General features: G+C 73.7%; 99 protein-coding genes, 1 pseudogene and 1 riboswitch (2 of these 101 running past the window's edge). Of the genes and pseudogenes, 55 read left to right on the forward strand and 45 right to left on the reverse strand.

What is annotated here, in order from left to right:
- Both LQU92_RS04350 and LQU92_RS04355 read left to right on the forward strand, forming a co-directional pair.
- Positions 1–400, forward strand: the 3' portion of a protein-coding gene (locus LQU92_RS04350) for a haloacid dehalogenase type II (RefSeq protein ID WP_101851170.1). 284 nt of this gene lie to the left of the window's left edge; only the last 400 of its 684 coding nucleotides appear in the window; its start codon lies beyond the left edge, outside the window; its stop codon occupies positions 398–400.
- On the forward strand, positions 397–1224 hold the full coding sequence (locus LQU92_RS04355; protein ID WP_230777639.1) for a Mut7-C ubiquitin/RNAse domain-containing protein: 828 nt from the start codon (positions 397–399) through the stop codon (positions 1222–1224). Before LQU92_RS04350 ends, LQU92_RS04355 begins: the two co-directional genes overlap by 4 nt.
- Here LQU92_RS04355 and LQU92_RS04360 read toward each other — a convergent pair.
- A complete protein-coding gene (locus LQU92_RS04360; protein ID WP_230777642.1) occupies positions 1216–1950 on the reverse strand; it encodes a trimeric intracellular cation channel family protein in 735 nt (244 codons plus the stop codon). The two genes, LQU92_RS04355 and LQU92_RS04360, sit on opposite strands and share 9 nt — an antisense overlap.
- Positions 1951–2059: 109 nt before the next feature.
- On the opposite strand from LQU92_RS04360, the gene LQU92_RS04365 reads away from it, so the two are divergent.
- The 3 genes from LQU92_RS04365 (at position 2060) to LQU92_RS04375 (ending at position 5017) form a co-directional block, all read left to right on the forward strand.
- A complete protein-coding gene (locus LQU92_RS04365; RefSeq protein WP_230777645.1) occupies positions 2060–2953 on the forward strand; it encodes an amidohydrolase family protein in 894 nt (297 codons plus the stop codon).
- A 165-nt stretch (positions 2954–3118) separates the two neighbouring features.
- Positions 3119–4324 (forward strand): MFS transporter, encoded by a 1206-nt coding sequence (locus tag LQU92_RS04370; protein WP_230777648.1) that lies wholly within the window; start codon positions 3119–3121, stop codon positions 4322–4324.
- Between the two features lie 195 nt (positions 4325–4519).
- The gene (locus LQU92_RS04375; RefSeq protein WP_143709852.1) at positions 4520–5017 is read left to right on the forward strand and encodes a hypothetical protein; all 498 of its coding nucleotides are present in this window, start codon (positions 4520–4522) and stop codon (positions 5015–5017) included.
- Positions 5018–5100: 83 nt separating this feature from the next.
- Here LQU92_RS04375 and LQU92_RS04380 read toward each other — a convergent pair whose 3' ends face one another.
- From LQU92_RS04380 to LQU92_RS04390, 3 genes are all read right to left on the reverse strand, one after another.
- Positions 5101–6573, reverse strand: coding sequence for an amino acid permease (locus LQU92_RS04380; protein WP_230777652.1), 1473 nt, complete (start codon positions 6571–6573; stop codon positions 5101–5103).
- A 107-nt stretch (positions 6574–6680) separates the two neighbouring features.
- On the reverse strand, positions 6681–6884 hold the full coding sequence (locus LQU92_RS04385; RefSeq protein WP_101851164.1) for an antitoxin: 204 nt from the start codon (positions 6882–6884) through the stop codon (positions 6681–6683).
- A 148-nt stretch (positions 6885–7032) separates the two neighbouring features.
- Positions 7033–7740, reverse strand: a complete 708-nt coding sequence (locus LQU92_RS04390) for a FadR/GntR family transcriptional regulator (RefSeq protein ID WP_230777655.1) — start codon at positions 7738–7740, stop codon at positions 7033–7035.
- Positions 7741–7878: 138 nt separating this feature from the next.
- On the opposite strand from LQU92_RS04390, the gene LQU92_RS04395 reads away from it, so the two are divergent.
- The 10 genes from LQU92_RS04395 to LQU92_RS04440 all read left to right on the forward strand — a co-directional run bounded on the left by LQU92_RS04395 (position 7879) and on the right by LQU92_RS04440 (position 18868).
- Positions 7879–9258: a GntP family permease gene (locus tag LQU92_RS04395; protein ID WP_230777658.1), complete on the forward strand. Its 1380-nt coding sequence runs from the start codon at positions 7879–7881 to the stop codon at positions 9256–9258.
- Positions 9258–10034, forward strand: coding sequence for a glucose 1-dehydrogenase (locus LQU92_RS04400; RefSeq protein ID WP_101851161.1), 777 nt, complete (start codon positions 9258–9260; stop codon positions 10032–10034). The genes LQU92_RS04395 and LQU92_RS04400 overlap by 1 nt, the downstream gene beginning before the upstream one ends.
- Positions 10035–10076: 42 nt before the next feature.
- Positions 10077–11099 (forward strand): zinc-binding dehydrogenase, encoded by a 1023-nt coding sequence (locus LQU92_RS04405; protein WP_230777660.1) that lies wholly within the window; start codon positions 10077–10079, stop codon positions 11097–11099.
- The gene (locus tag LQU92_RS15215) at positions 11096–12637 is read left to right on the forward strand and encodes a gluconokinase (protein WP_230777662.1); all 1542 of its coding nucleotides are present in this window, start codon (positions 11096–11098) and stop codon (positions 12635–12637) included. The genes LQU92_RS04405 and LQU92_RS15215 overlap by 4 nt, the downstream gene beginning before the upstream one ends.
- 269 nt (positions 12638–12906) lie before the next feature.
- Complete coding sequence (locus LQU92_RS04415) at positions 12907–14283, forward strand: FAD-binding oxidoreductase (RefSeq protein WP_230778692.1); 1377 nt, start codon at positions 12907–12909, stop codon at positions 14281–14283.
- 107 nt (positions 14284–14390) lie between these two features.
- Entirely contained in the window at positions 14391–14696 is a 306-nt protein-coding gene (locus LQU92_RS04420) for an antitoxin (protein ID WP_230777663.1), read from the forward strand.
- A 706-nt stretch (positions 14697–15402) separates the two neighbouring features.
- Positions 15403–16353: a hypothetical protein gene (locus tag LQU92_RS04425; protein ID WP_230777665.1), complete on the forward strand. Its 951-nt coding sequence runs from the start codon at positions 15403–15405 to the stop codon at positions 16351–16353.
- Positions 16354–16465: 112 nt separating this feature from the next.
- Positions 16466–17434 carry an asparaginase gene (locus tag LQU92_RS04430; RefSeq protein ID WP_230777667.1) on the forward strand — a complete coding sequence of 323 codons (969 nt, stop codon included), beginning with the start codon at positions 16466–16468 and terminating at the stop codon, positions 17432–17434.
- Positions 17435–17474: 40 nt separating this feature from the next.
- On the forward strand, positions 17475–17837 hold the full coding sequence (locus tag LQU92_RS04435; protein ID WP_230777669.1) for a YciI family protein: 363 nt from the start codon (positions 17475–17477) through the stop codon (positions 17835–17837).
- Positions 17834–18868, forward strand: coding sequence for a hypothetical protein (locus LQU92_RS04440; RefSeq protein ID WP_230777671.1), 1035 nt, complete (start codon positions 17834–17836; stop codon positions 18866–18868). Before LQU92_RS04435 ends, LQU92_RS04440 begins: the two co-directional genes overlap by 4 nt.
- Before the next feature lie 56 nt (positions 18869–18924).
- Here LQU92_RS04440 and LQU92_RS04445 read toward each other — a convergent pair whose 3' ends face one another.
- Positions 18925–19563: a hypothetical protein gene (locus tag LQU92_RS04445; protein ID WP_230777674.1), complete on the reverse strand. Its 639-nt coding sequence runs from the start codon at positions 19561–19563 to the stop codon at positions 18925–18927.
- Between the two features lie 165 nt (positions 19564–19728).
- Here LQU92_RS04445 and LQU92_RS04450 point away from each other — a divergent pair, with 165 nt between their 5' ends.
- Entirely contained in the window at positions 19729–20892 is a 1164-nt protein-coding gene (locus LQU92_RS04450; RefSeq protein WP_230777677.1) for a PP2C family protein-serine/threonine phosphatase, read from the forward strand.
- A 53-nt stretch (positions 20893–20945) separates the two neighbouring features.
- Positions 20946–22175 carry a multidrug effflux MFS transporter gene (locus LQU92_RS04455; RefSeq protein ID WP_230777679.1) on the forward strand — a complete coding sequence of 410 codons (1230 nt, stop codon included), beginning with the start codon at positions 20946–20948 and terminating at the stop codon, positions 22173–22175.
- A gap of 43 nt (positions 22176–22218) precedes the next feature.
- On the opposite strand, the gene LQU92_RS04460 is transcribed toward LQU92_RS04455, so the two are convergent.
- Together LQU92_RS04460 and LQU92_RS04465 are read right to left on the reverse strand one after the other, a co-directional pair.
- The gene (locus tag LQU92_RS04460; RefSeq protein ID WP_230777683.1) at positions 22219–22905 is read right to left on the reverse strand and encodes a hypothetical protein; all 687 of its coding nucleotides are present in this window, start codon (positions 22903–22905) and stop codon (positions 22219–22221) included.
- Positions 22906–23046: 141 nt separating this feature from the next.
- Positions 23047–23787: an SDR family NAD(P)-dependent oxidoreductase gene (locus LQU92_RS04465; RefSeq protein ID WP_230777686.1), complete on the reverse strand. Its 741-nt coding sequence runs from the start codon at positions 23785–23787 to the stop codon at positions 23047–23049.
- A 305-nt stretch (positions 23788–24092) separates the two neighbouring features.
- Between LQU92_RS04465 and LQU92_RS04470 the strand changes: the two genes are divergently transcribed.
- A complete protein-coding gene (locus LQU92_RS04470) occupies positions 24093–24641 on the forward strand; it encodes a CueP family metal-binding protein (RefSeq protein WP_230777689.1) in 549 nt (182 codons plus the stop codon).
- A gap of 82 nt (positions 24642–24723) precedes the next feature.
- Here LQU92_RS04470 and LQU92_RS04475 read toward each other — a convergent pair whose 3' ends face one another.
- From LQU92_RS04475 to LQU92_RS04500, 6 genes are all read right to left on the reverse strand, one after another.
- Positions 24724–25527 (reverse strand): IclR family transcriptional regulator, encoded by an 804-nt coding sequence (locus tag LQU92_RS04475; protein WP_230777691.1) that lies wholly within the window; start codon positions 25525–25527, stop codon positions 24724–24726.
- 201 nt (positions 25528–25728) lie between these two features.
- Positions 25729–27567 (reverse strand): BCCT family transporter, encoded by a 1839-nt coding sequence (locus tag LQU92_RS04480; RefSeq protein WP_230777693.1) that lies wholly within the window; start codon positions 27565–27567, stop codon positions 25729–25731.
- A gap of 7 nt (positions 27568–27574) precedes the next feature.
- A complete protein-coding gene (locus LQU92_RS04485; RefSeq protein ID WP_101851145.1) occupies positions 27575–28351 on the reverse strand; it encodes a creatininase in 777 nt (258 codons plus the stop codon).
- 128 nt (positions 28352–28479) lie between these two features.
- Positions 28480–29736, reverse strand: coding sequence for a M24 family metallopeptidase (locus tag LQU92_RS04490; protein WP_230777695.1), 1257 nt, complete (start codon positions 29734–29736; stop codon positions 28480–28482).
- 93 nt (positions 29737–29829) lie between these two features.
- Positions 29830–31173 (reverse strand): MFS transporter, encoded by a 1344-nt coding sequence (locus tag LQU92_RS04495; protein WP_230777704.1) that lies wholly within the window; start codon positions 31171–31173, stop codon positions 29830–29832.
- Positions 31174–31362: 189 nt separating this feature from the next.
- Positions 31363–32022 (reverse strand): GntR family transcriptional regulator, encoded by a 660-nt coding sequence (locus LQU92_RS04500; protein WP_230777707.1) that lies wholly within the window; start codon positions 32020–32022, stop codon positions 31363–31365.
- A gap of 154 nt (positions 32023–32176) precedes the next feature.
- Here LQU92_RS04500 and glyA point away from each other — a divergent pair, with 154 nt between their 5' ends.
- From glyA to purU, 7 genes are read left to right on the forward strand one after another with little or no spacing between them, the layout of a single operon-like run.
- Positions 32177–33487, forward strand: a complete 1311-nt coding sequence (gene glyA, locus LQU92_RS04505) for a serine hydroxymethyltransferase (protein ID WP_230777710.1) — start codon at positions 32177–32179, stop codon at positions 33485–33487.
- Positions 33487–34704, forward strand: a complete 1218-nt coding sequence (locus LQU92_RS04510) for a sarcosine oxidase subunit beta family protein (RefSeq protein WP_230777712.1) — start codon at positions 33487–33489, stop codon at positions 34702–34704. Before glyA ends, LQU92_RS04510 begins: the two co-directional genes overlap by 1 nt.
- 20 nt (positions 34705–34724) lie before the next feature.
- The gene (locus LQU92_RS04515; RefSeq protein ID WP_058857684.1) at positions 34725–35012 is read left to right on the forward strand and encodes a sarcosine oxidase subunit delta; all 288 of its coding nucleotides are present in this window, start codon (positions 34725–34727) and stop codon (positions 35010–35012) included.
- Positions 35009–37924: a sarcosine oxidase subunit alpha family protein gene (locus tag LQU92_RS04520; protein WP_230777714.1), complete on the forward strand. Its 2916-nt coding sequence runs from the start codon at positions 35009–35011 to the stop codon at positions 37922–37924. The genes LQU92_RS04515 and LQU92_RS04520 overlap by 4 nt, the downstream gene beginning before the upstream one ends.
- Positions 37917–38621, forward strand: coding sequence for a sarcosine oxidase subunit gamma (locus LQU92_RS04525; protein ID WP_230777716.1), 705 nt, complete (start codon positions 37917–37919; stop codon positions 38619–38621). The genes LQU92_RS04520 and LQU92_RS04525 overlap by 8 nt, the downstream gene beginning before the upstream one ends.
- Positions 38621–40021 (forward strand): L-serine ammonia-lyase, encoded by a 1401-nt coding sequence (locus tag LQU92_RS04530; protein WP_101851137.1) that lies wholly within the window; start codon positions 38621–38623, stop codon positions 40019–40021. Before LQU92_RS04525 ends, LQU92_RS04530 begins: the two co-directional genes overlap by 1 nt.
- Before the next feature lie 22 nt (positions 40022–40043).
- Positions 40044–40916 carry a formyltetrahydrofolate deformylase gene (gene purU / locus LQU92_RS04535; RefSeq protein ID WP_101851136.1) on the forward strand — a complete coding sequence of 291 codons (873 nt, stop codon included), beginning with the start codon at positions 40044–40046 and terminating at the stop codon, positions 40914–40916.
- A 290-nt stretch (positions 40917–41206) separates the two neighbouring features.
- Here the strand turns inward: purU and LQU92_RS04540 are convergent, their stop codons facing one another.
- The 3 genes from LQU92_RS04540 to LQU92_RS04550 form a co-directional block, all read right to left on the reverse strand.
- Positions 41207–42352: an S-(hydroxymethyl)mycothiol dehydrogenase gene (locus LQU92_RS04540; protein WP_230777718.1), complete on the reverse strand. Its 1146-nt coding sequence runs from the start codon at positions 42350–42352 to the stop codon at positions 41207–41209.
- 143 nt (positions 42353–42495) lie between these two features.
- Positions 42496–44967: an FAD-dependent oxidoreductase gene (locus tag LQU92_RS04545; RefSeq protein ID WP_230777720.1), complete on the reverse strand. Its 2472-nt coding sequence runs from the start codon at positions 44965–44967 to the stop codon at positions 42496–42498.
- A gap of 36 nt (positions 44968–45003) precedes the next feature.
- Positions 45004–45366 carry a bifunctional 3-phenylpropionate/cinnamic acid dioxygenase ferredoxin subunit gene (locus LQU92_RS04550; protein ID WP_058857691.1) on the reverse strand — a complete coding sequence of 121 codons (363 nt, stop codon included), beginning with the start codon at positions 45364–45366 and terminating at the stop codon, positions 45004–45006.
- A gap of 347 nt (positions 45367–45713) precedes the next feature.
- Here LQU92_RS04550 and LQU92_RS04555 point away from each other — a divergent pair, with 347 nt between their 5' ends.
- From LQU92_RS04555 to LQU92_RS04575, 5 genes are all read left to right on the forward strand, one after another.
- Complete coding sequence (locus tag LQU92_RS04555; RefSeq protein WP_230777722.1) at positions 45714–46919, forward strand: NAD(P)/FAD-dependent oxidoreductase; 1206 nt, start codon at positions 45714–45716, stop codon at positions 46917–46919.
- A 71-nt stretch (positions 46920–46990) separates the two neighbouring features.
- The gene (locus LQU92_RS04560) at positions 46991–48157 is read left to right on the forward strand and encodes an aromatic ring-hydroxylating dioxygenase subunit alpha (RefSeq protein WP_230777725.1); all 1167 of its coding nucleotides are present in this window, start codon (positions 46991–46993) and stop codon (positions 48155–48157) included.
- Complete coding sequence (locus LQU92_RS04565; RefSeq protein WP_374229637.1) at positions 48154–50124, forward strand: BCCT family transporter; 1971 nt, start codon at positions 48154–48156, stop codon at positions 50122–50124. Before LQU92_RS04560 ends, LQU92_RS04565 begins: the two co-directional genes overlap by 4 nt.
- Before the next feature lie 32 nt (positions 50125–50156).
- Positions 50157–51008: an IclR family transcriptional regulator gene (locus LQU92_RS04570; protein WP_230777726.1), complete on the forward strand. Its 852-nt coding sequence runs from the start codon at positions 50157–50159 to the stop codon at positions 51006–51008.
- A 35-nt stretch (positions 51009–51043) separates the two neighbouring features.
- A complete protein-coding gene (locus LQU92_RS04575; protein WP_230777728.1) occupies positions 51044–51514 on the forward strand; it encodes a hypothetical protein in 471 nt (156 codons plus the stop codon).
- Positions 51515–51544: 30 nt separating this feature from the next.
- Here LQU92_RS04575 and LQU92_RS04580 read toward each other — a convergent pair whose 3' ends face one another.
- Entirely contained in the window at positions 51545–51997 is a 453-nt protein-coding gene (locus LQU92_RS04580) for a hypothetical protein (RefSeq protein ID WP_230777736.1), read from the reverse strand.
- Positions 51998–52439: 442 nt separating this feature from the next.
- Between LQU92_RS04580 and LQU92_RS04585 the strand changes: the two genes are divergently transcribed.
- From LQU92_RS04585 to LQU92_RS04610, 6 genes are all read left to right on the forward strand, one after another.
- Entirely contained in the window at positions 52440–53813 is a 1374-nt protein-coding gene (locus LQU92_RS04585) for a hemolysin family protein (protein WP_230777737.1), read from the forward strand.
- Positions 53810–54856 (forward strand): hemolysin family protein, encoded by a 1047-nt coding sequence (locus tag LQU92_RS04590; protein WP_230777738.1) that lies wholly within the window; start codon positions 53810–53812, stop codon positions 54854–54856. The genes LQU92_RS04585 and LQU92_RS04590 overlap by 4 nt, the downstream gene beginning before the upstream one ends.
- Before the next feature lie 133 nt (positions 54857–54989).
- Entirely contained in the window at positions 54990–55994 is a 1005-nt protein-coding gene (locus LQU92_RS04595) for a metal ABC transporter substrate-binding protein (RefSeq protein ID WP_230777739.1), read from the forward strand.
- A gap of 25 nt (positions 55995–56019) precedes the next feature.
- Positions 56020–56778: a metal ABC transporter ATP-binding protein gene (locus LQU92_RS04600; protein ID WP_230777751.1), complete on the forward strand. Its 759-nt coding sequence runs from the start codon at positions 56020–56022 to the stop codon at positions 56776–56778.
- A gap of 26 nt (positions 56779–56804) precedes the next feature.
- Positions 56805–57665, forward strand: a complete 861-nt coding sequence (locus LQU92_RS04605; RefSeq protein WP_230778704.1) for a metal ABC transporter permease — start codon at positions 56805–56807, stop codon at positions 57663–57665.
- Positions 57666–58204: 539 nt separating this feature from the next.
- A riboswitch (cyclic di-AMP (ydaO/yuaA leader) is annotated at positions 58205–58394 on the forward strand.
- Between the two features lie 5 nt (positions 58395–58399).
- Positions 58400–59050 (forward strand): C40 family peptidase, encoded by a 651-nt coding sequence (locus LQU92_RS04610; RefSeq protein WP_230777754.1) that lies wholly within the window; start codon positions 58400–58402, stop codon positions 59048–59050.
- Positions 59051–59125: 75 nt separating this feature from the next.
- Here LQU92_RS04610 and LQU92_RS04615 read toward each other — a convergent pair whose 3' ends face one another.
- A complete protein-coding gene (locus tag LQU92_RS04615) occupies positions 59126–60568 on the reverse strand; it encodes an aldehyde dehydrogenase family protein (RefSeq protein WP_230777757.1) in 1443 nt (480 codons plus the stop codon).
- Positions 60569–60758: 190 nt separating this feature from the next.
- Here LQU92_RS04615 and LQU92_RS04620 point away from each other — a divergent pair, with 190 nt between their 5' ends.
- From LQU92_RS04620 to LQU92_RS04635, 4 genes are all read left to right on the forward strand, one after another.
- Positions 60759–62357, forward strand: coding sequence for a GMC family oxidoreductase (locus LQU92_RS04620; protein WP_230777759.1), 1599 nt, complete (start codon positions 60759–60761; stop codon positions 62355–62357).
- A 163-nt stretch (positions 62358–62520) separates the two neighbouring features.
- On the forward strand, positions 62521–63417 hold the full coding sequence (locus LQU92_RS04625) for an alpha/beta hydrolase fold domain-containing protein (protein WP_230777762.1): 897 nt from the start codon (positions 62521–62523) through the stop codon (positions 63415–63417).
- A 9-nt stretch (positions 63418–63426) separates the two neighbouring features.
- Complete coding sequence (locus LQU92_RS04630) at positions 63427–63927, forward strand: GNAT family N-acetyltransferase (protein ID WP_230777765.1); 501 nt, start codon at positions 63427–63429, stop codon at positions 63925–63927.
- Between the two features lie 73 nt (positions 63928–64000).
- Entirely contained in the window at positions 64001–65077 is a 1077-nt protein-coding gene (locus tag LQU92_RS04635; protein WP_230777767.1) for an NAD(P)-binding domain-containing protein, read from the forward strand.
- A 114-nt stretch (positions 65078–65191) separates the two neighbouring features.
- On the opposite strand, the gene LQU92_RS04640 is transcribed toward LQU92_RS04635, so the two are convergent.
- From LQU92_RS04640 to LQU92_RS04665, 6 genes are all read right to left on the reverse strand, one after another.
- The gene (locus LQU92_RS04640) at positions 65192–65593 is read right to left on the reverse strand and encodes a hypothetical protein (protein ID WP_230777772.1); all 402 of its coding nucleotides are present in this window, start codon (positions 65591–65593) and stop codon (positions 65192–65194) included.
- Between the two features lie 68 nt (positions 65594–65661).
- Positions 65662–66699, reverse strand: coding sequence for a DUF1524 domain-containing protein (locus LQU92_RS04645; protein WP_230777773.1), 1038 nt, complete (start codon positions 66697–66699; stop codon positions 65662–65664).
- A 262-nt stretch (positions 66700–66961) separates the two neighbouring features.
- Entirely contained in the window at positions 66962–67276 is a 315-nt protein-coding gene (locus LQU92_RS04650; RefSeq protein WP_101851122.1) for a hypothetical protein, read from the reverse strand.
- Positions 67277–67466: 190 nt separating this feature from the next.
- On the reverse strand, positions 67467–67790 hold the full coding sequence (locus LQU92_RS04655) for a multidrug efflux SMR transporter (RefSeq protein ID WP_230777783.1): 324 nt from the start codon (positions 67788–67790) through the stop codon (positions 67467–67469).
- Positions 67790–68170, reverse strand: coding sequence for a multidrug efflux SMR transporter (locus tag LQU92_RS04660; RefSeq protein ID WP_230777786.1), 381 nt, complete (start codon positions 68168–68170; stop codon positions 67790–67792). Before LQU92_RS04660 ends, LQU92_RS04655 begins: the two co-directional genes overlap by 1 nt.
- Before the next feature lie 3 nt (positions 68171–68173).
- Positions 68174–68704, reverse strand: coding sequence for a TetR/AcrR family transcriptional regulator (locus LQU92_RS04665; RefSeq protein WP_101851120.1), 531 nt, complete (start codon positions 68702–68704; stop codon positions 68174–68176).
- Positions 68705–68881: 177 nt separating this feature from the next.
- On the opposite strand from LQU92_RS04665, the gene betT reads away from it, so the two are divergent.
- From betT to lhgO, 5 genes are all read left to right on the forward strand, one after another.
- Positions 68882–71029, forward strand: coding sequence for a choline BCCT transporter BetT (betT, locus tag LQU92_RS04670; RefSeq protein ID WP_230777789.1), 2148 nt, complete (start codon positions 68882–68884; stop codon positions 71027–71029).
- On the forward strand, positions 71026–72519 hold the full coding sequence (locus LQU92_RS04675; protein WP_230777791.1) for an aldehyde dehydrogenase family protein: 1494 nt from the start codon (positions 71026–71028) through the stop codon (positions 72517–72519). Before betT ends, LQU92_RS04675 begins: the two co-directional genes overlap by 4 nt.
- Before the next feature lie 116 nt (positions 72520–72635).
- On the forward strand, positions 72636–74258 hold the full coding sequence (locus LQU92_RS04680; protein ID WP_230777794.1) for a GMC family oxidoreductase: 1623 nt from the start codon (positions 72636–72638) through the stop codon (positions 74256–74258).
- A 189-nt stretch (positions 74259–74447) separates the two neighbouring features.
- Positions 74448–75143 carry a dienelactone hydrolase family protein gene (locus LQU92_RS04685; protein ID WP_230777797.1) on the forward strand — a complete coding sequence of 232 codons (696 nt, stop codon included), beginning with the start codon at positions 74448–74450 and terminating at the stop codon, positions 75141–75143.
- A gap of 203 nt (positions 75144–75346) precedes the next feature.
- Positions 75347–76567, forward strand: a complete 1221-nt coding sequence (gene lhgO / locus LQU92_RS04690) for an L-2-hydroxyglutarate oxidase (protein WP_230777800.1) — start codon at positions 75347–75349, stop codon at positions 76565–76567.
- A gap of 9 nt (positions 76568–76576) precedes the next feature.
- Here lhgO and LQU92_RS04695 read toward each other — a convergent pair whose 3' ends face one another.
- Complete coding sequence (locus LQU92_RS04695) at positions 76577–77020, reverse strand: DUF1801 domain-containing protein (RefSeq protein ID WP_230777802.1); 444 nt, start codon at positions 77018–77020, stop codon at positions 76577–76579.
- 86 nt (positions 77021–77106) lie between these two features.
- Between LQU92_RS04695 and LQU92_RS04700 the strand changes: the two genes are divergently transcribed.
- Both LQU92_RS04700 and LQU92_RS04705 read left to right on the forward strand, forming a co-directional pair.
- Positions 77107–77784 (forward strand): Pr6Pr family membrane protein, encoded by a 678-nt coding sequence (locus LQU92_RS04700; protein ID WP_230777805.1) that lies wholly within the window; start codon positions 77107–77109, stop codon positions 77782–77784.
- A 48-nt stretch (positions 77785–77832) separates the two neighbouring features.
- Positions 77833–78168, forward strand: coding sequence for a DsrE family protein (locus LQU92_RS04705; RefSeq protein WP_230777808.1), 336 nt, complete (start codon positions 77833–77835; stop codon positions 78166–78168).
- Positions 78169–78180: 12 nt separating this feature from the next.
- Here LQU92_RS04705 and LQU92_RS04710 read toward each other — a convergent pair whose 3' ends face one another.
- The 5 genes from LQU92_RS04710 to LQU92_RS04735 form a co-directional block, all read right to left on the reverse strand.
- Complete coding sequence (locus LQU92_RS04710; protein ID WP_230777824.1) at positions 78181–79206, reverse strand: peptidase; 1026 nt, start codon at positions 79204–79206, stop codon at positions 78181–78183.
- Between the two features lie 277 nt (positions 79207–79483).
- Entirely contained in the window at positions 79484–80527 is a 1044-nt protein-coding gene (locus tag LQU92_RS15105; RefSeq protein WP_308071580.1) for a GTP-binding protein, read from the reverse strand.
- A complete protein-coding gene (locus LQU92_RS04725) occupies positions 80524–82197 on the reverse strand; it encodes an amidohydrolase (RefSeq protein ID WP_230777827.1) in 1674 nt (557 codons plus the stop codon). The genes LQU92_RS15105 and LQU92_RS04725 overlap by 4 nt, the downstream gene beginning before the upstream one ends.
- A gap of 87 nt (positions 82198–82284) precedes the next feature.
- A complete protein-coding gene (locus LQU92_RS04730) occupies positions 82285–83775 on the reverse strand; it encodes a sodium:solute symporter (RefSeq protein WP_230777842.1) in 1491 nt (496 codons plus the stop codon).
- 237 nt (positions 83776–84012) lie between these two features.
- A complete protein-coding gene (locus LQU92_RS04735) occupies positions 84013–85146 on the reverse strand; it encodes a thermonuclease family protein (protein WP_230777846.1) in 1134 nt (377 codons plus the stop codon).
- A gap of 245 nt (positions 85147–85391) precedes the next feature.
- Here LQU92_RS04735 and LQU92_RS04740 point away from each other — a divergent pair, with 245 nt between their 5' ends.
- Positions 85392–86369 (forward strand): nuclease-related domain-containing protein, encoded by a 978-nt coding sequence (locus LQU92_RS04740; RefSeq protein ID WP_230777848.1) that lies wholly within the window; start codon positions 85392–85394, stop codon positions 86367–86369.
- 96 nt (positions 86370–86465) lie between these two features.
- The gene (locus LQU92_RS04745) at positions 86466–86735 is read left to right on the forward strand and encodes a hypothetical protein (RefSeq protein ID WP_230777851.1); all 270 of its coding nucleotides are present in this window, start codon (positions 86466–86468) and stop codon (positions 86733–86735) included.
- 49 nt (positions 86736–86784) lie between these two features.
- Here the strand turns inward: LQU92_RS04745 and LQU92_RS04750 are convergent, their stop codons facing one another.
- Positions 86785–87111: a GYD domain-containing protein gene (locus LQU92_RS04750; RefSeq protein WP_230777863.1), complete on the reverse strand. Its 327-nt coding sequence runs from the start codon at positions 87109–87111 to the stop codon at positions 86785–86787.
- A gap of 279 nt (positions 87112–87390) precedes the next feature.
- Between LQU92_RS04750 and LQU92_RS04755 the strand changes: the two genes are divergently transcribed.
- A complete protein-coding gene (locus tag LQU92_RS04755) occupies positions 87391–87687 on the forward strand; it encodes a hypothetical protein (protein WP_230777865.1) in 297 nt (98 codons plus the stop codon).
- Between the two features lie 55 nt (positions 87688–87742).
- Here LQU92_RS04755 and LQU92_RS04760 read toward each other — a convergent pair whose 3' ends face one another.
- From LQU92_RS04760 to LQU92_RS04770, 3 genes are all read right to left on the reverse strand, one after another.
- On the reverse strand, positions 87743–88699 hold the full coding sequence (locus tag LQU92_RS04760; protein ID WP_230777868.1) for an NAD(P)-dependent oxidoreductase: 957 nt from the start codon (positions 88697–88699) through the stop codon (positions 87743–87745).
- Positions 88700–88933: 234 nt separating this feature from the next.
- Positions 88934–90547, reverse strand: a complete 1614-nt coding sequence (locus LQU92_RS04765) for an NAD(P)/FAD-dependent oxidoreductase (RefSeq protein ID WP_230777879.1) — start codon at positions 90545–90547, stop codon at positions 88934–88936.
- The gene (locus tag LQU92_RS04770; RefSeq protein ID WP_255667077.1) at positions 90544–91509 is read right to left on the reverse strand and encodes an alpha/beta hydrolase; all 966 of its coding nucleotides are present in this window, start codon (positions 91507–91509) and stop codon (positions 90544–90546) included. The genes LQU92_RS04765 and LQU92_RS04770 overlap by 4 nt, the downstream gene beginning before the upstream one ends.
- Before the next feature lie 218 nt (positions 91510–91727).
- Between LQU92_RS04770 and LQU92_RS04775 the strand changes: the two genes are divergently transcribed.
- Complete coding sequence (locus tag LQU92_RS04775) at positions 91728–92405, forward strand: GntR family transcriptional regulator (RefSeq protein ID WP_230777881.1); 678 nt, start codon at positions 91728–91730, stop codon at positions 92403–92405.
- Positions 92406–92461: 56 nt separating this feature from the next.
- Here the strand turns inward: LQU92_RS04775 and LQU92_RS04780 are convergent, their stop codons facing one another.
- Entirely contained in the window at positions 92462–92659 is a 198-nt protein-coding gene (locus LQU92_RS04780) for a hypothetical protein (RefSeq protein ID WP_230777883.1), read from the reverse strand.
- A gap of 224 nt (positions 92660–92883) precedes the next feature.
- Positions 92884–93834 (reverse strand): helix-turn-helix domain-containing protein, encoded by a 951-nt coding sequence (locus tag LQU92_RS04785; protein ID WP_230777885.1) that lies wholly within the window; start codon positions 93832–93834, stop codon positions 92884–92886.
- 128 nt (positions 93835–93962) lie between these two features.
- On the opposite strand from LQU92_RS04785, the gene LQU92_RS04790 reads away from it, so the two are divergent.
- Positions 93963–94742 carry an SDR family oxidoreductase gene (locus tag LQU92_RS04790; RefSeq protein ID WP_230777903.1) on the forward strand — a complete coding sequence of 260 codons (780 nt, stop codon included), beginning with the start codon at positions 93963–93965 and terminating at the stop codon, positions 94740–94742.
- 156 nt (positions 94743–94898) lie between these two features.
- Here LQU92_RS04790 and LQU92_RS14885 read toward each other — a convergent pair whose 3' ends face one another.
- Together LQU92_RS14885 and LQU92_RS14890 are read right to left on the reverse strand one after the other, a co-directional pair.
- A complete protein-coding gene (locus LQU92_RS14885) occupies positions 94899–95405 on the reverse strand; it encodes a helix-turn-helix transcriptional regulator (protein WP_374229646.1) in 507 nt (168 codons plus the stop codon).
- A 24-nt stretch (positions 95406–95429) separates the two neighbouring features.
- Positions 95430–95864: pseudogene (locus tag LQU92_RS14890) on the reverse strand (hypothetical protein); the annotation flags it as partial.
- Positions 95865–96168: 304 nt separating this feature from the next.
- Between LQU92_RS14890 and LQU92_RS04800 the strand changes: the two are divergent.
- On the forward strand, positions 96169–97395 hold the full coding sequence (locus tag LQU92_RS04800) for a cytochrome P450 (RefSeq protein ID WP_230777906.1): 1227 nt from the start codon (positions 96169–96171) through the stop codon (positions 97393–97395).
- 4 nt (positions 97396–97399) lie between these two features.
- Entirely contained in the window at positions 97400–98500 is a 1101-nt protein-coding gene (locus tag LQU92_RS04805; protein WP_230777909.1) for a 2Fe-2S iron-sulfur cluster-binding protein, read from the forward strand.
- 347 nt (positions 98501–98847) lie between these two features.
- Here the strand turns inward: LQU92_RS04805 and LQU92_RS04810 are convergent, their stop codons facing one another.
- The 7 genes from LQU92_RS04810 to LQU92_RS15220 form a co-directional block, all read right to left on the reverse strand.
- On the reverse strand, positions 98848–99642 hold the full coding sequence (locus LQU92_RS04810) for a TIGR03084 family metal-binding protein (RefSeq protein WP_230777912.1): 795 nt from the start codon (positions 99640–99642) through the stop codon (positions 98848–98850).
- The gene (locus LQU92_RS04815) at positions 99639–100361 is read right to left on the reverse strand and encodes a class I adenylate-forming enzyme family protein (protein WP_230777915.1); all 723 of its coding nucleotides are present in this window, start codon (positions 100359–100361) and stop codon (positions 99639–99641) included. The genes LQU92_RS04810 and LQU92_RS04815 overlap by 4 nt, the downstream gene beginning before the upstream one ends.
- 20 nt (positions 100362–100381) lie before the next feature.
- Entirely contained in the window at positions 100382–102655 is a 2274-nt protein-coding gene (locus LQU92_RS04820) for a DUF262 domain-containing protein (protein WP_230777919.1), read from the reverse strand.
- Positions 102656–103071: 416 nt separating this feature from the next.
- On the reverse strand, positions 103072–103794 hold the full coding sequence (locus LQU92_RS04825; RefSeq protein ID WP_230777923.1) for an MT-A70 family methyltransferase: 723 nt from the start codon (positions 103792–103794) through the stop codon (positions 103072–103074).
- 34 nt (positions 103795–103828) lie between these two features.
- A complete protein-coding gene (locus LQU92_RS04830; RefSeq protein ID WP_230777925.1) occupies positions 103829–104572 on the reverse strand; it encodes a BglII/BstYI family type II restriction endonuclease in 744 nt (247 codons plus the stop codon).
- Between the two features lie 296 nt (positions 104573–104868).
- Entirely contained in the window at positions 104869–108258 is a 3390-nt protein-coding gene (locus LQU92_RS04835) for an exodeoxyribonuclease V subunit beta (protein ID WP_230777929.1), read from the reverse strand.
- A complete protein-coding gene (locus LQU92_RS15220; RefSeq protein ID WP_230777932.1) occupies positions 108255–111134 on the reverse strand; it encodes a PD-(D/E)XK nuclease family protein in 2880 nt (959 codons plus the stop codon). Before LQU92_RS15220 ends, LQU92_RS04835 begins: the two co-directional genes overlap by 4 nt.
- Positions 111135–111705: 571 nt before the next feature.
- On the opposite strand from LQU92_RS15220, the gene LQU92_RS04850 reads away from it, so the two are divergent.
- Positions 111706–114975, forward strand: partial view of a DUF3320 domain-containing protein gene (locus LQU92_RS04850; RefSeq protein WP_305067853.1) — the 5' portion only. Its footprint extends 2187 nt past the window's final position; the window shows 3270 of its 5457 coding nt (coding positions 1–3270); its start codon is at positions 111706–111708; the stop codon falls past the right edge of the window.

Genomic DNA, 114975 nt, shown 5'->3' on the forward strand with positions numbered 1-114975 from the left:
GCACCCCGACGTGCGCCCGGGCGTGCCGGAGCTCGCCCGCCTGACGCAGCTGGTCACCCTCAGCAACGGCTCCGCGCGGGTCGCGGAGTCCCTGCTGACCCGGGCGGGGCTGCGGGAGCACTTCCGCACCCTGCTCAGCGTGGACGACGCCCCGGCGTGGAAGCCCGCCCGCGCCGCCTACGCCTACGCCTCCGCCGAGTGCGGGGTTCCCGCCGGCCGGATGCTGCTCGTGGCCGTCCACCCCTGGGACGTCCACGGCGCCCGCCGGGCCGGGCTGCGCACCGCCTGGCTCAACCGCACCGGGGCCCAGTACCCCGGCTACTTCGACGGGCCCGACCTGGAGGTCCCCGACCTGCCCGCGCTCGCCGCCCGGCTCGCGGAGCTGCCGGCCCGGCCGTGAGCCCGTCCGGCCCCGGGGCGCAGGACCCGGGCCCGCCGGGCGCCGTGCCGCAGCTCGTGCTCGAGGTCGACCCCGCGCTGTGGTTCCTGCTGGCGCCGCGACACCGCCGGCCGCGGTTCGGCCTCCCCGTCCCGGCGACCGACACGGTGGGGCACGTCGTGCGCGCGGTCGGGCTGCCGCCCACCGAGATCGGCCCCGTGCACCTCGACGGCCGGCCCGCCGATCTCGACCGGCGGCCCACGGCCGGGGTCCCGCCCGGCGGTGCGGCGCCGGTGCTCACGGTCGGGCCCCGGCCCCGGCCCCAGTCCACCCGCTCCTCCCCGCCGCGCTTCCTGCTCGACGTCCACCTGGGCGCCCTGGCCCGGCGCCTGCGCCTGCTCGGCCTCGACGCCGCGTGGGAGCCGGAGGCCGAGGACGCCGAGCTCGTGGCCCGGGCCCTGCGGGAGGGGCGGGTGCTGCTGACCCAGGACCGGGGGCTGCTCCACCGCGGCGCCGTGCCCGAGGGGGCGCTGGTGCGCGGCCGGGCGCCGGACGAGCAGCTCGACGACGTCCTCGGGCGCTTCGCCCCGCCCCTGGCGCCGTGGACCCGGTGTCCGCGCTGCGGGGCGGCACTGGTCGCGGCGGACCCGCACGAGGTCGCCGACCGGGTCCCGCCCCGGGCGCTGGCCGCCCACACCGCATTCCGCCGGTGCACCGGCTGCGGGCAGGTCTACTGGCGGGGCGCCCACGCCCGGCGCCTCGACGCCCTCGTGGCCCGCGCCCGGGACGCCGCCCGCCCCGGGAACGGAGCGGGGGAGCGCGGAGCGGGCGGACCCTCAGCCTGAGGGCTCCGGTCCCTGCTCCCGGTCCCGGTCCCGGTCCCGGCGCCGCGGGCGGCGCAGCAGCCGGGGACGGGGCCACTCCCGCGGGCCCGGCAGGCGCACGTTCCACTCCCCGGCCCCGGGCAGGCGCCAGCCGCGGCGGCGGGCGAGCACGGTGAGGGTGGCCGCCGTGAGGATCGAGGCCGCCATGCCCCAGTTGGGCCTGCCGGCCTCGTGGAGCACCGCCATCTGCAGGCTGCCGACCACGGCACCGGTCGCGTAGAGCGTGTTGCCCCCGAAGATCAGGGGCACCCGCCCCACCGCGATGTCGCGGATCATGCCCCCGCCCACCGCCGTGACCACGCCGATCATGATCGACGGCAGCCAGCCCAGGCCCGCACCGAGGGCCTTCGAGGTCCCGGTGGCCGCCCAGCAGCCCAGGGCGAGCGCGTCCGCGACCACGAGGACGCGGTTGGTCCACCGGCCCCGCAGCTGCAGGAAGAAGGCGATCACGGCACCCGCGATCGCGGTGCTCAGGTAGGCCGAGTTCGTCAGCGCGACGGGGAAGCCCACCTGCAGCAGCGTGTCGCGCAGCATGCCCCCGCCCAGGCCGGAGACGACCGCCAGGACCACGAACCCGACCAGGTCCATGCGCATCTGCCGGGCCACGGCCCCGCCGAGCACGCCGTTGGCGAGGACGCCGAGCAGGTCGACGACGTCGAACAGCACGCGGGGGTCCAGATTCTCCACGATCACCTCGTCCGGGGAACGGCGTCGCTCGAGGCTAGCACCGCCCCGGCCGCTAGCGTGGGCCCCGGGACCGCGGCCCGCGGGCCCGAGCAGGAGAGGGGACGGGACGATGACCGCCGCACCGCGTACGGACGAGGAGGTGCCCGGCTGGGTCCGGGACCTCGGGCTGCCCGGACTCGCCGACATCCACGTGCACTTCATGCCCGACCGGGTGCTGCGCAAGGTGTGGGCGTTCTTCGACCGGGCCGAGGAGCACTACGGGCGGCCGTGGCCGATCACCTACCGCACCGACGAGCGGACCCGGCTGGCGACCCTGCGGGCCCTCGGCCTGCGGGCGGTCCCAGCCCTGTCCTACCCGCACCGCCCCGGGATGGCCGAGTGGCTCAACGACTGGAGCGCCGGGTTCGCCCGCCGGGTCCCCGACGCCGTGCACTGCGCGACGCTCTACCCCGAGCCCGGGGCCGGGGACTACGTGCGCCGGGCCCTCGCCGAGGGCGCCCGGCTGGTGAAGACCCACGTCCAGGTCGGCGGCTTCGCCCCCGACGACCCGCTGCTCGACGACGCCTGGGCGGCGCTCACCGAGGCCGGCACCCCGGTCGTGATGCACGCCGGGTCCGGGCCGCGGCCGGGGGCCTTCACCGGACCCGGCCCCGTGCGCCGGCTGCTGGAGGCCCACCCCGGGCTCGTCCTGGTGGTCGCCCACCTGGGCATGCCGGAGTACCACGCGTTCGCGGACCTCGCCGAGGAGTTCGACCGCGTGCACCTGGACACCACCATGGCCGGCACCGACTTCACCGAGGCCTTCGCGCCCCTGCCCGACGGGTTCCGCGAGCGCCTGGCCGGGCTGCGGGAGAAGATCGTGCTCGGCTCCGACTTCCCCAACATCCCCTACCCCTACGCCCACCAGCTCGAGGCCCTCGCCCGGCTGGACCTGGGCGAGGAGTGGCTGCGCGCGGTGCTGTGGGACAACGGGGCCCGGCTGCTCGGCCTGCCCGCCCGGTAGCCGCCGACCGCACCCGGGGGCTCCGGTGCTGGCCCGCGGCCCCCGCCCGCACTAGGGTCCGAGGGAGCGGCCCCGCAGTCCTGCGGGGCCGCGCCACCGCCGCCGCACCGGCCGCCGCCTCCCCGGGGCCGCCGCCGTGCCCGGCCCGTCCCGAGGAGGATGCCCGTGCTCAGCAGCGCGTCGAGGACCGAGGACGTGGGCGTGCGCCTCGGCGCGGGCTTCCTGGGGGTCGTGCTGATCGCCGTGAACCTGCGCGTCGGGTTCGTGACGGTGGGCCCGCTGCTCGGCGAGATCAGCGGCGACCTCGGACTGACCGCCGGGCAGGCGGGCCTGCTCACCGGGTTGCCGCTGGCGATGTTCGCACTGTTCTCCCCGGTCGCCCCCGCCCTGGCCGCACGGGCCGGGCTCGACCGGGCGCTGTGGCTGTCGCTGCTGCTGCTCACCGCCGGGATCCTCGGCCGCTCCGCGCCGGCCGAGGCCGCCGTGTGGCTGGGCACCGCAGCGATCGGCGTGGGCATCGCCTTCCTCAACGTGCTCCTGCCCTCGCTGGTCAAGCGCGAGTTCCCCCAGCGGGTCAGCCAGGTCACCGGTCTCTACAGCGCGATCCAGAGCGCGGCCGCCGCCGCCGGCTCGGCCCTCGTGGTGCCCGTGGCCGCCGCCTCCCCGGCGGGGTGGCGGCTGGCCCTGGGCGTGTGGGCCGGCGTCGGCCTGATCGCCCTGGCCGTGCTCGCCCCGTGGCTGCGGCGGGCGCCGGAGGCCCCGGTCCGGCGCCCCGCCCGCGCCGTCCCGGCCCGCTCGCCGTGGGGCTCCGCGCTGGGGTGGCAGGTCACCGGGTTCATGGGCCTGCAGTCGGTGGCCTTCTACGTGTTCATGGCGTGGCTGCCGAGCATCGAGCGCAGCCACGGGGTCCCCGCCGCGGCCGCCGGGGCCCACATGGGGCTGTTCCTGATGAGCGGGGTGCTCGCGTCCCTGGCCACCGGGGCGCTGATGGAGCGCTTCGCCGACCAGCGCCCGGTCGCCGTCGGCGCCGCCGTCCTGGCGGCCGTCGCCTACACGGGCCTGGCCCTGGCGCCCGGGCTGATGCTGCTGTGGGTGCTCGTGGGCGCGGTCTCGTGCGGGGCGCTGATCGTGATCGCGCTGTCCCTGTTCAGCCTGCGCTCGAGCGACCCCGCCCAGGCCGCGGCGCTGTCCGGGATGGCGCAGTCGGTCGGCTACGCCCTGGCCGCGCTCGCCCCGGGCGCGGTGGGCGCGCTCTACGACCTCACCGGGTCGTGGCGGGGGCCGCTGCTGCTGGTCGCCGCCGCCATGGCCGGACTGTGCGTCACGGCCTGGTTCGCGGGCCGCGACCGGGTCCTCGACGGGCGCCGCTGAGGCCCTCCCCGCCGGTCCTCCGGCGCCCCGCCGGGGATTCGCCGAAGCACATCCGGGCGGGGGCGAGAAATGTTCGCGTCATGGGGTCCACCCGCCCCTGACCTGCCGATACGTTGAGCGTGTCGTGCCGGGCGCCACCGGTTCCCCCGGTTCCCCGGCTCCTTCACGAGGGATGGGACCAGGACCATGAAGACCATGCGCAGAGCAGCCACCGCAGCCCTTCTCGCCACGGGGCTCGGCCTCGCCGCGGCCGCCCCGGCGAGCGCCGCGATGGAGCTCTCCGACATCAGCGACGCGACGCGCATCGCCGACGGCGCCGCCGTCGAGGGCACCTACACCGTCACCTGCACGGAGGGGACGAACGTGTTCGTCTCCCTGAGCGTCACCCAGGCCGTCTCCGACGGGCGGATCGCCAACGGCAGCGACTTCGAGCAGTGGACCTGCGAGGGCGGGCAGATCGAGCTGACCTACCAGGCCGTCGCCTACAACATGGCCTTCCAGCCGGGCGAGGCGGTGGTCTCGGGCTTCATCCAGGAGTGCCAGGACCAGGTCGTCTGCGGTCCCGGCACGAACCTGCCGCTGATCGTCATCGAGGTCGGGGACGCGGACGGGTCCGCCGACGGGACCACGGACGGCACCGCCGACGAGGCCGCGGAGGAGGACGCGGACGCCACGGCGGGGACCGGGGAGTAGTACCGGGGAGCAGGGCCGCCGCCCCGGCGGGGACCGGGGCGGCGGCCGGGTCCTCCGCCCGGCGGGGCGGACGGAGGACCCGCTCAGGCCCCGGGCTTGTCGGCGGCGGGCGCCGGGGACCCGGCGGCCGCGCCGGCCTGCTCGGCGGGCCGGGCCCGGCGCCCGAGCACCGCGCACAGCACCGCGATCAGGGCGACGAGCCCGCCGGTGAGCACCAGCTGCGTGCGCACGACGGGGTCGAACCAGCCCAGCACGAGGATCCCGCCCACGAGGGCCAGCGCCAGCCAGGACAGGTAGGGGAAGCCCCACATCCGCAGCGGCAGCTCCCGGCCCTCCCGGTCGGCGCGGCGGCGCAGGACGATCTGGGAGACCAGGGAGAGGGCCCACACCACGAGCACGGTCGAGCCGATGGTGTTGAGCAGGAACCCGAGCACGGCCTCCGGCCAGAGGTAGTTGAGCACCACGGCCACGAAGCCGAAGAGCACCGAGGCGACCACCGCCGGGACGGGCACCCCGGAGCCGCTGAGCCGCACGAACCGGCGCGGGGCGCAGCCGCGGTCGGCCAGGGAGTGGAGCATGCGGGAGGCGCCGTAGAGGTTGGCGTTGAGCGCCGAGAGTAGGGCCAGGGCGATCACGACCGCCATCACGGCCTGCGCCCCGGGCAGCCCGGCCACGGAGAGCACCGCCACGAACGGGCTCGAGGACAGGCTCTCGGTGTTCCACGGCAGGATCAGGACCATGAGGGCCACCGAGCCGACGTAGAAGACGAGCACGCGCACCACGATGGTGCGGATCGCCCGGGCCACGTTGCGCTGCGGGTCGCGGGTCTCGGCCGCGGCCACGGTGACGAGCTCGGTGCCGCCGAAGGCGAAGACGACGACGAGCAGCGCGGCCGCCACGCCGGTCACCCCGGTGGGCATGAACCCGCCGTGGGCGGTGAGGTTGGCGAGCCCGGGCGAGGGGCTCGGCAGCAGGCCCAACAGCAGCGCGGCGCCCACGAGCAGGAACGCCACGACCGCGCCGACCTTCAGCAGCGCGAACCAGAACTCGGACTCCCCGAGCGCGCGGACGCTGACGAGGTTCAGCGCGGTGAAGACGACCATGAAGGCGAGGGCCAGCGACCACTGCGGCAGGACGGGCCACAGCTCGCTGAGGATCTGGGCGGCGGCGGTGGCCTCGGCGGCGATGACCACGACCAGCTGCGCCCACCACAGCCACCCGAGGGTCTGTCCGGCCGTGCGGCCCAGGGCCTTCTCGGCGTAGACGGAGAACGCCCCGCGGGCGGGGTCGGCGGCGGCCATCTCGCCCATGGCCCGCATGACGAGAACGAGCACCACGCAGGCGACGAGGAAGGAGATCAGCACGGCGGGCCCGGCGAGGGCGATCGCGGAGCCGGTGCCCACGAACAGGCCCGTGCCGATGGCGGAGCCCAGGGCCATCATCACGAGGTGGCGGGGCTTGAGGTGCTGGGCGGACGCCGGATCGGGCGTCCCGTCGGGGGCGGGAGCCGCGGCGGGGGTGGTGCCGCGCTCCTGCGTCAGGAGGGTTTCACTCATGGACCCCCATGGTGTCACCCGGATCACACGGGAGTGAAATCCAGGTCACACCGGAGGGGTGGGCGAGGGGTGCCGCCGCGGGGCCGGGACCCCGCGGCGGCACGGGCTCACTGCTGCTCGCCGCCCTCGTCCTGGCCGCCGGTGAGGAAGTCCCCGGCCTTCTCCTGGGCGGTGTCGACGTGCTCGGCGTGCTGCCCGCCGGTGCGCTCGTCGACCGTGTCGCCGGCCTTGTCGATGCCCTGCTGGACCTGGTCCGGGTGCTGCCCGGCGAAGTCCTTGGCCTTGTCCGCGAATCCTCCGATGTCAACCATGGTCGGTCCTTCCGTCGTTCGGTGGCCGGGGGCCTGCGCCGCCCGGCTCGGACCCTCCCCATCGTGCCGTGTGCACCCGCCCCTGGCCACCCCGCCGCGCGGTGTTCGCCCGCCGCGCACACCGCCCGCTCCGGTGCGGCCCGGCCGTTCAGCGCCCGTGCGGGGGCGGCTGGACGCCCCCGAGCACCTCCGAGACGACGGCCCGGGCGTGCTCCTCGGCCGCCGCGGGGTCCCCGGCGAGCACGGCGGCGGCGGTGGCCTCGTGGTGGGCCAGGGCGGCGGGCTCCGGGTCCGCCGGCATCAGGCCCAGGCTCGTGCGGCCCGAGAGCACCTCGGCCACCACGTCCCGCAGCGCGGCGAGCATGGGGTTGCCGCTGGCCTCGAGCAGCAGGCGGTGGTAGGCGGTGTCGACCGCCAGGTACTCCGGGTCCGTGCCCCGCCCGGCCTCCCCGAGCTCCCGCAGCCGGGCGGCGAGACCGGCCAGGCGGGCCCGCTCGTCGTCGCCGGCGCGCACGGCCGCCAGCCGGGCGGCCACGGGCTCGATGGCCGAGCGCAGCTCGGTCAGGTCCAGCAGCTGGGCGGCCCGCCCCGGCCCGCCCAGCCGCCACCGGATCAGCCGGGGGTCGAACGGGTTCCAGGACTCCGGGGGCAGGACCGTGACGCCCACCCGGCGCCGGGACTCGACCAGTCCCATCGACTCGAGCACGCGCACGACCTCGCGCACGAGCGTGCGGGAGGCGCCGAGCTCCTCCTCGAGCCCGGCCAGGGTCAGGACCGTGCCCGGCGGGCGGGTCCCGGAGGCGATGGACTCCCCGAGCCGGTCCAGGACCGCGCCGTGCAGCTCCACGCCGTGCATGGGCCCTCCGTCCGTGGCCGGGGCAAGTCCTTGCCGCCGGTTGCCAAAAGTATGATCTTTCTGCCAGCCTAGCGCGTGTCGTGGATCACGACGACGCCTCACCGCCCGATCCGGGCACGAGATCAACGGAGATGCTCAGTGGACGACTGGACACAGACCCTCGGCACCGCGCCCCTGCTGGGCATCGCGGCGGCCGCCATCGCGCTGATCCTGGTCCTGGTGATCAGGTTCAAGCTGCACGCCTTCCTCACCCTGATCGTGGTCGCCCTGCTGACCGCCTTCGCCACGGGCATCCCGACGGGCATGATCGTGGACACCGCGGTCGAGGCCTTCGGCGGCACGCTCGGCTCGGTCGCCCTGCTGATCGGCCTCGGCGCGATGCTCGGCAAGCTCGTCGAGCACAGCGGCGGCGCCCGGGTGCTCGCCGACAGGCTCGTGGAGATCTTCGGGGAGAAGCGGGCGCCCTTCGGCCTCGGCATCGCCTCGCTGATCATGGGCTTCCCGATCTTCTTCGACGCCGGCCTGGTCGTGATGCTGCCGATCATCTTCGCCGTCGCCCGCCGGGTCAGCGGCAACAACGTGCTGCTCTACGGCATCCCCGCCGCCGGTGCGTTCTCGGTCATGCACGTCTTCGTCCCGCCGCACCCGGGCCCCGTGGCCGCCACCGAGCTCTACGGCGCCGACCTCGGCACGGTCCTGCTGATCGGCCTGCTCCTGGCCTTCCCGCTCTGGTACCTCTCCGCGTACCTGTGGGGCAAGCGCGTGGGCACCAAGTACGTCCTGCCCGTCCCCGGGTTCTTCGGCGAGGTCGACCCCGACCAGCCCGCCGACCCGCCGAAGGTCGGCACCATCGTGGCCCTGCTGCTGCTGCCGCTCGTGCTGATCTTCATGAACACCGGCCTCGACTTCCTGCGCGCCGCCGGCACGGTCTCCGAGGACACCTCGTGGTTCCAGCTGCTCTCCGCGCTGGGCGAGTCCCCGGTCGCGCTGCTGATCTCGGTGCTCGTGGCCCTGTTCGTGCTCGGCACCCGGCGCGGCGAGCACGGCACCGCGCTCGAGAAGGTCGTCGACTCCTCCCTGGGCCCGGTCGCCTCCGTCATCCTCATCACCGGCGCCGGCGGCATGTTCGGCGGCATCCTGCGCGCCTCCGGCATCGGCGACGCCCTGGCCTCGTCGCTGGACGGCATCGGGCTGCCCGTCATCTTCGCCGCCTACCTCATCGCCGTCGTCCTGCGCCTGGCCCAGGGCTCCGCGACCGTGGCCCTCGTGACCGCCGCCGGGCTGATGGCCCCGGCCGTGGCCGCGGGCGGGTTCGGCTCCGTGGAGGTCGCGGCGATCGTGCTGGCCACCGCCGCCGGCTCCGTGTTCGCCGGCCACGTCAACGACTCCGGCTTCTGGCTGGTCGGCCGGCTCATGGGCATGGACGTCAAGACCACCCTGAAGACCTGGACCGTCCAGCAGGCCCTCGAGTCCGTGCTCGGCTTCCTGATCGTCCTCGTCGTCTTCTGGGTCGCCTGATGCGCCCCGTCGCGCAGCTGTTCGACCTCACCGGCCGCCTGGCCCTGGTCACGGGCTCCTCCCGCGGACTCGGCCGGGTCCTCGCCGAGGGCCTGGCGCAGGCGGGCGCGCGCGTGGTGCTCCACGGCCGCGACCGGGAGGCCCTGGAGGCGGCCCGGGCGCAGATCGCGGCCGCCACGGGCACCGACCCGCTCGTGGTGCGCTTCGACGTCACCGACGCCGCCGCGGTGCGGGAGGCGCTCGCGGCCCTGGTCGACGCCCACGGCGTGCCCGAGATCCTCGTCAACAACGCCGGCATCCAGCGCCGGGCGCCGTTCAGCGAGTTCTCCGCCGAGGACTGGGACGAGATCGTCGCGGCGAACCTCTCCAGCGCGTTCCACGTCTCCCGGGCGCTGGCCCCGGGCATGCAGGAGCGCGGCTCGGGGAAGATCGTCAACGTCGGCTCCGTGCAGTCCGTGCTGGCCCGGCAGACGATCGCCCCCTACTCGGCCACCAAGGGCGGGCTCGTGATGCTCACCAAGGGCATGGCCGCCGACCTCGCCCGCCACAACGTGCAGGTCAACGCGATCTCGCCCGGCTACTTCGCCACCGAGATGAACCAGGCCCTCGTGGCCGACGAGCAGTTCAGCGCCTGGGTCGCCCAGCGCACCCCCGCCCAGCGCTGGGGCCGGGTCGACGAGCTCGTCGGCACCCTCGTGTGGCTGTGCTCCGACGCCTCGAGCTTCGTCTCGGGGCAGAACGTCCTCGTGGACGGCGGGATGACCGCCGTCGTCTGAGCCCGTCCGTCCCCGCCGCCCCCACCCCCAGGAGGAGTCCCCATGCAGGCCGTCGTCATCCACGGGAAGCTCGACCTGCGGGTCGAGGACCGCCCCGTCCCCGAGCCCGGCGAGGGGCAGGTGCGCCTGCGGATCGCCTACGCCGGGGTGTGCGGGTCCGACCTGCACTACTACTACGAGGGCGCCAACGGCGAGTACGCCGTGCGCGAGCCCCTCGTGCCCGGCCACGAGGTCTCCGGGACCGTGGACCTCGACCCGTCCGGGGAGCTCGCCCCCGGCACGCCCGTGACCGTCCACCCCGCCACCTTCGGCACCCCCGAGCCCGGCATCCTGGACCGCCGGCACCTGTGGCCCGGCGGGGCCTACCTGGGCAGCGCCTCGACGGACCCGCACACCCAGGGCGGGATGAGCGAGCACCTCGTGGTGCGCCGCGACATGGTCCGGGTGCTGCCGGCGGGCCTGGGGCTGCGCGCCGCCGCGCTCGCCGAGCCCCTGGCCGTGGCGCTGCACGCCCTCACGGTGGCCGGGGACGTGGCCGGGCGCCGGGTGCTCGTCTCCGGGTCCGGGCCCATCGGGCTGCTCGCCGCCGCCGCGGCGCTGGCCCGGGGCGCGGCCGAGGTCGTGGCCACCGACGTGCGCGCGGGCCCGCTCGAGCGGGCCCGCGCGCTGGGGGTGCACGGCACCGTGCGCGTGGGCGCCGAGGAGGTCCCGCCCCTGTCCTTCGACGTGGTCCTGGAGTGCTCCGGGGTGCCCGCGGCCGTGAGCGCGGCGCTCGTGGGCGCGCGCCGGGCCGCCGTGGTCGTCCAGGTCGGCATGGTCCCGGGGGAGCCCCGCCCGGTGAACCTCGCCCCGCTGGTGTCCAAGGAGCTGCAGCTGCGCGGGAGCTTCCGCTTCGACGACGAGATCGGCGAGGCGCTCGAGCTGCTCGCCCGCCGCCCGGAGATCGAGGGCGTCGTCACCCACGTGCTCCCGGCCGGGCAGGCCGTGGCGGCCTTCGAGGCCGCCCGCGACTCGGCCGCCTCCGGCAAGGTCCTCGTGTCCCTGCGCCCCGGCGGCGCCCGGTGACGGACCCGCGCGCCGGGGCGGCCGGACCGGTCGTCGTCGGCGTCGACATCGGCACCACGGCCACCAAGGCCGTGGCCTTCACCCCGGCCGGCGACCAGCTGGCCTGCGCCTCCGCCGGCTACCCCCTCGAGACGCCCGCGCCCGGCCGGGAGGAGCAGGACCCCCGGCGGATCCTCCAGGCGGTGCTCACCACGGTGCGCCGGGTCGCCGCCGAGGTCGGCCCCGCGCGGGTGGCCGGGCTGTCCTTCAGCGCCGCGATGCACAGCCTGCTCGGGCTCTCGGCCGCGGGGGAACCGCTGACCGGGCTGATCACCTGGGCCGACGCCCGCGCGGGCGCCCAGGCCGAGCGCCTGCGCGCCGCGCCCGGCGGCCTGGCGCTGCACCGGCGCACCGGCACCCCCGTGCACCCGATGTCCCCGCTGGTGAAGCTCGTGTGGTTCCGGGAGGAGGAGCCCGCCCTGTGCGCCCGGGTCGCCGCATGGGCCGGGATCAAGGAGTGGGTGCTGCTGCGGCTGTGCGGCCAGCTCGTGACCGACCACTCCGTGGCCTCGGCGACCGGGCTGCTGGAGCTGAGCACCCTGGACTGGGACGCCGAGGCCCTGGACCTCGCCGGCCTCGGCCCGGACCGGCTGCCCCGCCTCGTGGCCACCACCCACGTCCTGCCGGGCCTGACCGCCGAGGCGGCCGCGGCGACCGGGCTGCCGGCGGCGACCCCCGTCGTCGTCGGCGCCAGCGACGGGCCGCTGGCCAACCTCGGCCTGGGGGCGGTGCGCCCGGGTGTCGCCGCGTGCTCGATCGGCACGAGCGGGGCCCTGCGGGTGGTCGTCGACCGCCCCGTGGTCGACCCCCGCGGGCGCGTGTTCTGCTACGCCCTCGTGCCCGGGCGCTGGGTCGTGGGCGGGGCGATCAACAACGGCGGCGTGGTGCTCGGCTGGGCCGGCGACGCCCTGGCCCCCGACCTCGGCGACGAGCCCGAGGAGGAGCTGCTGGCCCTGGCCGCCCGCGTCCCGGCCGGTTCCGGCGGGCTGCTCATGCTCCCCGCCCTGCTGGGGGAGCGGGCGCCCCGCTGGACTTCCATTCCGCGTGGGGCATATGTCGGGCTGACGCGCGCCCACCGTCGGGAGCACCTCGTGCGCGCGGCCCTCGAGGGGGTCTGCCAGCAGCTGGCCCTCGTCCTCGGCTCGATGCGCGAGGCCGGGCTGCCCGTCACCGAGATCCGCGCCACGGGCGGGTTCGCCCGCAGCCCCCTGTGGCGACGGCTGCTCGCCGACGTCCTCGGCACGGAGATCTCCTTCGCCCCCGGCCACGACGGCTCCGGCTTCGGCGCGGCCCTGCTCGGGATGCAGGCCCTGGGCCTGGTCCCCTCGGTGGACGTCGCCGCCGACCTCGTGACCGTGGCCGAGACCGTGGCCCCGGACCCGCACGACGCCGCCGTCCACGCCGCCCTGCGCCCGGTCTTCGACGGCCTGCACGACGCCCTGGCCCCGTCCTTCACCGCGCTGCGCGACCTCGCGGACCGCCTGCCGCTGGAGCGCTGAGCCCCCGGGCCGCCCCGGCCCGGACGGTGGCCCCGCGCCGTCCCGGCCCGCACCGGAAGGCCCTGCGCCGTCCCGGCCCGGACGGTGGGCCCGGACGGTCCGGCCCGCGGCCCGCGTCGTCGCCTGCGGCCCCGCGGGTCCCGAACCGGTATCGATCCGCCGGGCGCCCCCTCGGACGGGCGCGACGGCCGTACCCTGGACCCAGCCTTCCGCGCGGGACCGCGATCCGCGCGGCACCACGACCGTCGACGGCGCCGAGGGGGCGCGCGGTGTTCACACGGACCGACGTGGCCGAGCTCGTCCCGCAGATCTGCGGGCCCGTCCTGCTGCCCGGCGACCCCGGCTTCGCCGAGGAGGTCGCCGGCTTCAACCTCGCCGCCGTCCACCGCCCCGACCTCGTGGTCGGCGCCGACGACACCGGGGACGTCATCACCGCCGTGCAGTGGGCGGCCGCCCACGACGAGCCCGTCGGCGTGCAGGCCACCGGCCACGGGGCGGACCTGCCGATGGAGGGCGGGCTGCTGCTGACCACCCGCCGGATGCAGGAGCTCGTGGTGGACCCGGTCCGCCGGTGCGCCCGGATCGGGGCGGGCGTGCGCTGGGGGTCGGTGATCGACGCCATCGCCCCCCACGGGCTCGGGGTGCTCAACGGCTCCTCGACCCACGCGGGAGCCGTCGGGTACACGCTCGGCGGCGGGCTGCCCGTGCTGGGCCGGGTCTTCGGCTTCGCCGCCGACTGGGTGCGCGCCCTCGAGGTCGTCACCCCCGACGGCCGGCTGCGCGCGGTGGACGCCGAGCACGAGCCCGAGCTGTTCGCGCTGCTGCTGGGCGGGAAGGGCAACCTGGGCATCGTCACGACCATGACCCTGGAGCTGTTCCCGCTGGGGCCGCTGCTGGGCGGCGGCGTCTTCTGGCCGGGGGAGGACGCCCAGGAGGTGCTGGCCGCGTTCAGCCGGTGGGCCCCGGGGCTGCCCGCGGCCGCGAGCACGTCCGTGGCGCTGCGCTGGATGCCCCGCTCCGCGGAGGTGGACCCCCGGGTGGCCCGCCGGCAGGTCGTGCACCTGCGCTTCTGCTGGGTCGGGGACCCCGAGGAGGGCCGGCGCGCGCTCGAGCCGATGCGCTCGACCGGCCGGCCGCTGCTGGACACGGTCGCGCCGCTGGACTACCGCCGGATCGACCGCGTCCACCTCGACGCCACCCAGCCGGGCCTGTACGTGCTCACCGGGGAGTTCCTGCGGGACTTCGACGCCGCGGCGCTCGCGGCGCTGCTCCAGCACGCCGGCCCCGGCACGCAGTGCCCCCTGCCCGAGGTCGGGATCCGCCTCATGGGCGGGGCACTGGCCGGGCCGGGCGCGCGGGACGACGCCGTGACCGGCCGGGACGCCGCGTTCTTCCTCGAGCTGATCGGCCGGCTCTCCCCGGGGGTGGCCGAGCGCACCCCGCCCGCCCTCGCGGCGATCCTGCGGGCCCTGGCCCCCTGGAGCACCGGGCGGGCCTTCGTGAACCTGCACGGGATGCCCGGCGGGGAGTCGGAGCGGGCCCGGGCCTGGTCCGAGGAGGTCTACGCGCGGCTCGTGCGCGCCAAGGCCGTCTACGACCCGCAGAACCTGCTGCGCTTCCAGCACGTCGTCGGCCAGGTCCGCTGAGCCCGCCCGCCGGGCCCCGGCCTGTCCCGCGCTGCCCGCGCCCGGCATGATGGGACCGGGCCGTCCGCGGGCAGCGCGGGCGGGACACACCGGAAGGAGACACGACCGTGGACCTCAAGGGCCTCGTGAACAAGGCGAAGGACTACGCCCGGCGCAACCCCGACAAGGTCGGCAAGGTCATCGACCGGGCCGGGAACCTCGTCGACCGGCGGACGGGGCGCAAGTACGAGCGCCACGTGGACAGCGCCCAGCAGAAGGCCCGCGACCTCCTCGGCGGAGGCCCCGGGACGGGACCGCGGCCCGGGGACGGGTCCGCACCCGGGTCCGTGCGGCCCGGGGAGGCCGGCCCGGACGGGCAGCCGCCCCGCGAGGACCCGCACGGCCGGGGCCCGCAGGAGCCGCCGCGCCCCTGAGCGCCGTGCCGCCCGCCCCGCCGGGGCGGGATCCGTGCGGCCCGGCCGGACCCGCCGGCCGGGCCGCCGGCGTGCTCAGGGCCCGCACGGCCGCGGCCGTGCGGGCCCTCGAGGCGGCGACCGCGGCGGAGACGGGGCGGTCCGGGCCCGCCCGGCGGGCGGCCCGGCGGCGCAGGGCGCCGCTCACGGCGCGTGCCACCAGCAGGGTCAGTCCCGCCGCGGTGGCGGCGGCGACGACGAGGGCGGGAACGAGGACGACGACGACCATGCCTGCTCTTCTCCGGGGGCTCGAGCACCGTCGGGCGCGAACGGGGCCGCGGCCGCCGGGGGAGCGGGCGCGGGGAGCCGGCGCCGGGGGCGGGCGCCGGGGCGACCGCCGGGGGGAGGCGGTCCCTCCCATCCTCCCGGCCCCGGGCGCCGGCGCAATGGACTTTCGGCGGAACTTTCGCCCCGCCCCCTCGCCCCGGCGGGGCGAGGGGGCGGGGAGCACACGCCGCGGGCCACGGCTCCGGAGTGTTCCCCGCGGATGGGCACCGCCGCTGTCACAATGGCCCCGTGACCTCCGGGAATGGACGGGCACCGGTGTGTGGGCCACGCCGGTGCCGCCCGCTCCCGCCGGGTCGCGCCACCGCGGCCTCCCCCGCCGCGGCCGACCGACCGCCCGCAGCACGTCCGCCCCGCTCCTGTCCCCCCGAGGAGTTCCCCCATGTCATCCACCTCCGCCACGCCCGGTCCCGAGGACCGGGTGAGCTGCCGCAGCGCCCACGACCCGTTCGCCACCGGCCCCTACCCGGTGCGCTTCGGCTCCCCGGCCGAGCTCGCGGCCGCGACCCGGCACGAGTACCTGGCCCGCACCGGGCCGCTGCTGGTCGCGTCCCGGGCGGGCTACCACCCGGACGGCCCCTGGCCCGGCTCCGCCCTCGAGTCGGCGCAGAACGTCCTCGCGACCCGCCCGGGCGTGCTCGTGCAGCTGGACCTGCGCCGCACCGTCGACGGCACGTGCGTGGTCCTGCACGAGCCCGTCATGGGCCGTGCCTGCACGGGCGTCGGCCCCATCAGCGAGCAGTCGGCCGACTACGTGCTCAGCCAGCGCCTCGTGGACAACCACGGCGAGGTCTCCGCTCACCGCGTCCGGGAGGCCGCCGACTTCCTCGCGTGGGCGGTGCGGGACGGGGCGGTGCTGTGGCTGGTCGCCCACGACGTCGACCCGGCCGAGGTCGTGCACCTGGTGCGCGCCCACGACGCCGCCGCCCACGTCGTCGTCGCCGTCCACGGCCGGGCGGAGCTGACGGCCTACCGCGAGCTCGCCCCCGAGCTCGTCTACTGCGTCCCCACCGGCCGGGATGGCCTCGGCACGGCCGAGGACGTGCGCCGGGAGGCCCCCGACCCGGCCCGGCTGATCGGCTGGGGCGGGCAGTACATGCCCGACCCGGAGGAGGGGCTGCGGCTGCGGTCCTGGGACGTCCCCACGGTCCTGGACCTCACCCGCTACGACGAGAACCTGCACGACGACGAGCTCGACCCGCACTGCTACCGGCGCGCCGTGGAGACCGGCTGCCTGATCCTGGTGACCACCCACTACCGGGAGGCCGCCGACCTGCTCGGGGTGCGGCCCTGGCAGGCCGCGCCCACCGGCCGGCGCGCGCAGCGCGGCTGACCTTCCGCCGCGGCGCCGCGGGGACTAGCGTCGGAACCCAGCGGTGCCCGGGCCCCCGGGAGCGGCGCGACCGGGGCGGGCCACCGACGCAGGCGAGTCCAGGAGGCAGGCCATGGTCCACGTCCAGCTGCTCGGCACCGGCGGCACGATCGCCTCGCGCGGCAGCGGGGAGACCGGGGCGGTCGCGACCGACCGCGCCGCCGGCCTGGCCCGCGGCGCGCACGGGGCCGTCACCGTCGGCGTCCGCGACGTCCTGACCACCAACAGCTTCCGGCTGGACCTGGCGGACCTGCGCCGCATCGCCGAGGCCGCGCGGGAGGCCCTGGAGGACCGCGGCAACGACGGCGTGGTGGTCACCCACGGCACCGACACCCTCGAGGAGACCGCGTTCCTGCTGGACCTCGTCCACGCCTCGCCCAAGCCGGTGGTGCTCACCGGGGCGCAGCACCCGGCCGACAGCCCCGCCCCCGACGGGCCGGGCAACGTGGCCGACGCCGTGCTGGCCGCCGCCTCGACCGCGCTGCACCACTGCGGGGCCGTGATCGGCTTCGCCGGCACCGTGCGCACCGCCCGCGGGGCCCGGAAGGCCCACACCACCGCCCCCGACCCGTTCGCCGGCGGCACCGAGGTCGCCCGCATCGCCGGGGGCCGGCTGCACGTGCTGGCCAAGCCGGTGCGCCGGCCGCCGCTGCCGCTGCCGGGCCCGGGCTTCGACACGGCCCGGGTCGAGGTCGTCACCGCCTACCCCGGGGCGACCCCGCACCTGCTCGAGGCCGCCGTGGCCTCCGGGGCGCAGGCGGTCGTGCTGGCCGGGACCGGAGCGGGCAACGCCGGGCCGGGCTTCGCCGAGGCCGTGCGCGCCGCGGTCGGGGGCGGGTGCGCGGTGGTCCTCGGCAGCCGGGTGCCCTGGGGGCCGGTCGTGCCCCGCTACGGCGACGGCGGCGGGGTCGACCTCGTGGCCGCCGGCGCCGTGCCCGCCGGGGAGCTCAGCCCCTTCCAGGCCCGCATCCTGGTGGCGCTGCTGCTCTCCCACGGCACGGCCCCGGCCGAGCTGCCCGCGGCGCTGCGCCCGCACCTGTGACCACCGGCCCCGTTCCCGCCCGAGCCCAGGAGGACCCGTCATGAAGCACTACCTGCTCAGCATCGAACAGCCCGACGGCGGTCCGGCCGGCCCCGAGGTGCTCGAGCCCGTGATGGAGCGCGTCGCCGCGTTCAACGACGAGCTGCGGGCCGCCGGCGCCTGGGTCTTCGCGGGCGGGCTGGACCGGGCCGAGGCCTCCGTCGTCGTCCGCTTCCACGGGGACGACGTCGTCACCACGGACGGGCCCTACGAGCGGGAGGACGAGCACGCCGGGGGGATCTGCGTGCTGGCCGCCCCCGACTACGACGCGGCCATCGAGTGGGGGCGCAAGCTGGCCCGCGCCACGACCCTGCCGGTGGAGGTGCGGGAGTTCCAGGGAGAGCCGGCCGAGCACCTGCCGTGAACCCCCCGCGCGGGTTCGGCAGGCTCCGGGCGCTGGCCCGCACCCTCGCCCGCGTCGCCGCGCGGGCGCTCACGGCGCAGCTGCTGCGCTGGCTGCTGAGCCTCGTGCGGACCGGCCGCGACGCCGCGGCGGCGGCCCTGGCCAACCGCACCGCGACCTCCTCGGTGCTGGGCGAGGCCCCCGTGGTGGTCAGCCTGGCCTCCCACGGGCGGCGGCTGCGCACCGCCCACCTCGCCGTCGAGGCCATCGCCGCCGGCACCGTGCGCCCCCGCCGGCTGGTGCTGTGGGTCCCCGACGCCGCCGTCGTGGCCGACCCGCCGCCGCCGCTGGCCCGGCTGGTCGCCCGCGGCCTCGAGCTGCGCCGCGCGGACCCGGACCGGGGCCCGCACAACAAGTACTGGCACCACGTGGTCTCGTGCGCCCACCACGAGCTGCCCCTGGTCACCGCCGACGACGACGTCCTCTACGGGCCGGGGTGGCTCGAGCAGCTGGTGGCCGCGCACGCCCGCCACCCGCAGGACGTCGTCGCCCACCGGGCCCACCGGATCCGGCTGGAGAACGGCCGGGTGCTGCCCTACGCCCAGTGGGGTCCGGCCGTGCCGGGCACCGTCTCGCGGCGGACCTTCGCGACCGGGCTGTCCGGAGTGCTCTACCCGCCCCGGGTGCTCGACGCGCTGCGGGAGGCCGGGCCCGCCTTCGAGCGGTGCTGCCCGCGGGCCGACGACGTCTGGCTGCACGCCACCGCCCTGCGCCTGGGCGTGCCCGTGCGCCCGGTCGCGGACGGCGCCACCACCTACCCCGCGGTGCCGGGCACGGTGTGGGGCGGCCTGTGGCCGCACAACGTGCTGGGCGGGGGCAACGACGCCCAGGTCGCCGCGACCTACACCCCCGAGGACGTCGCGGCCCTGTGGCGGGACCAGCTGGCCACGGAGGGACCCGTGCCCCGCCTGCGCCCCCGGCCCCGGGAGCGCGGTGCGGGCCGCGGCGGGTCCCGCGAGGTGCGGGGCCCGCGCACGCCCGAGCCGCACTGAGACCCTGCCGGCCCGGTCCCGCGCCGCGCGGCGGCCGGTGCGGGACCGGCCCGTCGTCAGCCCGCGCGGCCGCGCAGCACCGCCTCGTAGAGGTTCGCGGGCACCTGCCCGAGCCGGTGCGCCCGCTCGACCGCGGCGAACCCGCCGGGGACCTCGTCGTAGGGGAAGTGGATCAGGTCCGCCACGAGCTCCCAGTGGTCGATCATCCCGCCCGTCCACAGCCGGCAGATCTCCTCCGGGGTGTCGCCCGAGAAGGAGGGCACCTCCGGCAGCACGTACTCCCCGTCCGGCACCCGCCAGGCCTCGATCGCGTCGAGGTCGCCCGCGAGCTCCTCGAGGGTGTCGTAGTGCGCGGTCCGGTCCGCGGCCACGCTGCCGCTCGCGGAGGCGAGCTCGACGTCGAAGCCGCCCTCGGCCGCGGCGAACACGGAGGTGGGCCCGGGCTCGCCGCCCACGCCGGCGTCCAGCGGGAGCTGCGAGGGCAGCCACTCCCAGCCGTCGCCGAGCTGGTCCATCTCCAGGTCGCGGTAGGCCGTCCAGCCGCGGGCGACCAGCAGCTCGTGGGCGTCGTCGTCCCACGTGCCCTGCTCGGCGCCGGTGATCTCCGGCTCGGGCGCGGCGGCCCCGGCGTGGAACCGGCGGCGCTCCTGCTTCTTCTTCGCGGCGGCCTTCTTGCGGGGCTTGCTCTTGGGCACGGGGTCTCCTGGCGGGCGGGAGGACCGGGCGGCGGGTCCTCGGGACCTCCATGATGACCCATCCCCGCGGCCCCCGCGGCCCCCGCGGCGCCTCCGCCCGGGGCCGTGGGCGGCCCGGCCCCGTCGTCGGGCGCCGCGCACCGTGCGCTGGCTAGAGTGAAGTGCATGGAGCATTCGGAGGCCGAGCGCGTCGGGGCCCTGCACGCCCTGGGCGTGCTCGACACCCCGCGGGAGGAGCGCTACGACCGCGTGGTGCGCCTCGCCCAGCAGATCTTCGGGGTGGGCGCCGCCGCCGTGAACCTCGTCGACGCCGACCGGCAGTGGACCAAGGCCGAGGTGGGGCTGCCCGGACTGGTGAACACCCCGCGGCGGGACTCCTTCTGCGCCCGCACCGTCGAGCACCCCGGCGCGCTCGTGGTGCCCGACGCCGCGGCCGACGACCGCTTCCGCACCAACCCCTTCGTCCGCGGCGACCCGCCCGTGCGCTTCTACGCCGGGCACCCGCTGCGCGCCCCCGGCGGGGAGCGGATCGGCTCGCTGTGCCTGACCGACCCCGTCCCGCGGGAGCTCACCGCGCGCGAGCAGGCGATCCTGGCCGAGCTGGCCGGGCTGGTCGAGCACGAGCTCGCCGCCCAGCACGAGATCGACCACGCCGGGCAGGTGCAGCGGATGCTGATGCCGCGCACCGCCCCGTCCGTCCCCGGCTGGGACCTCGCGGCCCGGTGGGCGCCGGCGCGCGAGCTCGGCGGGGACTTCTACGACTGGTGGGTCCAGGACGGACGGCTGCAGCTGCACGTCGCCGACGTCATGGGCAAGGGCCTGCCCGCCGCCCTGCTGGCCGCCTCGGTGCGCGCGGTCCTGCACGGGTCCGCCCGCTACAACGACCAGCGGGCCGCGGTCGACCGGGCCGGGGCCGCCCTGGAGTCGATCCTCGAGGACACCGGAACCTTCGTCACCGCCTTCGCCGCCCGGGTGGATCTCGGCACCGGCGTCCTCGACTACGTCGACGCCGGTCACGGCCTCGCCGTCGTCTGCGACCCCACCGGGGCCCACCGCCGGCTGTGCTCCTCCGGGCTGCCGCTGGGCGCGCTGCCGGGCAGCACGTGGGAGCCGCGCACCGAGCGGCTCGCGCCCGGGGAGACCCTGCTGGTGATCAGCGACGGGCTGCTCGACTACTTCCCGGACGTCCCCGCCGCCCTCGCCCGCGCCGGCCGGGCCGTGGCGGACAGCGCAGGCTGCGAGGAGCTCGTCGAGCGGGTGCTGCGCTTCGCGCTCGAGCGGGGGCTCGACGACGACGTCACCGTGCTCGCCCTGCGCCGCGCCGGCTGAGCGGGAGTAGCCTCGGGAAGGCCCGCCCTCCCGCCCCGCGTCCCAGGAGCCGCATGTCCTCGTCCCGCCCGCCCGAGCCCGTGCGCTCCCGCCTGGACCTGCCCGGGCGCGCCGACCACCTCGTCCTCGTGGGCGCGCTGGGGATCCTCAGCGCCGTGAGCCCCATGGCCATGGACATCTACCTCGCGTCCATGCCGGCGATGGCCGACGACCTCGGCGCCTCCGCCTCCGCCGTGCAGCTGACCATGACGACCTACATGGTCGGCATGGCCGTGGGGCAGTTCCTGCTCGGGCCCGTCTCGGACGTGCTGGGCCGGCACCGGCTGATGGTCGCGGGCAACGTGGTCTTCCTGCTCAGCTCCGTGGCGGTCGTGCTCGCCCCCGGCATCGGCACGGTCCTGGCCCTGCGCACCCTGCAGGGGGTCGCCGGGGCGGCGGGGGTCGTCATCGCCCGCGCCGTCGTCTCGGACATCGCCACCGGCCGGCAGGCCGCGAAGCTGTTCTCGGCGCTGGCGACCATCACCTCCCTGGCCCCGGTCGTGGCGCCGCTGCTCGGCGGGGTCATCGCCACGGTGGCCCCGTGGCAGGTCGCCTTCTGGGCGCTCGCCGGCTTCGGGCTGCTGATGCTCCTGTGCTCGGTGCTCGTGGTCCCGGAGACCCTGCCCCGGTCCCGCCGCCGCACCGGCGGGATCGGGGCGGCGGTCGCCGGCTCCCGGGCCGTGCTGCGCAACGGACCGTTCATGGCCTGGGCGCTGGTCTTCGGGCTGAGCTTCGGCACCCTGTTCTCCTACGTCTCGGCGTCCTCGTTCGTGGTGCAGAACGTCCTGGGCTACTCGGCGCTCGCCTACTCCGCCGTCTTCGCCGTCAACGCCGCGGGGATGATCGCGGCGGCGCTGGTCAACGCCCGGCTCGTCGACCGGATCGACCCGGCGGTGGTGCTGCGCACGGCGCTCACGGTCCTGGCCGCGGTCACCGTGGTGGGCCTGGGGCTGGTCCTGGCCGGGATCACGGGGTGGACCACGCTGGTGCAGCTGTTCGTCGTCCAGACCTGCGTGGGCTTCGTGATGGGCAACGCCACGGCCCTCGCCCAGGAGCGGGTGCCCGGCCGGGCCGGTGCGGGCTCCGCCGTGCTCGGGCTCGTGCAGTTCCTCCTGGGCGGGCTGGTCTCCCCGCTCAGCGGCATCGCCGGGCAGCACACGGCGGTGCCGATGGCGGTGCTCATGGCCGGCTGCGCGGTGCTCGCCCTGGGCGCCGCGGTCGTGGCGACCCGGCTCTCCCGCTGAGCGGGCCGGGCCGCTCCCCCGGGCGAGGGCCCGGTGTGCCGCCTCAGCCGCCGAGCTGCCGGGCCTGCTCGTCCCACGCGGCGTGGTCGTCCCGGGTGCGGGTCGCGCGGTCGATCTCGCGCAGCGCCCGCAGCGCGGCGTTGCGCTGCCGGGCCAGGGAGTCCGCGGCGGCCCGGGCGGCCGCGTCCTGGCGCCCGCGCGCCCTGGCCTCGGAGATGGTGCGCATGACGGCGTCCACCCCGTCGGAGCCGCCGGCGAGGTAGGCGGCGCGCACCTGCGGGTCGGGATGGCACAGGCAGCGCTCGTCGGACTGCCCGAGCCGGGTGTCGAACTCCCGCCCGGTCAGGTCGGAGAGCATCGCCGCGACCCGGTCCAGGCGCTCCTCGACCTCCGCGAGCAGCCCGGCGCGGGCGGCCGCCGGGCGCAGCGACCACAGGAGCTGGCCGTGCCGGCGCAGGGCGGCCTCGTCCCAGTCCGTCCGGGGGACCTCCGCCAGCCGCGCCGCCACGAAGGCCGCGTCCCCGCCGCCCCGCTGCGGGGGCGGCAGGGCGCCCAGCTGGGCGGCCAGCCAGGCCGCGCGCATGTCCTCCGCCCCGGCGTGCCGGGCCTGCTCGGGGGTGATCCGGGGGCGCAGGGGCGCAGCGGCGCCGGTGGCGCGCACGGCGGTCAGGGCCAGGTGCACCAGCAGGCCCAGGGCGAGGAGGGCGGCGGCGAGGGCTGCGGCGATCACGGCCGTGCTCCCCGCGGGCGGGGCGCCCCGTGCGGGACGTCCCGGTGGGTGCGGCGCCGGTGCGTGGTGCTCATGGGATCCTCCCGAACCCTGCGGCCCTGGACCTCCAGGGTATCCGGGCGGGAGGCCCCGGCACAGGGGTCAGCCCAGGACCGGGTTGTGGGCGGTGCCGGCGGTCTCCCCGCCGTCGACGACGACCTCGGCGCCCGTCACGAACGACGAGTCGTCCCCGGCGAGCCAGGCCACCGTCGCGGCGACCTCCTCCGGCCGGCCCGCCCGGGCCATCGCGACGTGCTCGACGTCCGGGGACATGCCCTCGGTCATCGGGGTGGCGATGAAGCCGGGGTGCACCGAGTTGACCCGGATGCCGTCGGCCGCGAGGTCCAGCGCCGCGGTCTTCGTCAGCCCGCGCACCCCGAACTTCGAGGCGGTGTAGGCGGGGATCCGCTCGTAGCCGCGCAGCCCGGCGATCGAGGAGACGTTCACGACCGACCCGCCGCCGCGCTCGCGCATCGCGGGCACCACCGCCTGCAGCCCCAGGAACACCCCGGTGAGGTTCACGGCCAGCACCCGGTCCCAGTCCTCCCGCGAGTGCTCCGCGGTGTGCCCGAAGGCGACGATCCCCGCGTTGTTGACCAGCACGTCCAGCCCGCCGAAGGCCGCCACCGTCGCGTCCACCGCCGCGGCCCAGCCCCCGGCATCCGTGACGTCGAGGTGCACCCGCTCGGCACGGGCCCCGAGCGCGGGGTGCACGTCCGTCTCCGGCAGGACGTCGGCCAGCATCACCCGGGCGCCCTCCTCGACCAGGCGCACGGCCACGGCCGCCCCGATCCCGCGCGCCGCGCCGGTGACCAGCGCCGTCCGTCCCTCGAGCGTCCCCATGGCGCTCCCCTTCCGCGTCGCTCGTGACCGGGGCGCCCCCGCGCCCCCCGGACGGGACCGGACGGACGACGACGCCCCGCCGCGGCTCCCGCTCCTCCAGCAGAGCACCGCCGCGGCCGCAGCACAACGGGTCCGTGCCTCCCCGCCGGGATGTGACCGGCGTGCCCCGCCCGGTGGTGGCCGGATCCGGCGGTTCCCAGCGCAGGGACGCGGGTGCGGCGGCGGATCCGCCCGGAGGCTGAGCCGCGCGGGGGAGGTCGGGCGCCCCGGGAGGAGAGGACCGCCGGCCCCGGTAGCCTGGGCGCATGAGATCCGTGCTGCTCCCCCTCTCCGCCGCCGCCGTGCTGCTCCTGTCCGCCTGCGCCGGGGACGACGGCTCCGCCGACCCGCTGCTGGCCGAGCACGGCCTGACCGGGATGAGCACGGAGGAGGTCGTGGCGCAGCTCGACCGCACCCACGAGGACCGCGAGGCCGGTCTCGCCGGGTCCGTGACCTACGACGAGGTGCTGCTGGCCGACGGCGCCGCGGAGACCTCCCTGCCGATGCCCGAGGACCGGTTCTACCTCGCGATCGCGCCGTACCGGACGACGACGCACGAGTGCTTCGCCCACAGCCTCTCCGGCTGCCAGGGGGAGCTCGTGGGCGAGGACCTCGACGTGCGGATCACCGACGCGTCCGGGGCGGTGCTCGTCGACGAGCAGGTCACCAGCTACGAGAACGGGTTCGTGGGCTTCTGGCTGCCCAAGGACATCACCGGCACCGTGGAGGTCTCCTCCGCGGACGGGGCGGCGCGCACCGCGTTCGGGACCTCCGCCGGGGACCCGACCTGCCTGACCACCATGCGGCTGGTCTGAGCCCGGCCGCACCGCACACGGCCCGCGCGCCCGGCCGGGTCCCGCACCCCGGCCCGTGCCGCGGGGATCCCGTCGGTCCGGGTCAGACCCTGCCGGTCGAGCCGCCCAGGCGCTGGGAGATCTCCCCGGCGGCGGCGCGGCAGACGTCCCGCAGCAGGCGGGCCTGCTCCTCGCCGACCCGGTAGCGGGGCGCGGCGATCATCGTGACCGCGACCAGCTCGCCGCGGTGGTCGTGGACGGGGGCGGCCACGCCGACCTCGTCCACCGAGGTCATCCCGTAGTTGAGGGCCACGCCGTCGCGGGCGACCTCCGCCAGCAGCCCGAGGTAGGCGGTGACGGCGTCCTCGGTGGGTGCGGGGTGCTCGATCGCCCCGGACAGCAGCATCGTCCGGACCCGCTCGGCCGGCTGGGCGGCGAGGAATACCTGCACCGAGGCGCTGTGCGCGGTGTTGAAGCGGGCGCCCAGCGGGGTGGTGTGCTTGATCTGGCGGCGGCTGGGGATCTGCTCGACGCACACGCTCTCGGCGCCGTTCCACAGCATCAGGGTGCTCGTCTCCCCCGTCTGCTCGGCCAGGGCCTGGAGCACCGGGTAGGCGACCCGCCGCTCGTCGAGGTCGGCCAGCAGGGGCCCGGTCACGGAGATCAGCCCGAGCCCGAGCCGGAAGCGCCGGCTCTGCGGGTCCCGCTCGACCAGCTCCTCCTGCTCGAGGACCGAGAGGATCCGCGAGACGGTGCTCTTGTGCAGGCCCACCTGCGCGGCGATCTCGGTGACGCCCAGCGACGGGCTCTCCGTGGAGAAGCAGCGCAGCACGCTGATCGCGTTGGAGACGACGGAGGCGGCGCGGGCCTCGCCGTTGGACGGGGAGCTCTCGGCTGACACAGGCATAGGACTGACCATTCTTCACCATCGGACGGTTCCCGCGGGCCCGCACCGGCGCGCGCCGGGCCACGGGGCCCGCGACCCGGCCGGGCACGGGCACGGCACCGGGTGCGGCGCCGCGGGACGCCGCACCCGGTGCCGGTGCTGGGGGAGGGGGCCGCCCGCCGTCCCCCGTCGGGGGGAGCGGGCGGCCCGGGGCTCAGCGGCTCAGGGGCCGGTGGCCGCCGGTTCGGTGCCGGCCCGGGCGGAGGCCGGACCCGTGCCGTTCGGGCTCGGCCGCTCCGGACCCGGCCGTTCCGGACCCGCTTGTTCCGCGCGCGAGGCGGGCGGGAGGTCCCCGGCCTCCATGCGGGCCCCGGCGAGGCGCTCCGCGGCGGTGGGCGTCGGGTCGTTGACCTCCCGCTCCAGGCGCACGATCTCCCGGTTGCGGGTGATCAGGCGGCGGACCAGGTTGGCGATCATGAGCAGGATGATGAAGGAGAACGGGAACGCGCCGATGATGGTGCCGGTCTGGACCGTGTCCACCACGGCCGTCCCGCCGAGGGTCAGCAGCGTGACGGCCACGGCCCCGATGCTGGCCACGAGCACGACGCGGAAGAGGGGGCCGGCCTTGCGCGGGGCGGAGACGAACTCCGCCAGGGCGTGGGCGCCGGAGTCCAGCGAGGTGACGTAGTAGGTGGCCACGAGCACGGTCGCCACCACGAGCAGCAGGGACCCGACGACGGGCACGGACTCGAGCATCACGAACAGCCCGCTCGAGGTGTCGGCGGCCACGGCTTCGGAGATGCCCCGGTCGCTGCGGTCGTCGTAGTACAGGGCGGCCGAGCCGATGACGCCGATCCAGATCATGACGATCAGGGAGGGGACCACGGTGACGCCGATGACGAACTCGCGGATCGTGCGTCCGCGGGAGATGCGGGCGATGAACCCGGCGACGAAGGGGCTGAAGGCGATCACCCAGCACCAGATGAACACGGTCCACCAGCCGTTCCAGCTGTCCTGCCAGGTCTCCAGCGGCCGGCCCGAGGTGCCGGCGTCGGTCCAGAAGCTCATCGCGGTGAAGTTCGCGAGGAAGGAGCCGAAGGTCTGGGTGATGTTCGAGAGCAGGAAGATCGTGGGACCGAAGACGAACACGGCCGCGATCAGCACGATGCTCAGCACGGAGTTGAGCTCGCTGACGCGCTTCATGCCCTTGTTGATTCCGAAGAACGCCGAGACGGCGGTGAGCCCGCCCAGCCCGAGGATGACGACCAGCCACAGGCCCGGGCCCGAGGAGACCCCGGTGAAGGAGCCCAGACCGGAGCTGAACTGCATGGCGGCGAAGCCGAAGGAGGTGGCCAGGCCGAGGACCGTGGCGCTGATGGCGAGCAGCTCCACGACCACGCCGGCCCCGCGCTGGGACCACTTGGGCAGGATGTCCACGGTGGCCTCGCGGAAGGTCAGGGTCTTGCCCAGGTTGTGGTGGGAGTAGGCCAGGCACACGGCGACCACGCAGTACATCGCCCACGCGGTGAAGCCCCAGTGGAAGTAGGACCAGACCATGGCGCCCTCGCCGGCGCCGTCCGGGCCGGCGGGCACCACCGGGTTCTCGTCGCGCAGCATGATGGGCTCGGCCACGGACCAGAAGATCAGGCCGATGCCCTGCCCGCAGGCGAAGAGCATCGAGTACCAGGCGAACTTCCCGTGCTCGGGGCGGGCGTCCGGGCCGCCGAGGCGGACCTTGCCGACCCGGCTGAACACCAGCCACAGGCACACCGCCACGGCCACGACCGAGTAGAGGATGAACAGCCACGTGAAGTTGCCGGTCACGAACGTGCGCGCACCGGAGATCGACTCCGCGGCGCCGGCCGGGTCGAGCGTGACGACCACCAGCACGGCGATGATCAGCAGCGGCGGCAGGACGGCGATGATGGTCCGGTCCAGGGGCGGCAGGTGCCGGCCGCGGAAGCGCGGGATGTTGATGGCCCCGGTCGTCACGTCGACGTCGGAGTACCCGTTGCCGTGGTCCGGCGCGGACGCCGGACCGGTCTCGAGGTGCTTGGTCATGTCGGACTCACTTCCCGAACTCGCTGGAGACCGCGCGGGCGATGCCTGCCCGCACGGCGTTGAGCAGCAGCTCGCCCCGCTCCGCGGTGGCGCCTGCCGGTGAGGAGAGGCAGCCCGAGCCCGGGGTGCGGGCCGGGTCCTCGGGGAACACGTCGTAGGGGGTCAGCTCGGCCGGGGGGTGGACCGGGGCCCGGGACATGTCGACCTTCCCGGGGTGCAGGTGGAGCATCAGGGAGGTCTCGAGCACGCCGCCGTGCTCGATGTCCCAGCCGAGGAAGCCGTCGGGGAAGACGGCCTCCAGGGTCTGCTCGTCGACGAAGTCCCAGTAGGACAGCAGCAGCGCCCGCACCGGCCCGCCGTCGTCGTCGCGGTGCTCGCGCACGGCCAGGTCGAGGCCCTCGTAGAGGAACTGGTAGTTCTCGAAGTGGCCGTTGACGACCACGACCCGGCGGATGCCGTGGCGGAAGAACTCGGCGACCACGTCGCGGGTCTGCAGGATCAGCGCCTGCCCCGACAGGCTCGTGGTGCCCACGCGGTGGTTGCCGCCGCCGGAGCGCGGCTGGGACTTGTAGCCGTAGCGGAACGCCGGGGCGACCACGGCGTCGAGGTCGTCGGCGACCGCGGCGCAGACGGCGGTGGAGAGCATCGCGTCCACGCCCAGGGGCATGTGGGGGCCGTGCTGCTCGGTGGCCCCGGTGGGCACGAGCACCAGGCCGTGGCCGGTGGAGGCGTACTCCTCGTACGAGGCGGCGTCGAGGTCTTCGAGGTGGCGGGTGCTGACCACAGGGATCCTTCCGTGTGCCCGGGGCGCCGGCGGCGCGGACCCGGTGCGGGGTGCGGGGTTCCCGGGCGGCAGGCCCGGGGAGACCGGTGGCGCCGCCCGCGGGCGGCGCCACCGGGGGAGGGGGCGGCTCAGGCCTCGATGATGTTGTGCTCGGGGCCGTAGGGGAACTTGGTGATGTTCTCGGCGCCGTCCTCGCCGACCACCAGGATGTCGTGCTCGCGGTAGCCGCCGGCGCCCGGCTCGCCCTCCGGGATCGTGATCATCGGCTCCATGGACACGACCATGCCCGGCTCCAGCACCGTGTCGATGTCCTCGCGCAGCTCCAGGCCGGCCTCGCGGCCGTAGTAGTGGCTGAGGACGCCGAAGGAGTGGCCGTAGCCGAAGGTGCGGTTGGCCAGCAGGCCGTGGGAGACGAAGATCTCGTTGAGCTCCGCGGCGATGTCCTTGCACACCGCGCCCGGCTTGATCAGCTCGAGGCCGCGCTCGTGGACCTGGACGTTGATCTCCCACAGCTCGCGCGAGCGGGCGTCCGGCTCGCCCAGGAACAGGGTGCGCTCGAGGGCGGTGTAGTAGCCGGAGGTCATCGGGAAGCAGTTCAGGGACAGGATGTCCCCGCGCTGCAGCTTGCGGGTGGTGGCCCAGTTGTGGGCGCCGTCGGTGTTGATCCCGGACTGGAACCACACCCAGGTGTCGCGCACCTCGCGGTGCGGGAAGGTGCGGGCGATCTCGTGGACCATCGCCTCGGTGCCGGCCAGCGCGACCTCGTACTCGGTGATGCCCTCGCGGATCGCGGCGCGGATGGCCTCGCCGCCGAGGTCGCCGATGCGGGCGCCGTGCTTGATGACCTCGATCTCCTCGGCGGACTTGATCATGCGCTGGCGCATGGCGTCCTGGGAGACGTCGGCGAGCTCGGCGCCCTCGAAGGCGGCCTGGATGCGCTGACGGGTCAGCAGCGGCAGCGCGTCGTCCTCCACGCCGATCCGGTTCGCCTTCACGCCCCGCTGGCGCAGGACCTCCTGGAGGGCGAAGTAGAAGTTGTCGCGCTGCCAGTCGGTGTAGACGATGTTGTCGCCGTAGCTGGTGCGCCACGGCATGCCGGCGTCGATGTTGGCGGTGACCGTGACCGAGTCGTCGGCGGTGACGACCAGGGCGTAGTTGCGGCCGAACGTCGTGTACAGGAAGTCCGAGTAGTACTTGATGCCGTGGTAGCTGGTGAGGATCACGGCGTCCAGCTGCTTGGCCGCCATGATCTTCCGCAGGCCGGTGAGGCGGCGCTCGAACTCGGCGTCGGAGAAGGTCAGCTGCTCCTTCTGGCCGTTGTGCAGGACCTTCAGGCGCTCGAGCTCGGCGACGGAGGTGGCGTTGGTGGCGGTCGTGGTGGTCATGGTGATCCTTCCGTGGGTGGTGCGTGCTTCGGGTGTGGAGTGGTCCGCGCCGGGCGGCGCCGGACCGGCAGGGGTGGTCTGTCGGGGGAGCGCTCAGTGCTCCAGGGGCTTGCCGCCGGTCTCCCGGGAGAGGGCGACGGCGACGAAGGACACGGCCGCGGCGGCCATCAGGTACCAGGCCGGGGCGAGGTTCGTGGCGAAGGCGGAGATCAGCAGCGTCGCCATGAAGGGCGCGGTGCCGCCGAAGACGGCGTTGGCGAGGTTGAAGCTCACGGCGAAGCCGGTGTAGCGGATGCGGGTCGGGAACAGCTCGGCCAGGAAGCTCGGCAGCGTGCCGTCGTTGAGGGTCAGCATCGCCCCCAGCAGCACCTGGACGGCCAGCACGGCCAGGAACGTCCCGGACTCCAGGACCATGAACGCCGGCACGGTCAGCACGACGAAGCTCACGGACGCGGCCATGAGCATCCGCTTGCGGCCGAAGCGGTCGGAGGCCAGGCCGGTGAGGAAGATGAAGCCGACGTAGGACAGCAGCGCCATCGAGGTGGCCAGGAACGACTCGGTCCTCCCGAGCCCGATCTCCTCGGAGAGGTAGGTCGGCATGTAGCTCAGCAGCACGTAGAAGCCCACGGCGTTGAGCAGCACCGCGCCGACGGCGCGCAGCAGGGCGCCCCAGTGGTTGCGGAACATGTCCCGGACCGGGGCCTGGATGACCTCGTCCTCCTCGGTGAGCTCCTGGAACGCGGGGGTGTCCTCGAGCTTGGTGCGGATGTAGCGGCCGATCAGGCCCATGGGCGCCGCGAGCAGGAAGGGGATGCGCCAGCCCCAGCTGCTGAGCTGGTCGTCGGAGAGCAGCGCGGTGAGCCCGGCCACGAACAGGGAGCCGAAGAGCAGGCCGGTGGCCGTGGAGGCCGGGACCACGGCGGCGTAGAGGCCGCGGCGGTTGGCGGGGGCGTACTCGACGAGGAACGCCGAGGCCCCGGCGTACTCGCCGGCCGCGGAGAAGCCCTGCACGATGCGCACCACGAGCAGCAGCACCGGGGCGAAGATGCCGATGGTCGCGTAGCCCGGGATGAGGGCGATGCAGAACGTCGAGACGGACATGATGAGGATCGACAGGGACAGCGCGGTGCGCCGGCCGAGCTTGTCGCCCAGGTGTCCCCAGACGAAGCCGCCGAGCGGGCGGACGAAGAACGAGATCGCGAACAGGGCGAAGGTCGCCAGCAGGGCCGTCTGCGGGTCCGACTCGGGGAAGAAGACCACGGCGATGGTCGCGGCCAGGTACCCGTAGATCGCGTAGTCGAACCACTCGACGAAGTTGCCGATGAAGCTCGCGGCCACCACGCGGCGGCGGACCGAGGGATCCGGGGCGCCGGGGGCCGGCGGGCTCGCCGGCACGGCCTGGGCCGCAGCGGCGGCGGCGTCGGAGGGGTGGGACATCTCATCTCCCTGGGGTGGTGTGTTGCATCTTCTGCAACAGCGTTGCCTCAATGTAGGGAGTGATCCGGCTCACGGTCAATGGGTTCCGCGTTAATTCGTGTCAATCCTCGGTAACGGTCTGCAACACAGTTGCTCCAAACCGTGGGGCGACGGCATGCGCGAGCGCTGCCGCAACCAGCAGGAGGCGCGTCAGAGGACCTTGCGCACCTGCTCCTCGAAGTCGCGGATGTGCTCGAGCATGATCGTGGCAGCCTCCTCGTCGCGGCCCTCGAGCACTGCGGTGAGCAGGGCGGTGTGCACCGCGATGTGCTCCTGCAGCTGCGGGATGCGGTCGGCGGCCACGCACCAGATGCGGGTGGCCAGGTTGCCGTAGCGGGTCAGGGTCGTCTCCAGGTGGGCGTTGCCCGCGGCGGCGTAGACGGCGCGGTGGATGGCCACGTCCCAGCGCAGCGTGTCCTCGCGCTCCTCCGCCGCCGGCTGCTCGAGCTGGTCCCGCAGCCGCAGCAGGCGCTCGCGGGCGGCGCCCCCGTGCCGCTCGGCGGCCAGGCGGGCGGCCAGCGGCTCCAGGACCTCGCGCACCTGCGAGATCTCGGACAGGGCGGTGATGTCCACGGTGGTCGCGAAGGTCCCCCGGCGGGGGTAGGTGACCACGAGGTGCTCCGACTCCAGGCGCTTGAGGGCCTCGCGCAGGGGCGTGCGCCCCACGCCCATCTCCTCGCTGAGGCGGGCCTCGTTGAGCGGGCTGCCCGGTGGGATGTCGAGCAGGATCAGCCGGTCCTGCAGCCGGAGGAAGGCCTGGTCGGCCAGGGACCGTCCGCCCTCCGTGGCGTCGTCGTGCTGCAGCAGCATGCGGGGAACCCTTTCCTGCGGCGGGGATGACGGTGCTGTGACGGGTGTTCGGACCTCCCGGAAAAAAGTGCTTGACCCCGAGTGGCCCTGCTCACATACTAAGGGTCAACAACTGATATATCAGTTGCACACCGCAGACATCCCAGGAGGTCACATGACCGTGCACGAGGAGTCCCCTCTGTACCAGCCGCTGGCCGAGAGCGATCCCGAGATCGCCGCCGCCGTCGATGCCGAGCTGCGCCGCCAGCAGTCCACGCTCGAGATGATCGCCTCCGAGAACTTCGCCCCGAGCGCGGTCATGGAGGCCCAGGGCTCCGTGCTGACCAACAAGTACGCGGAGGGCTACCCCGGCCGGCGCTACTACGGCGGCTGCGAGCACGTCGACGTGGTCGAGCAGCTCGCGATCGACCGCCTCAAGGCGCTCTTCGGCGCCGAGCACGCCAACGTCCAGCCCCACTCCGGGGCCCAGGCCAACGCCGCCGCGATGTTCGCGCTGCTGGACCCGGGGGACACGATCCTCGGCCTGGACCTCGCCCACGGCGGGCACCTCACCCACGGCATGAAGCTCAACTACTCCGGCAAGCTCTACCGTGTGGTGGCCTACGGCGTCTCCCCGGAGGACCACCGGATCGACATGGCCGAGGTGGAGCGCCTCGCCCTGGAGCACCGGCCCCGCATGATCGTCGCCGGCTGGTCCGCCTACACCCGTCAGCTGGACTTCGCCGAGTTCCGGCGCATCGCCGACGCGGTCGGCGCCTGGCTCATGGTCGACATGGCCCACTTCGCCGGGCTCGTCGCCGCCGGGCTGCACCCGAACCCCGTGCCCCACGCCCACGTGGTGACCTCCACGACCCACAAGACCCTCGGCGGCCCCCGCGGCGGCGTGATCCTCACGACCCAGGAGCTGGCGAAGAAGATCAACTCCGCGGTCTTCCCCGGCCAGCAGGGCGGCCCGCTCGAGCACGTGATCGCCGCCAAGGCCGTGGCCTTCAAGCACGCCGCCGGCGAGGAGTTCCGCGACCGCCAGCGGCGCACCCTCGAGGGCGCCCGCCTGCTCGCCGAGCGCCTGCTCGCCCCGGACGTGCTGGCCGCCGGCATCGACCTGGTCAGCGGCGGCACCGACGTGCACCTGGTCCTCGTGGACCTGCGCGACTCCGAGCTGGACGGCAAGCAGGCCGAGGACCGGCTGCACTCGATCGGGATCACCGTCAACCGCAACGCGGTGCCCTTCGACCCGCGCCCGCCGATGGTCTCCTCCGGGCTGCGCATCGGCACCCCGGCCCTGGCCACCCGCGGCTTCGGGCCCGAGGAGTTCGCCGAGGTCGCCGACATCATCGCCGAGGCCCTCGTGCGCGAGCCCGAGCCGGCGCACACCGAGCGGCTGCGCGAGCGCGTCACCGCCCTGACCGAGCGCTTCCCGCTCTACCCGAACCTGTCCGCCCCCGTCCTGAACGGAGCCCTCTGATGGCCGATCTCCTGCCGGAGCACCCGGACTTCCTGTGGCACAACCCCGACCCCAAGCCCTCCTACGACGCCGTGATCGTCGGCGGCGGCGGGCACGGGCTGGCCACCGCCTACTACCTGGCCAAGAACCACGGCATGACCAACATCGCCGTGCTCGAGCGCGGCTGGCTCGCCGGCGGCAACATGGCCCGCAACACCACGATCATCCGCTCGAACTACCTGTGGGACGAGTCCGCCGGGATCTACGAGCACTCCCTGAAGCTGTGGGAGCAGATGGAGGACGAGCTCGACTACAACGTCTTCTTCTCCCAGCGCGGCGTGATGAACCTGGCGCACACCCTCCAGGACGTGCGCGAGAGCGTGCGCCGGGTCAACGCCAACCGCCTCAACGGCGTGGACGCCGAGTGGATCGACCCGCAGCAGGTCAAGGAGCTGTGCCCGATCATCAACATCGGGGACGACATCCGCTACCCGGTGATGGGCGCGACCTATCAGCCGCGCGCCGGCATCGCCAAGCACGACTGGGTCGCCTGGGCCTACGCCCGGGCCTGCGACCGCATGGGCGTGGACATCATCCAGAACTGCGAGGTCACCGGGTTCGTCAAGGACGGCGAGCGCGTGGTCGCCGTCGAGACCTCCCGCGGGACGATCCGCACGGGCAAGGTCGGCCTCGCCGCCGCCGGGCACTCCTCGGTGCTCGCCGAGCTCGCCGGGTTCCGCCTGCCCATCCAGTCCCACCCGCTGCAGGCCCTGGTCTCGGAGCTGCACGAGACGGTCCACCCGACCGTGGTGATGTCCAACCACGTGCACGTCTACGTCTCCCAGGCGCACAAGGGCGAGCTCGTGATGGGCGCCGGCGTGGACGCCTACAACGGCTACGGCCAGCGCGGGTCCTTCCACGTGATCGAGCAGCAGATGGCCGCCGCCGTCGAGCTGTTCCCGATCTTCGCCCGGGCCCACGTCCTGCGCACCTGGGGCGGGATCGTCGACGTCACCCTCGACGCCTCCCCGGTGGTCTCCAAGACCCCGGTGGACCAGATGTACGTCAACTGCGGCTGGGGCACCGGCGGCTTCAAGGGCACGCCCGGGGCCGGCTACACCTTCGCCCACACCATCGCCAACGACGAGCCGCACCCGCTCAACGCCCCCTTCAGCCTCGAGCGGTTCGAGACGGGCGTCCTCATCGACGAGCACGGCGCCGCCGCCGTGGCGCACTAGCGGACCAGGAGAGAGAGACCATGCTGCTCATCGAGTGCCCCTACTGCGGGCCGCGCAACGAGACCGAGTACCACTACGGCGGCGAAGCACACGTCGCCTACCCCGAGGACCCCTCGGCCCTGTCCGACAAGGAGTGGGCGGAGTACCTCTTCTACCGCAACAACCCCAAGGGCCTGCTCAAGGAGCGCTGGGCGCACAGCACCGGCTGCCGCCGGTGGTTCAACGTCGTGCGCGACACCGCCACCTACGAGATCCAGGCCGTCTACCGGATGGGCGAGACCGCCCCGCAGAACGGAGGTGTCCGATGACCACCCAGCCCCAGCGCCTGTCCGCGGAGCGCAGCCCCGCCCACGGCATCGACCGCTCGGCCACCGTGCGCTTCAGCATCGACGGCCAGGAGCTCACCGGTCACCCCGGTGACACCCTCGCCTCGGCCCTGCTGGCCGCCGGCCGGCTCTCCTGCGCCGACTCGATGTACCTCGGCCGCCCGCGCGGGATCATGGCCGCCGGCGTCGAGGAGCCCAACGCCCTCGTGAAGGTCGCCGCCCGCACCTCCGCCGACGTCGACGAGTCGATGCTGCCGGCCCCGGCCGTGGAGCTCACCGACGGCCTGTCCGCCACGTGGCTGCGCGGCATGGGTCAGCTCGACCCCCGGGAGGACCGGGCCGTCTACGACCACAAGCACGTGCACACCGACGTGCTCGTCGTCGGCGCCGGGCCCGCCGGCCTGGCCGCCGCCCGCGAGGCCGCCCGCTCCGGGGCCCGCGTGCTGGTGATGGACGAGCAGCCCGTGGCCGGCGGGTCCCTGCTCGCCGGCCGGGACCAGCGCATCGACGGCGAGGACGCCGTCGCGTGGACCCGGACGGTCGTCGCCGAGCTCGAGGACGCCTCCGAGGTCACCGTCCTGGCCCGCACCACGGCGATCGGCAGCTACGACAGCAACTACATCGTGGCCGTCCAGCGGCGCACCGACCACCTCGGCGGCGCCCCCGCCGAGGGCGTCTCCCGCGAGCGGATCTGGCACGTGCGCGCCCGCCAGCTCGTGCTGGCCACCGGCGCCCACGAGCGCCCGATCGTGTTCGAGAACAACGACCGGCCGGGGATCATGCTCGCCGGCGCCGTGCGCGCCTACCTCAACCGCTGGGGCGTGGCCGCAGGGTCCGAGGTCGTCGTGGCCACCACCAACGACTCCGCCTACGACGTGGTCGCCGACCTCGCCGCCGCCGGGGTGGGCGTGGCCGCCGTGGTCGACTCCCGGCCTCGGCTCGAGGGTCGGGCGGCCGAGCTCGCCGCCGCGGCCGGGGTGCGCGTGCTCACCGGCAGCGCCGTGGTCGACACCCTCGGCGAGGGCGCGGGGGGCCGCGTCAGCGGCGTCGTCGTCGCTCCGCTCGACGACGACGGGCAGCCCGCCGGCCCCGCCGAGACCCTGCCGGCCGACCTGCTGGCCGTCTCCGGCGGGTGGACCCCCGTGGTGCACCTGCACAGCCAGCGGCAGGGCAAGCTGATCTGGGACGAGCGCCTCGCCGCGTTCGTGCCCGCCGCCCCGGTGGCCGGCCAGCACACCGCCGGGTCGGTCAACGGCACCACGGACCTGTCCTGGTGCCTCACCGAGGGCGCGCTCGCCGGCGCCGAGGCCGCCCGCCGGGCCGGCTTCCAGGTCCAGCCCTCCGCCCCCGAGGCGGAGAGCGTCGAGTCCGCCCCGGTGCGGCCCCTGTGGCTCGTGCCCGCCCGCGAGGGCGAGCCGGCCGAGTGGCGGAACTCCTTCGTGGACCTGCAGCGCGACCAGACCGTGGCCGACGTGCTGCGCTCGGTCGGGGCGGGGATGCGCTCGGTGGAGCACGTCAAGCGCTACACCTCGATCTCCACGGCCAACGACCAGGGCAAGACCTCGGGGGTCAACGCCATCGGCGTGATCGCCGCGGCGCTGAACACCCAGGACGTCGGCGGGATCGGCACCACCACCTACCGCGCCCCCTACACCCCGGTGGCCTTCGCCGCCCTCGCGGGCCGGCAGCGCGGGGAGCTGTTCGCCCCCGCCCGCCGCACCCCGATGCACGAGTGGCACGAGGCGCACGGGGCCCTGTTCGAGGACGTCGGGGAGTGGAAGCGCCCCTGGTACTACCCGCAGCCGGGCGAGGACATGGACGCGGCCGTGCTGCGCGAGTGCGCCGCGGCGCGCGAGTCGGTGGGCTTCATGGACGCGACCACCCTCGGCAAGATCGAGATCCGGGGCAAGGACGCCGGCGAGTTCCTCAACCGCGTCTACACCAACGCGTTCAAGAAGCTCAAGCCCGGCATGGGCCGCTACGGCGTGATGTGCACGCCCGACGGCATGGTCTTCGACGACGGCGTGACCCTGCGCCTGGACGAGGACCGGTACCTGATGACCACCACCACGGGCGGGGCCGCCAAGGTCCTCGAGTGGCTCGAGGAGTGGTCGCAGACCGAGTGGCCCGAGCTGGACGTGGTCATGACCTCCGTGACCGAGCAGTGGGCGACCATCGCCGTCGTCGGCCCGAGGTCCCGGGACGTCGTCGCGGAGCTGGCCCCGGACCTGGACGTCTCCCAGGACGCCTTCCCGTTCATGGCCTTCCGCGAGACCGTGCTGGCCTCCGGGGTCCCCGCGCGGATCTGCCGGATCTCCTTCTCCGGGGAGCTGGCCTTCGAGATCAACGTGGCCGGCTGGTACGGGCTGCGCACCTGGGAGGACGTCGCCGCCGCCGGCGAGAAGTTCGGCATCACCCCGTACGGCACGGAGACGATGCACGTGCTGCGCGCCGAGAAGGCCTTCCCGATCGTCGGGCAGGACACGGACGGCACCGTCACCCCGCAGGACCTCGGCATGGAGTGGGTGGTGTCCAAGACCAAGGACTTCATCGGCAAGCGCTCCTACTCCCGGCCCTCCGCGACCAGCGAGGACCGCAAGCAGCTCGTGGCGGTCCTGCCGGCCGACCCGCAGTTCCGGCTGCCGGAGGGCGCCCAGCTGATCACCGCGGGCACCCCCGTCACCCCGGAGGAGGGGCCCGTGCCGATGGAGGGCCACGTGACCTCCAGCTACCGCAGCGCCGCCCTGGGCCGGACCTTCGGCCTGGCCCTGGTGAAGAACGGCCGCAACCGCATCGGCGAGACGCTCCAGGCCCCGCTCGACGGGCGGCTGGTCGACGTCGTCCTCGCCGAACCCGTCCTCTACGACCCCGAAGGGAACCGCCGAGATGGCTGAGCAGCTGATGACCGACGACGCCACCGACCTCACGACCCTGCGCCGCAGCCCGCTGGCCCACCTGGCCGGGGCGATGGCGGAGCGGACCGTGACGGGCGAGCGGGGCGTGGCCCTGCGCGAGGTGCCGTTCCTGACGATGGTGGGGCTGCGGCTCGTGCCCGGCACGGACTCCGCCTCGACCGTCACGGACCTGACCGGCCTGCCCCTGCCGGGCGGCCACGGGGAGGTCACCGGCGACCCGGCGACCACCGCCGTGCTGTGGCTGGGCCCGGACGAGTTCCTGCTCGTGGGCCCCGACGAGACGGTCGTGCCCGCCGGGCTCACCGGGGGCGCCGAGCGCGAGCCCGGGGCCCTGCCGAGCCTGTCCACCGCCCCGGCGGCCGTGCGCCTGTCCGAGGCGCTGGCCGGGGCCGGGGTGCCGGGGCAGGTCGTGGACCTCTCCGCCAACCGCACCACGCTCGAGCTCTCGGGCCCCTCGGCGCGGGAGGTCCTCGAGAAGGGCTGCCCGATGGACCTGCACCCGCGGGCCTTCGCGGCCGGCACCGCCGTGGCCACGACCCTGGGCCCGGTCCAGGTCCTGCTGTGGCGCACCGGGGAGCAGGAGTGGCGGGTTCTGCCGCGCGCCTCCTTCGCGGACTACACGGCCCGCTGGCTGCTGGACGCCATGACCGAGTTCGCGGCTCCGCAGGTGCCCTGATGGCCCTCAGCGTCCTCGACCTGTTCTCCGTCGGCATCGGGCCCTCCTCCTCCCACACGGTGGGCCCGATGCGGGCGGCCCGGCGCTTCGCCGAGGGCCTGCGGGCCGACGGCCTGCTCGAGCAGGTGGCCCGCGTGAAGTCCGAGCTCTACGGCTCCCTCGGCGCCACCGGGTGGGGCCACGGCTCGGACAAGGCGGTGGTCCTGGGCCTGCTCGGGGAGGACCCCGAGACGGTCGACACGGACACCGCCGACGACACGGTGCGCACCACCGGCGAGCGCGGCGAGCTGCTGCTCGCCGGGGTGCGCCCCGTGCCCTTCGACCGGTCCGGGGACGTGGTGCTGCACCGGCGCAAGTCCCTGCCGGCCCACCCCAACGGGATGACCTTCCGGGCCCTGGGCGCGGACGGGCAGGTGCTGCGCGAGCGAACCTACTACTCCGTGGGCGGCGGCTTCGTGGTGGACGAGCAGGCCGCCGGCGCGGACCGGGTGGTGGCGGACGCCACGGTGGTGCCCCACCCGTTCCGCTCCGGGGCCGAGCTGCTGGCGGTCTGCCGCCGGGAGGGGCTGAGCATCGCCGAGGTGATGCTCGCCAACGAGCGGGCTTGGCGCCCCGACGAGCAGACGCGCGAGGCGCTGCTGCGGATCTGGGCCGTGATGCAGGAGTGCGTGGAGAACGGGTGCACCCGCCCGGAGCCCACGCTGCCCGGCGGGCTGAAGGTCCGCCGCCGGGCCCCCGCCCTGCGCGCCCGGCTGCAGGAGCTCGAGGCGGCCGCCGCCGCGGCGCCGGGGCGGGTCGACGACCCGCTGCGGGCCATGGAGTGGGTCAACCTCTTCGCGCTGGCGGTCAACGAGGAGAACGCCTCCGGCGGGCGGATCGTGACGGCCCCGACCAACGGGGCCGCCGGGATCATCCCGGCCGTGCTGCACTACTGGGCGCGCTTCGTCCCCGGGGCCGACGACGACGGCGTGGTGCGGTTCCTGCTCACCGCCGGCGCCATCGGCATCCTCATCAAGGAGAACGCCTCGATCTCCGGGGCCGAGGTCGGCTGCCAGGGCGAGGTCGGCTCGGCCTGCTCGATGGCCGCCGCCGGGCTGTGCGCGGTCTTGGGCGGGACCCCCGAGCAGGTCGAGAACGCCGCCGAGGTCGGCATCGAGCACAACCTCGGGCTGACCTGCGACCCGGTGGGCGGGCTCGTGCAGATCCCGTGCATCGAGCGCAACGCCATCGCCTCCGTCAAGGCCGTCAACGCCGCACGGCTGGCCCTGCAGGGCGACGGCGAGCACAAGGTCTCCCTCGACCAGGCCGTGAAGACCATGCGGGAGACCGGCAAGGACATGAAGATCAAGTACAAGGAGACCTCTCGTGGTGGACTCGCCGTCAACGTCGTCGAATGCTGATCCGCGCCCGCAGGGGGAGGCCGTGCTGACCGCGCCGGCCACCACCGAGCTGGTCCTGACCCTGGACTGCCCCGAGCGGCCGGGGATCGTGCACGCCGTCAGCGGCGTGCTGCTCGAGCACGGCTGCACGATCGTGGAACTGACCCAGTTCGACGACCGCCGCTTCGGGCACTTCTTCATGCGCGTGCACGTGGCCCCGGCCACCGGGGAGGGCCTCGACGCCGACGCCCTGCGCGCCGACCTCACCCCGGTGGCCGAGCGCTTCGGGATGCGCTGGGAGCTCAACGAGCACGGCGCCAAGCGGCGCGTGCTCGTGATGGTCTCCAAGTTCGGCCACTGCCTCAACGACCTGCTCTTCCGCGCCCGCACCGGGGAGCTGCCGGTGGACATCGTCGCGGTGGTCTCGAACCACCGCGACCACCAGCGCCTCGTGGAGTGGCACGGCATCCCGTTCTTCCACGTGCCCGTCACCCCGGACACCAAGCCCCAGGCCGAGTCGCGGCTGCTGGAGCTCGTGGACCGCTTCGAGGTGGACCTCGTGGTCCTGGCCCGGTACATGCAGGTGCTCAGCGACTCGCTGGCCACCCGGATGGAGGGGCGGGTGATCAACATCCACCACTCGTTCCTGCCGTCCTTCAAGGGCGCCAAGCCCTACCACCAGGCCTACGAGCGCGGGGTGAAGACCGTGGGCGCCACGGCCCACTACGTCAACGCCGAGCTGGACGAGGGCCCGATCATCGCCCAGCAGGTCGTGGAGGTGGACCACACCTACGGACCCGAGGACCTCGTGGCCGCCGGCCGGGACACCGAGTGCAAGGCGCTGTCCAACGCGGTGAAGTGGCACTGCGAGGGCCGGGTGGTCCTGCACGGCAACCGCACGGTCGTCCTGCGCTGAACGCCGCCCCGGGCAGGGCGCGGCGGAGGGCCGGCGGGGAGCTCTCCCCGCCGGCCCTCCGCGCGTGCCGGGGCCGTTGCGGGTCCGGCGGTGCGGGGGAGAGGCGTCCGCCCGGAGCCGGACGGTGCGGGGCGCGCGGTGCCTCCCGCGGAGCCGGGCGGTGCCGGGCGCACGGCGACGCCCCCGGGGAGCCGGGGGGCGTCGTGGCGGTGCGGGTCAGCGGCCGGTGCGCTGCTGCGGGCGGGGACACCGGCCCGCCGCGACGGTGCGGCCGGGGACGCGGCCGGCGCTCACCGGGCGGCTCCGGCCGTCCCGGTCCGCTCCGCCGCGGCCGTGCCGCTGCGGGCGATCTCGACCACGGAGCGCAGCACCGCGCCGGTCCGCATCCTCGCGAAGGCCTCGTCGACGTCCTCGAGGCCGATCCGCTCGGTGACGAAGCCGTCGAGGTCGAGCCGGCCCAGCAGGTACTGGTCCACGAGCATGGGGAAGTCCCGCGAGGGCAGGGTGTCGCCGTACCAGGCGGACTTGATGGCCCCGCCGTGGCCGAAGACCTGGTCCAGGGGGGCCTCCCAGGTGGTGCCCGGGGCCGGGACCCCGACCAGGACCAGGCGCCCGGCCAGGTCGCGGGCCTCGAAGGCCTGGGCGAAGGTCGGGGCGATCCCCACCGCGTCGATCACCAGGTCGGCGCCGTGCCCGCCGGTGAGCTCCCGGATCGCGGCCACCGGATCCTCCCGGCGGGAGTTGACCGTGTGGGTGGCCCCGAACCGCCGGGCCGTGTCCAGCTTGTCGTCGTCGAGGTCCACGGCGACGATCGTGGTGGCCCCGCCCAGGGCGGCCCCGGCGACCGCGGCCGCACCGACTCCGCCGCAGCCGATCACGGCCACGGACTCCCCGCGCCGGAGGGCCCCGGTGTTGAGGACCGCGCCGATGCCGGCCATGACCCCGCAGCCGAGCAGGCCCACGGCCGCGTACTGCTCCGGGGCCAGCTCGGCGTCGACCTTCGTGCACTGCCCGGCGGCCACGAGGGTCTTCTCGGCGAAGGCGCCGATGCCCAGGGCGGGGGCCAGCTCGGTGCCGTCCTCGAGGGTCATCTTCTGGGTGGCGTTGTGGGTGTCGAAGCAGTACCAGGGCTCGCCCTTGCGGCAGGCCCGGCACTGTCCGCACACAGCCCGCCAGTTGAGGATCACGTGGTCGCCCACGGCGACCTCCGTGACGCCCTCGCCGACGGCCGAGACGACGCCCGCGGACTCGTGGCCCAGCAGGAACGGGTAGTCGTCGCCGACCCCGCCCTCGACGTAGTGGTGGTCGGTCTGGCACACCCCGCACGTGAGCACGTCGACCAGCACCTCTCCCGGTCCCGGATCCGGGACCAGGATCGTCTCCACGCTGACCGGCTGGTTCCTGCCCGTGGACACCACGCCCTTGACCTTGTGCATGCGCTGTCCTGCCTTTCGTCGTCGTCGGCGCCGGGGCCGGCGCCGTTCGAGGAGGTTCGGTGCTCCCGGGGATCCCCGGGCTCCCCGGGGCCCGGGACGGTGCGGCCGCGGCCGGGGCGACGGGCGCCCCGGCCGCGGAGTCCTCAGCCGCGGATGCGCTCCATGCCGGGGTCCACGAGCGGCTCGGCCGAGACCGTGGCCGGGACCCGCTCGCAGTGGTAGAGGATCTCCACGGCGTCGCCCTCGGCGACCCCGGGCGGCAGCCAGGCGTAGGCGATCGGCCGGCCGACGGTGTAGCCCCACGCGGCGCTGGTGACGTAGCCGGCGGGGACCCCGTCCACGAGCACGGGCTCCTTGCCGAGCACCACGGTGCGGCCGTCGTCCACCGTCAGGCAGCGCAGCCGGCGCCGGGCCGGGGGATCGGCCGCGACCGCCGCCGAGCCCACGAACTCGCCCTTGTCCTTCTTCACGGCGAAGTCCAGCCCGGCCTCCACGGGGGTGTGCTCGGTGGTCATGTCCGTGCCCCACGCGCGGTAGCCCTTCTCCAGGCGCAGGCTGTTGAACGCGGCCCGCCCCGCAGGGACGATCCCGTGCTCCCGGCCCGCCTCGGCCAGCAGGTCCCACAGCTTCGGGCCCTGGTCGGCGGTGGTGTAGAGCTCCCAGCCGAGCTCGCCCACGTAGGACAGCCGCATCGCGGTGACCCGCAGCCCGCCCACCCGGATCTGCTTGGTGCGGAAGTACTTCAGGCCGTCGTTGCTGAGGTCGTCCCGGGAGACCTTCGCCATGACCTCGCGGGCCTTCGGGCCCCACAGGCCGATGCAGCAGGTCTCGGCGGTGATGTCCCGCACCCGCACCCAGGCGGTGGGGTCCTCGGTGCTCTGCCGCTTCGCCTCGGCGGAGAGGTGGGCGACGTCCACGGCGCCGTTGACGCCGGCCTGGAACAGCTCCTCGTCCAGCCGTGCCACCGTGATGTCGCTGCGGATCCCGCCCTTCCCGTCCAGCAGGAGGCAGTAGGTCACGGCTCCGGGCCTGCGCAGGACGTTGCCGGTGCTCAGCCGCTGCAGCAGGGCGGCGGCGCCGGGGCCCTCGACCGTGACGCGCGTGAGCGGGGTCATGTCGTACATCGCCACGGCGGTGCGGGTCCTCCAGGCCTCGACGGCCGCGATCGGGGAGTGGTACCGCGCGGCCCAGTCCTCCCGCTCGGGCTCGCGCCACTGCTCGGGCAGCTCGTCCAGCAGCGCGGCGTTGGACTCGTACCAGTGGGGCCGCTCCCAGGCGTGGCCCTCCAGGAAGAAGGCGCCCAGCTCGCGCTCCCGGGAGTGGAACGGGCTGACCCGCAGGTCGCGGGGGGACTCCCGGGGCTGGAGGGGGTGGAGGACGTCGTAGATCTCCACGAAGTTCTGCTTGCCGGTCTCCTCGACGTACTCGCGGGACAGCTGCACGTCCTCGAAGCGGGTGGCCTCGCAGCCGTGCAGGTCCGTCTCGGAGGTGCCCTCCACGAGCAGCTCGGCCACGGCCCTGGCCACGCCGGAGGAGTGGGTGACCCACACGGCCTCGGCGACCCAGAAGCCCGCGAGGTCCGGGGACTCGCCGATGAGGGGACCGCCGTCCGGGGTGAAGGAGAAGATCCCGTTGAACCCCTCGGCCACCTCGCTGCCGCGCAGGGACGGCAGGAAGCGCCGGCTCTCCTCCCACTGCGGGGCGAAGTCCTCGGGCGTGAACTCCAGCCGGGACGGCATCCGGTCGTGGGCGATGTCCCGGGGCGCCCAGCGGGGGAGCTCCTCGAGGTCCACCGGGATCGGGCGGTGGGCGTAGGAGCCGATGCCGATCCGGTCGCCCCACTCCCGGTAGTACAGGTCGGCGTCCTGGTGCCGCAGGATCGGCAGGGTGGCCCCGTTCGGGGCGTCGTGCCTGCCGACGAGCTCCGGGACGGCGGAGGTGAAGACGTACTGGTGGGCCAGGGGCTGGAGGGGGCAGGGCATGCCGGCCAGCTCGCCGATCGCCGGTCCCCAGAAGCCCGCGCAGGAGACGACGACGTCGGCCGGCACCGTCGACCCGTCGGCGACGGTCACCCCGGTCACGCGGCCGTTGGCCCGCTCGATGCCGGTGACGGTCGTCTCCGCCCGGTAGGTCACCCCGGCCCGGGCGGTGCGCTCGACGAGCACCTGCACGGCCCGGGCGGCGAGGGCCAGCCCGTCCGTCGGCACGTGGTAGCCGCCGAGGACCATCTCGGGGTTCACCAGCGGGTGCTGCTCCAGGACCTCCTCGGGGGTGAGCAGCCGGCCCGGCAGGCCCCACGACGCCGCCCAGCCCACCTTGCGCTTGAGCTCCTCCAGCCGTTCGGGAGTGGTGGCCACCTCGAGGCCGCCGACCTGGTTGAAGCAGCCCAGGGAGAGGAGCTTCTCCACCGTGTACGTCGCGAACCGGGTCATCGTGCGCGAGGGGTTCGTCTGGTAGACGAGCCCCGGCGCGTGCGAGGTCGAGCCGCCGGGCAGGGGCAGCGGCCCCTGCTCGAGGACGGTGATGTCGGTCCAGCCGCGCTGGACCAGCTCGTCGGCGAGGTTCGTGCCGACGATCCCGGCTCCGATGACGACGACGCGGGGGGTGGTGCTCATGGGCGGTCCTCCTGACCTGTGGGTGCCGGGCGTGGTTCAGCTCGGCCGGGACTCGTGGCCGTGGACCGTGAGGCCGGGCGGCAGGTTCGGGGCCTCCTCGGACTCCCGGACCACGATGTCGCCGTCGACCACGCTCACCTCGTGGACCCGCACGGGCAGCTTCGCCGGCGGGGCGTCGACGGCGCCGGTGCGCAGGTCGAACTTCGAGGCGTGCAGCGGGCACTCCACCTCGCAGCCCTCCACCCAGCCGTCGGCGAGCGAGGCGTCCTGGTGGGTGCACGTGTCGTCGATCGCGAACAGCTCGCCCTCCTCGGTGTGGAACACGGCAATGGGCGGCGTCGTCTCGAGCCGCAGCGCCTCGCCGGGTGCGAGGTCCTTCAGGGGACAGGCCTTGTGCATCCGAACGGATCCTTTCCTGGGGAGCGGCCGTGCCGTGCCGGGTGTTCCGACCCGGCCGCATCGGCCTCACGATGAGCAACGAGTGTTGCGATGCGCAACATCGTGGGGACCGTTTCCGCGTCGTGTCAAGGATTGCGCCGTTCTCCCGGGGTGTCGCCGGGTCACACGGGCGCGCGGTGTGAAATCCGTGTGTCGAATTCCCGGAACCTCTTGACGGCGGGGGTGGGGAGGCTCACGCTGTTCCTCACATCACGCATCGCGTTGCACGTGACGCACACGCGGATGGAGCGGCGGGATCCCCGCCGCGCCCCCGACCACCTGCACCAGACACCCGAAAGGGGTCCCCCATGGAGTCCCTCGTCATCGTCGGGGCGTCCCTCGCCGGCCTCGCCGCCGCCCGGGCCGCACGGAACCACGGATACACCGGCCGCCTCACCGTCGTGGGCGACGACCCGCAGCGCCCCTACGACCGCCCCCCGCTGTCCAAGGACTTCCTCGCCGGCCGGATCGGCGCGGAGGACCTCGCGCTGGAGACGGAGGCCGACGACCTCGACGCCGAGTGGGTCCTGGGGGTGCGGGCGGTCTCCTTCGACGCCGTCACCCGCACCGTCGTGCTCGACGACGGCCGGCTGCTGCACGCCGAGGGCCTCGTGGTCGCGACCGGCGCCTCGCCCCGGTCGCTGCCGCCGATCGCCGGCCTGGACAACGTCGTGACCCTGCGCACCGTCGCGGACGCGCACCGGCTGCGGGAGCTGCTGGCCCCGGGCCGGCGGCTGGTCGTGGTCGGCGCCGGGTTCATCGGCGCGGAGGTCGCCTCCACGGCCCACGAGCTGGGGCTCGAGGTCACCGTGGTCGAGAAGTCGCCCACCCCGCTGTGCGGGCCCCTCGGGGCCGAGCTCGGCGCGGTCGTGGCCGGCCTGCACGAGCGCGCGGGCGTCGAGCTGCTCTGCGGCACCGACATCGAGCGCTTCGAGGTCGCCGGGGGCGCCGTGCGCGCGGTCCACCTGGCCGGCGGGCGGCCGCTGCCGGCCGACGTCGTGGTCGTCGGCATCGGCGCGGCGCCCAACACCGCCTGGCTGGAGGGCTCCGGGGTCGAGCTCGGCAACGGCGTGCTGTGCGACGCGGTGGGCCGCACCGGTGTCCCCGGCGTCGTCGCCGTCGGCGACTGCGCCGCCTGGTACGACCCCGCCACGGGCACCCACCGCCGGGTCGAGCACTGGACCGGCGCCGCCGAGCGTCCGGCGATCGCCGTCGGCGCGCTGCTCGGGGCCGATCCGGCGGGGCTGCCGGCGGTGAAGCCGCCGTACTTCTGGTCCGACCAGTACGGCACCCGCCTGCAGTTCGCCGGGGACGCCGCCCGCGGGGACCGCGTCGTCTACGAGCAGGGCGGGCCCGGCGAGGACTCCCTGCTGGCCGTCTACTACGCCGGCGACGAGCCGGTCGCCGTGCTCGGCTGGAACCAGGTGCGGCTGTTCTGCCGCTGGCGCAAGACCCTCGAGAAGCTCGCCGCCGCCCGCGCGGCCGCCGCGGCGGCTCCCGCCGTGGCCGCCTGACCCCGACCCGCCCGTCCCGATACCGTCCGCCCGCGCGGCGGAGCACCGTCCCGACCCTCAGGAGCACGACCTTGTCGACCACCGTCATCTCCGACAGCCTCATCGCCACCCTGCCCGGTTCCAGCTACGTCGACGAGGAGGTCTTCCGCGCCGAGCAGGAGCGGATCCTCGAGCAGATGTGGTTCTGCGCCGTGCGCGCCTCGGACCTGGACAAGCCCGGGGCCTTCCGCACCGTGCAGGTGGGCCGGGAGTCGATCATCATCACCCGCAACCGCAAGCACGGGATCCGGGCGTTCTACAACGTCTGCCGCCACCGCGGCGTGAAGCTGTGCATGGAGCAGACGGGCGAGGCCGGCCGCTCCTTCCAGTGCCCCTACCACGCGTGGACCTACGACTTCGACGGCAAGCTGATCGCGGCCCCCAACCTCACGAAGATGCCCGACATCGACCGTCAGGAGTACGGGCTGGTGGGGGTGCCGGTGCGGGAGTACCTCGGTTACGTGTGGGTGTGCCTGGCCGACGAGCCCCCGTCCTTCGAGGAGGACGTGGTGGGCGCGATCCAGGAGCGGCTCGGGGACGCGACCGCGATCGAGGGCTACGACGTCGCCCACCTGTCCGTGGGCCGGCGGATCACCTACGACGTCAAGGCGAACTGGAAGCTCATCATCGAGAACTTCATGGAGTGCTACCACTGCGCCACCATCCACCCCGAGCTCACCGAGGTGCTGCCCGAGTTCGCCGACGGGCTGGCCGCGCAGTACTTCGTGGGCCACGGCGCGGAGTTCGGCGAGGAGGTCCAGGGCTTCACGATCGACGGCACCGAGGGCCTCGAGCGGATCCCCGGGGTCGCCGAGGACCAGGACCGGCGCTACTACGCGATCACCATCAAGCCCACGGTGTTCGTCAACCTCGTGCCCGACCACGTGATCGTCCACCGCATGTTCCCTCTCGCCGCGGACCGCACGGTCGTGGAGTGCGACTGGCTCTACCTGCCCTCGGTGGTCGAGTCCGGCAAGGACGTCTCCGCCTCGGTCGAGCTCTTCCACCGGGTCAACCAGCAGGACTTCGACGCCTGCGAGCGCTGCCAGCCCGCCATGAGCTCCAAGGTCTACGCCAAGGGCGGGGTGCTGGTGCCCAGCGAGCACCACATCGGCGCGTTCCACGACTGGATCCTGACGAAGGTCGGGGACGTCCTCGAGCGGCGCACCGCACCCGCGGCCCAGGAGGTGCAGGCGTGAGCGGCGACGGCGGCCGGCAGGACCCGGCCCGCCCCGCCGACGCCCCGGCGCCGCCGGAGGAGCCGGAGGTGCGCCCGCCCGTGGACGACACCACGCACCTGCACGAGACGGAGGCCCAGGAGGCGGCGATCCTCGACGAGCTCAGGGTCGGGGTCGCCGAGCGCCGCACCTCGGTGCGCGCCGGGTCGGAGGGTCTGGACCGCACCATCCTCGTGGTCACCGGCGCCCTCGTGGTCGGCTTCGTGCTGTGGGGCTTCCTCGGCACGGAGTCCCTGTCCGCCGCGTCCTCGGCCGCGCTGGCGTGGGTGCTCGAGAGCACCGGCTGGGTCTTCGTGCTGCTGGCCTCGCTGTTCGTCGCCTTCGTGCTGTGGTTGGCGCTGGGCCGGTTCGGGGCCATCCCGCTGGGCAAGGACGGGGAGCGCCCGGAGTTCCGCACGGCCTCGTGGATTTCCATGATGTTCGCGTGCGGGATGGGCATCGGCCTGATGTTCTACGGCGTCGCCGAGCCGCTCTACCACTACGTCTCCCCGCCGCCGGCCACGGTGGACGGTCAGAGCGCCGAGGCGATCGAGACGGCCATGGCCACCTCGCTGTTCCACTGGACCCTGCACCCGTGGGCGATGTACGCGGTGCTCGGGATCGCCATCGCCTACGGCACGTTCCGGATGGGGCGCAAGAACCTGCTCTCGGAGGCGTTCGTGTCCCTGTTCGGGCGCCGGGCGGTCGACGGGATCGGGGGCAGGCTCATCAACATCCTCGCGATCTTCGCGACCCTCTTCGGCTCCGCGGCCTCGCTGGGGCTGGGGGCGCTGCAGATCGGCAGCGGCCTGCAGTTCAACGGCGTGGTCGGGCAGGTGGCGACCCCGCTGCTGGTGCTGATCATCGCGGTGCTGACCTTCTGCTTCGTGGCCTCCGCGGTCTCGGGGATCGAGCGCGGCATCCAGTTCCTGGCCAACACCAACATGGTGCTCGCCGTGCTCATGGCCGTGGTGGTCTTCGCGGTCGGGCCGACCCTGTTCGTCCTCAACCTGGTGCCCACGGCGATCGGCTCGTACTTCCAGCAGCTGCCGGAGATGGCCGCCCGCACCGAGGCCGCCGGGGACGCGTCGATGCGCGAGTGGCTCTCCGGGTGGACCGTCTTCTACTGGGCCTGGTGGATCTCGTGGACGCCCTTCGTGGGGATGTTCATCGCCCGCATCTCCCGCGGGCGCACCATCCGCCAGTTCGTCACCGGCGTGCTGCTCGTGCCCTCCCTGGTGTCCCTGCTGTGGTTCGCCGTCTTCGGCGGCACCGCGATCGACATCCAGCGCCGGGCCGACGCCACGCCCGACCCGGGGGACGGGATCGCCACGGTCGTGGACGGGGTGCCCACCATCTCCTTCGACGGCGCGATCTACGACATGTTCACCGGACTGGACGCTCCGCAGGCGCTGACGACCGGGCTGGCGGTGCTGGCCATGGTCCTCACCGGCATCTTCTTCGTCACCGGGGCGGACTCCGCCTCCATCGTCATGGGCTCGCTCAGCTCCCGGGGCAGCCTCGAGCCCTCGCGCCCCGTCGTCGTCCTCTGGGGCGTGCTCATGGGCGCGGTGGCCGCGGTGATGCTGCTGGCCGGCGGGGACACCCCCGCCGAGGCCCTGGGCGGGCTGCAGCGGATGACGATCGTGGCCGCGCTGCCGTTCGTGCTCGTGATGGCCCTGCTGTGCGTGGCCCTGGTCCGGGACCTGCGGCGGGACCCGATGTGGCTGCGCCAGCGCCTGTCCGAGTCGGTGATGAACCGGGCGGTGCGCACCGCGGTCGACGAGTACGGCCACCAGCGCTTCACCCTGGTCACCCGGGAGAGCGCCGACCCGCCCACGGGGCAGCTGCGGGCGGTCGACGCCACCGCCGCCGGGCAGCCGATCTACGCCGCCCCGAACGGGAAGGACCGGCCCCGGAGCACGGGACGGACCCCGGAGCGGACCTGAGCCCCGTGACGGCCGTGGATAGCATGGGGGTCATGCCCCCTCATGCGCACGCCTCCTCCGACCCTGCCGACGCCACGACCGAGCGCAGCGGCGGGGAAGGAGGAGGCGGCGGCGTCCAGTCCGTGGACCGGGCGATCTCGGTCCTGGAGATCCTCGCCCGCACGGGCGGGTCGAGCGTGACCGAGGTGGCCGCGGAGCTGGGGGTGCACAAGTCCACCGCCTCCCGGCTGCTCGCCGCGCTGGAGGCCCGGGGCCTCGTCCACCACGCCGCCGACCGCGGCCAGTACCGGCTCGGCTTCGGGATCCTGCGCCTGGCCCACGCGATCCCCGGGCGGCTGAGCGTGGTCACCGAGGCCCGCGACGAGATCCGCGAGCTGGCCAGGACGGTCTCGGAGACCGTCAACCTGGCGGTGCTGCGCGAGGGCCACGCCGTCAACGTCGGCCAGGAGATGGGCCCGTCCACGGTCTCCACCTACGACTGGATCGGGAGCATCACCCCGCTGCACGCCACGGCCTCCGGCAAGGTGCTGCTCGCGGGGCTGCCCTCCGAGGACCGGGCCCGGGTGCTCAAGGAGCAGGGCCTGCGCTCCTACACCGCCCGCACGGTCACCTCCCGCAAGGCCCTGGAGCGGCAGCTGCTGGACGTCGCGGCGCAGGGCTACGCGGCCACGTCCGAGGAGTTCGAGATCGGCCTCAACTCCGTGGCCGTGCCCGTGCGCGACCACCTCGGCACCGTGGTCGCGGCCATCAGCGTCTCCGGCCCCGCCTTCCGCTTCTCCGACGGGACGATGGAGGCGGTGCTCGAGGACCTGCGCGCGACCGGGGAGCGGGTGAGCCGGCGGATGGGCTGGGTGCCGGCGGACGGGACCGCCCCGCGCGGCTGACCGGCCGCACCGGGGCCCGCCGCTACCCTGGGCCCATGACCGTGGAGCTGGACGAGCAGGGCACCGTCACCGCCGGGGGCCGCCCCGTGGACTGGGCCACCGCCTACCACTGGGCCGTGGACTCGCCCGAGACCATCACCGACCTCGTGCACGACACCAGGGCGTTCGTCACCGTCCTCGCCGAGGCCGAGCACGCGGATCCCGAGGAGCAGGCCGCGGCCGTGCCCCGCGCCTTCGCCGCCGGCCGGCCCCGCCGCCCCGGGGCCACCTGGGCGGACGGGCAGCCGCAGGGCCCGGGCCCCAACGCCGTCGAGGCCCCCGGGGACGAGCGGGTCCCCGACGGGGCGCGCGGGGCGGGGACCCCGGACGGCGCCGGCACCGCGGCGGGCCGTCCCGCCGGGGCGCCCGTTCCCGGGGCGGGGACCCCGGCGGACGACGACGGCGCCCCCGCCGGAACCGCCGCCCCCGGTCGGACCGCGGAGCAGGCGGACGCGGAGCGTCCGTGAGCGCCGGCCGGCGCGGGCTCCCGCCGGGGCCTACGCCGGGTTCTTGATCCCGAGCAGCTGCTCGAGCACCGTGGCCGGCTCCACCGGCCGGACCCGCACGCTCACCGCGCCCATCCCGTGCAGCGCCGCCAGCGTCCCGATCCCGCGCCGCAGCTCCGCCAGGTCCCGGGCGGAGCGGTGCCGGTCGTAGGCGCGCGCGGTGGCGACGGCCCAGGCGTGGTGGTCCGAGCCCGGCCCGGTGGGCGCTGCGCGGTCCCGGAAGTCGGCCGGGACGTCCCCCTCCCGCACCGCGAGCATCGTCAGGTCGAACACCGTGTCCGGGGCCGGGGCGAGCACCACCTCCGTCACCGGCTCCCCGGAGGGGTCCTGCGCGGGTCCGGCGGCGGCGACCAGGCCCCACCGGCAGGCGTAGTCGCCGAGGGCCTCGCAGAAGGCGCGCGGCACGGTCTCCGCGCAGGTGGAGAACTCAAGGGTCGTGGGCAACGGGCGGTCCTCGGGTCGGGTGCGGTGGGTGTCCGGGTGCCGGTCGGGCGGCCCCGGCCCGGGCGGTGCGCCGGGGTCGGGCAGGACACTGCAGGTCACACTATCCGAATGCCGGACGGCGCACTTGACACGGGGTCTGCGTCGCGATCCGTTTCTGTCGGCTCTTCGGGGGACAGGGCCGGTCGGGGCCGGGGCCGGTCGGTGCAGGAGCGGTTCGAGCAGTGTCCCGCCGGCCACGAGGAGCCCCGCCGGCCCCGGCCGGCGGACCCGGCGGGGCTCCCAGGGTGCTCACGGCCGGCGCTGCTAGCTTCTGTGCTTCCCGCGGTCCGAGAGCCGGGCCGCCGCACGAGTGAGATACGGAGATCATGAGCGCCCTCTGCGACGCACCCTGTGACAGACCCGGGCCTTCGGGCCGTGCAGATGTGACGGGGTGGTGGGGCTGATGGAAGTCCTGTCGATCCTCGTGGGGGTGTCGCTGATCGCCGCCTGCGGCGCCTTCGTGGCCGCCGAGTTCTCCCTGATCACCGTCAACCGCAACGACGTCGAGGCCGCCGCCGCGACCGGGGACCGCCGGTCGGCGGGCGTGCTGACGGCGATGCGGACCCTCTCCACCCAGCTCTCCGGCGCCCAGCTGGGCATCACCGTGACGAACCTGGGCATCGGCTTCCTGGCCGAACCGGCCGTCGCCGCGCTCGTCGTGGGACCGCTCACCGGTGCCGGGCTGTCCCCGGTGGCGGCGCGGTCGGCCTCGATCGTGCTCGCCCTCGTGCTGGCCACCGGGCTGACCATGATCTTCGGCGAGCTCGTGCCCAAGAACCTGGCCATCGCCCGGCCGCTGGGCACCGCCCGGGCGGTCACCGGTTTCCAGCGCGGCTTCACCACGGCCCTGGACTGGCCGATCCGCCTGTTCAACGGCAACGCCAACCGCATCGTGCGGGCCCTGGGCGTCGAGCCGCAGGAGGAGCTGGCCTCCACCCGCTCCCCGGAGGAGCTCGCCGGGCTCGTGCGCCACTCCGCCGACCGGGGCGCGCTGGCCGCGGCCACGGCCGAGCTCGTGGAGCGCTCCTTCGCCTTCGGCGACCGGCGCGCCCACGACGTCATGGTCCCGCGGGGCCGGATGGTCACGCTCGCCCCGGACGAGACCGTCCAGGAGCTGCTGGCCCGCGCCCGCGCCACCGGCCACTCCCGCTTCCCCGTGGTCGCGGCGGAGGAGGGCCGTGTGGCCGGGGTGGTGCACGTGCGCCACGGTCTCGCGGTACCCCACGAGCGGCGCCACGAGGTGGCCGTCGGCACGGTCATGGGCGAGGCCCGGTTCGTGCCGGACACGGTCGAGCTGGACGAGCTCATGGACACCCTGCGGGCCGGCGGCCTGCAGATGGCGGTGCTGGTCGACGAGTTCGGCGACACCGCCGGGCTGGTCACCCTGGAAGACCTCGTGGAGGAGCTCGTCGGCGAGGTCCGCGACGAGCACGACCCCGTCGTCGAGCCCGTCACGGCGGAGGCCGACGGCTCCTGGGACCTGCCCGGGGCCCTGCGCCCCGACGAGGCGGCCGAGCACCTGGGGGTGGGCGTGCCCGAGCACGAGGAGTACGAGACCCTGGCCGGGCTCGTGACCCTGCACCTGGGCCGCCTCGCCGAGGTCGGCGACCGGGTGGCCGTGGCCGCCGAGCCCGCCCCCGGAGAGCCGCCGGCCACGATCGGCCTCGAGGTGACGGCCGTCGACGCGCACCGCATCACCGCGGTGCGTGTGCACATCGAGTCCCCCCAGGACGACGGCGCCGCCGTCGCCGCGCACGCCGAGGGGGCCCGGCGATGAGCGAGCTGACCGGACTGGTCCTGACCGTGGTGCTGCTGGGCGCCAACGCCTTCTTCGTCGGTGCGGAGTTCGCCCTGATCTCCGCCCGCCGGACGGTCGTCGAGCCCAAGGCCCTCGCCGGGTCCTGGGCCGCACGGGTCACCCTGGGCGCGATGGAGAACGTCTCGATGATGATGGCCGGCGCGCAGCTGGGCATCACCATCTGCTCGCTGGCCCTGGGCTGGATCAGCGAACCGGCCGTCGCGCACCTGCTGGAGGTGCCCTTCGCCGCGATCGGCGTCCCCGAGGCGCTGCTGCACCCCGTCGCCTTCGCGATCGCCCTGTCCCTGGTGACCTACCTGCACGTGGTCTTCGGGGAGATGGTGCCCAAGAACATCGCCCTGGCCGGCCCGGAGCGGATGGCCGTGGTCCTCGGACCCGTCCTCGTCGGCGTGGTCACCGTGCTGCGCCCGCTGCTGTGGCTGCTCAACGGGGTGGCCAACACGATCCTGCGGCTGCTGAGGGTGGAGCCCAAGGACGAGGTCACCTCCGTGTTCACCCGCGACGAGGTCGCCGCCCTGGTCGAGGAGTCCCGCCAGGGCGGGCTGCTGGAGGCCAACGACGAGCGGCTGCTGCTCGGCGCGCTGACCTTCGAGGAGCGCAGCGTGGCCGGGATCGTCATCCCCCTCCCGGAGGTCACCGTCCTGCCCGCCGGGACCACCCCGGCCCAGGCCGAGACCGTGGCCGCGGGCGGGTTCTCCCGCTTCCCGGTCCTCGACGTCTTCGGCGAGCCGGCCGGCTACGTCCACGTCAAGGACCTGCTGGAGCTCGACGCCCGGGTGCGGGACGCCCCGATCGATCCGCTCCTGATCCGGCGGCTGCCGGAGATCGGCCGGGAGGTGCCCCTGCGCCGCGCCCTGGCGCTGATGCAGCACTCCGGGGCGCACCTGGGCCTCGTGCTCGGGCCGGAGGGCAGGGCCGAGGGGATCGTGACCCTCGAGGACGTGCTCGAGGAGCTCGTCGGCCAGATCCGCGACGACAGCCGACGGCTGCGCGTGCGCTGACCCGGCACCGCCCGCGTCCGTGCCGGCCCTCCGCGGGGAGGGCCGGGACGGACGCGCTCCGGCGGCCGCGGGGACCGTGTGCCCTGCGTCTCTGCAATTGACAACGATTCTCAAAGACGTGAGAATCGTTCGCATGAAACGATCCCCGCTCCTCGCGCTGTCCGCGCTGACCGCCCTCCTGCTCTCCTCCTGCGCCGCCCCGTCGGAGGAGACCGCGGCCGGCGGGGAGGACGGGGGGACGCTCAGCGTGCTCGCCTCCTTCTACCCGCTGCAGTACGTGACCGAGCGCGTGGGCGGCGAGCAGGTCCGGGTGGAGTCGATGACCCCGGCCGGGGCCGAGCCCCACGACCTCGAGCTGTCCCCGGCGGCCGTCGACCGGGTGCGCACCGCCGACGCGGTGGTCTACCTCTCCGGCTTCCAGCCGGCCGTCGACGACGCCGTGGCCCAGGCCGCCCCCGAGCACGCGCTCGACGCCGCCCACGCCGGCATCGAGGGCGAGGCGGCCCACGCCGCGGAGGAGCACGCCGCCGCGGAGGAGGACCACAGCGCCGAGGCCCACGAGGCGTCCGGGGCCGAGGAGAGCCACGCCGGGGAGGACGGGGCCGACGGCGGCCACGGCCACGGCGCCCAGGACCCGCACTTCTGGCTGGACCCGCAGCGGCTGGCGGCCGTCGCCGTCGAGGTCGCCCACGAACTCGGCGAGGCCGACCCGGACAACGCCGCGCTCTACGAGCGCAACGCCGAGGAGCTGACCGGTGAGCTCGAGGCCCTGGACCAGGAGTTCTCCTCCGGCCTGGAGACCTGCGAGCGGCGCACCGTCGTCGTCGCCCACGAGGCCTACGGGTACCTCACGGACGCGTACGACCTCGAGCAGGTCTCCGTCGCCGGGCTCGAGCCCGACACCGAGCCCTCCCCGGCGCGACTGGCCGAGATCGGGAAGGTCGTCGAGGAGGAGGGCGTGACCACGGTCTTCGCCGAGTCCGAGGTGGACACCGGCGTCGCCGAGGCCCTCGCCGCCGAGCACGGCGTGGAGACCGCCGTCCTCGACCCCGTCGAGACCCAGGCCGACGAGAGCGCCGACTACCAGCAGGTGATGCGCGCCAACCTCGGGGCCCTGCGCGCCGCACTGGGCTGCTGAGCCCGTGCCCGAGGAGAATCGGGGCATGGTGCTGCGCATTGACGACCTGGACGTGACCCTCGGGTCGAACCCCGTGCTGCGCGGGATCGACCTGGCCGTGGCCGCGGGCGAGGTCGTGGCCGTGCTCGGGCCCAACGGCTCCGGCAAGTCCACCCTGGTGAAGACCGTCACCGGGCTCGTGGCCCCCGACCGCGGCCGGGTGCGCGTCTTCGGCGCGGATCTCGCCGGCCCGCACCGGCAGGTGCCCTGGCAGCGCCTGGGCTACGTGCCCCAGCGCACCGGGGCGACGACGGGGGTGCCGGCCACCGCCCTCGAGGTCGTGGCCTCGGGACTGCTGCACCGGCGCTCCCTGCGCCCGGGCCGCGGCGCCCGGCGCTGCTGCCTCGACGCGCTCGCCGAGGTCGGGCTCGCCGACCGCGCCGGCGACAGCGTGCAGGTGCTCTCCGGCGGCCAGCAGCAGCGGGTGCTCATCGCCCGGGCCCTCGTGCGCGAGCCCGACCTGCTCGTGCTCGACGAGCCCCTGTCCGGGATGGACCGGGCCTCCATGGAGGCCCTCGCCGGCACGCTCGGGCGGCTGCGCGAGCGCGGGGCCACCGTGCTGGTGGTCCTGCACGACCTCGGCCCGCTCGAGCGGCTGATCACGCGCACCGTGGTCCTCGAGGGCGGCCGGGTGGTCCACGACGGTCCGGTGGCCCCCGGCCCCGAGGAGCACCCCGAGGCCCACCCCCACCCCGAGACCCCCGGTCGCCCGCCGACCGCCCCCGACCTGGAGAGGAACTGGTGACCCCGGTGCTCGAGACGCTGAGCGCGATGCTCGCCAGCCCGCTGATGCAGCGGGGCCTGATCGCCGCGGTGCTCGTGGGCCTCGCGGCCCCCGTGATGGGCACCTACCTGGTCCAGCGGCGGATGGCGCTGCTGGGCGACGGCATCGGGCACATGGCCCTGACCGGCGTGGCCATGGGCTGGCTCACCGGTGCCGCGGCCGGGCTGGGGGACAAGGACGCCCTGGCCGTGCCCGGGGCGATCGTGGCCTCCGTGGGCGGGGCCCTGCTGCTCGAGGCCGTGCGCCGGCGCGGGCGCACGAGCGGGGACGTGGCCCTGGCCCTGCTGTTCTACGGCGGGATCGCCGGCGGCGTGCTGCTGATCGGCATCGCCGGGGGCACCTCGGCCAACCTCACCGGCTACCTCTTCGGCTCGATCTCCACGGTGACCACCGCGGACGTGTGGCTCACCGCCGGGCTGGCCGCCCTCATCCTCGGCGTGGGCATCGGCCTGCGCCCGGCCCTGTTCGCCCTGTGCCACGACGAGGAGTTCGCCCGCGCCTCCGGGGTGCCGGTCCAGGCGCTGAACCTGCTCGTGGCCGTGGTCGCGGCCCTGACCGTCTCGGTGTCCATGCGGGTGGTCGGGGTGCTGCTGGTCTCGGCGATCATGATCGTGCCGGTGGCCACCGCGCAGCTGCTGACCCGCTCCTTCGCCACCACCATGGCCGTGGCGATGGGCCTGGGCGCCGCGGTGTGCGTGGCCGGGCTCGCGATCACCTACGTGCAGCCCCTGTCCCCGGGGGCGACCATCGTGGTGCTGGCCATCGGCGCCTACGCCGTGGCCGCGGTGGCCGCACCCGTGCTGCTGCGGCTGCGGGACGGCCGCGCCCGGGGGACCGCGGCGGCCTGAGCCGCGCCGCCGCCGGCGCCCGCGGAGGTGGCGCCGGGGCGCTCGTGGGCGCCGGCCGCGTCCTGCGCCCACGCCCCGCAGCTCCTCACCCCGCCCCCCGCCCCGGACCGCCCCGGACGGGGCGGTGGGCCCCGCGGGACATGAAGGTCCGGTGAAGAATCCCGCCGGCTCCCGCCCGTGGTGAACCGCACATCCTGATTCCCGCCTGGAGCCGTCCTCCCCGGCCGCTGGGTGCGGGAACCGGTCCGCCGGCTCCCGTCCGGGGCGCGCCGGCGGGCGGACACGCTCCGTCCGAGGGCGCGACGCCCCTGGTCAGCCCGGTCCCGGGAGCGCCGGGGCCCGCCGGGGGCCCGCGAGGAGGAGCCCGGATCCGGCTGTCCGGGCCGGAGCCCGCCCCGGCGCGGGTGCTGAGTGCGGGGTGGGACGCGCCGCACAGGAGGCTGAGAACGGCCCCGAAGATGCCGTTATCGAAATGTGACATTCGGGTTCCGGGCTGGCTACGGTCGCCGACGTGCCGAGGACGGATCCGCCCGGCACCCCCGGGCACGACGCCGAGTTCTGCCGGTGCTCGGGGTCCACCAGACCGTTTCGGCAGAAGCGGGGGAACCACTTCCCGGTCCCGGTCCGCCCGGGACCTCGGGGTGAAGCTCGCCCGGACGTGCGCGTCCGGGCGGCCGGGTGACTCCCACCCGAACCCGACAGCTCACCCCGCAGGCGCAGGGAGGAACACCAGCATGACCTTCTTCAGCAGCAGCTCCGCCCGCCACCGCGCGAGCGCCTCGTCCCGTCTCGTGCGCGGCACCGTGCTCACGGCCGCCGCCGGCGCGGCGGTGCTCGGCTCCGTGGCCCCGGCCCAGGCCTACGCCGAGCTCCCGGCCGCCCCGGAGAGCTCGTCCACCGCGCCCGCCGCGGCGACGGCGTCGCTCGCCACGGCGAGCACGGCCGCCCCCGCGCCGCTGGACGCGCCCACGGCCGCCCCGGCCGGGGAGCCCGCCGGCACGGATCTCGCCCCCCAGTCGGAGGGCGTCGTCGAGATCGCCTCCACCGCGTCCTCCGGCGGCATCGTCGGCACCGCGATGCAGCAGGAGGGCAGCGGCTACGCCTACGGCGGCACCGAGCCCGGCGCCTGGGACTGCTCCGGCTTCACCCAGTGGGTCTACGAGCAGCAGGGCATCGACCTGCCCCGCACCAGCCAGCAGCAGTGGGCGGCCGGGACCCCGACCTCCGACCCGCAGCCCGGCGACCTCGTCGTCCAGAACGGCGGCGCCCACATCGGGATCTACCTCGGCGGCGGCAAGATGATCTCCGCGCTGAACCCGTCCCAGGGCACCGTCGTGCACTCCGTGGACGCCATGCCGGTCGACGCCTACGTCAGCTTCCGCTGACGCCCACCGCGGCACCGGGGCCCGCCCGGGACGGCAGCTGCCGTCCCGGGCGGGCCCCGCTGTCTGTCGTGCCGGTCAGGAGGCGATGACCTTCGGGACGCCGAGCGCCTTGAGGCCCTCGACGCCGAACTCCACGCCGAAGCCGGAGCGCTTGATGCCGCCGAAGGGCATCCGCGGGTCCACGGCCCCGTGCTTGTTGATCCACACCGTGCCGGCCTGCAGGCGCGCAGCGACCTCCCGGGCCTTCTCCGGGTCGGCGGACCAGACCGAGGCGCCCAGGCCCACGTCGAGGCGGTTGGCCATCGCGACCGCCTCGTCGACGTCCGAGTACTTCACGATCGGCAGGGCCGGGCCGAACTGCTCCTGGGTCACCAGCGGGTTGTCGTCGTCGAGGTCGGCCACCAGGGTCGCGGGGTAGAAGTGGCCGGGGGCCGACTCGTCCGGGTCCCCGCCGACGAGCACCCGCCCGCCGCCGGCCCGCGCCTGCTCCACCAGCTCGGCCACGATCTCGTACTGCGCCCGGTTCTGCAGCGGCCCCAGCACGTTGTGCTCCTCCAGGCCCCGCCCCATCGGCATCCGGGCGACGACCGCGGTCAGGGCCTCGCACACCGCGTCGTAGCGGTCCTCGTGGACGTAGAGGCGCTTGAGCGCCGCGCAGGTCTGGCCGGTGTTGATGAACGCCCCCCAGAACAGGCCCTCCGCGATCGCCTCCGGGTCGGCGTCGGGCAGCACGATCCCGGCGTCGTTGCCGCCGAGCTCCAGGGTCAGGCGGGTGAGCCCGTCCGCGGCGGCACGCATGATCGCCTGCCCCGTGGCGGTGGAGCCGGTGAACATCAGCTTGTCCACGCCCGGGTGCGTCGACAGCGCCTCGCCGACCTCGCGCCCGCCCGGGACCACCGTGAGCACGTCCTCGGGCAGCACCCGGCCGAGCACGTGCACGAGGCCCAGCACGGACAGGGGCGTGTGCTCGGAGGGCTTGACGACCACGGTGTTGCCCATCCGCAGCGCCGGCGCGATCTGCCAGACCGTGATCATCACGGGCCAGTTCCACGGGCCGATCGCCCCCACGACCCCGATCGGGTCGTAGGTGAGGGTCGCGGTCCCGGTCTCGTCGTCGAAGAGGGTCTCCGGCTCCAGGGGCAGGGACGCCGTGGCGCGCAGCCAGGCCACCGCCCCGCCGACCTCGAACAGGGCGTTGGGGCCCTGCTGCACCGGCTTGCCCTGCTCGCGGGAGAGCAGCTCGGCCAGGGCTCCGGCGCTCGCCTCGACGGCGTCGGCGGCGCGCAGCAGCAGGGCGCAGCGCTCGGCGTCGGGCACGGCGGCCCAGCCCGGCTGCGCGGCCCGGGCCCGTCCGACCGCCCGGTCCAGGTCCTCGGCCGTGCGCTCGGGGGCGCGGCCGACGACCTCGCCGGTGGCGGGGTCGAGGATCTCGCGGCCGGCCGGGTCGGTGATCGCGGCGAGCAGCTCGTCGTAGGCCAGGACGTCCGGGGTCCGGTCGGTGTCGGTCGTGGTGGTCACGGGGATCTCCTTCGGTGGCGTTCGGGTGCATCCGCCCCCATCGTGACCCGGGGCACACCCGGCGTGCTTGACCGTGGCGGCACGGTCCTTGACCGCCCGTGCGCATCTGCGCACCGGCCCTGCGCCGGCGGACAAGGATCCTGCGCTCCCGGTCAAGGCCGTGCCGCGTGCCCCGGGTCACACTGGGGCCATGAACGCATCGCAGCGCACGAAGTACGTCGTCGTCGGCGCCGGGACCGCCGGCAGCATCCTCACCCGCCGCCTGCTCGACGCCGGCCACGAGGTGGTCCTGCTCGAGGCCGGCGGCGAGGACGCCAACCCCGCGATCCACCTCGTCTCCCGGCTCGGGGAGCTGTGGCACGCGCCCGAGGACTGGGACTACGCCACGGTGCCCCAGGCCCACGCCGGCGGCCGGGTGATCCACTGGCCCCGCGGGCGGGTGCTCGGCGGCTCCCACTCCCTCAACGCCACCATCTGGGTGCGCGGAGCCGCCCAGGACTACGACGCCTGGGCCGCCGACGGCTGCCCCGGGTGGGGCTGGTCGGACGTGCTCCCGTGGTTCACCGCCCTCGAGACCTACGTCCCCCCGGCCGGGACCGAGCCGCACCCGAGCCGCGGCACCGACGGGCCCGTGCCCGTGGTCCAGGACTACCCGCTCAACCCCCTCTTCGCGTCGATCGTCGAGGCCGCCGAGGAGCTCGGCGTCGAGCGCAACGAGGACTACAACGCCGGGGTCCTCGACGGGATCTCCCAGCAGCAGATCAACGTCCGGGAGGGCCGGCGCTTCACCACGTGGATGGCCTGCGTCCGCCCGGTGCTGGACCACCCCCGGCTGAGCCTGCGCACCGGCGTGCTGGTGCAGCGGGTGCTCGTCGAGGACGGCCGGGCCACCGGCGTCGCCGTCGTCCCCCTGGCCGACCCGGACGCCGAGCCCGAGGTGATTCCCGCGGACGAGGTCGTGCTGTGCGCCGGGGCCATCGACTCGCCCAAGATCCTGCTGCGCTCCGGGATCGGCCCGGCGGAGCACCTCGCGGAGGTCGGCGTCCCGCTCGTCCACGACCTGCCCGGGGTGGGGGAGAACCTCCACGACCACCTGCTCGCGCCCGTGATCGCCGAGGCCACCGCCCGCACGATCGAGCACCCCGAGACCGACTGGTCCGTCACTCAGACCCACCTGTTCTGGCGCTCGCGCCCGGACCTCGAGGTCCCCGACACCCAGCCCATCCACTTCTCCGTGCCGATGTACGACGAGGGCATGACCGGCCCCGCCAACGCCTTCACCCTGCACGCCGGCCTGGTCCGCCCCCACTCCCGCGGGACCGTGCGCCTGACCGGCCCGGGCGTGGCCGACCCCGTGGCACTGGACCCGCGGATCTTCGCCGACCCCCGGGACCGCGAGGCGCTGCTGGCCTCGTTCCGCCAGGCCCGCGCCATGGTGCGCACCGCGCCGCTGGCCGAGGACTGGGGCGCGGTGGAGCTCTACCCGGGCGAGGACGTGCGCACCGAGGAGGAGGAGACCGCCTACCTCCACCGGTGGGTGACCACCTACCACCATCAGGTCGGCACCTGCCGGATGGGCACGGGCCCCGAGGCGGTCGTCTCCCCCGGGGACCTGCGCGTGCACGGTCTCGCCGGGCTGCGCGTGGTCGACGCCTCAGTGATGCCCCGCGTGCCCAGCGGCAACACCAACGCGCCCACCGCCATGATCGCCGAGCGGGCCGCGTCGCTGATCACCGGGGCGCAGACCGTGCCCGCCGCCGAGGCGGCCGAGCAGCTCGCGGAGGCCTGAGACCACGCGCCCTCCCCGGGGCCCGCCGACGACGACGCCGGGCGCCGTGCCGGTCCGCCGACCGCGCCGGCGCCCGGCCCCTCCCGCCGGAGGCGCGGTAGCCTGCGGTACGAGTCGTGGAGGAGCCCCGCCGCGCCCGGACGAGCACCGGAGGAATGCCCCCGTGAGCCTGAGGATGGCCCTGACCGCCCGGGCGGTCGCCGCCCGCTCCCGCCGCACGCCGCGGCGGGAGCTCGCCGCGCTGCACGGTCGGCCCTACCCGCCGCCCGCCCGCCTCCCGCGGGACCTGCGGCGCAGCCACGCCGTGGAGCGCACCGAGGTCGCCGGGCGGCCCGTGCTGCGGCTGACCCCGCGCGCCGGGGCGGACGGGACCCACCTGGTCTACCTGCACGGCGGGGCGTTCGTGAACCCGCTGCTGCCCGCGCACTGGGGGATCGTGCGCGAGCTCGTGCGGGGCACCGGCACCACCGTCACCGTCCCGCTGTACCGGCTGGCCCCCGAGGGCGACGCCGACGAGGGCTACGACTTCCTCACCGCCGCCTGGGCCGGCCTGGCCGAGGACCCGGGGGCGCGGCGGATCGTGGTGGCCGGCGACTCCGCCGGCGGCAACCTCGCGATCGGCCTGGCCATGGCCCTGCGCGACGCCGGCCGGCGCGGCCCGGACCACGTCGTCGCCTTCTCCCCGGCCCTGGACCTCACCGCCTCCCACCCGGCCGTGCGCGAGCTGGACCCGCACGACCCGATGCTGGCCGTCGACGAGGTCCAGCCCCTGTGCGCCGCCTGGGCCGGGGACCGGGCACTGACCGACCCCGTGGTCAGCCCGCTCTACGGGCGGGTCGAGGACCTGCCGCCGGTGCACGTGGTGCAGGGCGGGCTCGACATCCTCACCGCCGACGCCCTCGAGTTCGCCCGCCGGCTGGCCGCCGCGGGCAACCCGGGCCGGCTGATCTACGAGCCCGGCGCCTTCCACGTCTACGTCGGCGCGTGGTGGACCCCCGAGGCCCGGCGGGCGCTCGCGCACGTGCGCTCCCTGCTCACCGGGCCCGGGAGCGTGCGATAGGGTCCGGGCATGTCGCAGATCCGTGAGGCCCGCCCCCAGGACGTCCCCGCCGTCCTGGCGATGGTGCGGGAGCTGGCCGAGTACGAGCGGGAGCCCGATGCCGTGCGCATGAGCGAGGAGCAGCTGGCCGAGGCCCTGTTCGGGGCGCACCCGGCGGTCTTCGCCCATGTCGTGGACGACGGCGAGCGCCTGCTCGGCTTCGCCCTGTGGTTCCGCACCTTCTCCACCTGGGAGGGCGTGCACGGGATCCACCTCGAGGACCTCTACGTCCGCCCCGAGGCCCGCGGCGCCGGCCACGGCAAGGAGCTGCTGCGCACCCTCGCCCGGCACGCGGTCGACCGGGGCTGGGCCCGCGTGGAGTGGAGCGTGCTGAACTGGAACGAGCCGTCCATCGGCTTCTACCGCACCCTCGGGGCCCTGCCCCAGGACGAGTGGTCCGTCTTCCGCCTCACCGGGGACGCCCTGCGGGAGGCCGGGGCCGCGCGGGAGCACGAGCCCGGGCGGGCCTGAGCCGGACGCGCCCGGGAACAGCGGGATCCCGTCCCGCGTTGTCCTTCATTGACGTGTCAATGAAGGAGTCGCCGTGCTGGACGTCGTCGTTCTCGGGGCCGGGCAGGCCGGGCTGTCCGCCGCCCACCACCTGCTGCGCCGGGGGCTGGAGCCTGAGCGGGACTTCGTGGTCCTCGACGCCAACCCCGGGCCCGGGGGCGCGTGGCGCCACCGGTGGCCCTCGCTGACCTTCGGCGGGGCCCACGCGATCCACGACCTGCCCGGGATGCCCCTGGGGGAGCCTGATCCCGCCGAGCCGGCCTCGGCCGTGGTCGCCCGCTACTACGGCGACTACGAGCGCCGCTTCGGCCTGCCCGTCCACCGCCCGGTGACCGTGCGCCGGGTCGGGTCCACGACCGGCGACGACGCCGGGCCGCTGCGCGTGACGGCCGAGGACGGCGCGTGGGAGACCCGGCTGCTGATCAACGGGACCGGCACGTGGGACCGCCCGTACTGGCCCCACTACCCCGGGCGCGAGCGCTTCCGCGGCCGGCAGCTGCACACCCACGACTTCCGCGGCGCCGAGGAGTTCCGCGGGCAGCACGTGGTCGTGGTCGGGGCCGGGACCTCGGCCGTGCAGTTCCTGCTCCAGCTCGAGCGGGCCGGGGCCACGACCACCTGGTCCACCCGCCGGCCCCCGCAGTTCACCGGCCGGGCCTTCGACGCCGCGTGGGGCCGCGACGTCGAGCACCGCGTCGCCGAGCGCACCCGGGCCGGGCTGCCCCCGCTCAGCGTCGTGGCGACGACCGGTCTGCCCCTGACCCCGGAGTACCGCGCCGGCATCGAGGCCGGGGTGCTCGTCTCCGCCGGTCCGCTGCAGGCCCTCGTCCCGGACGGGGTGGTGCTGGCCGGCGGCCGGCACGTGCGGGCCGACGCGGTCCTGTGGGCCACCGGCTTCCGCGCCTCCCTGGACCACCTCGCCCCGCTGCGGCTGCGCGAGCCCGGCGGCGGGATCCGCACCGACGGCGTGCGGGTGCTCCGGGACCGGCGGGTGCTGCTCGTCGGCTACGGCGCCTCCGCCTCGACGCTCGGGGCGACCCGCGCCGGACGGGCCGCCGCCCGCGAGGCCGTGCGCCTGCTGGCCGAGCCCTCCGTGGCCGCCTCCCGCTGAGGCGTCCCGGGCGCCGGTCCGGCGGTGCAGGGACCGGAACGGGGCGGGCCCCCGGTGCCGGGTGGCGCCGGGGGCCCGGGCGGCGCGTGCCGCCGTTTCGTGCGGGGGCGGTGGTCAGGCGATCAGCCGGCCGTCCTCGACCGTGAACTGCACGGTGCCCGTGCCGGTGACGCCCGAGGCACCGGTCGCGGTCACCGCGGCCGTGTACTGCCCGTCGGCCAGCCCGGGGGTCGCCGTGCCGGCGGGGTCGAAGGAGCCCTCGACCGGGGCGGCGAGCGGGCCGCCGACCACGAGGTAGTCGTAGGCGGTCCCCGGGGCGGAGGCGTCGGCGCTGCCGAGGACGATCTGCCCGCCCGGCTGCTGGGTGACGGTCACGGGCACCGCGCCCGCGGCGTCGGCCGCCACGGGCGGCACCTCCGGCAGCTGCTCCGCGGGCACGCACCCGAGGGAGAAGAGGCCCGCCGCCAGGGCCCCGGTCGTGACCAGTGCTTTTCCTCGTCCGTTCCTGATGTCCATGGGGCGACCGTAGACAGCCCCGCGGAGCCGGTGCCACCCCACGATCGTCCAGTCAGGAAGCTCCCGGCTCACTCGCAGGCGACGCCGTCCCGGTCGCCGTCGAGGCCGGCGCGGTAGCCGGGCTCGCCCGCGTGCAGCGGGGAGGCGCCGGCCTCCCGCACCGCGGCGCAGCTCGGGTAGTGGACCTCCTCGGCCGGGGCGGGTGCGGGGGCGGGTGCCGCCTCGGGCGCGGGCTCCTCCGCCGGGGCCTGCCCGGGGACGGGCGCGGCGCCGGGCAGGGGCCGGCCCGGGCAGTCGGCGAGGACATCGGCCATCGCCTGCTTCTCGGGCGCGGTGACCCACAGGCCGTAGCGGGTCTTGACGGCGATCTGGAGCGCCACGAACTCGCAGCGGAACGCCTCGTTCGGCGGCAGCCACTGGCCGGCGTGCTTGTCGGACTTCACCCCGTTGGTGGGCCCGTCCACGGCCAGCAGGTTCAGGGGGTCGTTGGCGAGGGCCACCCGCTGGTCCTGGCTCAGCCGCCGGGCGCCGCTGACCCAGGCGTTGCCGAGGGAGACCACGTGGTCGATCTGGACGTCCGAGGAGGTCAGCACCCCGCGCCGGAACTCGATGACCGTCCCGGTGTAGGGGTCCTCCAGGGTCCCGGAGCGCACCGTGCACCCGTCCTCCGTGACCACGTCCGTGAGGTCGCGGGCCAGGACGTCGTTGCGGGCGTCGCAGCCGTTGCCGTCGGGGTCGGCCCACCCGCCGAAGTCGCCCTCGCGGTCGTAGTCGGACATCGTCCCGGCGGCCGCGACCGGCAGGTCCGCCAGCGCGGTGGCGGCCGGGGAGGCGGGCGCCGGCGGCGGGGACGGGGCCTCCGGCGCCGCCGTGGTGGGGGGAGCGGGGGCGGGGGTCGCCCCGGGCGTCGTCGGCTCGCTCCCGGACGGGGCCCCGGCGGAGGGGGCGAGCGTGGCGGCCGAGGGCTCGGGCGCCGGGGCGGGGGAGGGTGCGTCCGTGCACCCGGCCAGCAGGCCGAGGGCGAGGGCCGCGGCCGCGAGCCGGGACCCGGTGCGCAGCAGCGGGGAACGCCGGCCGGGGCGGGACGAGGGCGAGGTGGGGATCACGGAACGGCTCCTGGGGCGGGAGGGCGGGGGTGCGCAGGGGCTGCCCCACCATTGTGGGACCGGAACCGGTCGTGGGCCGAACCCCCGGCGCGTCCCCGCGTCCCCGCGTCGCGGCGCGCGGCGGCTGGGCTCCGGGCGCGGGTCCTCGCGTCGCGGCGCCCGGTCGCCGGCGGTCGCGACCCGCACGGATTCCGTCCGCGCCGGCGCGGCGCCCGGCCCCTGCGCGGACGCCGGGGTCCGCGCGGCGCTCCGGGGAGGGATCTCAGTGCCCGCGCAGGGCGTCGATCGCCTCGCCGAGACTCGCGCCGGGGTGGTCGCGACGGTAGCGCCGGACGGCGTGGACCGGCGGGACCGGGGCGCTGCCGGTCCGCGGCGGGTCGCCCAGCGTGCCGGTCGAGAGGCCCACGGCGGCGGCCGCCGCGAACAGCAGCGCCGCCCAGCCGAAGGCCTGGGCCTCCAGCAGCAGCACGGCCCCGCTCACCGCGAACAGCGCCATGGCCGCGAGCACCAGCCACTTCGCGACCTGCTCCGAGGGGTGCTGCGCGGTGCCCCCGTGTGCGTCGTTCCGGTCCGTCATCGCGACCCCCTTCGTCGTCGGTTCCCCCGCCCGAGGACCTGGACGGGTCCTCTCCGACCCTAGGCCCCGGGGGCCCTCGGGGGCAGGGGACTTAAGTCCAGATCAGTATTCCGGAAACGGCATGTGTCCTGATCAGGGGGAAGAGATGCCGGACGGGGAACGGGCGGTCGGCCGGACGGGGAACGGGCGGTCAGGCGGCCGGGGCGCCGAGCTCGATGAGCAGCACCCCGCCCACGATCAGGGCGACGCCCAGTGCCGAGACCCACGTGAGGGGCTCGCGGAACAGCGCCCAGCCGGCCAGTGCGGTCAGGGCCACCCCGGCGGCCGACCAGATCCCGTAGGCGACCCCGAGGTGCATCCCCTCGGCCAGGGCCAGGCTCAGGCACGTGAACGCGATCAGGTAGCCGGTGACCACGGCGGCGTACCACCGGGGCCGGCCGCGGGCAGCCATCCGCAGGGACAGGGTCGCGGCGACCTCGGTGAGGATCGAGCCGGTGAGGAACAGCCAGGCCATCAGGCGCCCTCCCGCCGGGCGGAGCCCACGGGCTGCCGCGCCTGCTCCGGGGCCCCGCCGGGACGGGCCGTGCCCAGCTCGACGCACAGCACGCCCGCCACCACCAGCACGATCCCGGCGAGCATGAGCGGGGTGAGGGCCTCGCCGTGCACCGCGGCGGCGCCGAGGGCGGTGAGCGTCACGCCCAGTGCCGCCCACACGCCGTAGGCCACCCCCAGGGGGGTGCCCAGGCGCAGCACCGCGGCCAGCAGCGTGAACGCGGCGGCGTAGCCGGTGACCACGAGGACGTACCAGGCGGGGTTCTCCAGTGCGGCCTTCAGGGACAGCGAGGCGGCCACCTCGCAGGCCACGGCCGCGCCCAGCAGGAACCGGCGCAGCACGGCTCAGCCCGCCAGCAGCTCGTCGGCGACCGCCCGCACCCGCGCCCGTTCCTCCGGGCCGGGGGCGAAGACGTCCGCGGCGTCGGCGAACCACACGCCGTCGGCCAGCAGCCGCACGGCCAGCAGGCGGGTGCGCCGCTCCACGGGCAGGTCCTCGGGCAGGTCCACCCACGGGGCGATCCGCTCCGCCCAGTGCTTCTTGAGCGTGGCCCGCAGCCGCTGGTCGGTGAGCATCACGAGGTCGGTCTCGTCGACCTCCCCGGACAGGCACCAGTCCAGGTAGGCCCGGATGCGCTCCTCGGCGGGCACCTGCTCCGCCGGGGCGGACAGGCGCCGGGCCATCTCCGCGTCCCAGCCGTCCAGGACCCGGTCCACGAGGGCGAGCATGAGCGCCTCCTTGGTCCGGAAGTGGTACATCACCCCCGGTTTGCTCAGCCCGACCCGGCGCGCGGTCGACTCCAGGGAGACGGTGCCGCCGCTGCGCACGAGCTCGAGGGCGGCGTCCAGGATGCGGTCGCGGGTGGGGGAGTTCATGCCGAAGACTTTACCAACCGGAAGGTTGGTGACACCATGTGACGCAGGCCGGGGCCCCGCGGGGCGCGATCCCGGCCCGCCGCGGGGACGACGACGTCCCGCTCCCGCCCGGTCCGCCCGGACCGGCGTGCGGGCGACCCCACGAGATCCGGACCACCCTTCCCAGGAGGACCCGACATGACCGCTGCCCTGTCCACTTCCGCCCCCGAGAGCGCGGAGCCGCCGGGCGTGCCGCGGACCCGCCCGAAGGTCAACCGGGCCGTCTTCGCCGGCTCGGGCGTGAGCATCGTGCTGTTCTCCCTCTGGGCGATCCTGGCCCCCGAACAGGCCTCCGCCGTGATCGGTGCCGTGGTCGGCTGGATCGCGACCAACATGGGCTGGTTCTACGTGCTCACCGCCGCGGTGGTGACGGCGTTCGTCGTCGTCGTCGCGGTCTCCCGGGAGGGCACCATCAAGATGGGACCGGACCACTCGAAGCCGCAGTACAACCTGTTCACCTGGACCGCGATGCTCTTCGCGGCCGGGATCGGGATCGACCTGCTGTTCTTCTCCGTGGCGGAGCCGGTCACCCAGTACTACGGCCCGCCGGCCGGCGAGGGCGGGACCCTCGAGGCGACGCGCATGGCCGTGGTGTGGACGCTGTTCCACTACGGCGTGATCGGCTGGGCGATGTACGCGCTGATGGGCATGGCCTTCGGCTACTTCGCCTACCGCTGGAACATGCCCCTGAGCATCCGCTCGGCCCTCTACCCGCTGATCGGCAAGCGGGTCCACGGCCGGGCCGGGGACGCGGTGGACATCGCCGCGCTGCTGGGCACGATCTTCGGCGTGGCCACCTCCCTGGGCATCGGCGTGGTCCAGCTCAACTACGGCCTCTACCTGCTCTTCGGCGTCGAGGAGGGCGTCGCCGCCCAGACCGCCCTGATCGTCGTGGCCGTGGTCATGGCCACCGCCTCGTGCGTCTCCGGCGTGGACAAGGGCATCCGCCGGCTCTCCGAGCTCAACGTGCTCATGGCCGTGGCCCTCGTGGCGTGGGTGCTGATCGCCGGGCGCACGTCCTTCCTGCTCGACGCCACCGTGAAGAACCTCGGCGACTACGTGGCCGAGCTGCCCTCGATGGCCCTCGACACCTTCGCCTACACCGGTGCGGCCGAGTGGATGGCCGGCTGGACCCTGTTCTTCTGGGCCTGGTGGATCGCCTGGGCCCCGTTCGTGGGGCTGTTCCTGGCCCGGATCTCCCGCGGGCGCACCCTGCGCGAGTTCGTGGTCGCGACCCTGACCGTGCCGTTCGTGTTCATCCTCATCCTGGTCTCGGTCTTCGGCAACAGCGCCCTGGAGATCGTCACCGGCGGCGACGACGCCTTCGGGCAGGCCGCCATGAACACCCCCGAGCGGGCCTTCTACTCCCTGCTCGAGCAGTACCCGGGCGCGCCGCTGCTCATCGCGCTCGCGACCCTGTCCGGGCTGCTGTTCTACGTCACCAGCGCCGACTCCGGGGCGCTCGTGATGTCCACGTTCACCTCGACCATCCAGGACCCCACCCAGGACGGGCCCAAGTGGCTGCGCGTGTTCTGGGCCGCGGCCACCGGCCTGCTGACCCTGGCGATGCTGCTCGTGGGCGGGGTCCCGACCCTGCAGAGCGCCACGCTGATCATCGGCCTGCCGTTCTCGATCGTGATGTACCTCGTGATGATCGGGTTCTGGAAGGCGCTGCGCGCCGAGCGCTCCCAGCGCGAGGGCCGCTCCGCGACCCGCCGCTCCGTGACGGCCTCCCGCACCCCGGGCCCCGACAGCCAGTGGCGGCGCCGGCTCACCCGCATCGGCTCCTTCCCGGGCCCGCGGGCGGTGCGCCGCTACGAGGAGCAGGTGCTGGCCCCGGCTCTCGCCGAGGTCGTCGAGGAGTTCTGCGCCCAGGGCCACGACGCCCAGCTCTCCAGCTCGGAGGTCGGCTACCAGGGGCTGTCCGAGTACACGCTGTCCGTGCCGATGGGCGAGGACCGGGACTTCTGCTACCAGATCTACCCCGTGGCCACCCCGGTCCCGGCCTTCGGCGGGTTCCGCACCAACCCCGACTCCGACCTCTACTACCGCCTGGAGGTCTTCAACGAGACCGGCTCGCAGGGCACCGACGTCATGGACTGGAACCGCGAGCAGCTCATCAACGACGTCCTCGACAACTGGGAGGCCCACCTGGCCTTCCTGAGCATCCACACCGGCCCGTCCAAGATCCAGGCCGGCGCCGAGGGCCACCCCGACTGGTCCACCGACATCCGCGACGTGCCGACGGGGCAGATCCCCGCGGCGACCAAGGAGGCACAGCCGTGACCGAGACCCTGTTCATCGACGGACGCTGGGAGGCCGCCGCCGCCGGCGGCACCCGCACCATCGTCTGCCCCGCCGACGGCACCGAGGTCGGCACCGTCTCCGAGGCCACGGCCGAGGACACCGAGCGCGCGATCGCCGCGGCCCGCCGCGCCTTCGACGACGGCCGCTGGTCCTCCGTGCCGGCCCCGCAGCGCGGGGACCTGCTGCTGCGGGTCGCCGCCCGGCTGCGCGAGCGCAAGGACGAGTTCGCCCGCGCCGAGTCCCTGGACACCGGCAAGCGCCTGGCCGAGTCCGAGATCGACATGGACGACATCGCCGCGTGCTTCGACTGGTTCGGCAAGAGCGCCGCCGAGCACGCCGGGCGCGTCGTCGACGCCGGGAACCCGGACGTGGTCTCCCGCGTCGTCACCGAGCCGGTCGGGGTGTGCGGGATGATCACGCCCTGGAACTACCCGCTGCTGCAGGCCGCGTGGAAGATCGCCCCGGCGATCGCCGCCGGGTGCACGTTCGTGCTCAAGCCCGCCGAGCTCACCCCGCACACGGCGGTGCTCATGATGGACGTCCTCCGGGAGGCCGGCCTGCCCGACGGCGTGGCCAACCTCGTCACCGGCGCCGGCGCCGAGGCCGGTGCCCCGCTGGCGAGCCATCCGGACGTGGACCTCGTCTCCTTCACCGGCGGCGTGGTCACCGGCCGGGCGATCGCCGCCGCGGCCGCCCCGACCGTGAAGAAGATCGCCCTCGAGCTGGGCGGGAAGAACCCCAACGTGGTCTTCGCCGACGCCGACTTCGACGCCGCCGTGGACAACGCCCTCAACGCCGCGTTCGTCCACTCCGGGCAGGTCTGCTCCGCCGGGGCACGGCTGGTGGTCGAGGAGTCGATCGCCGAGCGCTTCGTCGACGAGCTCGTCCGCCGCGCCGAGGGCATCCGCCTCGGCGGGCCATTCGACGAGCAGGCCGAGACCGGCGCGCTGATCTCCGCCGCCCAGCGGGAGAAGGTCCACGCCTACGTCCAGCGCGCCCGCGAGCAGGGCGCCCGCGTCCGCTGCGGCGGCGAGTTCGCCACCGGCGCCTCCGCCGATGGCTCGCTCGGCCTCGAGCAGGGCTTCTTCTACCGCCCCACCGTGATCGACCGCTGCACCCGCGAGATGGACTGCGTGCACGACGAGGCCTTCGGCCCCACCGTCACGGTCGAGACGTTCACGACCGAGGACGAGGCCGTGGCCATCGGCAACGACACCGTCTACGGCCTCGCCGGGGCCGTGTGGACCTCCGACGCCGGGCGCGCCCAGCGCGTCGCCGCCCGCCTGCGCCACGGCACGATCTGGATCAACGACTTCCACCCCTACCTGCCGCAGGCCGAGTGGGGCGGGATGAAGCAGTCCGGCTTCGGCCGCGAGCTCGGGCCCACCGGCCTGGGCGAGTACCAGGAGCTCAAGCACGTCTACCAGAACACCGCCCCCGCCGTGACCGGCTGGTTCGCCCAGCACTGACCCGCGCCCGCCCGGCGTCGTCGTCCTTCCCGTGCCCGACGACGACGGCGCCGCGGCGCCGCCCGGTGCCATCCGGCCGGCGCACCCCGGCCGACGAGACCCGTCAGAGGAGAGACATGACCACGCCCAGCACCACCCCCGCCCCCGAGACCCCGCAGGAGTTCGACTACCTGGTGGTCGGCGGCGGCTCCGCCGGAGCCGTCGTCGCCGCCCGGCTGTCCGAGGACCCGGCCGTGACGGTCGGGCTCGTCGAGGCCGGCCCCCACGACCGGGGCGTCGACGAGGTGCTCACCCTCAACCGCTGGATGGAGCTGCTCGAGTCCGGCTACGACTGGGACTACCCGCTCGAGGAGCAGGAGAACGGCAACTCGCACATGCGCATGGCCCGGGCCAAGGTGCTCGGCGGCTGCTCCTCCCACAACTCCTGCATCGCGTTCTGGGCCCCGGCCGAGGACCTCGACGAGTGGGAGGAGCGGTTCGGCGCCGAGGGCTGGAACGCCGAGACCGCCTTCCGGCTCTACCGGAAGCTCGAGACCAACGACGACCCGGGGGCCCACCATGGCCACGACGGGCCGGTGCACCTGATGCAGGTCCCCGACAACGACCCCTGCGGCGTCGCCGTGCTCGAGGCCTGCGAGCAGGCCGGGATCCCGCGCACCCCGTTCAACACCGGCAGGACCGTGGTCGAGGGCGCGAACTTCTTCCAGATCAACCGCCGCGCCGACGGCACCCGGGCGTCCTCGTCCGTGTCCTACCTGCACCCCGCCGAGGACCGCCCCAACCTCACGGTCCTGCACTCGACCCACGCCAGGCGCGTGGTGGTCGAGGACGGCCGGGCCGTGGGCGTGGAGGTCGTCGACAACGCCTTCGGCACCGCCCGCACCGTGCGCGCCCGCCGCGAGGTCGTCGTCTCCGCCGGGGCGATCGACACCCCGAAGCTGCTGATGCTCTCCGGGATCGGCCCCGCCGAGCACCTGCGCGAGGTCGGCGTGGACGTGCTCGTGGACGCCCCCGGCGTCGGCTCGAACCTGCAGGACCACCCCGAGGGCGTGATCCAGTGGGAGGCGAAGCAGCCCATGGTCACCGAGTCCACCCAGTGGTGGGAGGCCGGGATCTTCACCCGCGTGGATCCCGACGGGGACCGGCCGGACCTGATGATGCACTACGGCTCGGTCAACTTCGACATGCACACCTACCGGCAGGGCTACCCCACCGCGGACAACGTCTTCTGCCTCACCCCCAACGTCACCCACGCCCGCTCGCGCGGCACCGTGCGGCTGCGCTCGCGCGACTTCCGGGACAAGCCGAAGGTCGACCCCCGGTACTTCACCGACCCCGAGGGCTACGACATGCGGATCATGACCGCCGGGATCCGCAAGGCCCGCGAGATCGTCGCGCAGTCGGCGCTGTCCGAGTGGGCGGGGGAGGAGCTGTTCCCCGGCAAGGACGTGCAGACCGACGAGGAGATCGCCGACTACGTGCGCCGGACCCACAACACCGTCTACCACCCCGCCGGCTCGTGCCGGATGGGCCCGGTCGAGGACGGGATGTCCCCGCTGGACCCGCAGCTGCGGGTCAAGGGCGTGGCGGGCCTGCGCGTGGCCGACGCCTCGGTGATGCCGGAGCTGGTGACCGTCAACCCCAACATCACCGTCTACATGATCGGCGAGCGGGCGGCGGAGCTCATCGCCGCCGACCGGCAGGCCGCGGCGGTGCCGGCCGGCGCCGAGACGGCCTGAGCGGCGGCGCGCTGCCCTCTCTCCCCCGAGTGACCCCGTTCCCGGCCACTGAACACGCCGTGCCGTGGTCGCTCGACCGGAACGGGGTCACTCGGCGGGAGGGGGAGCGCCCGCCCCGTGCCTAGACTGACGACGACGGGCCGCCGCGGCCGCCCGCCGTCGTCGCCCGACCGGACGCAGGAGCACGCAGTGGAGCAGACCCCGCACCAGAACGTCACCTTCCCCTCGGCCGGCGGCACGGCCCACGGCTACCTGGCGCTGCCGGAGGGCGGGCGCGGCCCCGGCGTGATCGTCGTCCAGGAGTGGTGGGGGCTGACCGACCACATCCGCGACGTCGCCGACCGGCTGGCCGCCGAGGGGTTCGTGGCCCTCGCCCCGGACCTCTACGGCGGGCGGGTCACCCACGATCCGGACGAGGCCCGGAGCATGATGGCCCGGCTGCCCGAGGACGAGGGCGCCCGGCTGCTGAGCGGGGCCGTCGACCACCTGCTCGGGCACGAGGCGGTCACCAGTGCCACCGTCGGCGCGATCGGCTTCTGCATGGGCGGGGGCTTCGTGCTCGCGCTCGCGGCTCACGAGGGCGGCCGCGTCAGTGCGGCCGTGCCCTTCTACGGGGTGGGCCAGGGCGTGCCGGAGTCCTACGAGACCGTGCAGGCCTGCGTGCAGGGCCACTACGCCCGCCAGGACCGGGCCTACCCGGTCGAGAAGGCGCAGGCGCTCGAGGAGCGGATCCGCCGGGAGTCCTCGGCCCCGGTCGTGGAGTTCCACTACTACGACGCCCCCCACGCCTTCCACAACGACGAGAAGCGGCAGAACTACCGGCCCGAGCACGCCCGCACCGCGTGGACCCGGGCCGTGGCCTTCCTGAAGGAGCACGTGCGCTGAGCAGTGCTCCCGCCCCGCCCCGCGAGTGACCACGTTCCCGGCCACTGACCACGCCGTGCCGTGGTCACCCGGCGCGGACGGGGTCACTCGGCGGGGAAGGGTGAGCGGGGAGGGCAGGGCGCGTAGGGTGCTGGGAACCGCTGCCGAGAACCCGCCGCCGACCCGGCCGTGGGCCGAGCACGCCGCAGGAGCAGGAGGGGACCGTGCCGTCGTTCGCCGTCGTCGGAGCCGGGATCGTCGGGGCCGCCGTGGCCCGGGAGCTGACCCTGCGCTTCCCCGGGGCCGCCGTGACCGTCTTCGAGAAGGAGCCGCAGGTCGCCGCCCACCAGACCGGGCACAACTCCGGGGTGGTCCACGCCGGGCTCTACTACGAACCGGGCGGGCTCAAGGCCCGGCTCTGCCGCCGCGGCGCCACGCTGCTCCAGCGGTTCTGCGCCGACCGGGAGCTGCCCTACGAGGAGTGCGGCAAGCTCGTCGTCGCCCTCGACGCCGCCGAGGAGGCCCGGCTGGAGACCATCCACGAGCGGGCCGTGGCCAACGGGGTCCCGGACGTGCGGATGCTCGGGCCCGAGGGGATCCGCGAGGTCGAGCCGCGGGCGGTGGGCCGGGCGGCGCTGCACTCACCGCACACCGCGATCGTCGACTACGCCCGCGTCACCCGGGCGCTCGCCGACGACGTCGTGGCCGCCGGCGGCACCGTGCACCTGGGCACACCGGTGCGGCGGATCGCCGGGACGGCCGCGGAGGCGGTCGTGCACACCGACCGGGGCCGCCACTCCTTCGACCTGGTCGTCGTCTGCGCCGGCCTGCAGTCCGACCGCCTGGCCCGCGCCTCCGGCGGGGAGGAGGAGCCCGCGATCGTGCCGTTCCTCGGGCAGTACGTCCTGCTCGACCCCGCCCACCGCGACCACGTCCGCGGGCTGGTCTACCCGGTCCCCGACCCGCGCTACCCGTTCCTGGGCGTGCACCTGACCAAGCGCATCGACGGAGAGACCACGGTCGGGCCCAACGCGTTCCTCTCCCTGTCCCGCGAGGGCTACCGCGGGCTCGGGCTCGCGCCGAAGGACGCCCTCGAGACCGTCGCCCACCCCGGCTTCCGGCGCTTCGCCGCGCGCAACCTGCCCACCGCCGCCCGCGAGATCCGCACGGTCCTCTCCCGGCGGTGGTTCCTCGAGGAGGCCCAGCGCTACGTCCCCTCCCTGGCCGGGGCCGGCACCACCCGGGTCCCGCGCGGCATCCGCGCCCAGGCGATGACCCGCGACGGGGCGCTGGTCGACGACTTCGTCATCCAGCACCGCGGCCGCGTGACCCACGTGCGCAATGCACCCTCACCCGGGGCGACCTCGTCGCTGGCGATCGCCGAGCACATCGTCGCGGCCGCGGCCCGCGAGCACGGGCTGCCGGCGGCGCCGGTGCAGGAGTAGCCCCGGGACTCAGCTGCCGCCGGCCGGGTCCTTCCCGCCGTCGCGGGCCCGGGCCGGCCACGGGACGTCGCCGAGGGCCGCACAGGACGCGGCGACGATCTCCTCCAGCACGGCCAGGTCCACGGCGTCGAGGTCCTTGACGTAGAGGCAGCCCACGCCGGTGGTGTGCGGGCCGAGCCGCTCGAGGCGCTCGCGGTGGGCGTCGACGCCGTCGTAGAGGTAGATCGTCGTGGCGGCCCTGCGCGGGGCGAAGCCGGCGGCGGGGGCGTCGCCCTCGTGCCCGCTGGCGTACCGGTAGTGGTACCGGCCGAAGCCGATGACGGTTCCCCACATCTCGGCCGGCTGCCCGGTGACCCGGGTGAACAGCGGCAGGAGCCGCTCGGCGTCGGTCCTCCGCTTCCTCGGGCTCACCCCGGCCAGGTGCTCCTCGACGGACTGTCCGGTCTTCTCCACGGCGGGCTCCTCACGGTCGCTGGGAGGATGATCCTCGCAGGGACCAGGATCGCCGCCCGGTCCGACACGACAGGAAGGGAGGAGCCGTGCGCGAGCTCTTCGCCGTGGCCCGCGCCCTGACGGCCCTGGCGCTGGTCGTGGCCGTCGCGGGACGGCTGCTGGTCCACCTGCGCTTCTGGATCGACCGGGGCGACCAGCAGCTGGCGGTCGACGTCGTGAACTTCTTCAGCTACTTCACGATCCAGACCTCGCTGTTCCACGCGGTGGTCCTCGTGCTCGGGGCCCGGGCCCTGCGGGGGCGCCGCGGGGCGGAGCCGCCGTGGCTGGGGGCGCTGCGCGCGGCGGCGACGACGTACACGGTGACCACCGGCGTCGTCTACAACGCCCTGCTGCGGCAGGTCCCGCTCGAGCCGGGCCTGGAGCAGCCCTGGGCCAACGAGGTGCTGCACACGGTCGTGCCCGTCTACGCCCTGGTCGACTGGGTGTTCGCCCCGGGGCGGCGGCCCGTGCCGTGGCGGACGGTCGGGTGGATCGTGGCCTACCCCGTGGTCTGGGCCGCCACCACCCTGCTCCGGGCCCCGACGGTCCTGGACGAGGGCACCGGCAACCTCTGGTGGTACCCGTACCCGTTCCTCGACCCCCACGCCTCGGCGGGCGGCTACGGCGCCGTGGCGCTGTGGGTGGCCGTGCTCGCGGTGGCGGTCACGGCCCTGGCCGCGGCCGTCGTGGGGCTCTCGCGGGCCGGCCGGCCGGCCGGGGGATGACGGCTGGCTACAGTGGCCGTGACATCCCCGCACCGGAAAGGCCCCCCCATGACGCACCGCGCGCTGATCCACCTCAACGAGGCCGCCCCGGAAAAGATCCGGGCGGTGCTGCAGAACACCACCAACCTCCTCGCCGCCCTCGGGCCGGGGACCCGGGTGGAGATCGTCGCCCACGGCCCCGGGATCGCCGTGGCCACGGAGCCGCCCACCGAGCAGCTCACCGCGCTGCTGGACGCCGGGGCGATCCTGTGCGTGTGCCGGAACACCCTGACCGCCCGCGGCCTGAGCGAGGCCGACCTCCACCCCCGGGCCGAGGTCGTGTCCTCCGGGGTGGCGCACCTGGTGGTCCGCCAGTCCGAGGGGTGGGCCTACCTGCGCCCCTGAGCCGGGAGCCCCTCACAGGTCCGGGGCGCACGTTCCCGCGCCGAGGCGGGCCAGACCGGCGCGGTCCCCGGCGGCGAGGTCGGTGACGCCCGAGGTCTCGGGGTGCATCAGCTGCGCGGGGTCGTCGACGTGCGCCAGGCCGACGACGTGGGCCAGCTCGTGGAGGATCACCGCCCGCACGAGCTCGGGCCGGTCCATCATCCGCGTCAGGGCCGGGGCGTCGAGGGTGACCTGCCCGCTCACGGACACGTACGTCCCGTCCCGGCTCAGCCGCGGGGTGCTGCCGCCCAGTCCGGCCACGTCCCCGGCGAGGTCGGGGTGCTCGACGGGGTCGGACCACGTGATGAGCACCGGCGCCCACTGCCGTCCGTAGCGCTCCGGCTGGTACGGATCGCGCCGGGAGGAGGGCGCCTCGTCGGTGGTCCCGGCGTCGACGAACTGCAGGCCGGTCGCGGCCGAGATCCGCCCGACGGCCTCCTCGATCAGCCGCTGCCCGCCCGGGGGCGCGTTGTCCGGGCGGACGACGACGCGGACCGGGCGGCACGGGTCCCAGGCGAGGACCTCCTGCTCCGGGTCCGGGGCCTCCATGAAGCGGTGGCTCCCGGTCCCGGTCGCGGCCGGCGGGGTCCCCAGGGGCTCGTCGGCCGCCCCGACCCCGGGCGGGGGCGCCGACGCGTTCGGCAGGTACGGGCGCACGACCGGCAGCGCGTAGTCGGCGAACAGCCCCGGGGTGAACCACAGGGTCGCGAGCAGCACGACGCCGATCGCGGGCGAGGCCCGCCGAGCACGGCTGCTGCGCCGGGTGCCCCGCACCCACCGTCGGGCGTCCCGGCGCCCGGCGCGGTCGTCCCGCCGCTGCTCCCGGCGCCGGCGGGAGGGGCTCAGCCCGGCCCGCCGCTGCTGCTCGGCCGCCTCGTCGAGCACCCACTGCGGGATCCGTCCGCTCGGGGCCCGCCGCACGGTCAGGGGGACGCCGGGCGCGGGCTCGTGGCGCCCGCGCGGGCCCTGGTGCGGCGCGGTGCTGCCGGTCTGGTGCATGAACGTCCCCGGTTCCCCCGTCGGGGCGGCGAGGTCCTCCCGCCGCAGGGGCGGGCAACGGAGCGGAGCGCCGAGCCGACAATGAATCACTAAAGCAAACGAAGCGTACCGCGGGGAGCGGCTCGCAGGGAGGTGCCGGCGCGGATCCGCGTCATCTTCGGGACGGGGTGCAGCGGCCGGACCGCGTTGCGGGCGGCGCGGTGCGGGACGCGGGCGGCGCTGCGGGTTCGTGGCGGTGGCCTCCGGGGGCGGGGCCGCGGAGCCCAGCGGGGTGGCGCTAAGGGGCGGTGACGTCCGGGGGCGGGACAGCGCAGCCCAGCGCGGCGGTGCGAGCCGCGTCCAGGACCTGCTGCGCATCGGGGCCCGCGGCGATGAGCACCAGGCCCGGGTGCTCCGGGACGGGGCGGTCGGCGGCGCGCGGGTGCCGGTCGACCCGGCCGCCGGCGAGCTGGACCTCGTGCCACCGCCCGTCCCGGTCCCGGACCACGCCCTTGGCCCGGACCAGGGAGCCGGACCGGTCGGCCAGCACCCGGGCGAGTGCGTCGACGTCGACCGGGCCGGGATCCTCCACCGCGGTGGTCACGTGGGTCCGCGCGTGGTCGTCCGGAGCGGCGGGGGCTCGAGCGGCGAGGGCCGGTGCCGCGGCCGCCGGTGCCGGGGCCGCGGGAGCCGGGGCACCAGGAGAGGGGCGCGCGGCGCCGTCGTCGTCGGCGGGCGGGACGGAAGGCGCCGGGGCGGGGCCGGCGAAGGCCGCGGTCGCCGCGGCACCCGGGTCGGCGGGGTCCTGCACGAGCAGCCGGGCACCGGGAGCGGCCTCCCGGCACGCCGCGACCGCCGCCTCGAGCTCGGCGGGGGCGGCGAGGTCCGTCTTCGTCACGAGGACGACCTCGGCGGCGGCGAGCTGGCGGGCGACCGTGTCGGCGACGTAGGCGTCGCGCAGCAGCCGCCGCACGGCGGTCGCGTCCGCGCAGACCAGCACGGGGCCGGGGGAGAAGCCGGGGAACGCCCGCCACGCGGCCAGCTGGGCGGGGTCGCCGACGCCGGAGACCTCGCACAGCACGTGGTCGAGGTCCCCGCGGGCGGCGAGGGCGGTCATGGTGCGCAGGGCGTCGTCGCTGATCTGGCAGCAGATGCACCCGTTGGTCAGCTCGATCGTGTCCCCGGAGGCCGAGGCGACGAGGTCGGCGTCGATGTTGACGCTGCCGAAGTCGTTGACGACCACAGCGGTGCGCCCGGGCAGCACCCCGCCCAGCAGGCGGTTGACCAGCGTCGACTTCCCCGAGCCCAGGTAGCCGCCGATGATCCCGAGCCGGGCGGTCACGGCGCCGAGCCCGGGGCCGGGACCACGCTCGCGTGGTGGTCGCCGCCGACCACCGTGCCGAGGACGTGGATGGCCCCGATCTCCTCGGGAGCCACGGCCAGCGGGTCCTCGGCCAGCACGGCGAGGTCGGCGAACTTCCCGGCCTCGAGCGAGCCGACCTCGTGGTCGCGCTTGAGCAGGTACGCCCCGCCGATCGTGACGGCCTCGAGCGCCTCCTGCACGCCGATCCGCTCGTGCTCGCCCATCACGCGCCCCGAGACGGTCAGGCGGGTCACGGCGTGCTTGACCGCGTGCAGCGGGCCCAGCGGCGTGACGGGGGTGTCGGAGTGCAGCGAGATCGGCACGCCCAGCCGCAGCGCGGTGGCCGCGGCGTTCATCCGGGCGGCCCGGTCCGGGCCCACGGTCAGGTCCATGTGCTGGTCGCCCCAGGCCCAGATGTGGTTGGCGAACACGTTCGCGCACGCGCCCAGGGCGGCCATGCGCCGGTACTGGGCGGCGGTGCTCAGCTGCGAGTGCGTGCAGGTGTGCCGGTGGTCGGGGCGCGGATGGGCAGCGAGGACGGCCTCGAGGGTGTCGAGGAACAGCTGGGTGGTCTGGTCGCCGTTGCAGTGCACGTGGATCAGCAGCCCGGCCCGGTGGAAGGTCTCGAAGGCCTCGCGGAACTCCTCCGGGCTCACGGCCCAGATCCCGTTGGGCTCGCCGTGGAGGTAGCCCGGCTCCAGCAGGCGGGCGGTGAAGCCCTGGATGGAGCCGTCGAGCATGAGCTTGACGTTGCCGAAGCGCAGCCGGTCCGTGCTCAGCTCCCGCAGCCGCACCAGCCGTTCGGCGGCCTCGGGCAGGGGCCGGGAGACGGGGCCGACGCCGGCGCCGAAGTGGAAGACGTCGAGCCGGGCCGGGAACCCGTCGTCGACCGTGGAGCGGTAGAGCTCCACGCCGTCGTCGTCCATGAGCAGCATCGACCCGAGGTCGGTGAGCGTGGTGGTGCCGGTGTTGACGCCGTCCTGGGCGAAGCGGCGCAGCGCCCGGGCGTCGACGGTCAGCAGCCCCGTGCCGGCCGTGAGCTCCCCGACCAGGCCCATCGCGGCGAACTCCTGCAGCTCCCCGGTGGGGTTGCCGGCGTGGTCCTTGACCACCCCGGGCACGGGGGTGGAGGCGTCGATGCCGAACCGGCGCAGCACGGCGGTGTTCACGGCGCACACGTGCCCGCTGGTGTGGGCCACGTGGATCGGCCGGGTCGCCGAGACCCGGTCCAGCTGCGCGGCCGCGAACGGCTGGCCGGGGAAGTAGATGGGGTCCAGGCCCCAGGCCAGCAGCGGTTCGTCCGGGTCGGCCAGCTCGGCCTCGGCCTCGCGCAGGCGCTGCAGCACCTCCTCGAGCGTGCGGCAGCCGGGCCAGCGGCGGCCGTCGGGGTCGGTGCGGTCCACCAGCCCCACGTAGGTGTTCGCCCACACGTTGCCGGAGCCGGCGTGGCTGTGGGCCTCGACGAAGCCGGGCAGCAGCACGGTGTCTGCGTAGCGCTCGTCGAGGACCGCGCCGGGATAGGTCATCAGCTCCGCGACGGTGCCCACGGCGCGGATCCGGTCCCCGCGCACGGCGACGGCCTCCGCCGTCGGCCGGGCGGGGTCCATGGTGCGCACGAGGCGGGCCGGGTAGACGGTGGTGGGCTCCATGGGGTCCTCTCGGTAGCCGACCGACCGGTCCGGGGCGGTCGGGGCCGGGTCGGGCGGCGTCGCGGCTCGTGCAGGGAACGGGGCGGGTCAGTCGGCCTCGGGCCGGCGGGCCGCGGCCAGGTCCGGCGCGCCCGTGCTCTCCGCCGGGGCGGCGGCCGCGCGCAGGCGGCCGGCGCGGAACTCGCGGACGTAGGCGGTGACGTGCTCCTCCGGGGCGTGGGAGGTCAGCAGGCTCACCACGACGAGCAGCACCGCGGAGGCCACCAGGCCCGGGGCGATCTCGTGCAGACCGAACGGCTGGCCGGCCAGGCGCCAGAGCAGCGTCGTGGCCAGGGCGCCGATCGTGCTGGCGAGCACGCCGGCCTTCGTGGCCCGCTCCCAGAACATCGCCGCCAGCACGGGGGCGACCAGCGCGGCGGCGGTGAAGGACAGCGCCACCTGGTAGATCGCGATGATGTCCTCGACCCACAGGGCGATCACCAGGCCCAGCACGGCCATGAACCCGACGGACAGCCGCGAGACCCGCAGGATCCGGGTGTCGTCCGCGGCCGGGTCGACCCACCCCTGGTAGATGTCCTTCGAGATGTTGATCGCCCCGCTGAGCAGGAACGACGTCGCGCCCGTCAGCAGCGCCGCCAGCAGCGAGACCATGAGCAGCCCCCCGATCGAGCCGGGGAAGACCTCGGCCACGAACGAGGTGTAGATCGCGTCCGGGTCGGTGCCCTCCGGGAACGCCTGGACGGCGGTGATCCCGATGAGGATCGCGAAGAACGCGATGAGCCCCGAGATCAGGAAGCCGACGACGACGGCGGAGATCCCCGTCCTGGTGGTCCGGGCGGCGGTCAGGCGCTGCCAGGTGGTCTGCCAGACGATGTAGAACGGCCCGAAGATCAGGAACCAGTTCAGCAGCTCGGTGAAGCCGATGCTGCCGAAGCTCAGCAGGTGCTCCGGGGTGGACTCCACGACGGCCTCGGGCCCGCCGACGTAGTTCACGCCCAGCACGAGCATCAGCAGCACGCCGGCCACGATGACGACCGTCTGGACGGTGTCGGTCCAGGCCACGCTGGGCATGCCGCCGATCATGGTGAACGCCAGCGTCACGGCGAAGCCGAGCACGATCCCCCACAGCACCGGCAGGTCGGTGATCGAGGACAGGATCGAGCTCATCCCGACCAGCTGCATGCCGAAGGTGGGGGTCATGTAGAGGAAGCCGATGATCAGCGCCGGGACCAGCGCCGAGAGCTTCCCGAACCGCCGGGCGAACAGCTCCGGGACGGTGTAGAGGCGCAGTGCGCGGATCGTGGGGCCCAGGATCAGCACCGCCACGACCGTGAACCCGGTGAAGGCGAGCACCGTGATGAAGTACGAGATGCCCAGCTGGAAGCCCTGTCCGGCGCCGCCGATCAGCGCCGCCGAGCCCGTCACCGTGGCGATCACCGAGCCGCAGATCGGGAAGAAGCCGAGGCGGAAGTCGGCCATCGCGTAGTCGTCGGCGGTCTTCACCGTCTGCGCCGAGCGCACGCTCACCGCGAAGAGCAGGAGCAGGAACCCCACGATCCACACCAGATACCAGTTCATGGGCCCTACCGCCGTTCCTGTTCGGAGTGTTCCGGTCCACGCACTCGATCGGCCGCACACGGCATGCGGGGCCTCCCGCCGGCGGGCGCCGCGGTGAAGCCGCGGCGGAACCCCCGAAGCGGGTTCGGGCACGGGTTCATCCTGACGGCGCGGCGGGATCACCACAAGTCGGGGGACAGGAAACGCGCCGAGGGCCGGCCGTCCGCGCGGACGGCCGGCGGGCCCTCTCCGACCGGATCAGCAGGGCCTGAAGACCTTCCCGCCCGGCGCGTAGCAGCGCGGGCCGGTGTAGCCGGGGAGGTCGGCGTAGTAGCCCGGTGGGGCCTGCTCCACGATGTTCGCCCCCGGGTTCGGAGCGGGCTTCGGTGCCGGGGCCGGAGCGGGCGCCGGGGCGGGCGCCACGGGCTGCGGCGCGGGCACGGCCGGAGCCGCCGGGGCCGGCTTCGGAGCGGGCGCCGGCCGTGGTGCCGGAGCCGGGGGCGCCGGGGGTGCCGGCGGGGTGTCGCGCCGCTCGGCCGCGGCCCGCTCCGCTGCCGCCTGCTCCGCCGCCCAGCGCTGCTGCGCGGCGCGCTGTGACTCCAGCGCGGCGACGTCGTCGCGGACCGCCGCGATCCTCCCCTTCAGCGAGGGCAAGTCCACGAGGTGGCGCACGTGCGGGTGGGCGTCGCCGTCGACCGCGTCGAGGGCCGCGAGGAACGCCACCGCGGCGGCGGCCTCCCCGGCCGCGTCGGCGAGGTCCGCCGGCTCGGCCCCGGCGAGCGCGCTCGTGGCCTGCTGGACCTGCGCGGGGATCGTGCAGCCGTGGGCGGGGTCGAGCAGGCCGACCTGCCGCTCCTGCGCCTCGGCGAAGGCCTCCTCGACGGGCGGGAGGAACCGGTCGTTGGGTGCGATGTAGAGCGGGGTGCCCAGGCCCTGGCGGGCGATCTCGGCGTTGACCAGCGTGCCGTCGCCCAGGAACACCCCGGCCAGCGTGCGGCCGTAGGAGTCGGTGCGCTCCTGGTCGTACTCCAGCCCCACCTCGGTCCCCGCCGGCAGCAGCTCCTCGAGCAGCGCGGTCGCCTCGGGGCCCAGGCACTGCACGACCTCGTTCGGGTCCTTCGTCTCCGGGGTGTCGATGTTCAGCAGCCGCACCCGCACGACCTCGCCGTCCAACCGCACGTCCACGGTGTCGCCGTCGATCACCCGCTCCACCACCGCGCGCTCGCCGCGCACCTGGGCGGCGGTTCCCGCCGTGGTGGTCCCCGCGGCGGCGGGGGTGGCCGACGACGACGGCGCCGCGTCGGTCGAGGCCGCCGTCCCGCCGCAGCCGGTCAGCAGCAGGAGGACGAGCGCGGCGGAGCCCAGACGGACAACGGATGAGGGAGGCGTCATGACGGAGGAGTCCTCTCGGAAGAACATCAGGTGCCGTCCAGCCTATGGATGCATGTGCAAACACCGGCGCAGGCCGCTGTCCCCAGTTGCGGGGGCACTGTGGGGGTTCAACCGGGTCGTGGTCAGGTCGTTCACCGTGCATGCCCGGGTGTCACCGGAAGCCATGTCGACTCAGATGCTTGTTCTGTGCACATGCAAAGGTATGGAATCCGGTGACCACCCCTCGTTCCCGAGAGCAGGCCACCGTGACCCTTCACTCGCCGACGGCACCCCGGCACCCCGGGCCGGAGTCCTCCGCCCGCCCCACCGCCGGCACCGCCGTCCCGCCGGTCGCCTTCCCGGACGACTCCTCGCCGCCCTTCATCCGCTCGCTGGGTTTCGCGGCCTTCCGCCTGCTCCGACCGATGCCCGAGCCCGCGACCGAGCCGCCCCTCCGGCCGCTGACGGACCGGTGCGCGGCTCAGGCCGTGATGGCCGAGGCCCTCTCCGTCCAGGAGGGCGTGCCGCCCCGGTCCTGGTGGGGCCGCCTGACCGGTGCCGACCCGCTCAGTGCCGAGAGCCGTCCGTGGGTGCGGGGTGCGGAGGGCGAGCTGTGGGTCGGCGAGCTCCTCGACCGGCTGGGCCCGGAGTGGACGGTGCTGCACTCGGTGCCCGTCGGGGTCGGGGCCTCCGACATCGACCACGTGCTCGTGGGCCCGGCGGGGGTGTTCACGCTGAACACCAAGCACCACGCAGGGCAGGACGTGTGGCTCGGGGAGCACCTGCTCATGGTCGCGGGGCAGCGCACCCACCACCTCCGCCACGCCCGCCACGAGGCGGCCCGCGCGGCCAAGAGGCTCGGTGCCGCCGTGGGGGAACCCGTGCACGTCACCCCGGTGATCGTGCTGGTGGCCCCGAAGGAGCTGACCGTCCGGCAGCGCCCTGCCGACGTGCAGGTGCTCACGGACCAGAGGCTGCTGCGGTGGCTGCGCCGTCGTCGTGCGGTGCTGACCGCCGATCAGGTCGCCCGCCTCGAGGCGGCCGCCGCGCGGCCGGAGACCTGGCACGACGCGCCCGGCCCCGCGGAGGACCCGGTCACGCTGCGCGAGCGCTTCACCGCGCTCCAGGAGAGCGTGCGCGCGGCCCGGCTCCGCCGTGCGCTGTGGCGGTTCGGCGGTCCCGCCGCTGCCGCGGTGCTCTTCTTCGGGTCTGAGCCGGTCCGCGCGGTGCTGAGCGGTCTCTGACCCGCACGGCGCTGAAGTGCTCTGTGCGCGGTGACGGTGGGCGACCCCCGTCCGGGCGCTCTTGCGGTGCTCGTTCCGCGGGCGCACAGTGTGGGCATGACGAGGATGGGCCCGTGGTTCGTGCTGGCCGTGGTGGTCGCGGCCCTGGCCCACCTGGTGGTCGGGTTCTACTACCTGGCCAGCGGCCTGATGGCACCGCTGTGGGCCGTCGTCCTGCTGGGCGTGTGGTGGGTGCTGCTCGCCCTCGTCGGGGTGTGGCTGGTGCGGTGCCGCACCTACCTGGTGCTGCTCGTCCCGGTCGCGGCCGCCGCCACGTGGTTCGGCGTCATGGCCTTCGGCAGTTCCGTGCTCGGCTGGAGACCCTGAGGCCGCCGTCGCGGTCCTCCGATCGCGAGCGAGGCCTGTGAGCGGAACGTCAGGCGCCGGGCGGCCGGTAGGCGACCTGTCCGGCGCGGCGCAGGGCCTCCAGCGTCTCCTCGACGCTCAGGAGCACCGTCGTCTCGAAGGAGCTCAGGGCCCCGCCGCCGGTGATGGCCAGGGCCACCGCGGCCATGGACACGTTGTCGGGCGCCTCCCAGAGGGCGTAGGCGTCGTGGGCCCCGAAGGCGTACCAGAAGCCGTGGAGCTGCCCGCCGACCGTCTCGATGTACTCCCGGCCGGCCACGCGGCGGTCCTCCGGGTGGGCGATCATCCGCGCCCACGTCTCGGGGGTGTAGCTGAACCTCGTCAGGTAGAGCGGCATCGTCCCGTCCTTCCGTCCGGCGCGGCAGCACTGGCGCCGCTCGCGTGGGGTGCCCCGACCGTAGGCCCGGGCCCGCACGGGCCCAAGGGCGGAGGCCGCATCGACACCGGTCCGTGACTCCCGGCGGTTCCGTGTCGGGACGCGGAACGACGACGGACCGCCCGCCGCCGCTCCCGCCGCGCAGGGGCCGGCCGTCATGTGGTCTTCACGCAGGTCCGCCCGGGTGCCGCGGACCTAGACTGGGACTCCCGAAAGGCCTGATCCGAAGGAGCGTGCGTCATGGCCTTCGTCCAGTTGATCGAGTTCAGCACCTCGAAGCCGGAAGAGGTGGAGAAGATCGTCGCGGAGTGGGAGAGCAGCTCCCAGGGCACCAGGACCGCCCGGCGGGTCCTGTCGACGAAAGACCTCGACGATCCGAACCGCTACACCCACATCGTCTTCTTCGACTCCTACGAGTCCGCCATGGAGAACTCCAACCTCCCGGAGACCCAGGAGTACGCGAAGAAGCTGATGGCACTCATGGACGGGGAACCCGTCTTCCGCAACCTCGACGTCCTGGAGGAGCACGACCTCTGAGACACAGACGGAGGGCCCCGGTGCGCGTGCGCACCGGGGCCCTCCGCACGCCGTCTCAGGCCGGGGCGCCGCTGCGCTCGACCCGGTTCGTGAACTCGCCGCCGCCCGCCAGGGCCTCGAGGTTCTCGCGCAGCAGCTCCCCGCCGCCGATGGGCCGCCCGCCGGCCATGTGCGGGGTGATGGTCAGGTTCGGCGCCGTCCACAGGGCGGCGTCCGCGGGTAGGGGCTCCCGGGAGGCGACGTCGATGGCCGCGCCGGCGATGGACCCGCGGGTCAGGGCCTCGACGAGCGCGTCCTCGTCCACGGTCGAGCCCCGGCCCACGTTGACGACGAAGGCGTGCGGGGGCAGGGCGTCGAGCCGCTCCTCGTTCAGCGCGCGCTCGGTGGCCGGGTCGTGGGGCAGGATCAGCACGAGCACGTCCGTCTCGGGCAGCTGCTCGGGCAGCTGGTCGGGGGTGACGACCGGGTAGCCGCCGCGCTCGCCGGCGCTGCGGGCCACGCCGGTGACCGTGCTGCCCAGCGCGGTGCACAGCCCGGCCAGGTGCTGCCCGATCGCGCCGAAGCCCCAGATGAGCACGCGCGCGTCCAGCAGGGTGGTGAGCCGGCCCTCGGGGTGCAGCGGCTGCAGCCCGCCCAGCTCCGGGTCCCAGAGGTGCTCCTCCTGGGAGCGCGCCGCGGCCGGCAGCTGGCGGACCAGGTGGAGCATCAGCGCGAGCGCGTGCTCGGCCACGGTCAGGGTGTGCAGACCGATGCCGGCGCACAGCACCGCCTCCCGGCGGAACCCGGCCTGCAGCACGGAGTCCGGCCCGGCCGCCAGCGCCTGCACCAGCTCCACCCGGGTCAGGCGGCGGGCGGTCTCCTGCAGGACCTCGAGCGGGGTGCCCCAGTCGACGAGGACCTGCGCGTCGGCGTGCTCCTGCGGCACGGGAGCCTGGGCGTCGTAGCGGACCACCTCGTGGCCGGGCAGGTCCGCGGGGACGATGTCGGCGGTGTCGGGGATGAGGATCTTCATCGGGTCGGGCTCTCCTGCTCGGGTCGGCGCGTCGGCTGCTCCGCCGGCACGGCGGGGACCCGACGGGTATCGGGTTCCACCGTACGGGGCGCGGAGCGGGGGAGCGGTGTCCGGCCCGCGCAGGAGGCGCGTTCCCGGTGGTGCTCCGGCCGGGGAACGCCCGGACAGGGGAGTGCGCAGCGGGAGGGCCCCGGCGCGGACGCGCACCGGGGCCCTCCTCCCTGTGATGAGGGGTCAGACCAGGCTGAAGCCCTCGTACTGCTTGGCCGCGACCTCGTCGCACTTGGCCCGGTAGGCCCCGACCCCGCCCACGTAGGGCATGAACACCCGCGGCTTGCCGGGCACGTTCGCGCCCAGGTACCAGGAGTTGGCCTGCGGGAACAGGGTCATGTCCGCGGCGTCGTTGACGTGCTGCACCCACGCGTCCTCCGCCTCGGGGGAGGCCTCGGAGCGGGTGAGGCCCTGGTCCTCGAGGTAGCGGATGTGGTCGGTGATCCAGTCGACGTGCTGCTCGATCGAGGTGACCATGTTGCTGAGCACCGACGGGCTGCCGGGGCCGGTGACCAGGAACAGGTTCGGGAACCCGGCGGTGGCCAGCCCGAGGTAGGTCCGCGGGCCGGCGGCCCACTTCTCGGCGAGGGCGAGGCCCTCGGTGCCCCGGATGTCGATCCGGTTCAGGGCCCCGGTCATGGCGTCGAAGCCGGTGGCGAAGACGATCGCGTCGACCTCGTACTCCTGCTCCGTGGTGGCCAGCCCCCGCTCGGTCAGCCGGGTGATCGGCGCGGAGCGGACGTCGACCAGGGAGACGTTCTCCCGGTTGAACGTCGCGTAGTAGTCGGTGTCCACGCAGATCCGCTTGGTGCCCACGGGGTGGTCGTACGGCTTGAGCAGCTCCGCGACCTGCGGGTCGTCGACGATCTCGTCGATGCGCTCGCGGATGTACTGGGCCACGACGTCGTTGGCCTCCTTGCTGATCGCGAGGTCCGAGAAGCACTGCCCGAGGCGGAACCCGCCCAGCGTCCAGTGCTCCTCCATGACCTTGCGCTGCTCCGCCGGGTCGGTCTCGAGGGCCGAGGCGGTGCTGGGCGGGAACGGCAGCCCGGTGGGGGTCTGCCGGGCGATCTCGCGGATCCGCGGGTACTCGGCCTTGATCTTCGCCCACTCCTGCGGGTCCAGCGGCTGGTTGCGCGCCGGGACGCTGAAGTTCGGGGTGCGCTGGAAGACCGTGAGGTGCTCGGCCTGCTTCGCGATCACGGGGATCGACTGGATGCCGGAGGAGCCGGTGCCGATCACGGCCACGCGCTTGCCGGTGAAGTCCACGCCCTCGTGCGGCCAGGAGCCGGTGTGGTAGACCTCCCCGGTGAAGTCGGCCAGGCCCTCGAAGTCCGGCACGCGCCCGGCCGAGAGGCAGCCGGTGGCCATGATGCAGTATCGGGCGCTGACGGTCTCCTCGGTGCCGTCGACGGTCGAGCGGGTGGTCACGGCCCACCGTGCGGCGGCGTCGTCGTAGACGGCGGAGACCACCTCGGTGTCCAGCTGGATGTCGGGGCGGAGCTCGAAGCGGTCGGCCACGTGGTTGAGGTAGCGCAGGATCTCGGGCTGGGTGGGGTATCGCTCGGTCCACTCCCACTCCTGCTCCAGCTCCGGGGAGAAGGAGTAGGAGTAGTAGGGGCTCTCCACGTCGCAGCGGGCCCCGGGGTAGCGGTTCCAGTACCACGTGCCGCCCACGCCGTCGCCCTTCTCGATGACGGCCACGGACATCCCCGCCCCGCGCAGGCGGTGGAGGAGGTAGAGGCCGGAGAACCCGGCGCCGACGACGACGACGTCCAGCTCGCGCACGGTGCTCATCGCTCGCCCGCCTCCTCCAGCTCGGCCCGGACGTCCGTGGCGATCGACTCCACCACGAAGTCCATGACCTCGGCGCTGGCCGGCAGCACGTTGACCATGGAGAAGAAGCCGTGCATCTGGCCCTCCCAGCGGCGGTGGTGGACCTCGACCCCCGCCTCCTCGAGCTTCGCGGCGTAGGCCTCGCCCTCGTCGCGCAGGACGTCGTGGGCGGCGGTGATGACCAGCGCCGGCGGCAGCCCGGAGAGGTCCTCGGCGTGGAACGGCGCGGCGTCCGGATGCGTGCGCTGCTCGGCGTCGGGGACGTACTGGTCCCAGAACCAGGACATGAACTCGGTGGTCAGCAGCGTCTGGTTCTCCTCCTCGCCGTAGGAGGGGCGGGTGAAGTCGGCGTCGGTGACCGGGTAGATCAGCACCTGCTTCGCGATCGCCGGCCCGCCGTTCTCCCGGGCCCGCAGAGCCATGACGGCCGAGAGGTTCCCGCCGGCGCTGTCCCCGCCGACGTAGAGCGGGGCCTGCGCCCCGGCGAGCTCCGTCAGGTGCTCGCCCGCCCAGGTCAGGGCGGTCCAGGAGTCCTCCACCGCGGCGGGGAAGGGGTGCTCGGGGGCCTTGCGGTAGTCCACGAGGACGACGGCGCAGCCCGACTTCTCGGCCAGCTGCCGGCCCAGGGTGTCGTAGCCGTCGATGTCCTGCAGCACCCAGCCGCCGCCGTGGAGGTAGACGAACACGCCGGTCGGGGACTCCTGCGGCACGTGCACCCGGATGCGGAAGCTGCCGCCGTCGGAGGCGTCCAGGACGTGGTCCTCGGTGCGGTGCATCTCGGGGCCGGTGCCGAACATCTCGTTCATGGCGGCGGCGGTGGCGCGGGCCTCGGCGGGGCTCATCTGCCACATGGGCTTGGCGTCGGGCCCGGCGGCCTCGGCGGAGGCGGCCAGGAAGGCGAGGGTGGCGTGGTCCAGGGACATGGGTGTCTCCTCATCGACGGAACGATTCCTGCGCCGCTCGACCCGAGTGATGCAGGTCACACAGACGGTAGACTGCACACTGCATTGTTTCTAGAGGGCCCCCGAATGTTTCTCCCCCACTTCTGGCTACGCTGGGGGCACCACCGGCCGCCCGCCGCGTTCCCGGTCCCCGGGCCTGCGGCGACGACCGGACCGGCCGACGGAGGGACACGAGGACTGTGGCGTTCGAGATGCCGGCCACCCGGCGCGAGGCGGTCGCGCAGCACCTGCGGGAGGAGATCCTCTCCGGCGCCCTGGCCCCCGGCGCCCCCATCCGCGACGCCGAGATCGCCGCTCGCCTCGACGTGAGCATCACCCCGGTGCGCGAGGCCATCACCGAGCTCATCGGCGAGGGGCTCGTGGTCAGCACCGCCAACAAGCGCCGGCACGTCGCCGTGCTCACCCAGCGCCGGGCCATCGAGCTCATGGACGTGCTCGGGGTCGTCACCGTGGCCGCGCTCGAGCGCGCAGTGCCCGCCCTCGACGACGGGCGCCTCGACGCGCTCGCCGACGCCGTCGACCGCTTCACCGAGGAGGTGGGGCAGCACCGCTTCGAGGCCTCCCGCACCGGCCTGGTCGACGCCGTGCGCGTGCTGCTGGCCACCGCCGACAACGACGAGCTGACGGCCATGGCCGAGCACGTCATGCTGCGCTCGCTGCGGCGGATCTCGCTCTACCCCTCCGGCCACCTCGTGCCGCTGTGGGTCGAGGGCTGGCAGGAAACCCTGCGGCTGCTGCGCGCGGGCGCCGGCCCGGAGGCGGTGGCCCGGCTGAAGGCGTTCTTCACGGAGCTCACCACCCGGATGCGGGCGGACCGTCCGCTCGACGCGACGGTGGGGCCGGCCGCGCAGGGCTGACCGCGCACCGGGCGCCGGTGCCCGGGGATCCCGGCGCGGCCCCGGACCCCGCGGTCTCAGCGCGCGCGGGTTCCGTCGCGCGGGGTCCCCTCGCCCAGGGCCACCAGGCTGCGGCGCAGCGTGTGCCACCAGCCGTCCCAGCCGAGCTCGTGCCACGGCACCCGGTCCTCGGCCGGGATCGCCAGGCGCCCGATCGCCGTGTACACCGCCAGGATGCCGGTGGCGGCCAGCAGGAGGAACAGGTCCGTCGTCATGGGTGGCTCCTTGCCCGTGGGGGCCGGTCCGATCCGGCGCCCTCTCGTGCTGACCAGCCTGCTCGTCCGACCCCGGCCGTACGAGTGGCAGGAATGCCGCCTTCCGATCGATTTCTGCCAACCTTGGTCAGGTGTGCGCCGTGCGGGCGGAGGACGGCCGCCCCCGGCGCGCGGCGCAGTACTGCTCGGTCCGGGATTCCCCTCCCGTGCCGCCGGGGTGGTGCTCAGGCGGTGGTCGCGAAGCGGCGGCGGTACTGCTGCGGGCTGAGCCGGCGGACCCTGGCGAAGTGGTGGCGCAGCGTGGCCGCGTTGCCGAAGCCCACGTCCGCGGCGATGCGCTCCACCGGCAGGTCCGTCTCCTCGAGCAGCTGCTCGGCCCGGTGCAGGCGCCGCGCGGTGATCCAGGCGTGCGGGGTCGTGCCCGTCTCGTCGCGGAACCGGCGGGCGAAGGTGCGCGGGGACATGGCCGCGCGCCGGGCCAGGGCGTCGACGTCGAGCGGTTCGTCGAGATGCGCCACGATCCAGCCGAGCAGCGGGTCCAGCGTCTCGGCCCGGCGCTCGGGCACCGGCTCCTTGATGAACTGGGCCTGGCCGCCCTCGCGCTGCGGCGGCACGACCATGCGCCGGGCCACGGTGTTGGCCGCCGCCGAGCCGAACTCCTGGCGCCACAGGTGCAGGCAGGCGTCGAGGCCCGCCGCGGTGCCGGCGCTGGTGAGGACGGGGCCGTCCTCCACGTAGAGGACCTCGGGCACCACCTGCGCGGCGGGGAACCGCGCGGCCAGCTCCGCGGTGTGCATCCAGTGCGTGGTGCAGCGGCGGCCGTCGAGCAGCCCGGCCGCGCCCAGCACGAACGCCCCCGAGCAGATGGACAGCAGCCGGGCGCCGCGGGCGGAGGCCGCGCGCAGTACGTCGAGCACCTCGGCCGGGACCTCCCGCTCCCGGGACATGGCCGGCAGGACCACGAGGTCCGCCGCGGCCACCCGGTCGAGCCCGTGGTGGACGGCCAGGTCGAAGCCCGCGGTCGTGCGGACCGGCCGCCCGCCGGGGCTGCACACGGCGAAGTCCATCACCGGCAGGCCGTCGGCGGAGCGGTCGATGCCCCACGCCTCGCAGGCGACGCCGAGCTCGAAGGGGGAGACCTCGTCGAAGACGACGACGGCGACGCTGCGGATCATGGGCCCAGGCTCCCACGGCGGTGGCAGTTTTTCGATGGTGAGCGCAAAAGTGACCCTCGCGGTCGGGTGGCACGGCGGGAAGAATCGACCTCGAGGGCACCGGAGCACAGGCGAACAGGGGAGTGGCGATGGCTGGCACGGGGAACGGCGAGCACCCGCGGGTGGCGGTCCTGGGCGCGACCGGGCTGCTGGGCTCGCGGGTGGTGGCGCACCTGAGGGCGCACGGGGTCGACGTCGTCGAGGTCTCGCGCCGGCACGGCGCCGACGCCTCCACCGGCGAGGGGCTGGACGCCGCGTTCGACGGCGTCACCACCGTGGTCGACTGCCTCAACGTGGCGACGCTGTCCCGCCGGCGCGCCGTCGACTTCTTCACCACCGCCGCCCGCCACGTGCAGGCGGCGGCGCAGCGGCAGGGCGTGGCCCGGATCGTGTGCGTGACGATCCTCAACGCCCGGGACCCGCGGGTGCACCGGTGGCTGGGCTACTACGCGGGCAAGGCCGCCCAGGAGCGGACCTACCGTACCGGACCGGTCCCGGTGACGGTCGTGGCCTCGGCGCAGTGGTACGAGCTGGCCGGGACGCTGCTCGCGCAGCTGCGCCTCGGCCCGCTCTCCCTCGTGCCCGGGATGCGCTCGCAGCCGCTGGCCGCCGACGAGGCCGCCGCGTTCGTCGCCGACCGCGCCCTCGAGTCCGCCAGTGCTCCGGCCGGGGACGTCGCGATCGCCGGGCCGGAGGTGCGCGACCTGGCGCAGCTGGCCCGCGCGGTCGCCGCGCACCGCGGCGGGCGCCGGCGGGTGGTTCGCGTGCCGGTGTCCGTCACCGCCCTCGGCAACGGCGGCCTGTTGCCCCGGGGCGAGGTCACGACCGCCTCGACCCGGTTCGAGGACTGGCTGCGCGCGGGCTTGTGAGGACGCCGGACGGCGGTGCTGCAGGGCCCGGGCGCACCCGACCTATCCCTTCCACGGGGTGCTGCCCCCAGAACTGGCTCTTCGCTGAAGCAAATGCAGATGTATAGGATCCGGATGTCGACTCCGGTGCTCCTCGGCCCGGCTTCGGGTGCTTCCTCAGTCCTCCGGCCGGATTGCACCACCCGTCGCGTTTCCCCCTACCGCCTGCACGCACGACCGTGTCCTCCTCCTGCGTGCCTCGTCCAGGACGGCCGAGGGCTGGACGCCGTACTTCCCGTGGAACAGGGCCGAGAACCGGCCGAGGTGCGAGAACCCGCAGTCGAGGGCCACCTGCGTCACGGTCGCCTCGGGAGCGCCCTGTCGCAGCAGGCGATGGGCGCGCTCGAGCCGGGTCGTCGTGACGAACGCCAGGGGTGAGGTGCCGAGGTGTTCCCGGAACACGGTCTGCAACCGTCGCGCGCCGACGCCGGCCACCTCGCAGAGGTCGGTCGACGTCCAGCGCCGGGTGGGATCGTCCCGGACGGCGTCGGTCACCCGGGTCACCACGTAGGGTGCCGGGCTACGCCACCCGCTGACGTCGGCGACCTGGGACAGCAGCAGGGTGGCCAGTGAGGAGACCACGGAGTCCGCGAAGCTCTGCCGGAAGACGTCGAGGTCCAGCACGGCGCTGTCGTCGATGAACTGCTCTCCGCACTGCCGGACGTACTGGATCCACGAGCGACCCTGCGGCGAGCGCAGGTCCACGAGCTGCGGACCGCCGTAGCCGGTGGCCGAGCGGTCGGGAGCCTGTAGGGCGAGATGGTGCTCCAGCAGCCGGCGGTCCACCTTGACGCCCAGCACGTCGCTGTCCGCGGCCCAGCGCGTGATGGGGCACGGGCGGTCCGGCAGGAACAGGGCTCCCAGCCCGCCGGTCGAGTGCATGGGGCGGCCGTTCAGCTCCCATTCGAGGCTCCCGCTGAGGGGGATGTTCAGCTCGTAGGCGTCTGTGTAGTCGCAGTCGATCGCGATGTCAGCGCCCCACCGGATCCGGCCGACGGTCAGCGGCGCCAAGTGCACGGTGCGCACGAGCGACTCACCGGCGCTCGCGGACAGCTGTACAAGGCCGTGGCGGAAGTAGGCCTGTTCGACAGCGGCGTAGGCCTAGTCGAGGTCGGCCGTGCGCAGGTCCTGGGTGGCGTGGAGAGGTGGCATGGGTGATCGGGGCGTTCCTCGGTCGGCCAGGCATCTGTTCGGGTTCGGACTCAATCCATCGGTTCTGGGTCCTGATGGGGGTCGCATCGGGGACAAGGTGGTCGGGAAGCGGATATCCCCGCTGTGATCTGGTTCATAGTATCGCTGACCAGTTGCCGGGCAGGCGGCCGCTCGAGTGTCCTGCCGGCCGGGTCCATCGCTCGGTGGATCGCTCCGTTCGATCAGGAGGTATGCCATGACCGTCTCCGCCGCACCCGAGGCGCCCCAGTGGCTGCGCGACGTGACCATGCAGGAACTGGAACGCAACCCCTATCCGGTCTACGAGCGGCTCCGCCGTGAGCAGCCGCTCGCATTCATCCCGGTGCTCGGGGCCTACGTGGCCTCGACGCGGGAGGTCTGCACCGAGATCGCCAACCACCCCGACTTCGGGGGGATCATCACGAAGGCCGGGGGCCGGACCTTCGGCCACCCGGCCGTGATCGGCGTCAACGGGGACATCCACGAGGACCTCCGCTCCATGGTCGACCCGGCGCTGCAGCCCACGGAGGTGGACCGGTGGGTCGACGGCATGGTGCGGCCCATCGCCCAGCGCTACGTCGCGGACCTCGAGTACCGGGGCAGGGCCGAGCTGATGTCGGAGTTCTGCGAGAAGGTCTCGGTGCGCGCCGTCGGGAACCTCCTCGGCCTGGAGAGCGTCGACTCGGACAAGCTGCGCGAGTGGTTCCACAAGCTCAGCAACTCCTTCACCAACGCCGCCGTGGACGAGAGCGGTGACTTCGCCAATCCCGAGGGCTTCCGGGAGGGCGACGAGGCGAAGGCCGAGATCCGGTCCGTGGTGGATCCGCTGATCGACCGGTGGATCGTGGAGCCCGACGACTCGGCGATGTCCCACTGGCTCCACGACGGGATGCCCGAGGGCACCACCCGGGACCGTGACTACCTCTATCCCACCCTCTACGTCTTCCTGCTCGGCGCCCTCCAGGAGCCGGGGCACGCCATCGGCTCCACCCTGGCCGGACTGTTCAGCCGGCCGGAGCAGCTCGAGGCGGTCGTCGACGAGCCCGGCCTGCTGCCTCGAGCGATCGCCGAGGGCATGCGGTGGACCTCCCCGATCTGGTCGGCCACGGCGCGGGTGTCGGAGCAGGACACGGTGATTGCCGGGGTGCACCTGCCCGCGAACACCCCGGTGCTGATGTCCTACGGCTCGGCCAACCACGACGAGAACGCCTACGACGCCCCGTCCACGTACGACATCACGCGGCCGCCGCTGCCGCACTTGGCCTTCGGCGCCGGCAAGCACGCGTGCGCCGGCATCTACTTCGCCAACCACGTGTGCCGGATCGCCCTCGAGGAGCTGCTGGACACGCTGCCGAACATCGAGCTGGACCCCGACCACGTCGTCGACTTCTGGGGCTGGGGTTTCCGCGGCCCCACCGAACTGCACTGCCAGTGGGAGGTGTGAGGACATGACGACCGTCCACACCATCGCCGTCGAGGGCACCGAACAGGGCGTGCCCTGCGCGGAGAACCAGACGCTGCTCGACTCGTTCCTGCGCAACGGCGTGTGGGTGCCGAACTCCTGCAACCAGGGGACGTGCGGGACCTGCAAGGTCCGTGTCCTTCGGGGCGCGGTGAACCACGGCGCCAGCCCGGACTACACCCTTCCCACACAGGAGCGGGAGCAGGGCCTCGCTCTCGCCTGCCAGGCCACGCCGTGCGCCGACACCGTGGTCGAGCCGACCCGCCAGGACGGGATCGGGGCGGAGCACTTCCGTGCGCTGCGCGACTTCGAGGGCGTCGTCGTCGGCCTCGAGGAGATGGCCCGGGACACGAAGCGGGTGCGCATCGCCCTCGACGAGCCGATCGAGTACTCCCCGGGACAGTACGTGGAGCTCAAGGTCCCGGGCACGGACCAGTACCGCCACTACTCTCTGGCGAACAGCGCCGGCCGCGACACGGAGATCGAGCTGCACGTGAAGCGCCAGGCTGCAGGCCTGGCCTCCGACTCCTGGATCTTCCGGACGATGACGCTCGGGGACCGCGTGGAGCTCAAGGGGCCGATGGGCGATTTCGTCTACGCCGATGCCGACACCGACGGGGGCGTGATCATGCTCGCCGGTGGAACGGGCATGGCTCCCATCAAGGGCATCCTCCAGTGCGTGCTCGACGACCAGCCCGACAGGGAGGTGCACCTCTACCACTCGGTGCGCTCCGAGACGGACCTGTACGACACCGCCTACTTCGAGGGCCTGGCCGAGCGGCACCCCAACTTCCACTGGAAGCCGTGCCTGACGGACCAGGTCTGGGAGGGTCGGGTCGGCTATCCCTCGGAGCTGGTGCCGGAGGAGTTCATCACGCTCAAGGGCTGGTCCGGATACCTGTGCGGCCCGCCGGCCATGGTCGAGGCGGGCAAGCGGGCCTTCAAGAGGCGGCGGATGTCCCCGCGGCGGATCCACCGGGAGAAGTACACCGTCTCGGTGCCTCCGGAGGGAGCGGCAGAGCCGCGGGGCGAAGAAGGTGCGGCGACGGGGACCCCGCCCGGGGCACTTGCTGCCGTCGTCGGTTGAGCCTCACGGTGCTCGAGAGCCCAGCCCCTCCGGGTCGGGCGGTGGTGGTGCGTCGGGTCGTCGCCATCCGTCCTGACCGGGGCCCGTGACCAGCGCGACCGAGGGTGCCGCCCGGGAGGCTCCCGAGCGGCACCCTCGCTCTCAGCCGCGAGCGCCCAGCACGGAGTGCGCGATGAGCAGGTCGAGGCGGCGGACGTCGACCTTTTCCGGACGCGGAACTTGATCCGGTCAGAGCGGGCCCACAGCTCCAGCTCGCCGTCGACAGTCCCCGCGTTCTCGGAAGGCCACCCGGCGAGGGCCGAGTGCGGCAGCCGCCGGACGTTCTTCGTTGACCTCGTGCCCAGTTCTTACGGCGTCTGCGACAGCGGCGCCCTCCCCGGACCAGGCCGTCCGGCGAACGCCTGGACGATGTCGAGCCACGCGTCGGCGTCGGGGCCCTCCGCGACGAGGTCCCCGTCCTGGCGGTGCCGCCGCCGGGTGGCGAGTAGCGCGAAGTCCAGGGCCGGGCCGGTCACGCGCTGCGCTGCCTCGGCCGGCCCCCAGGTCCAGGTCTCATCCTCGTGGGTGAGTTCCACGCGGAACGGATCGGCCGGCGGGTCCAGCCGGCGCTGTTTGAAGGCGTAGTCGCGGGTGGCCACGCCCAGGTGGGCGACGTGCCGCAGCCGGTGCGAGGCCACCGGGGGAACCCCGAGGGCGTCGCGGACGTCCTGGCCGTGGGCGAAGGTCTCCATGATCCGGGCGCTGGCCATCATGGGAGCCCCCATGGGCGGGCCGATCCACGGGATGCGCTCGCCCTCCGGCACGGCGGCGAGCCGCTCGAGCACGCGGCGCCGGCTGTCCTGCCAGGTCGCCAGGATCTCGGCCGGGGGCCGTGCGGCACCCTCCTGGGCGCCGCGGTCGACGACGTCGGCCTCCGCCCGGAACCGCTCCCGCAGCTGCGCGAAGACCTCCGGCTCCTCGAGGGCGGTCAGCACGGTCCGCTCCGTCCAGGTGAGGTGGGCAACCTGGTGGCGGATCGTCCACCCCTGCGCCGGGGTGGGGCGGTCCCAGTCCTCGGCGGACAGCGGGCGCAGCAGCTCCTCGAGCAGGTCCCCCTCCTGGCGCAGGTCGGCCAGCAGAGCGGCGGGGTCGGGGCGGGTCATCGGCTCATCACGGTGCGCAGCTCCTTCTTGAGGATCTTGCCGGTCGCGTTGCGGGGCAGGTCGTCCAGGAACTCTACGTCGGTGGGCACCTTGTAGGCGGCCAGGCGCTCGCGGCACCAGGTGCGCAGCTCCTCGGCGGTCGCGGTGGAGCGCCCGCTCAGCACCACGAACGCCCTGCCGGTCTCGCCCCACCGCTCGTGCGGCACCCCGACCACGGAGGCCAGCACGACGTCGGGGTGCTGGTAGAGCACGCTCTTGACCTCGGCGGGGTACACGTTCTCCCCGCCGGAGATGTACATGTCCTTCCACCGGTCCACGATGTGGAAGATGCCGTCCTCGTCGACCTGGGCGGCGTCGCCGGTCCGGAACCAGCCCTCGGGCGTGATGGCCTGCGCGGTCTCCTCCGGCTTGTTCCAGTACCCCCGCATGAGCAGGGGGCCGCGCACCCACAGCTCGCCGATCCGGCCGGCGGGCAGCTCCGAGCCGTCGAGGTCGCGCACGCTGCACTCGGCGTGGACCACCGGGATGCCGATGGCCGAGGGCCCGTCGCTGCCCCGCGGCGGCATGGTCAGGATCGTGGAGCCGGCCTCCGTGGCGCCGAAGTCCGCCATCACGCTCACCCCCTTGGCGGTCCACTGGTCCACGACGGAGCGGGGGACCGGGGAGCCCCCGACGGCGACGACGACGGGCCGCAGCCGCACCTCGGCCAGACCCGTCACGCCACAAGCACCGTCCACCCCTAGCGATTCGTTGGAAAGTTGTAGTCAGCCAGTCTGCGGCGGGCGAGCTCTAATTCATCTTCGTTGAAGAGGACCTGGAACTCGGGATCGAGCACGGTGTTCTCAACGGTGAGATCGAGTCGTTTACGCTCCCACAGTGCGGTGAAGCCCTTGGATGGAGAATTGCTAGCGAGGAGTCGTCGGGCCGTCTCCAGCCCACCGTATTGATTAAGCATCTCCAAGTAGTAGGTCGCGTTGTAACCGGCTTCCTTCTTGGCGCGCACGTAGACGTCCTGCATGGCTTTGTTGAAGCGACGAAGAAGGTCATCCGCCGATTCAGCGGCGGATGTGGTTCCAGACGGTTCCTCCTTCACCACCTCGGGGTCGACCGACTTCCCTGGACTAGCATCCGTTGTCGCGACCGCTGTTGGACTCATAGGTATTGGCCCTGGCCAGACCGCGCAGATGGCTTTAGCCATATGTGTATTGCGGGCCTTGATATCGTCTTCAGTCCATGAGTCGATGTGCTTGAGGATCTCCTTATTGAGTACCAGGAGGCTGAACTCGTCGAGAAGTGCCCACTTACCCTTGCCTACTTCACCGCCCTCCTTGAGACCGATGGCAGCTGCGTCGGTCCAGGGGCGGTTGGAGAGAGAGCTGTTGAGAGACTTCGTGACGAGCGTGAGGTTGCCGATCGTGTTGACGTATTTGTCACGCTTGGCTGCTTTCTCTGGTGAAAGCTCTGGCGTGTTCCAGTGGGTGCGCCAGCCTCGGGGCATGACATGCTCGATCTGCAACCCAGCGGGGAGGGAGACTTCCTCGTGCTTGGGGCTTTGATGCCGAAGGTGTTGCTCGATCGCCGCGAGCACGACACGGAGGCGACTCTGCTTGATGTTGCCGTAGGTTTTGACTTCCGGTAGCTGACCGATCACGTCGGCATCGGTTGGCCACAGTCGCGATTCGGCGGTCTGCTCGGACAGGAAAGCGTGGATCTTGTGTCCCACCCTTGGGGCTGGGACTCCGTCGAGGGCCTTGATGATCGTCACCATGAATCGGTTGAGGCCCATAGGACTCATCCTCAGCAGCGTGCGGCGAATCACCCAGCTTTCAACCGACTCCAAAGCTAGGCGCAGCTGATCTTGTGGGACTCGGTGATTCTCGGACAACAGCCACAGAAAGAGTGGTGTTGTCGCGGCGAGCTCCATCGTTTCGATGACCCGGGAGTAGAAGCGACCCTCAGAAGTCCTTGCATCGAGCTGAGCAAAGCTGCGGTAGGTGTCGGCGTCGCGTCGGAGCTCGGTGAGCAGTGCATCGGCGGCCATTGCGCTCCGCATTTTGGGCTTTGCATACTCCGCGAATACTCGGAAGACGTGGTCGGTCTTGACCTCCTCCTGCAGTCGCATCGTCAGCCAGTACTGGAGGAAGATGTCGACGCGAGAGCGTACCTGACGTCCCTGGGCGATTTCCTCTCGCCACCACACATCATCGAAGTCGCTCCAGTGCGTCACCGACCACTTCTCGACGTCAGCTCTGAGGGCTTCCCCATGATGGAAGACCCAGTTTTTGATGAGATCGGCCTTCAACAGCGGAGTGCCTCGGTCGTTCAGCGTTTCGAAGATCAGCTGCGAGTCGTCGTGGCCTGAAAGGTCGATCGCGACCAGGGTGAGCCGGTCCTGCAACGTTGAACTCAACGCCTCGACACGTAGCTCCTCCGTACCTGGTGGAGCGGAGCCGTCCTCATCCGGCTCGCCTGTAATCCATCGCGTAGCCTCCGCGCGGAAGAAAGTGTGGGATTCAACGATCCGGTGCTCACCTTCCCAATCGCCTTCGGGATCCATGGCGTAGGCGAAGGCCTTACGGTCGGCTTGCGACGGCCAGAGCTTGAATCGCTCGCGCTTTCCAACGAAGGCCTTGGACTTGTTCGCGATGAGGTCTTCGATCCCCTCCGCGTGCAACTCGTGCTCACGCTCGTCGAGTACCTGGTGCGCAGCGTCGAGGAGAAGCTGGAGAGTAGTCATACGCTGTTGACCGTCGATGACCTCGTGTCGCGTGACGTCTCCCGCGACGGCTGGTTTCGATACGTAGACGACGGCGCCGAGAAAATGTTGCGGGGTCTCTGGCTCGGTGTCTGCTTCCTTGGCGAGGACGTACCCCTCGGCGACGCGAACTACATCGTCCCATAACGGCGCCCATTGGTCCTCTTCCGTCCAGACGTAGGGGCGCTGGAATGCGGGAATCTCATAGTGCTCTTTGCCTTCGAACAGGTCACGCGGGCTCCGCGGATGCGCTTCCATTTATTACACACCTCCGTGACTCGTGAATTCGGGTGACACCTTTCACAGGATATGGGGATCGGGGCGGAAGGTGTAGGTGACTGCCCACCTTGTTAGAGTTGGAAGTTGGGAACTGGCGACCAGTAGCGAGTGTTGCTCCTATGTCGCCCCGGTACTACCACTCTTCGACGAGCTCATGCAGGTGTGCCTCGTCGGCGAGACTCAGTCCCGGGAACAGTCCGGCGGTCGACATGAAGTTTAGGTCATAAAAATCAGGGGAAATTTTGGGTGAGACTTGCACTGCCGGGTGCATCTGATTCTCAGTGGGTCGAAACCTTATATAAGTCCCACCTTCACTAGCTACACAACATTCGTCTGTCACTATGCACTCGCCGCATTCCTAGACAAAGGCAATGCAAACTCAGCATCCCCATCGGCTACTTCAGTGCCACGCCTGGCGCCGCAATTTTCTCAATTTCTTCCAAATTCTTCCTTAGCGGAGACACAGCATAGTTAACTTCCATGGCACCGCCCGAATATCCTTTATGAACCTTGCCTCGTGGCGTGACGTCCTCAGCCTCATTGCCCCAGACGTCCCATCCTTCTCGGGGATACCTAGCGAACATCTCGAGATAGGGGCCTGGCGAGCAGTCTTCGATCAGCTGGTACTGCTCATCCGGCTTGCGCGAATGTTCTCTCTTGCGCGTTTCGATCATATTGACCTGACGGCGAGCTGGGGGAAGAGTTCGCATCGAGCCTTTCACGCCGAACAAAATTGGTTCAGTAACGTTGCGGAAGTAGAAACCCACTCCGCGACCGTCCGGTCCGCCATCCTTGCGTCGCTTCGCCCAAATGATATTGGAAACGTATCGGAAGCCCCACGCTTCCATCACCTTTAGACCGTCCGGTAACAGCGCGTTTGGCACCCATAGGTAGAGATGCGCGTTCTTCGCCGTGTGATGGTCGACCGGCAGGTTCATAATGTCGTCGAGCGTCATTGTGTCGTATCGGTCCAGCCGGCGGTGCTCAGGAGCCACCTTGCCGGTGCGGTTGGCGAACCGCCATGGAGGGTCTGCAAGCACGGTCTGGTACCCGCCTTCAATGGTGGGCAGGGGAGTAAAGGGCGTGGGCGTGACGTCAGCACGAAGGGGAGCAACCATAGCCCCATCAGTCTATGGGTCCAGACCGACAGCCCTAGACGTCCAGCGCAAGTTCCACACCGTCGGTCACGATCACATCTGGCAACTTGGACCCAGGAACCGGGACACCCTTGCCAGCCCAGGTGGAGCGAGTGATGCCGACCACCCATACTGGGCAACCGCCTGCATCGCCGCGCGTCAACCTTGGCTTGACCTTTTCGAGGTTGGTAGTAGTTGAGGTGCCAAGTCTCCTGTAGGCATCCTCGCTCTTTAGGTCTTCGCTACACAGATCTCGAATACCTTGGTGGTCGCGCGTGATGATCGCCGCGGCGTCAATTAGGCCCAGGTCGTAGAGAGAGCGGTAGGCGGCCAGATCGCGGTCCAGGTTGCCGTCCTTGGCATTCCACTCAACATCGAGAGCAATGCGGCCCTTCATGTTGTCAACCTCGAATCCGTCGTTGTAGACGGTCGACTCCAAGAATTGCTCGTCATAGGTGGTGGAACTAGCGGTCCTCTTCATCTTGCCTACCAGCTTGTGCACTGTATTGATGCGCACAGCGCGCCAGCCAAGGTCCTCAAACGCCTTGTCGAGCCGCGTAGGGATCTGCCCGCGGTTGCCGCCGGGTGTCAGAATGTCGAGATCGTACACGAAGAACTCGTCGAGCACATTGAGAATCTCTGAAAAGGACTCCGGCGCGGAGGCGTTGAGCATCGCGGCTGCGTTGCGTACCTCAAGGAACTTGTACTTGGCCTTCATCTCGGCATCGAGTAGCCGGTTGTGTGACTGTGTCAGGTCCATGCATAGGACGTTACTCGCAGCCGATGTTGTGACATCAATCGCGTACAGGTGTGTCGCTTAGGCAATTCCACTCCACCGCAGGAGGCTCTCGCCGCGCCACTGATCAGAACAGAGGATCACAACCACTCAACCAACGTCCCCGATCAGTACACCTAGGGACGTCAAACGGCGAGGTCAGGCCCGCTGCCCTCGGCGTCCGGGACGTCTGGGATATCAGCCACCACGAGTGGACACCAGGGCAAGGGTCGATCACTGCCTGTAGCGGTCGGACCAGCTCCATCCCGGCGAGGTTCGGCTCAGCGTCCGACGTGCTCATACGCCATCACCTGCCGCACCATCGGCTGGCAGCACACCAGCACCAGCTCCCGCACGCGCCCACTGATGATCCGCTCCAGCTGGCCGGCGTAGAGGGACAGCTGCTGCCGGTAGGCCTCCTGGCTCACCTCGGAGAGCGCCATGTCCGTCTTGTAGTCCACGATCACGTAGTCCCCGTCCGGCTCCCGGTACAGCAGGTCCACCACGCCCTCGAGCACGGCGCCGTCCTCATCGACCGTGGCCACTGGCAGCTCCTTCCAGTGCTCGCCGGCGGCGGCCGCCCGCACGGGAGCGGAGTCCCAGGCGATGCGGGCGCAGGCGAGCAGGGCCTCGGTGCCGGGCAGGCCGTTCAGCTCCGCCACCGCCGGCGCCAGACGGTCGAGCGACTCCCGGTCGGTGAGGTCGCACAGCTCCATGAGCCGGTGCAGGGCCGTGCCGAACTCGGGCCCGTGGAGCAGCTCTGCGCGGTTCTCCGGGCCGGTGCTCTCCAGCGGCACGACGCGCTCGGGCTCCCCGAGGGCGGGCAGGGCCGGTGCGGCGGGAACGTCGTCGTCGGCCGTGGCCGCGGGACTGTCCGGGGACGGCGCGAGCACACCGTCCCCGCCAGCCGGAACCGCCGGCGCCGCGTGCGCCACCCGCGTCACCGACCGGCTGCCCTCGATTCGCGAGGCCTCGGCCCAGTGCCCGCTCACCGCGCTCCACTCGGCGAGCACCTCGTCCCAGGACCGCTCCTCCGGAACCGCCTCCGCCCGGCGGCGCACGCTCTCGACATCCTCGAACGGCAGCTCCGGCGTGCCCGCCACGTGCGCCTTCCGCAGCTGCGCCGCGTGCGAGGACTCGCCCTTCTCCGAGACCGTGTACAGCGACACCACCAGGTGGCTCTGCGCCCGGGTGCACGCCACGTACAGCAGGCGCAACCGCTCGGCCGCGAGCATGTCCTTCTCGCGCTCCTTGAGTTCCTCGTGGCCGGCGGTGGCCAGGCCCTTCTTGAGGGAGACCTCCATGGTCCCGTCCTCGGCGAAGAGCACGTGGTGGGTAGTCGGCGGCACCTTGGTGCCGGTGCCGGCGAGGATCACCACCGGGTACTCCAGGCCCTTGGCCGCGTGCACCGTGGTGATCCGCACGGCCTTCGCGTCGGTCTCGGGGACGACCGCCTCCTTCACCCGGGCGCCCTCCGCCGTCTGGGTCTCGGCCCAGCGCAGGTAGTCGCGCAGGCTCCCGTGCGTGGCGGTGCCCCAGGCGCGGGCCTGGTCCACGACGAAGCGCAGCCGCCGCCACGTCTCCCGGTGCCGAGGCGAGTCCGTGGCGGCCTCCAGCACCAGGAACTGCTCGAGGACGCACTCCATGAGGTCCGCGACGCCGGACCGGGACAGCTCCTGCGAGAGGTTCCGCAGCGCCAGCAAGGTGCGGGCCACGCGGGTGTCTTCGAGCCCCTCGGGGGCGTCCGCCCGGTAGTTCCACCAGCCGCCCCCGAGGCGCCAGGCGGCCAGCTCGTCGTCCCCGCAACCGAGGATCGACGTCCGCAGGGCCAGCACGAGCCGGCCCGAGTCGGCCGGGTTCGCCAGCGCCTGCAGGATCAGCATGAGCTCCCGGACCTCCGCAGCGCCGTAGACCAGCGATGAGGCCTCGGCCCGGTAGACGATGCCCGTCTCGTCGAGCGCCTTCTCCAGCACCTCGAGCGACGTGCGGGTGGGGAGCAGAATCGCGATGTCCTCCTCGGTGACGGGCCGGGTTTCCGCGTCGTCGCGCCCCTCCTGGTGCCGCCAGGCTGGTCCGCCGGTCCGACCGAGTGCGGTGAGCACCGTGTGCGCCACATGCCGGGCCTCCCGCTCATGCAGCTCGGCGGCCTTGAGCTTCCCGCCGACCTCGGCGCCGGGCAGGGTCAGGCCGATCACGCTCACAGGGTGCCCGAAGCCCTCCGGCAGCGGCGGGCGCGCCGGGTCCGGCACGAGCGGCACGTAGGCCGGCTGCCGGCCGTGCTCCTCCTCGATGAGCACGCCGAACACCGCGTTGACCCACTCCAGCACGGGCCCCACGGAGCGGAAGTTGGTCTGCAGGGTCGCGATCGACGACGACGCCTCCGCCGCGGCGCGCTCCTGGAAGCCCAGGTATGTCTCGATGTCCGCCCGCCGGAACCGGTAGATGGACTGCTTCGGGTCGCCGACCGTGAACAGCCGCCCGCCGTCCACGGGCAGCTCCCGCCAGTCGTCGGGCCCGCAGGAGACGGACGAGGCCAGGCGCAGGGCGATCTCGGCCTGGATGGGGTCGGTGTCCTGGAACTCGTCGATCATCAGGCACGCGTAGCGGCCGTGCAGGCGGGCCCGGACCTCGGCGTGCTCCTCGCCGACGAGCAGGTCCCGGGCCAGCACGAGCTGATCGTGAAATTCCAGCCGTCCCTGCCGGCGGCGCTCGTCGGCGGCCTCGCGCAGAACGGAGGCCATCACGACGATGACGAGGTCCAAGGACTGGCGGATCACCGTTTCTTTGAGTGCCACAGCACGGTCGCTGATATCCTTCGCGAGCGCCCGGACCTCACCGACGTCACCAGTCCATTTCGTCTTGGATCCCTTGCTGAAGTTCTTGGTGGGCACCTTGGCCAGGTGAGAGAGCGCCGTTCTAAGAGCACCGCGCCGAGCGGTCTCAATGTCATTCGCCCAGTCGAGCAGCAGACCCGTCGCGATGTAGAGAAGATCGTCCTCGGTCTTACACCCCCCGCGCATGCGGCGTAGCTCGTCGCACGGCCGGACGATCTTCGACCACTCTGTGTCCGGAATGGTGAATTCGCTCTTCTTTGCTTCTTCCCACGGCAATCGGTCCCAGTTTCGGTCCATCGCCTTGGCCGTGTCGCGGAGCGTGTTCAGCTTCATGTCGCAGGAGAACAGCACCTCCATGGCCGCGGAGTGCTCGGGCTTGCCGAACAGCGCGCCGACGATCTGCTGCCACCGGTCCTCGAAGGCCAGCGAGGACGCAATCTCGTCGAGGGTCTCGATGCCCGGCGGGACCTGGGCCTCCAGCGGGTTCTCCCGGATGATCCGGGCGGCGAAGGAGTGAATGGTGCCGATCGGAGCGATGTCCAGGTCGTGCAGGGCTGTGCCGCGGCGGGAGCGCACGGCGTCGTCGTCGGACCCGGCCCCGAGCGCGGCCCGGACGCGCTCGCGGAGCTCCCCGGCCGCCTTCTCGGTGAAGGTGATGGCGACGACCGCGGTGATGGGCGTGCCGCGGTCCACCAGCGCCACGACGCGCTGGACCATCTCGCGGGTCTTGCCGCTGCCGGCGCCGGCCTCCACGAACACGGAGGACCCGAGCTCGTGGCGGATGGTCTCGCGGGCGGGCTCGTCGACGAGCTGGAGCTGCGCGGTCTGCGTGGTCACTTGGTGTCCTCCTGGATCAGCAGGGGCAGGTGGGGCTCGAGCTCGGGGGCGTCCTGCAGCTTGCCCCACAGGGCGGTCACGTCCCGGTGGCCGCAGACGGTGGTGACGTTGGCGTAGCGCTCCGACTCGGGACGGTGCGGGAAGATCCCGGCGCGCAGCGCGGTGACGATGCCATGGGCATCGGCGCGGAGGGTGTTGACGACGTCGTCGGTCAGCTCGTAGCCGACCGGTTCGCCGGGTGCGCCGAGGAACCAGTACTCGGCGCGCACGTCCGCCCCGCCGAGGGAGCGGGCGAACAGGCCGTAGACGGGCAGCTGGAACTTTGTGCCGCCGGCGGTCGGGTCTGCCGGGGTGATGGCCTTGAACTTGTCCCGGCGTCCCGACTTGTAGTCGACCACCCGCACCGTGCCGTCCTCATGGCGGTCCACTCGGTCCACCTTGCCGCGGAAGCGCAACATCGTGCCGTCCGGGAGGTCGAGGGCTATCTCTGGGTCCTCACCGAAGTCGACCTCGGGAGCGTTGAGGCCCCAGCCTCCGGCGTGCTGGTCCTTGAGGTGCGCGTGGGTCTCCCGCAGCTGCTCGAGCATCTCGGCGCGGTGGTGCTGCCAGAGGTCCTCGATCCAGTACTCGTTGCGCTCCCGCGCCATGATCCGCTCGGCCTCCCCGAGCAGGTGATCCACGGGCGGGAGGGCACCGTCCGCCAGGGCCTGGTTCGCGTGGTGCTCCAGTGCCTCGTGCAGGATGTTGCCCTTCAGCAGCGGGTCGATCTGCTGCGCGAGCTCCCGGTCGGCGAACAGCTCTGCGCCCAAGACTTTAGCGACGAAGTAGCCGAAGGGGTTGTTGACCCACTCCTCCAGCGCCGTGGGGGAGACGGGGCGGTCCAGGAAGTCCACGGGAAGGGCCGCCGGGCCCGCGTGGCCGGTATAGCGAGTGAACCGGCCGCGCCGCCGGTCGGCGCGCATCTCGAGGGCGCGGTTCAGGTGTTCGCTTTCCAGGTCGCCCGGGTGGTGGCCGCGGACGGTCAGCCACTGCTGGCGCAGTTCTTGCGCCGTGGCCGGCTGCGGCGTTTCGTCCGTGGCCCAACCGGCGCTGTCCCGCAGGGCCGCGACGGCGGAGGGGATCGCGGTCTCCGGCTCGTCCCGGCCGAGCAGGGCCGGGAGCCAGCGCGAGGGGAGGTACGTGCGGCTCTCCCGCAGACTGCCCCGGGGCTGGAGCAGCAGCGGCGCCGGGACTACGCTCAGTGCGGCCTCGAAGAGTTCCCTCTGTCTCCGGTCGCGCTCGTCCAGTTCCGGCAGACCCTCGGTGCGTCTGCGGACGTCCTCGGGGAGCAGCGCATCCTCCCGGGCATGGACGGGTACGAGACCGTCGGCCAGGCCCAGGAACACGGCATGGTCGAGGTCGCGGCCCAGGGCGTCGCCGAGCGAGCCGGTGGTCACGCCGGTGCCGATGCGCCCGGTCCTCGAGCGGTGGGCGGTGATGACCTCCTGCACGGTGTGCGCCACGGTCCGCGGCTCCGGGGTCGACCCGCAGCCGTCGAGGTCGGCCAGGTCCGTGAGGGCGTCCCGCAGCATCGTCCGGGCCGCGGCCCGGGTGGGCTCCTCTGGGCCGGTAGCGGCCAGGAAGTCGTCCACCAGGCGCAGAAGGACTTCGGAGGCAGCACTCCACGAGCCGGCCTGTCCGACCTCGTGCAGCTGGGCGGACAGCGCCTGGTGGAAGGCATCGAACTCCCGCTGGTCCTCTCTGCGCTTCCGCTTCTTCTCTGCTGTGCGGTCCTCCTCCGCGGCGGTGCCCTGGTCGCCGGGATCCGCCACCGGTTCGGCGTCGTCGTCCTCCGTGCTCACGGGGTTGACCCACAGGCGCTCGCAGGCCGCGGAGGAGGGCAGGGGGAGATCCCGGTGGCGCACAAGGCCCTCGGCGATCGCGTCCAGCAGCGGGCGGACGGACAGCAGTTCCTCGGGCGCGGGGAGGTGATCGAGCAGCCGCAGGACGCTGCGGGCCATGGGGGTGTCGACGAGCTGCACAGGGGCCGGGCCGTTGAACTCGATGCCCGCATCCTGCAGCCGCCGGGCCACGAGCGGACGGTAGATCTCCTCCGAGGACCAGAAGACGCCGATGCGGTGGCCCAGGGCGCCGCCTGCGAGCCAGGACGCCACTGCCCGAGCGGCGGCACGAGACTCGTCCTCGGGGTCGGAGGCGCTCATCCAGTGAGCTCCGGCCAGGTCTGGGCGACCGGCGTTCAGGACGTCGCTGTCGTCGAGGCCGAGCGCCTCGAGGACCGCGGCGGTGGCCGGCTCGGTGGCCGTCGGCAGGGCGAAGGCGAGGACGGTGCCGATGTCGCCGGCCTTGCCTGCGGCAATCCGCTCCGCGGCCGTGGTCAGCGCCTCGTGGCGGGACCAGAAGCCGCCCTCCAGCCGTGCGGTGACGGCCTGGTGGGCGCGGTGCACCTCGGAGACGACCGGAGGCGCTCCGGTGGGATCGAGCTCGATGCCGTCGAGGGTGGCCGAGCACCGGGCGAGGGCCTGGGCGGTGACGGGGCGGTCCGCGCAGTAGTCGAAGCGCCCGGGCTCCACGGCGAGCAGCCCCGCCGCGGCAGCCTGCCGCACCATCGGGGTGAGCGGCTTGCGGGACCGGGCAGCGTCGACGAGGAAGATCTCTGTGGCGAGCTGGTCGACGGTCACGGCGCGCACATTGGCGATCCCTTGCCCGCCTTCGCGAGCCGCCTCCCGCGCGAGGCGCCGGATGACGTCGAGGCCACTGGCCGGAGTGGGAACCAGGATCGTGACCCGGGCCAGCGGGGAGCCCGCGCGGACCTCGGACACACGGTCCGCCAGGGTGATCCAGGCCGACTCCACGTCCACCGGCTCTGCAGTCGTCACGGCGTTCTTCCTCTCCTCGAAGCGTTTCCGGAATCGCAGCGAGGTCCCCGCCACGACGACAATTTCGTGGGTCGTGTCCCCTTTGCAGGGGACGCATCCGGCAGGCTTGTTTTCATCTGCAATCCGATATCCGACTGTAAGGGCGGAGTGGGACATCGCACGACTGGCCAGCTTTATTTTTTTGAAGTCCTGAGGGTTGCTGATTTTTTTGAACTGCAGGACTCCTCGGTCTGTGGCACAGGCCTGGAGCCCTGCCTGTTGCAGGGCGGCACAAGATTGTCACCGCGTGACTGGTGATGGTGCTTGAACAGCCGCTTCACTGAGGAGGCAGATTCAACGGCCGCAGGGGTCGTGCAGAGCCCCATCGTCGTGCACACCCCTGGAGGGCCTCTCGAGAACCGCCAGGAACGCTGGTCCTACTGAGGTCGGCATGTTGCAGCCATTCGTTCAGTCCGCTTGCGTGGTTGCAGCACCTACAGTATGAAAGTTAACTAGTGCAAAATTGTGTCCGGAGGATCCTAGGGCAGAGGCGCTGAGCACAGGGGGATCAAAAGATGTGGACGGTGGGCAAATGAAGGAACGCACCGAAGTCGCGGCTGCTCTCGAGGTGTGGCGCGAAGGGCTGGTGAACCTTTCAGGCGTCAATCGACTCATCAAGTTCAAGGCCAGCAAGTCCGGAACCGTGGCCATCAACCGCCCGGATCCTCAGGAAATCCTCTCCGGCTTGTCGACGGGCACGGAGTGGAAGTTCCTGGGCGCCCCGGACCGGCGGGCCCAGGACGGCGACGACCCGTCCGAGGAGGATGACGAATCGAGCACCGATCCGGTGGTCGATTCAGACATCAACGGCGCAGTGCTCCACAGCCCCCGCCCCGAGGCAGAGCTGGGGGCCGCGCTTCGGAGCCTCATGCGGAAGGCCAATGCCGAATATCTTGACCGAGGCCTGACCGTCCTGTACGTGGCGCTGGGCATGCTGAACTGGGAGGACGTCGACGGGACGTCGATGTCGAGCCCGCTGCTGCTCGTCCCCGTCGAGCTCCACCCGTCGGGGCCCAAGGGCACGCCCACGCTCACCATGGGCGAGGACGACGTGGTTCTCAACCCGGCCCTGACGCTCAGAATGCGTGAGCTCGGCGTCACACTGCCGGACGTGGATACGACCGGGGTGTCCAGCGTCGACGACCTTCTCGAGAGCGTCAGGAGATCGGTGCGCCAGCACGCCCACTGGGGCGTGGAGCCGACCGTGCTCCTGTCCACGTTCTCCTTCCACAAGGAGGCGATGTACCGCGACCTGCTGGACAACGAGGAGCTGGTCCTTGCCCACCCCGTGGTGCAGGCGCTGGGCACGCGGGACCCGGCGTCGCAGAGCCCGGAGTTCATCTTCGACCCCATCCCGGCGTCCGACATCGACCACCAGGCGCCCCCGGAGGACATGCCCCTCGTCCTGGACGCAGACTCGTCCCAGAGGGCGTCGGTCGCCGCAGCGGTGGCAGGCAAGAGCTTCGTGATGGACGGCCCGCCGGGCACGGGCAAGTCCCAGACCATCGCGAACATGATCGGTGCTCTCCTGCACGCCGGCAAGAGCGTGCTGTTCGTCTCTGAGAAGGCCGCTGCACTGGAGGTGGTGCGCAACCGCTTGGCCGATGCCGGCCTGGAGAACTACCTGCTGGAGCTGCACAGCCACAAGGCAAGCCGCAAAGAAGTGGCGTTGAGTCTCGCCAAGGCCCTCGACACCGTGCCCGTCCCGCCCCGGGGCATGGACAGTCTCTCGCGCACGAGCGTGACGGAGCAGCGACAACGCCTCAATGCGTACGCAGAGGCGATGAACGAGGTGCGTTCGCCGCTGGGCATGTCGCTGCACCAGGTCATCGGACTTCTGAGCCACCTGGTCCACGCGCCCGCCGCGCCGATGCCCGAGCTGCCGCCGGCAGACCTGAGCCAGGCCGACTACCAGTCGTTCAAGCAGACCGTCCAGCGGCTCCAGCGCGCGTGGGGACCCGCGGAGCAGGGAAGCACGTACCTGTGGCGCGAGGTCCTGGACCCGTCGTCCCTCGAGATACGCCTCTACCAGGCCAATTCCACACTGGAAGAACTGGAAGGCGTGACGACGACGCACGCAGCACTGGCCGCGTCGTTCGGACTGGCGCGCCCCAGCGAGGCGAGCACGCTCGTGACCCTCCTCGAAGAACAGCACGTGCGCCGGCCGCCCGAGGTGCTGGACGCATGGCTGACCACAGCGGACTGGGACGAGCTGACCGGCGGCCGCGAGAAACTGGGGGCCGGCATCGGCGCGGTCGCGGCCGCCGAGAAGGCGTTCCTGGACGGCGCCGGCGTTCCGTGGACCGCCATGCCGGCCCCCGAGGACGTGCCGGGTGCGCCGTCACCCATCGCCTCGGACCCCGCACCCCTCGTCCTGGGAGGTCTGACGGCCGCGTCAGCACAGCAACTCGCCGCCGAGTTCGAGGCGGCGTCACGCCGCCTGGAGGAACGCCTCGACCAGCTGCGGGGGTTTGCCCAGCGTCTCGGCGTGCCGCCGGTGGAGACGTACGAGGACGCGGACAGGCTCCTGGGGCTCGTCGCCCTCGGCTTCGAAACGCCGCGCCCTCATCAGGACTGGCTGACGCGTGAGGGACACGCTGCGGCCGCAGAGGCGCTTGCCGCTCTCGAGAAGTGCATTGTCCGCTTCCACGCCATCCAGACGAAGGCCCGTCAGTACTTCACCGACGAGGCGCTCAACGCGCCCGTGGCCGAGCTCCACGATCGTTTCGTCAACGTTCACAAGGGTCTGAAAAAGCTGTCGGGTTCATATCGGGCGGACAAGCGAGCCGTGACCGCCCTCCTGAACGACTCAACGAACGTCGACTCGGGCATTGATCACCTGCACCTTGCCATTGAGTGGGGAGAGGCGGCGGACGAGTACGAAACTGCAGTCAAGCAGCACTCCGAGGTGCTGGGGCCGTACTGGCGTGGAGCGGAGACGGACTTCGTCGACGTTGCCCAGGGGCTGCAGACGGCACAGTCGGCCATGCGTCTCGTGCGAGAGGGCGACATGCCGTCCGCACTGGTGCGCTACTTGGCCGTCGACGAGCCTCCCGCTGCGTATCGCGCCCTGGTCCAGGAGATCACCGAGGACCTCGAGCACTGGAAGCGGTCCCTGCGTCCGGCCCCTGCCTTGGCGGGAAGAACCGACCTGCTCCTGACCCCCATCAGCTCGTCGACAGCGTGGCTGGACCTGCACGTCGAGCCGTTGAAGCAGACGGTGGCTCGAGTGGCCACGATCGACGCAGCGGTCGGACGAGCCGTCACCCTCGATGAGGCAGAGCGGCTCCTGACGCTCCACTCCTCCACCGTGAAGGTGCGGGACGGCTTCGACCGGGATGCGGACGCCTTCGCGGAGATGTTCGGCGGCCACTACAGGGGTGTCGACACGGACCTGGCGGCGCTCGACGACTCGTTGGCATGGGCGGCGCGCATGCGCTCGCTCGCGGGTGGACCTCTCACCGCGAGCCAGGTGGAGGCACTGGCCACCTCGTCGTGGACCGACAATCTCGCGCCGGCGCTCGAGAAGTGGACTGAAGCACGAGGGCGCATCGTGCAGGCGTTCGCAGAGGAGCGACGTGCTGAACTGCTGAGCGAGCTGGACGAGTATCGCAATGCGGCGGAGTTCATCCGCGAGCTGCAGGACGACAGTGCCGGGCAGGATGAATGGTTCACGCACGTGAAATCCCGGGAACAGCTCGCCGCGCTCGGGCTCGATGCCGCGGTCGAGTTCTGCGTCAAAGAGGCGATCCCGTCCGAGGCCGTCGCCGATGTGGTCGAACGGGCGCTGCTGAGGTCGTGG

The organism is Kocuria sp. LUK (assembly GCF_021012935.1).
Taxonomy (GTDB): Bacteria; Actinomycetota; Actinomycetes; order Actinomycetales; family Micrococcaceae; genus Kocuria; species Kocuria flava.

Excerpts from the sequence above, each read along its gene's own strand:
- LQU92_RS04365 (WP_230777645.1), top strand. The coding sequence starts at position 2,060 with ATGACCGCCGCACCGCGTACGGACGAGGAGGTGCCCGGCTGGGTCCGG.
- LQU92_RS04375 (WP_143709852.1), top strand. The coding sequence starts at position 4,520 with ATGCGCAGAGCAGCCACCGCAGCCCTTCTCGCCACGGGGCTCGGCCTC.
- LQU92_RS04380 (WP_230777652.1), bottom strand. The coding sequence starts at position 6,573 with ATGAGTGAAACCCTCCTGACGCAGGAGCGCGGCACCACCCCCGCCGCG.
- LQU92_RS04385 (WP_101851164.1), bottom strand. The coding sequence starts at position 6,884 with ATGGTTGACATCGGAGGATTCGCGGACAAGGCCAAGGACTTCGCCGGG.
- LQU92_RS04390 (WP_230777655.1), bottom strand. The coding sequence starts at position 7,740 with ATGCACGGCGTGGAGCTGCACGGCGCGGTCCTGGACCGGCTCGGGGAG.
- LQU92_RS04400 (WP_101851161.1), top strand. The coding sequence starts at position 9,258 with ATGCGCCCCGTCGCGCAGCTGTTCGACCTCACCGGCCGCCTGGCCCTG.
- LQU92_RS04405 (WP_230777660.1), top strand. The coding sequence starts at position 10,077 with ATGCAGGCCGTCGTCATCCACGGGAAGCTCGACCTGCGGGTCGAGGAC.
- LQU92_RS04425 (WP_230777665.1), top strand. The coding sequence starts at position 15,403 with ATGTCATCCACCTCCGCCACGCCCGGTCCCGAGGACCGGGTGAGCTGC.
- LQU92_RS04430 (WP_230777667.1), top strand. The coding sequence starts at position 16,466 with ATGGTCCACGTCCAGCTGCTCGGCACCGGCGGCACGATCGCCTCGCGC.
- LQU92_RS04435 (WP_230777669.1), top strand. The coding sequence starts at position 17,475 with ATGAAGCACTACCTGCTCAGCATCGAACAGCCCGACGGCGGTCCGGCC.
- LQU92_RS04450 (WP_230777677.1), top strand. The coding sequence starts at position 19,729 with ATGGAGCATTCGGAGGCCGAGCGCGTCGGGGCCCTGCACGCCCTGGGC.
- LQU92_RS04455 (WP_230777679.1), top strand. The coding sequence starts at position 20,946 with ATGTCCTCGTCCCGCCCGCCCGAGCCCGTGCGCTCCCGCCTGGACCTG.
- LQU92_RS04465 (WP_230777686.1), bottom strand. The coding sequence starts at position 23,787 with ATGGGGACGCTCGAGGGACGGACGGCGCTGGTCACCGGCGCGGCGCGC.
- LQU92_RS04470 (WP_230777689.1), top strand. The coding sequence starts at position 24,093 with ATGAGATCCGTGCTGCTCCCCCTCTCCGCCGCCGCCGTGCTGCTCCTG.
- LQU92_RS04475 (WP_230777691.1), bottom strand. The coding sequence starts at position 25,527 with ATGCCTGTGTCAGCCGAGAGCTCCCCGTCCAACGGCGAGGCCCGCGCC.
- LQU92_RS04480 (WP_230777693.1), bottom strand. The coding sequence starts at position 27,567 with ATGACCAAGCACCTCGAGACCGGTCCGGCGTCCGCGCCGGACCACGGC.
- LQU92_RS04490 (WP_230777695.1), bottom strand. The coding sequence starts at position 29,736 with ATGACCACCACGACCGCCACCAACGCCACCTCCGTCGCCGAGCTCGAG.
- LQU92_RS04495 (WP_230777704.1), bottom strand. The coding sequence starts at position 31,173 with ATGTCCCACCCCTCCGACGCCGCCGCCGCTGCGGCCCAGGCCGTGCCG.
- LQU92_RS04500 (WP_230777707.1), bottom strand. The coding sequence starts at position 32,022 with ATGCTGCTGCAGCACGACGACGCCACGGAGGGCGGACGGTCCCTGGCC.
- glyA (WP_230777710.1), top strand. The coding sequence starts at position 32,177 with ATGACCGTGCACGAGGAGTCCCCTCTGTACCAGCCGCTGGCCGAGAGC.
- LQU92_RS04510 (WP_230777712.1), top strand. The coding sequence starts at position 33,487 with ATGGCCGATCTCCTGCCGGAGCACCCGGACTTCCTGTGGCACAACCCC.
- LQU92_RS04515 (WP_058857684.1), top strand. The coding sequence starts at position 34,725 with ATGCTGCTCATCGAGTGCCCCTACTGCGGGCCGCGCAACGAGACCGAG.
- LQU92_RS04520 (WP_230777714.1), top strand. The coding sequence starts at position 35,009 with ATGACCACCCAGCCCCAGCGCCTGTCCGCGGAGCGCAGCCCCGCCCAC.
- LQU92_RS04525 (WP_230777716.1), top strand. The coding sequence starts at position 37,917 with ATGGCTGAGCAGCTGATGACCGACGACGCCACCGACCTCACGACCCTG.
- LQU92_RS04530 (WP_101851137.1), top strand. The coding sequence starts at position 38,621 with ATGGCCCTCAGCGTCCTCGACCTGTTCTCCGTCGGCATCGGGCCCTCC.
- LQU92_RS04540 (WP_230777718.1), bottom strand. The coding sequence starts at position 42,352 with ATGCACAAGGTCAAGGGCGTGGTGTCCACGGGCAGGAACCAGCCGGTC.
- LQU92_RS04545 (WP_230777720.1), bottom strand. The coding sequence starts at position 44,967 with ATGAGCACCACCCCCCGCGTCGTCGTCATCGGAGCCGGGATCGTCGGC.
- LQU92_RS04550 (WP_058857691.1), bottom strand. The coding sequence starts at position 45,366 with ATGCACAAGGCCTGTCCCCTGAAGGACCTCGCACCCGGCGAGGCGCTG.
- LQU92_RS04555 (WP_230777722.1), top strand. The coding sequence starts at position 45,714 with ATGGAGTCCCTCGTCATCGTCGGGGCGTCCCTCGCCGGCCTCGCCGCC.
- LQU92_RS04570 (WP_230777726.1), top strand. The coding sequence starts at position 50,157 with ATGCCCCCTCATGCGCACGCCTCCTCCGACCCTGCCGACGCCACGACC.
- LQU92_RS04575 (WP_230777728.1), top strand. The coding sequence starts at position 51,044 with ATGACCGTGGAGCTGGACGAGCAGGGCACCGTCACCGCCGGGGGCCGC.
- LQU92_RS04585 (WP_230777737.1), top strand. The coding sequence starts at position 52,440 with ATGGAAGTCCTGTCGATCCTCGTGGGGGTGTCGCTGATCGCCGCCTGC.
- LQU92_RS04590 (WP_230777738.1), top strand. The coding sequence starts at position 53,810 with ATGAGCGAGCTGACCGGACTGGTCCTGACCGTGGTGCTGCTGGGCGCC.
- LQU92_RS04595 (WP_230777739.1), top strand. The coding sequence starts at position 54,990 with ATGAAACGATCCCCGCTCCTCGCGCTGTCCGCGCTGACCGCCCTCCTG.
- LQU92_RS04600 (WP_230777751.1), top strand. The coding sequence starts at position 56,020 with ATGGTGCTGCGCATTGACGACCTGGACGTGACCCTCGGGTCGAACCCC.
- LQU92_RS04605 (WP_230778704.1), top strand. The coding sequence starts at position 56,805 with ATGCTCGCCAGCCCGCTGATGCAGCGGGGCCTGATCGCCGCGGTGCTC.
- LQU92_RS04610 (WP_230777754.1), top strand. The coding sequence starts at position 58,400 with ATGACCTTCTTCAGCAGCAGCTCCGCCCGCCACCGCGCGAGCGCCTCG.
- LQU92_RS04620 (WP_230777759.1), top strand. The coding sequence starts at position 60,759 with ATGAACGCATCGCAGCGCACGAAGTACGTCGTCGTCGGCGCCGGGACC.
- LQU92_RS04630 (WP_230777765.1), top strand. The coding sequence starts at position 63,427 with ATGTCGCAGATCCGTGAGGCCCGCCCCCAGGACGTCCCCGCCGTCCTG.
- LQU92_RS04640 (WP_230777772.1), bottom strand. The coding sequence starts at position 65,593 with ATGGACATCAGGAACGGACGAGGAAAAGCACTGGTCACGACCGGGGCC.
- LQU92_RS04650 (WP_101851122.1), bottom strand. The coding sequence starts at position 67,276 with ATGACGGACCGGAACGACGCACACGGGGGCACCGCGCAGCACCCCTCG.
- LQU92_RS04655 (WP_230777783.1), bottom strand. The coding sequence starts at position 67,790 with ATGGCCTGGCTGTTCCTCACCGGCTCGATCCTCACCGAGGTCGCCGCG.
- LQU92_RS04665 (WP_101851120.1), bottom strand. The coding sequence starts at position 68,704 with ATGAACTCCCCCACCCGCGACCGCATCCTGGACGCCGCCCTCGAGCTC.
- betT (WP_230777789.1), top strand. The coding sequence starts at position 68,882 with ATGACCGCTGCCCTGTCCACTTCCGCCCCCGAGAGCGCGGAGCCGCCG.
- LQU92_RS04680 (WP_230777794.1), top strand. The coding sequence starts at position 72,636 with ATGACCACGCCCAGCACCACCCCCGCCCCCGAGACCCCGCAGGAGTTC.
- LQU92_RS04705 (WP_230777808.1), top strand. The coding sequence starts at position 77,833 with ATGACGCACCGCGCGCTGATCCACCTCAACGAGGCCGCCCCGGAAAAG.
- LQU92_RS04710 (WP_230777824.1), bottom strand. The coding sequence starts at position 79,206 with ATGCACCAGACCGGCAGCACCGCGCCGCACCAGGGCCCGCGCGGGCGC.
- LQU92_RS04725 (WP_230777827.1), bottom strand. The coding sequence starts at position 82,197 with ATGGAGCCCACCACCGTCTACCCGGCCCGCCTCGTGCGCACCATGGAC.
- LQU92_RS04730 (WP_230777842.1), bottom strand. The coding sequence starts at position 83,775 with ATGAACTGGTATCTGGTGTGGATCGTGGGGTTCCTGCTCCTGCTCTTC.
- LQU92_RS04735 (WP_230777846.1), bottom strand. The coding sequence starts at position 85,146 with ATGACGCCTCCCTCATCCGTTGTCCGTCTGGGCTCCGCCGCGCTCGTC.
- LQU92_RS04745 (WP_230777851.1), top strand. The coding sequence starts at position 86,466 with ATGACGAGGATGGGCCCGTGGTTCGTGCTGGCCGTGGTGGTCGCGGCC.
- LQU92_RS04750 (WP_230777863.1), bottom strand. The coding sequence starts at position 87,111 with ATGCCGCTCTACCTGACGAGGTTCAGCTACACCCCCGAGACGTGGGCG.
- LQU92_RS04755 (WP_230777865.1), top strand. The coding sequence starts at position 87,391 with ATGGCCTTCGTCCAGTTGATCGAGTTCAGCACCTCGAAGCCGGAAGAG.
- LQU92_RS04760 (WP_230777868.1), bottom strand. The coding sequence starts at position 88,699 with ATGAAGATCCTCATCCCCGACACCGCCGACATCGTCCCCGCGGACCTG.
- LQU92_RS04765 (WP_230777879.1), bottom strand. The coding sequence starts at position 90,547 with ATGAGCACCGTGCGCGAGCTGGACGTCGTCGTCGTCGGCGCCGGGTTC.
- LQU92_RS04770 (WP_255667077.1), bottom strand. The coding sequence starts at position 91,509 with ATGTCCCTGGACCACGCCACCCTCGCCTTCCTGGCCGCCTCCGCCGAG.
- LQU92_RS04780 (WP_230777883.1), bottom strand. The coding sequence starts at position 92,659 with ATGACGACGGACCTGTTCCTCCTGCTGGCCGCCACCGGCATCCTGGCG.
- LQU92_RS04785 (WP_230777885.1), bottom strand. The coding sequence starts at position 93,834 with ATGATCCGCAGCGTCGCCGTCGTCGTCTTCGACGAGGTCTCCCCCTTC.
- LQU92_RS04790 (WP_230777903.1), top strand. The coding sequence starts at position 93,963 with ATGGCTGGCACGGGGAACGGCGAGCACCCGCGGGTGGCGGTCCTGGGC.
- LQU92_RS04800 (WP_230777906.1), top strand. The coding sequence starts at position 96,169 with ATGACCGTCTCCGCCGCACCCGAGGCGCCCCAGTGGCTGCGCGACGTG.
- LQU92_RS04805 (WP_230777909.1), top strand. The coding sequence starts at position 97,400 with ATGACGACCGTCCACACCATCGCCGTCGAGGGCACCGAACAGGGCGTG.
- LQU92_RS04810 (WP_230777912.1), bottom strand. The coding sequence starts at position 99,642 with ATGACCCGCCCCGACCCCGCCGCTCTGCTGGCCGACCTGCGCCAGGAG.
- LQU92_RS04820 (WP_230777919.1), bottom strand. The coding sequence starts at position 102,655 with ATGGAAGCGCATCCGCGGAGCCCGCGTGACCTGTTCGAAGGCAAAGAG.
- LQU92_RS04825 (WP_230777923.1), bottom strand. The coding sequence starts at position 103,794 with ATGGTTGCTCCCCTTCGTGCTGACGTCACGCCCACGCCCTTTACTCCC.
- LQU92_RS04830 (WP_230777925.1), bottom strand. The coding sequence starts at position 104,572 with ATGGACCTGACACAGTCACACAACCGGCTACTCGATGCCGAGATGAAG.